A 114760-nucleotide genomic window follows, 5' to 3' on the forward strand; every position below is an offset into this window, starting at 1 on the left:
CGGGGCCGAGCAGGCGCACATGGCCGCGGCCCGGGCCGAGGCCGACCGTCGCGAAGGTCTGGCCCGGTTGGCCGGGCAGGTCGACACGATGCGTACCCGGGTCGAGTCCATCGATGACGGTGTCATGCGGCTGTCGGTCAGCATCGAGGAAGCCGCCACCAAAGCCCAACAGACGCAAGCCGAATTCGAGACCGTGCAGAGCCGGGTCGGGGAGCTCGACGCCGGGGAGGTGGGGCTCGACGAACAGCACGACCGTTCGGTGGCCGCGTTGCGCCTCGCCGACGAACGGGTTGCCGAACTGCAGGCCGCAGAACGAGCCGCCGAACGGCAGGTGGCCTCGCTACGCGCCCGGATCGAGGCCCTTTCGGTCAGCCTGGACCGTCGTGACGGTGCCGCATGGCTGCAGAAGAACCACAGTGGCGCAGGACTTTTCGGCACCATCGGGGAGTACCTGAAGGTGCAGCCGGGGCATGAGGTGGCCGTGGCCGCGGTGCTGGGCGCGGCCGCCGACGCGCTGGCTGCCGAGGATTTCGGGGTTGCCGCGGCGGCTGTTGCCGCNGCGCGCGATACGGTCACCGAACTCAACGCGAAGATCACCGCGCTCACCGATGCGCTGCACCGCGACGAGATGGCCAAAGCCCAGGCGTCACTTCGGATCGAGCAGCTCGAGGCCCAGGTGCTCGAGCAGTTCGGGATGCCCGCGGCCGATTTGATCGCCGAGTACGGTCCGCAGGTCGCATTGCCGCCGAGCGATCTGGAGATGGCGGAGTACGAACAGGCGCGGGAGCGGGGCGAACAGGTCACGGCGCCGGCTCCGATGCCCTTCGACCGGCCGACCCAGGAACGTCGGGCCAAGAAGGCCGAACGGGAGCTCTCGGAGCTGGGCCGCGTGAATCCGCTTGCCCTGGAAGAGTTTGCGGCGCTGGAAGAGCGCTACAACTTCCTGTCGACGCAGCTTGAGGACGTCAAGGCGGCCCGTACCGATCTGCTCGACGTGATCGCCGACGTCGACAACCGGATCCTGCAGGTGTTCACCGAGGCCTACGTCGACGTGGAGCGCGAGTTCGAGCAGGTGTTCTCCACCCTGTTCCCCGGCGGCGAGGGGCGTCTGCTGCTCACCGACCCGAGTGACATGCTCACCACCGGCATCGAGGTCGAGGCCAGGCCGCCGGGCAAGAAGATCAAGCGGCTGTCGCTGCTGTCCGGTGGCGAGAAGTCACTGACCGCGGTGGCGATGCTGGTGGCGATCTTCCGCGCCCGCCCGTCCCCGTTCTATGTGATGGACGAGGTCGAGGCCGCGCTCGACGACGTGAACCTGCGCCGGTTGATCAGCCTGTTCGAGCAGCTGCGGGAGAAGTCCCAGCTGATCGTGATCACTCACCAGAAGCCGACCATGGAGGTTGCCGACGCGCTTTACGGTGTGACCATGCGCGGTGACGGCATCACCAGCGTGATCTCGCAGCGGATGCGCGGGCAGGAACTGGCGCCCACCTCAGGCTGATGCGGGCTATTCCGATCGGTAGACGGCGGGCGGTCCCCAGCCGGGCTCGGTGCCGCAACCGGGGATGGAATCCGCGGGACAACCGCTGTCCTGCCCCGGTTGTGGGGTCGGTGCCGGCGACGGCGGGTCGAGCTTGACGGTGATGCGCGCCGACTTCATGATTCCGCTGGAGGTAAGCGGCCGCTCCCGGTAGAACGCCTTGACCTCGAACGGCTTCGGGATCAGCTGGTCGCTGGTGGCCACCACGTTCCATTTGCCGTCGGTCACGTCTGTTTCGGCCGTCACGAGGGGCGCTTTGGCATTCGGCGCGCCGATCTCTACCCGCACGGCCTCCACGAACGAGCTCGCGGAACCCCACAGTGCGAGCGCCGTGTGCGAGTCACTGAGTTTGGCGTCGTCGATGGAAACGCGTTCTGAGCGTTGGGTTTCGACGATGGGTGTCGGTGTCGTCGGAATGTTGCTGGGCCTGTCGAGCATGTCCGGCAGTACCGCGATCAATGCCGGGCCGAGGGCGCCGATCAGTCCGATGACGGTCGCGGTGATCGCGGACTTCTTCGTGGTGGTGCGTGAGCGGCGGCGTTTCGGGCGCGACTGCGTCGTGGCGCCGACGGCTGATGAGTTCGTAGTCATGGCCGTGTTGCCTTGTTCGTTTGTTGAACTGTCCGCCGACGGTTTGTCGGTTCGGTACGCACATGATCACGCCACGATCACGAGTCGCGCATGCGTAGTGGACTACTCGAATGGCGCCACTGTCGGCCGGGTCGTGACAGGGTGGGGTGAGGTCCGGATTCCCCCGCGGACCCGGACGTCACCCCACCCGCTTGGCGGGCGCCCGCCGGTGCGCCTCGTCGATGTGTCCGGCGCGGCGGTGCTGGCGTGGGTGGGCTTGTGTTTTACGACCTTTCGGGGTNACCTTTCGGGATCGTGGTGACAGGTTTCGGTTGCGCCGAATCGCCGAGTGGCCGCTGGATCCTGCGGACCGGACGCGGCGCATCGCCAGAGGCATCGGCTTGCGGGCGGTCGGCTGTCGCCTTGGGTGAGAGCGCTTGTCGCAATGACTGCCGAATGCGTTCGGGCATCGGTGTGGTCTTGCTCGTGGCGCCTTGGGCGACTTCGCCTCCGCTGGGGGTGGGGAGCACGCGGGTCGGACGAGCGCTGCGAGTGGTTGGTTTGGCCGATGGGGCCGGGGACCGCGGATCGGCGTTGGTGTCGCCGGTGTCGCCCACGTCGATGCCAAGGCCGGCGAGGGCGCTGTGCAGCCCTTCCCTGGCCGCGGCCCGAAGATCGGATGCCAACTTGTCGAGGTTGATGCGGGGGAGCAGTTCTGCGCGGCTCGGGACTCCCATGTGCTCGGGCGTCCGGTCGTAGCCGAGATCGATGAGCACCCGCAGGGTGGGTTCGACGAGACCGAGGAGTGGCTCGGGAAAACCCATGTCCCGCAACGGTTGCAGCAGCGGAAGGTGCTCGGTGTGGATCAGGTAGTAGGTGGTGTTGCCCGAGGTGTGGGATTGGTAGGTGGACGGGTCGTTCAGGTCGATCACCGATGACCCGTAGTTGGGATGCAGGTAGAAGTACCCGAACAGGGCGTTGAGATCGGCCAGCAGGTTCAGCGGATACTTCGGGAAGTCGGCGATCAGGTCGTACTCGCGCGCCACGTCGATCGTCGGGTACTCGTGGTTCGGGGTGGGCCCGTCGAATGTGATCCCGAGGATGGGAACGTACAGGCCCTCGAACCGAGCCAGGATCCCGCCGTTGGGCCGGTTCGGGTTGGCGACGAACACGAACGCCAGCTCGTCGCCCGAGGGCACGACCGCGCCTTGAGCGCGTAGTTCGGCGAGGTTGCGCTTCTCCCGGGTGGCGATGTTGGCGCTCTGCGAGTAACTGACCACGACCTTCTCGCCCGGGGTCGCCAGGATCGCGTTATTGAGGCTGAGCACGCCACGCGCCACCGAGGTGTCGAAACTGAGATCGCCCAGACCGGTGGCGGGCCAGAAGTGCTCCGGCGTCGACACCCATTCCAAGTCGTCCTCGCCGAGATGCCGGTCGGCCAGATAGGTGTTGTTCACCTGTTCCACGTAGCTGCCCGAGCCCCACTGGTGTGGGGCTCCCAGCACCTTCATCCCGGTACCGCCCATGATGAGCGCGGTGGCGGCCAGCTGAACCAGCGTGGTCATGCTCGCCGTCAGCACGAGCCCGACCGTGCCGATCAGTGCGACCAGCGCCACCCCCACCGTCCGAAGCGCACGAATGTGCATTTCTTGTCCTCCCAGTCGCAAAAATCCCGAGGGAAGGACCGCATGCTGCCCAGATGTGCCGTCATTCCCGACCCAGATGGATCGTGAACCACGTCAATAGGTGGTGGCAGCGAATTGTAAAAAATATCTAAAAATAATTATTGATAGAGCTAGAGCCCATTCATCTGAACCCTGATATTGACATGCAGCTAAGCCGTAGAAGTTCTCTACGGCGTGCGAAAGTGTGACGGCACAAGCGTGTGGTGAGTGCAAGATACCGCGTCGGTACAGTCATGTACCACGGTTTTGGGCAACGTAATGTGCCGAGTTTTCCTGCGGACTCGGTGCCTGGCCGCATGGCGGGCCCGGCGCGGGGAGCGGGGCCGGTCGTTGCCGGGCGGTCCCCCTGACACAATGGCGGCGTGACAGAAGGTGCGTTGTTGGGTCTCTGGATCGCTATCGCGGTCGTCGCCGTTCTCGTCGTCATCGCGCTCACCGTGGGGTTGGTGCGGTACCGGCGGCGGCGGATCAGCCTGTCGGAGCGCGACGAGGCGAAACCGATCGACCGATCCGGTGGCTATACGGCGTCCTCGGGCATCACGTTCAGCCAATCGGCCGCACCTACGGCCGAACGCATCGACACCAGCGGGCTGCCCGCGGTGGGCGATGACGCCACGATTCCGCGCGACGCACCCAAACGGACCATCTCCGACGTGCAGCTGCCCGAGCCGCCGGCCGAGGCCGCCGCGCCCCCGGCTGCGACACCCGAAGCGGCTGCGCCCGCAGAACCCGCCGCCCCGGAGGCCCCGGCAGAGGCGGANCGCGCGCGTGGGCGCGGAGGTGGTGCGCGGCAACGAAGGGGCCGATCCGGCATCGGTGGCCTTCGACGCCGTCGACGAGGGAGTCAAGGCCGGCGCCGATGTCGTGGTCATCGACACCGCAGGCCGACTCCACACCAAGACCGGCCTGATGGACGAGCTGGGCAAGGTCAAACGCGTGGTCGAGAAGCGTGCCGCGGTCGATGAGGTGCTGCTGGTGCTCGACGCGACCATCGGCCAGAACAGCCTGCCGCAGGCCAAGGTGTTCGCCGAAGTCGTCGACATCACCGGGGTCGTGTTGACCAAGCTCGACGGCACCGCCAAGGGCGGCATCGTGTTCCGGGTCCAGCAGGAGCTCGGCGTCCCCGTCAAGCTCGTCGGCCTGGGTGAAGGGCCGGACGATCTGGCTCCCTTCGAGCCGGCGGCGTTCGTCGACGCATTGCTCGGCTGAGTCGCAGTCGGAGGGTCTCTCGGGGCCACATCGCATGCGGTGAGCAGCGGGAAACATGAGCGTAACCGTGATCCGGATTGCGTTCACTTTCACGAAACGCAACTGCATCACCGATGAAACGCCGCCAAACGAACCTCATCGGGAGGCCGATGCACGTCGGCGCACTTCCCCGAGGAGGTTCACACAAAGTGGTCTTAGCCCTACCTGACGACGCGTTCGCCGCTTTCGACAGCGGCGATACGGCGTGGGTGCTCGCGAGCGCCGCGCTGGTGCTGCTGATGACGCCGGCCCTGGCGTTCTTCTACGGCGGACTGTCCCGGCAGAAGTCCGTGCTGAACATGATGATGATGTCGTTCGGAGCCCTCGGGGTCGTCAGCGTCATCTACGTGTTGTGGGGCTATTCCATGTCGTTCGCGTCGGCCCACACCAAGGGATCCGACATCCTCGGCATCTTCGACAATCCGTTCTCCCTGTTCGGTCTGAGCCAACTGACCGAGGTCCGGGAGATCGGGGGACAGGAACTCCACGTCATCGGTGGATTCGGTTCGGTGCCCGCCATCGTGTGGGTGGGCTTCCAGCTCACCTTCGCGGTGATCACCGTGGCGCTGATCAGCGGTGCCCTGGCCGAACGCGTCCGGTTCGGCACCTGGCTGGCCTTCGCCGGTATCTGGGTCACCCTCGTGTATTTCCCACTGGCGCACATGGTTTGGGGCGGCGGTCTGCTGTCCAACAACGAGCGTGGCTTCGCCTCCTGGCTGTTCGGGACCACCACGGGTGAGGACGGCACCGCCACGGCCACCGTGGCGCCGATCGACTTCGCCGGCGGCACCGTCGTGCACATCAACGCCGGCATGGCGGCGCTGGTTCTCGTGCTGCTGATCGGTCGCCGACGTGGTTTCGGCAAGATGGCGTTCCGCCCGCACAACATCCCGTGGGTGATGCTGGGTGCCGCGCTGCTGTGGTTCGGCTGGTTCGGTTTCAACGTCGGTTCGGCCGGTGCCGCCGACGCCGCGGCGGGCCTGGTATGGGTGAACACCACCGCGGCCACGGCGGCAGCCATGCTCGGCTGGTTGCTGGTGGAGCGGATCCGCGACGGTCATCCCACCAGTGTCGGCGCGGCCTCCGGCATCGTGGCGGGCCTGGTCGCCATCACCCCGGCCTGTGGCAACCTGAGCCCGGTCGGATCGCTGATCCTCGGGGCGATCGCCGGCGCACTCTCGGCGCTGGCCATCGGTCTCAAATACAAGCTCGGCTACGACGATTCGCTCGATGTGGTCGGTGTGCACCTCGTCGCCGGACTCTGGGGCACCATCGCCATCGGCTTCTTCGCCACCGAGACCGGCCTGTTCTACGGCGGCGGGATCAAGCAGTTGGTCGTGCAGTTCGTGATCGCTGCCGTGGCAACCGCGTTCACCGCGATCATGACTGCCATCATTGCCTTGGCCCTCAAGCCGTTGGGCTGGCGTATCACAGAGGAAGATGAGGCCACCGGTATCGATGAGACCGAGCATGCGGAAACGGCTTACGAGCTCGCCTGATCGGGAACAATTGCCCTGGAAGGGATGGAATTTATGAAGCTGATTACTGCGATCGTCAAGCCGTTCACGCTGGAGGATGTCAAGACCGGTCTGGAGCAGACGGGCATTCTGGGCATGACCGTCAGCGAGGTACAGGGCTACGGCCGTCAGAAGGGCCACACCGAGGTCTACCGGGGCGCGGAATACTCGGTCGACTTCGTGCCCAAGGTTCGGGTTGAGGTCGTCGTCGACGACTCCGCGGTCGACAAGGTCGTCGACGTCATCGTGCAGGCCGCACGCACCGGCAAGATCGGTGACGGCAAGGTGTGGGTCAGCCCGGTGGACACGGTGGTCCGTGTGCGCACCGGCGAGCGGGGCGCCGACGCCCTGTAGGGCGCGGCCGGTCGAACAGGGGATCGACCGAGTCTCCCGGCCGGGACCGTGGGCGTTGGTAGGCAGTCGGCCGGGGGAGGAGTCCAAATGACAGAGCAGCAGCCAGAATCCACCCACGAGCGCTCGCGTGACGAGCCGGCCGGAGCAGGGGCTCCGGTCGGCTCGTCACGGCCCGCCAAGGATCTGGCGGCGGCCACCGGCCAGCTGCTCAGCGGGGGTTCGCGTCAACTGGACGCGGCCGCATTGCGCGATGCATTACTCGATCTGCACGAATTCTGGCTCACCACAAAGGCCGCCGAGATCGGTATCACCCCGACGAGTGGATTTTCGATCGTGGCCACCGGCGGCCTCGGGCGCGGCGAGATGTTGCCGTACTCCGACCTCGACCTCACGCTCCTGCACGACAACATGCCGGTCGAAATCGTCTCCGAGGTGGCCGAGAAGCTCTGGTATCCGCTGTGGGATGCCAACATTCGGATAGACCACAGCGTCCGCACCGTGCCACAGGCGCTCAAGGTGGCCGGCGAGGACATCGCGGTGGGGCTGGCCATGCTCGACGCCCGCCACATCGCCGGCGACGCCGACCTCTCGGCACTGTTGGTTGGCGGTGCGCGCCGACAATGGCGGATCGGAATCGCGCCCCGGTTCGGCGAACTCGTCGAGCACGCGCAGGCCCGGTGGGAGCGCAGTGGCCAGATCGCCCACCGCGCCGAACCGGACCTGAAGTCGGGCCGAGGCGGGCTGCGTGATGTCCAGCTGCTCAACGCGCTTGCCATAGCGCAACTTACCGACGTGTATCCGAGCCGCGCCCTGGCCTCACCGACCGGCACCCTGGGCGAGGCCCACCTGGCGTTGCTGAACGTTCGCACCGAACTGCATCGCGCCTCCGGCCGCGGTCGCGAGCTGTTGTTGGCCCAACATGCCGACGAGATCGGCGCGGCCCTGCGGATCGGCGACCGGTTCGATCTGGCCCGCATGCTGTCGGATGCGGCCCGCACAGTCAGCTACTACGTCGACTCGGGGATTCGCACCGCCGCCAACGCTTTACCGCGCCGTGGCTTCGCGGCCCTTCGCCGGCCCGTTCGCCATCCCCTCGACGAGGGGGTGATCGAGTACGGCGGTGAGGTGATCCTGGCCCGCGACGCCCGGCCCGAACGCGATCCCGGCCTGATCCTGCGGGTGGCCGCCGCGTCGGCGACCACCGGGTTGCCGATGGCGGTGTCCACGCTGAGCCGGCTCGCCGAAACGGCGCCGGAGTTGCGCACGCCGTGGCCGCGCCAGGCGCTCAAAGACCTGTTGGTGTTGCTGGCTTCCGGCCCCGCCGCGGTGGCCACGATCGAGGCACTGGACCGCACCGGGCTGTGGGGCCGGCTGTTCCCCGAGTGGGGTGCGGTGCGTGACCTGCCGCCGCGCGATGTCGTGCACACCTGGACCGTGGACCGACATTTGGTCGAAACCGTTTCGCGGGCAAGCGCTTTCACCACCCGCGTGTCGAGGCCCGACCTCCTGCTGCTGGGTGCGCTCTGCCACGACATCGGCAAGGGCCGCGGCGGTGACCACAGCGTGATCGGGGCCGAGCTGGCCACCCAGATCGGCACCCGGCTGGGGATGTGGCCGTCCGACATCGAGCTGCTCTCCAAGATCGTCCGCTACCACCTGCTGCTGCCCGAGACCGCGACGCGACGAGATCTGCAGGACCCCAAGACCATTGACGCGGTCGCCGACGCGCTCGGCGGCGACATGGTGCTGCTGGAGCTGCTGCACGTGCTGGCCGAGGCCGATTCGCTGGCCACCGGGCCGGGCGTGTGGGGAGATTGGAAGGCCTCGCTGATCGGCGACCTGGTGCGCCGGTGCCGGCTTGTGATGGCCGGCGAACCGCTGCCCCAACCCGATCCGATCGAGCCGCGGTTCCTGGCGCTGGCCGCCGAGGTCGGTGTGCACGTCGAGCTCACGCCCGGCGATGGTCCGCACATCTACAACGTCACGATGATCGCCGCGGACCGGCGCGGCCTGCTGTCCAAGGCCGCCGGTGTCCTGGCGTTGAACTCGCTTCGGGTGCACTCGGCGTCGGTCAACAGTCACGAGGGTTCGGCGATCAACACCTTCGTGGTGTCCCCGCACTTCGGTGCGCCACCGCCGGCCGAACTGCTGCGCCAGCAGTTCATCCTGGCCCTCGACGGCGAACTGGACGTGATCGGTGCGCTGGAGCGTCGTGACCGTGAGTCCGCCCAGCAGCCGAGCACCCGGGCCGGGGAGATCCTGGCCGCGGTGCCGGCCAACCATGTGCCCGCCCCACCGCGCATCCTGTGGTCCGCCGGCAGCGCTCCGACAGAGCTGATCGCCCAGATCCGCACGATCGACCGCGCCGGGCTGCTGGCGCGGCTGACCGCGGTGTTCGAGCGGGACGGAGTGGACGTCGCCTGGGCCAAGGTGACCACGCTCGGCTCGTCGGTGGTCGACGTGTTCTGCATCACGGCACCGGCATCGGCGGGCGGCGAGGCCTGTCTTTTTTTCAAACATTGTATTGGTATAGAGAAACGTNTGATCGGTACGCGAAGATTGGCCGCGTGACCAATTTCGCGGGCTCGAACTTCGGCAACGGTGTGCCGCCCGGCTATGGCCATGGCTATGGCGCGGGTTATGGCGCACCGCAGCAGCTTGGCCATGGAGCGCCGTATGGCTATCCGGCTCCGGCTCCGGTTCCTGCGCCGGAGCCGGAACGGTTCTCGCCGGCCGCACAGACAGTCATCAGCGGCTCGTTGTTGGTGCCCGCGATCCTGATCTTGTTCCTTGAGTCGCTGCTGCGGCAGGCATCCTGGGCGAAGGAGTGGTCCGAACCGCTGCGCAATGTGTGGTACCTGGCGTGCAACTCCCTGCCGTGGCTGTACCTCCTGGTGGTCGTCGCATTCTGGGCGCGACGTAACCGACGGGTTGCCGGCGTGGGCCTCGTCATCGCGATGGCGATGCTCGACACGGCGCTGGCGGCGGCCTACCTGTGGTACCCCTCGATCTACGAGATGACCGGCGATTCACCCGCGCTGATGTGGGTCCTGGACGCGGCTCCCGTCCTGATCGCGGTGGGCCAGGCTGCTGCGTGGGGAGTCGCGCGCCGACGCGGCAAGGTCTGGCCCGTCGGTCTGATCGCGACCGTGGTGCTGGCCACCGTCGACCAGGTGGTCCGTCAGTCGCTGATCCGCGACGCGGTACGCGACCATGACTCCTTCACCGGTGGCTGGTGGAACCAATGGTGGGGCGTGGCGGCCACGAGCCTGGGCATCTTCGTGCTGTCGTGCCTGATCTGCTGGGCGGTGGACGCCATGGGTTCCGGCGCGCGGCGCACAACCACACCACAATTCGGCGGCCGCTAGGCTTACCACGTGTTTGAGAGCCTGTCTGACCGGTTGACCGGAGCCCTGCAGGGCCTGCGTGGCAAGGGACGCCTGACCGACGCGGACATCGACGCCACCGCGCGCGAGATCCGGCTGGCCCTGCTCGAGGCCGACGTCTCGCTGCCGGTCGTGCGAGCGTTCGTCGCGCGCATCAAGGACCGTGCGAAGGGCGCCGAGGTGTCCGCCGCGCTGAACCCCGCGCAGCAGGTGGTCAAGATCGTCAACGAGGAGCTGATCAGCATCCTCGGCGGCGAGACCCGTCAGCTGGCGTTCGCGAAGAACCCGCCGACGGTCATCATGCTGGCCGGTCTGCAAGGTGCCGGTAAGACCACGCTGGCCGGCAAGCTGGCGAAATGGCTCAAGGGACTGGGCCACACCCCGTTGCTGGTGGCCTGTGACCTGCAGCGGCCCGGTGCGGTCAACCAGCTGCAGATCGTCGCCGAACGTGCCGGAGTGGGCGTTTTCGCGCCGCATCCGGGCACCTCGCCCGATGGTCTGGAGATCGGTGGGCACGGGGATCCGGTCGCGGTCGCCTCGGCCGGTCTGGCCGAGGCCAAGGCCAAGCATTTCGACGTGGTCGTCGTCGACACCGCCGGTCGCCTCGGCATCGACGAGGAGCTGATGGGGCAGGCCGCGGCCATCCGCGACGCCGTGAAACCCGACGAGACCCTGTTCGTGCTCGACGCGATGATCGGCCAGGACGCGGTCGCCACCGCCGAGGCGTTCCGCGAAGGCGTCGGCTTCACCGGCGTGGTGTTGACCAAGCTCGACGGCGATGCCCGCGGTGGTGCGGCGCTGTCGGTGCGTGAGATCACCGGTGTGCCCATCCTGTTCGCCTCCGCGGGGGAGAAGCTCGAAGACTTCGACATCTTCCACCCCGACCGCATGGCCAGCCGGATCCTGGGGATGGGCGATGTGCTCACCCTGATCGAGCAGGCCGAGCAGGTCTTCGATCAGCAGAAGGCCGAGGAGGCCGCGGCCAAGATCGGTTCGGGCGAGCTGACGCTGGAGGACTTCCTCGAGCAGATGCTGGCGATCCGCAAGATGGGTCCGATCGGAAACCTGCTGGGCATGCTGCCCGGGGCGGGCCAGATGAAGGACGCGCTGGCCGCCGTCGACGACAAGCAGCTGGACCGGGTGCAGGCCATCATTCGCGGCATGACGCCCGCCGAGCGGTCCGATCCCAAGATCATCAACGCGTCGCGCCGGCTGCGGATCGCCAACGGCTCCGGTGTCACGGTCTCGGAGGTCAACCAGCTCGTCGACCGGTTCTTCGAGGCCCGCAAGATGATGTCGTCGATGGCCGGCCAGATGGGCATGCCGTTCGGCCGCAAGAACTCGACGCGCAAGGCGGCCAAGGGCAAGAACAAGCAGGCCGGCAAGAAGAAGGGTCGCGGGGGCCCGACACCGCCCAAGAACCGGAACCCATTCGGCAATCCGGGCGCACTGCCTGCCGGTTTCCCCGACCTGTCGAACATGCCGAAGGGCCTGGACGAACTACCGCCCGGCCTCGCTGACATCGATCTGTCCAAGCTGAAATTCCCGGGCCAGAAGTAGCCCCGGTGCAGGCGCTCCACCTGCGGGGTCGCGGGCTCCCTGACGGTGAGCCCGTCGAGTGGTGGATCGATCGTGGCGTGCTGAGCGCCGAGCCGATCGCCAACGCCGACAACGTCTTCGACGGCGGCTGGATCATTCCCGGCTTGGTCGACGCGCACTGCCACGTCGGGCTGGGCCCCGGTGGCGCCGTCTCGCTGGACGAGGCGGTGACCCAGGCCGAGACCGAGCGTGACGCCGGTGCGCTGTTGCTGCGCGACGCCGGTTCACCGGTGGACACCCGCAGCTTCGACGAGCGCGAGGACCTGCCACGCATCATCCGGGCCGGGCGTCATCTCGCCCGCCCCAAACGCTATTCGCCCGGGCTGCCGATCGACATCGAAGACGAGTCGCAGCTGCCCGCGGCGGTCGCCGAGCAGGCCCGCTTCGGCGATGGCTGGGTGAAACTGGTCGGCGACTGGATCGACCGCGGCGTCGGCGACCTCGCCCCGCTGTGGTCCGACGATGTCCTCAACGCGGCGATCGACGCGGCGCATGCCGAGGGCGCGCGGGTCACCGCGCACGTGTTCGGCGAGGAGGCCCTGCCCGGGCTCATCAACGCCGGTATCGACTGCATCGAGCACGGCACCGGAATCACCGACGACACCATCGAATTGATGCTGGAGCACGGCACCGCGCTGGTGCCGACCCTGATCAACATCGAGAACTTTCCCGGCATCGCCGACGCGGCGGGCAAATACCCGACCTACGCCAGGCACATGCGCGATCTCTATGCGACCTGCGCCCAACGCGTCGGTGCGGCGCACGAGGCCGGGGTGCCGATCTTCGCGGGTACCGACGCCGGCGGGATGATCGCCCACGGTCGCATCGCCGACGAGATCGAGGCACTCAAGCGCATCGGGATGAGCCCCACCGCCGCGCTCGGGGCGGCCAGTTGGGATGCCCGGGCCTGGCTGGGCAGGCCCGGACTGAAGCATGGGGCGTCCGCGGACCTGCTGTGCTTCGCCGAGGATCCACGGGTCGTCGGGGTGGGCCGGCCGGATCTGGTGATCCTGCGCGGTCGCGTCTACTGACCGGCGATTTGTGCACCTGCGGTAACGCCCACCGTTACCGCAGGTGCACAAATCACTCGTCTCAGTACACGTCGCGCAGATACCGATGGGTCTTGATCAGGTCGTTGACGTAGGCGTGTGCCGCGTCGGCATCCATCCCGCCGGCCTGGGCGACGATCTCGTGCAGGGCGGCATCCACGTCCTTGGCCATGTGTTCGGCGTCGCCGCACACGTAGAGGTGGGCGCCGTCCTGCAGCCAACCGAACAACTCCGCCGCTTGCTCCCGCATGCGTTGCTGCACATAGACTTTCGTGTCCTGGTCGCGGGAGAACGCCAGATCCAGCCGGGTCAGCGCGCCGGACTCGACGAATCCGAGCAATTCCTCGCCGTAGAGGAAGTCGGTGTTGCGGCGCCGGTCCCCGAAGAACAGCCAGGAGCGTCCTGGCGCGGCGACGGCCTGCCGTTCCTGCAGGAACGCCCGGAACGGCGCGATGCCGGTGCCCGGCCCGATCATGATGATCGGCACGTCGCCGGCCGGCAGCCGGAAATGATGGTTCGGGCGCAGGTGTACCCGGACGGTCTGGCTGCGCTCGGCCAGGTAGGTCGACGCCACGCCGCCGTGTCGGCGATCGCCCGCGGCATAGCGCACCGTCGCCACGGTCAGGTGTACCTGATCGGGGTGGACCAGCGGGCTCGACGCGATCGAGTAATCGCGGAACTGCAACGGGCGCAACGTGTCGATGACTTCGTCGACCGTGAGATCGGCCCGCCGGATGAGATCGAGGACGTCCTCGCCGTAGGCGGCGGCGCCGGCCATTTCCTGCAGGGCGCGCGAGGGTGTGCGGATCTCCAGGTGCTCGGTCAGCAGGACACCGAGGGTTTCGTCCGCATCGGCCGGCCGGTAGTCGGGGCCCACGCCGAGCTCGGCCAGGATCGCCGCGATCAGCCCGGGGTCGTTGGCGGCGTGGACGGCCAGCGAATCGCCGGCCTCGTAGTTGATTCCGGACCCGGTGAGGTCGAGCTCGTAGTGCCGGACCTCTTTGTCCGATTCGGCTGCGGTGAGCAGGCGATTGACCGTCAGCGCAACGCCGGCGGGGCGGTTGCGGTCCTGGCCGCGCGCCGGGGGATCGGCCGGCGCGGTGACGACGGCGGCAGCGGGACCGGCCTGAGTGGCGGTGAGCTGTTTGACGAGGTCGGTGGTCCAGGCCGCGGCCGGCTCTTCGTAATATCCGTCGACGTCGACGCGGTCGGCGAGCCGGGTGGCGCCCAGTTCCTCCAGCCGGGCGTCGAGGAGTTTCCCTGCGTTGCAGAACAATTCGTATGACGTGTCACCGAGGGCCAGCACCGCGAAGCTCAGGTGTTCCAGCCGCTCGGTGGAGGCGCTGATCGCCTCCCAGAACAAGGTCGCCGTGTCGGGGAACTCGCCGTCGCCGAACGTCGAGGTGACCACGATGAAATGCGTTGTGGTGCTGAGTTGGTCGAGCTCGACCTGATTGAGCTCGACCGCCTCGGCCGGGATCCCGGCGGCGGTGCTGGCCTCCGCGAAGCTCATGGCGGCGTCTTCGGCATTGCCCATGTCGGTGCCGTAGGCGACCACCAGCGAGAACTCACGGTCGGACACATCGGCTCCCCTCGGTCGCGCGCGGCGACACCGCGCGAATTTAGGGTGACCTTAGTTCGTCGTGACTCCCAGTGGGGCGCTCCCTTTCGGCCCTCGCGGGCCCGCGTCAGTGGGAGAATCCGTAGTCGAACAGGTTGATCGCCTGACCGTAGAGATCGCCGGTGCCATACATCTGGACCACGATCAGGCGGCGGTTACCGCGTTGGGCGGCACCGACATACGTCTTGCGGGCGAGATTCGTGTATCCGGTCTTTCCGGCGATGTCGCCGGGGTAGCGCTGCAGCAGTTCGTTCTGGTTCGTCAGGGTCTTGCCGGGAAACTGCGCCGACGGCTGGCGCATGATGTGCGCGATCAGTGGATAGCCCAGCGCGGAGCGCAGGATCACCGCGAGGTCGTGCGGGGTGGTGACCGATTCCCAGCCGGGGCCATCGAGCCCGGACGGCGAGGCGGCCCGGGTGTTGCGGGCGCCCACGCCGGCCGCTTTGCGGTTCATGGCCGCCACCGCCACCCGCGGGCCGCCGAGCATGTCGGCGAGCATGTTCGCCGCGTCGTTGCCCGACACCATTAGCAGCGCTTCGAGCAGTTGGCGGGTGGTGTACGGCTGGCCCGGCTTCAGGCCGACACACGAGCACTCGACCTTGGTGTGGGACTGGTTGGCCCGGGCGAAGTTGTCGGGCCGGAGGTTGTCGAGCACCACCATGGCCAGCAGCGGTTTGATGGTGCTGGCCGGGGCGTACGAGCCGTGGGGGTCCTTGGAGGCCAGCACCCTTCCGGTGTCCATGTCGGCGACGAGCCAGGCCTTGGCCGGGCCGTCGGCAAGCTGGGCACCGGCCGGTTGAACGTCTGGCTGCGCGGCGACCGGAGGAGCCGCGACGATCGTTGTGGTCGACGCGGCCAACGCCGTGCCGAAGCCGAGCGCGAGCGTCACGAACAGTCTTCGCACGAGCGCCGAGGCTACGGAGCCGAGGACTCGATCCGTGCGCGGTCAGGTTTCCTTCAGATATCGGCTCGGCGCGGGTCGGGTCACAGCGATCCGATGCTGGACGACCGATCCTGGGCGAAACCCCAATCCAGCAGCGTCGCGGCCTGATCCCAGTACGTCGGGCCGCCTTCCTTCACCAGCCCGTACATCATCGCGACCACCAGACGGCGCCCGTCGCGCTGGGCGGCGCCGACGAACGTCTTGCGGGCGATGTCGGTGAAGCCCGTCTTGCCGCCGATGGCGCCGGGATAGCGGTGCAACAGCTCGTCCTGGTTGATGAGTACACGGTCGCCGGTCTTGCTCGGAAAGGTCGTCGAGGGCATCGCGGTGATCTGCGCGAACACCGGGTTGGCCATCGCGCCCCGGAAGATCAACGCCAAGTCGTGCGGTGTAGACCAGAACGGCATCCCGGGCCCGTCCAATCCGGACGGGGTCGCGACGTTGGTGTTGTGCGCCCCGAGGGCCGCCGCCTTGGCGTTCATCTTGGCCACGGCCGCCTCCGGCCCGCCGACCATGCGGGCCAGGGTGTTGGCGGCGTCGTTGCCCGACGCGAGCAGTGCGGCCTCCAGCAGCTGGCGCGCGGTGTAGGTCTGTCCCGGCGCTACACCGGCGCAGTTGCACTCGACCTTGGTGTCGGCCTCGTCGGCCACGATCGTCGTGTCGAGCGGCACCTCGTCGAGCACCACCTGAGCCAGCAGCGTCTTGATCGTGCTCGCCGGTGCGTAGCGGATGTGTTCGTTGCGGGCGGCCAGCACCTGACCGCTGTCCAGATCGGCCACCACCCAGCCCTGGGCGGGTCCGTCCGGGATCGGTGCCGACCCGACCTGCTGCACCTCGATGTCGGCCCGGGCCGGCGTGGCGCCGATCAGGGTCGAGACCGGAATCAGCGCGGCGATCATCACAACTGCGAAGCTGACGAACCTCCCCATGGCGGGTGAGCCTAATCGTGTTGAATCGAGACATGTTGAGCCTGGCCGAGATTTCGGACCGCATGGAAATCCAGCAATTGCTGATCGACTACTCCACGGCGATAGACCGCCGGGTGTTCGACGATCTCGATGCGGTGTTCACACCCGACGCCTACATCGACTACCGGGCGATGGGCGGGATCGATGGTCAGTATCCGGAGGTCAAGGCCTGGCTGGCCGAGGTGCTGCCCAACTTTCCGGCCTATGCCCACATGCTGGGTAACTTCGATGTCCGGATCGATGGAGACACAGCGTCCTCGCGCACCATCTGCTTCAACCCGATGGTGCTGCCCGGTCTGGAACAACAGGTGTTGTTCTGTGGGCTGTGGTACGAGGACGAGTTCGTGCGGACCGACGACGGCTGGCGGATGAGCCGCCGCGTCGAGACCAAGTGCTTCGACAAGGTGGTCTGAGCCGCCGGCAACGATTTTGGCGGATACTGCCTGCTCTGGCACAATTGTCGGCTGTCTGCCGCGCGACTCGTTCAATGCGCTGCGCGGTGGTCACACACGTAAGGCAAAACCGGATCGGGCAATTCCGCCCGCATCGCCGAATTGCAGCGTGACACTCAAGGAGAAGTCTTACCCATGGCTGTCAAGATCAAGCTCACCCGGCTTGGCAAGATCCGCAACCCCCAGTACCGCATCGCCGTCGCCGACGCGCGCACCCGCCGCGAAGGCCGCGCCATCGAGGTCATCGGCCGCTACCACCCCAAGGAAGAGCCGAGCCTGATCGAGATCGATTCGGAGCGCGCGCAGTACTGGCTGGGTGTCGGTGCTCAGCCCACCGAGCCGGTCCTGGCCCTGCTGAAGATCACCGGTGACTGGCAGAAGTTCAAGGGCCTGCCGGGCGCCGAGGGCACGCTGAAGGTCAAGGAGCCCAAGCCGTCCAAGCTGGAGCTGTTCAACGCGGCGCTGGCCGAGGCCGAGAGCGGCACCGGTGCCGCGGCCGTCACGCCGAAGAAGAAGAAGGCTCCTGCGAAAAAGGATCAGCAGGACGAGACCTCTGCTGCTGAGGCCCCGGCTGCTGAGGCCGCTGCCGACGAAGCCGCAAGCGAGAGCTGAGCATCACGGTGAGTTCTGTCGTGGTCGACGCCGTCGAGCACCTGGTCCGCGGGATCGTGGACAATCCCGACGACGTACGCGTCGACATGGTCACCAGCCGCCGTGGACGGACCGTCGAGGTGCACGTGCACCCCGATGACCTGGGCAAGGTCATCGGCCGCGGCGGCCGCACCGCCACCGCGCTGCGCACCCTGGTCGCGGGCATCGGTGGGCGCGGAATCCGCGTCGACGTGGTGGACACCGACCAGTAGTTTCGGATACATGGACCTGGTTGTCGGGCGGGTTGTCAAAGCTCACGGCATTACCGGTGAGGTCGTCGTCGAGGTCCGTACCGACGACCCCGACGCTCGGTTCGCTCCTGGCGTGGCCCTTCGGGGCCGCGCCAAGGGCGGTGCCGAGCGCAGCTTCGCCGTCGAATCGGTGCGTGAGCATGCCGGTCGGCTGCTGATTCGCCTGGCCGGCGTCGCCGACCGCAACGCTGCCGACGAGTTGCGCGGGACGGTGTTCATCGTCGACACCGCCGACCTTCCCGAGATCGACGATCCCGACGAGTTCTACGACCATGAACTCGAAGGCCTGCGGGTCGAAACCGTTGACGGCACCCCTGTTGGCGTGGTGCGTGAGGTGTTGCACACCGCGGCGGGGGAGCTGTTGTCGGTCAAGGCCGATGGCGACGGCCGCGAGGTATTGGTGCCGTTCGTCTCGGCCATCGTCACCTCGGTGTCCCGGGACACCGGCACCGTTGTCATCGATCCCCCCGATGGTCTGCTGAACCTGGACCAGGTCTGACGGGCGACGCAGTGCGCATTGACGTCGTCACGATCTTCCCGGCCTACCTGGATCCGATCCGGCAGTCGTTGCCGGGCAAGGCGATCGACGCGGGCATCCTCTCGGTGGCCGTGCACGACCTGCGGAACTGGACCCATGACGTGCACCGGTCGGTCGATGACTCGCCGTACGGCGGCGGCCCGGGAATGGTCATGAAGGCGCCGGTCTGGGGCGCGGCGCTCGACGAAATCTGTTCTGACGAAACACTTCTGGTGGTGCCGACGCCGGCGGGACGGCTGTTCACCCAGGCGGTGGCCGAACGCTGGAGCGCAGAGTCGCACCTGGTGTTCGCCTGCGGCCGGTACGAGGGCATCGACCAGCGGGTGGCCGACGACGCGGCCCGCCGGATGCGGGTCGAAGAGGTTTCGATCGGCGACTACGTGCTCAACGGCGGTGAGTCGGCGGCACTGGTGATGATCGAGGCCGTGGTCCGGCTGATGCCAGACGTTCTGGGTAATCCCGCTTCGCATCAACAGGATTCGCATTCCGACGGCCTGCTCGAGGGCCCCAGTTACACCCGCCCGAAGAGCTGGCGCGGGCTCGACGTGCCCGACGTGTTGTTGTCGGGCGACCATGCCAAGGTCGAGGCGTGGCGACGCGAGCAATCGCTGCAGCGCACCCGCGAGCGCCGGCCGGACCTGCTCGACTAGCTTCCGCCGAGATCGGCCGGCTAGATCCGGCCGCCGGGGAACATGGTCTTGACCGCGTCGGTGATGGTGGTGCGGGCGGTCGCGGCATTGGTGGGCTGCAGCGAACCGATCACCATGATGAACCGACGGTCGGGGCCGATCACTCCCGTCGACAGGTGCATCCAATCCGAACCGATGCAGCACATCCAGCCCTGCTTGACCGCCACCGGCTCGGTGAACAGGCCGTCGGGGATGCCGAAGCGCTGCGGGTAGATGCCGCCCGGTTGGGTGCCGTCGACCGCGTTCGGGGTGGACTGGGCCAGATTGGACAGGATGACGTTGGCCTGCTCGGCGGGCAGGCCGCCGCGGCCGTTCATCAGCATGTCGTAGTAGCGCACCAGGTCTGCCGCGGTGCTGGTGGTGTTCCACCACCGTCCGTCGTTCGGTGGCCGGGTCGCGCCCAGGCCGTAGCGGCCGGTGACCCGGTCGATGATGTCGCTGCCGCCGCTGCGGTTCCAGAAGACCTCGGCAGCGCTGTCGTCGGAGGACCGCAGCATCACGTCGAGGTTCTCGCGGTCCTCGGGACTCAGGACCGTCTGCCCCTTGGCCTCCTGCAGCAGCAGGTCGTCGGCGATGAACAGCTTCACCACCGACGCGATCGCGATGGTCGTGGTGTTTCCGTTGGAGACCAGCTGGCCGGTGTTGCGGTCGAGGACCAGCACGGTGATCTCCGCGCCGGCATCGGCCGCATCGTCGGTGGCCTGCTGCGTGCGGTCCTGAAGGCCGTCGAATGAGGCGGCGGGCTCGCCGGGCGATGCCTCGGGCAGCGGAGCCATGCTGCCCTGCGGCGCGACCACGGTCAGCTGAGGTGCGGCGGGCGGATCCGGGGGGGGGGCGGACACCCCGGCTTCGCACCCCGGGACCGCTACTAGGGCCGTGGCGGCCATTTTCCGTCCACCNCTGGCTGCGCTCGCCACCGTGCGCTTCGACGGCCGCCGTCGCATGGTCCTCCTTGAACCGTCGATGAAGTCCGATGGGCTCTGCGGCACAGGCACATCGGTGGGTGAAAGCCTAACCGCTCGCCTGCGCCGGCGCGTCGTTGGTCAGGCTCGAAGTATGCTGCATCGGTCGCCCCGGATCGGGGGGCCGGACTCACCGGATTTCACGGTATGGGGACCCGTCTGGCACAATTGACAAGTTGTCTGCGCAGGGCTGGGCCGGCATGCCCGAGTTCCGCTGCGAGATACACCCCGATACACCCGAAAATAGCTTCGGCCGCGCCCCCGTGCGTGCCGCCCGGAGCCGCGAACAACAAGGAAGTGTCACCGATGAACACGCTGGACTTCGTCGATCAGGCGTCGCTGCGCGACGACATCCCGACCTTCAGCCCCGGCGACACCGTCAACGTGCACGTGAAGGTGATCGAGGGCTCCAAGGAGCGCATCCAGGTCTTCAAGGGCGTCGTGATCCGTCGCCAGGGTGGCGGCATCCGCGAGACCTTCACCGTGCGTAAGGAGAGCTACGGCGTCGGAGTCGAGCGGACCTTCCCGGTGCATTCGCCCAACATCGATCACATCGATGTCGTGACCCGCGGTGACGTGCGTCGCGCCAAGCTCTACTACCTGCGCGAACTGCGTGGCAAGAAGGCGAAGATCAAGGAAAAGCGCTGAGCGCGCTGCTCCGCCTGACGAAGCTCTCGTCGCGGGACCGGTCACGACGCTCGCTACTGTGGTGCCTGTGACCGGGCCCACCGACTCTGCCGACGCGCGCTCGGACGGCAGCCTCGAATCCGACTCCGATTCCGATTCCGACGCAGCGCAGCCCGCTGACGGGGAAACTCCGGACGAGTCGCCCAAGCGCAAGCACTCCACGGCACGCGAGATCGCCATTCTGGCGTCGATCGCGCTGGTGCTCTATTACGTGACGCTGACGTTCATCGCACGGCCGTACCTGATTCCCTCGGAATCCATGGAGCCGACGCTGCACGGCTGCGCCGGGTGCGTGGGCGACCGGATCATGGTCGACAAGCTCACCTACCGGTTTTCCGAGCCGGAACCGGGCGACGTGGTGGTGTTCAAGGGCCCGCCATCGTGGAACGTCGGCTACAAGTCGATCCGGTCGGACAACACCGCCATCCGCTGGGTCCAGAACGCGCTGTCGTTTGTCGGCTTCGTGCCGCCGGACGAGAACGACCTGGTCAAGCGCGTGATCGCAGTGGGTGGTCAAACGGTGCAGTGCCGTGCCGATACCGGACTGACCGTCGATGGCAAACGCCTCAACGAGCCGTACCTGGATCCGGCCACGATGATGGCCGATCCGTCCGTGTATCCGTGCCTGGGACCTGAGTTCGGGCCCGTCACCGTCCCACCTGACCGGCTGTGGGTGATGGGCGACAACCGGACCCACTCGGCTGACTCACGTGTGCACTGCGACAGCCCGATCAGTCACCCGGGGGAGAATCCCGTGCGGGAACGCGTGCTGTGTACCGGCGATCCGATGGCCGGCACCGTTCCGGTGGAGAATGTAATCGGAAAGGCACGGTTCATCGCCTGGCCGCCGTCCCGCTGGGGCGGCATCAACGGCGTGAACCCGCAGACCGACTCCTAGGAGCTGCCCTGTGCCTCCAGTGGTGAAGACGTCGTGGCCGCCTCGCACGGTGATCCGGAGGTCGTCGGGCCTGCGCACGCTGGAATCCGCGTTGTATCGCAACGGTCTGGGGCCGGTCGCCGGTGTCGACGAGGTCGGGCGCGGCGCCTGCGCCGGACCGCTGGTGGTGGCGGCCTGCGTGCTCGGGCCCAATCGGATGGACAGCCTGGCCGCCCTGAACGATTCCAAGAAGCTGCTCGAGCGGGAACGTGAACGGCTGTTCCCGTTGATCCGCCGGTATGCCCTGGCGTACCACGTGGTGGTCATCCCGTCCGACGAGGTGGACCGGCTCGGCGTCCACGTGGCCAACATCGAGGGCATGCGCCGTGCGGTGGCGGGCTTGTCGGTGCGGCCCGGATATGTCTTGTCCGACGGGTTTCGGGTGCCCGGCCTGGCGGTGCCCTCCCTGCCGGTGATCGGGGGAGACGCCGCGGCCGCCTGCATCGCCGCGGCCAGCGTGCTGGCCAAGGTCAGCCGCGATCGGTTGATGGTGGACATGGAGAATCACCATCCCGGTTACGGGTTCGCCGAGCACAAGGGCTACAGCACGCCCGCCCACACCGCCGCGCTGGCCGAGTTGGGGCCGTGTGTGCAGCACCGGTACTCGTATGTGAACGTGCGGCGGGCCGCGGACATCACTGACTGGCGGCGGGGTGCCCAGATAACGGACGTGCGGCGGGATTCGGCACCAATGCGGCATGCTGAAACGGCGTACGCAAAGATGGGCGACAAGGCATCAGCACAACCAGAAGGACAGCACACCAGATGAGCGCCGAGGATCTCGAGAAGTATGAAACCGAGATGGAGCTCTCGCTGTACCGCGAATACAAGGACATCGTCGGGCAGTTCAGCTACGTCGTCGAGACCGAGCGCCGGTTCTACCTGGCCAACAGTGTCGAGCTGATTCCGCGTAACTCCGAGGGCGAGGTCTACTTCGAGCTGAGGCTCGCCGACGCCTGGGTGTGGGACATGTACCGCCCGGCCCGGTTCGTCAAGCAGGTGCGGGTGATCACCTTCAAAGATGTGAACATCGAAGAGGTGGAGAAGCCCGAGCTGCGGTTGCCGGAGTAAGCAGGCGGGGCCATGGCGACACCGGCAGTTCAGGACGTTCGTGCCAGGGCTGATGCGGTGCTGGCCCGCCTGCCGGAGGTGCGCGCCTGGCAGGAGCCGCTGTACCGGGATCTGCATCGGCACCCCGAGCTGTCGCACCAGGAACGGCGTACCGCAGGCATCGTCGCCGCGCGATTGCGCGAATCCGGGCTGACCGTCCACGAGGGGGTCGGTGGAACCGGTGTGGTCGGAGTGCTCGGCAACGGGGACGGCCCGCGGGTGCTGTTGCGTGCGGACATGGATGCCCTGCCGGTGACCGAGGCGACCGGACTGCCGTACGCGAGCTCGCAGGCCGGAGTGATGCATGCGTGCGGACACGATGTCCACGTGGCGTGCCTGTTGGGAGCCGCCGACCTGTTCGCCCGTGCGACGGATCAGTGGAGTGGCACCGTGATCGCGGTGTTCCAGCCCGCCGAAGAAGTCGGCGACGGGGCCCGCGGCATGGTCGACGACGGGCTGGCCGATCTTGTCGGCCCCGTCGATGTGGCGATGGCCCAGCACGTGTTTCCGGCGCCGGCCGGGCAGCTGCGCACGCGCAGCGGCCCGGTGTTGTCTGCGGCCGACAGCATGAGGATCACTGTCTACGGCCGCGGTGGGCACGGTTCGATGCCGCATGCCACGGTGGATCCGGTGGTGCTGGCCTCGATGATCGTCATTCGCTTGCAGACGATCGTGTCGCGCGAGGTGGATCCGGCGCAGACGGTCGTCCTGACCGTCGGCAGCATTCAGGCGGGGGCCAAGAGCAACGTCATCGATGACCACGCGGTGCTGGCGCTCAACCTGCGCACGTTCGACGAATCGGTGCGCACCGCGGTGCTCGCGGCGATCCGGCGCGTGGTGATCGCCGAGTGCCAGGCGTCCGACTCGCCGCGCGAGCCGGAATTCGAGTTGTACGAGAGCTTTCCGCTGACCGTCAACGACGATGCGGTGACGGCTCGTGTCGAGGCCGCCTTCGGCGCGTACTTCGGGGACCGGGTGCAGACCATGCCGGCGGCATCCGCCAGTGAGGACTTCGGCGATATTCCGGCAGCCCTGGATGCGCCCTACACCTATTGGGGGTTCGGCGGTATGGACGAGCAGGCCTTCCGCGCCGCCGTGGCCGCCGGCCGTGCGGGCGCGGATATCCCGGTGAACCATTCGCCGCGCTTCGCGCCGGTGATCCAGCCGACGCTGGACACCGGCACCCAGGCGCTGGTGGTGGCCGGGCTCAGTTGGCTTTAGCCGCCAGGTGCTCGCCGAAGAAGGCGAACACCCGGGACCAGGCGTCGGCGGTGGCCGCCTCGTTGTAGCCGAAGCCGGTGATCCGCAAAAAAGCCTGGCCGGGCAGTTGGTTGGCGAAGCTGTGGCCGGCGTCGGGGTAGACCTTGATGTCGGCCGGGATGTTCTTCTCGTCGACGATGCGCTGCAACTTTGCCGGTGCGCCGATACCGGCGGGGTCCCGGCGGCCGAAGCTGGCCACGACCGGACACAAGGCGTCCAGAACCTGGTCGAGCCGTTTGGGCAGGGGCGTGCCGTAGAACGGGGCGGAGGCACCGAAACCTTTGGGGCCCATGATGAGTGCGAACTGCCCACCCATGCAGAACCCGGCGATGCCGATGCTTCCGGTGCATTGCGGATGCGCGCGCAGGTGATCCCGAGCGGCCAGAATGTCGTCGAGCGCGCGGCCGCGCTGCGTGAGCAGTTCGCGGAACACTCGGGTGATGCATCGGGCCCGGCCGCCGCGGGAGTAGAGGTTGGGGGTGAGTGCCAGATACCCGGCCGCCGCGACCCGCTCGGAGATCGCCTCGTTGTCGGGCCCGTATCCGATCGCGTCGTGGATGATCACTACCCCGGGCCACGGCCCGTCACCATCGGGGACGTTGAGCAGGGCGTCGATCGGACCGGCCGGAGTGTCCACGGTGATCGTCGTCACCTGACCGAGCCTAACCCGAGCGCTTCAGGTTCCGCAGAACGTGCGGTACGGGCCGAAGTCGTCGGGTGCGGGGACGGCATACCGGTCCAGGCCGGGGCGCTCGTCGTAGGGCGCCGCGAGCGCCCGCATGAGGTGCTCGAACGGGTCGAGGTTGCCGTCACCGGCCGCCTGCAGGGCTTCTTCCACCAGATGGTTGCGGGGGATGTAGATCGGGTTCACTCGATCCATGGCGTCGGCGTCGGGGTTCAGCGCCAGCCACCGCTCCCGCCACCCGTCGAATCCCGGCCGGTCCAGTGGCCCGGCATCGCCGCCGCGGGCGACGCGGGCGAGGATGCGCCACGCCGAGGTGTAGTCGAGCCGGTGCTGTTGCAGCAGCGTCAGGATGTCCTCGATGAGGGCTTTGGCGGTGGTGACGTCGACGTCGACCGGGAGTCCGAGTTTGGCCCGCATGCCGGCGGTCCAGGCCGCGTCGAACTGAGGGCCGAAGCCGTGCAGCGCCTCGGTGGCCGGTTCGATGGCGTCCTCGGCGTTCTCGGCGATCAGTGGTAGCAGGGTTTCGGCGAAGCGGGCCAGGTTCCAGGCGGCCACGGTGGGTTGATTGCCGTAGGCGTACCGGCCGCCATGGTCGATAGAGCTGAATACCGTTGCGGGATCGAAACTTTCCATGAAGGCGCACGGCCCGTAGTCGATGGTCTCGCCCGAGATGGTCATGTTGTCGGTGTTCATCACGCCGTGCACGAATCCGGCCAGCATCCACTGGGCCAGCAGCGTGGCCTGAGCCGAGATCACCGCCTGATAGAGCGCCAGGTACGGGTTGTCGGCGTCGGCCGCGGCGGGGTGGTGGCGGGCGATGGCGTGGTCGGCCAGCCGCCGCAACAGCCCGCCATCCCCGGTGGCCTGAGGGTGCAGGCCGGCGTACTGGAAACTGCCGACCCGCAGATGGCTGCGCGCGATCCGGGCCAGCACCGCACCCGGTAGCAGGGTCTCGCGCCGGACCTCACGCCCGGTGGCCACCACGGCCAGTGACCGGGTGGTGGGAATACCCATGGCGTGCATGGATTCGCTGACGATGTACTCGCGCAGCATGGGCCCGACGACGGCCAGGCCGTCGCCGCCGCGGGCGAACGGGGTGCGTCCCGATCCTTTGAGGTGCAGATCCCGCAGGCCGCCATCGGGGCCGGCGAGCTCGCCGAGGAGCAGGGCGCGGCCGTCGCCCAGGCGCGGGACGAATCCGCCGAATTGGTGCCCGGCGTAGGCCTGGGCGACCGGGGTGGCTCCGTCGGGGACGACGGTGCCCAACAGCAGGCCGAGCCCCTCGGGGCTGCGCAGCCAGGCCGCATCGAGTCCGAGCTCGGCGGCCAGCGTCTCGTTGAGCACCAGCAGCTGCGGTGCGGGAGCAGGCTCGGCCTGCCATGCGACGGCCATCTCGGGCAGGTCGCGGGCGAATCGGTTGTCCAGTCCGCCGTGGGAGGGCCCGGTCGTGTCGGGTGCGACGCTCACGTTTCGAGCCTACGGAGGGTCAGAGGCTGCCCAGGTCGTCGGGCACGTCGACCGCGTACTGGCGAAGGACGTCGAGTGGTACGAGGTCGAGGGTGCGTTCATGGGTGGCGGCCAGCACCACCGGAGCGGCCTGGCCGTCTTCGTGGGCCCGCAGCCAATTCACCGCGGTGACACACCAGCGGTCGCCGGGGGTCAGGCCGGGAAACCGGAATTGTGGTGCCGGGGTGGACAGGTCGTTACCGATCGACCGCTGGTGTTCCAGGAACTCGGCGGTGACGACGGCGCAGATGGTGTGCCTGCCGATGTCAGCGTCGCCGGTCGAACAGCATCCGTCGCGGTAGAACCCGGTGAGCGGGTCGGTGCCGCACTCCTCGAGCGGGCCACCGAGCACGTTGCGATCGGCCATCGCGTCACCGCCTCTCCTGAAGGTCTGTCCCGTGCCTTCACCATTGCCTTCACAATGCCGCATGGATGCGCTGCGCGGTGTCACGCACCGCGCAGCCGAACATGTCGAATTTGTCGGAGGTGATCCTGCTGCTCGGGCCCGATATCGAGACCGAGCCGATGGGTTCGCGTTGTGCGTTGAGGATGCTGGCGCCGATCGCGGTGATACCGGTGTTGAGTCCCTGCTCGTTCACCGAGTAGCCACGCGTCCGCACCAATTCGATGGTCTCGCTCAACCGGTCCGGATCGGTGATCGTGTGTTCGGTCTGTGGCAACAGGCGCTGCGACAGGTAGTTCGCGACGTAGTCGTCGGTGCTGGCGGCGAGGAACGCGATGCCGGTTGCCGAGGCGTGCAACGGAATTCGTGATCCCAACGGCATGAACGCGCGCAGCGGATGTGGGGTGTCCAGGCGCTCGATGAGGACCAACTCCGGGCCGTCGGGCGCGGCGAGATGAATGGTCTCGGTGGTGTCGAGCTGTAGCTGGTTGAGGTAGGGGAGCGCGGTTTCGCGCATCAGCTGCTGGTCGCCGGCCCGGCTGCCGACGGAGAACGCGCGGTAGGTCAGGTTCCACCGGGTGGGTTGTGACGAGGTGGGCCGCAGCCAGCCGATCTCGTGCAGGGTGAGCAGGCAGCGTTGCACGGTGCTCTTGGGCAGCCCGACGGCGCGGGTGAGCTCGGACAGGCCCACGGGTTGCATCCGTGCGACGGCTTCGAGCACCTGAAACGCGGACACCACGCTGTTCGTCGACATGCGCCCTCCTCGGCTTCACATATTGACCCGCGGCGCGGATGTGAGCTAGCTTACCCGCACTGGTTCATTCTGTAGACCACTGTGCCACACAGTGGACCAGTTGGGAAGCGTAGCTCAACGTTTCGAAAGGCGATGGAATGACAGTTCAGCTGCTGGCGCTGGCGATCTTCGTTGGTGTCTTCGCGGTTTCGGCATGGCGCAACGCGCATCTCGGCGTGTTGATGTTCGCCGCGGCGTGCGGGGTGGGGCTCGGATTGGCCGGGATGCCGATCGACGACATCATCGACGGCTTCCCGGTGAGCATCCTGGTCCTCTTGGTCGGGGTGACGTACTTCTTCGGTATCGCCCACGCCAACGGCACCATCGACCGGATCATCGAGGTCACCCTGGCCAAGGTCGGTCACCGGACGGTGCTGCTGCCCGTGGTGTTCTTCCTGCTGACCGCCGGCATCTCCGCGATGGGCTCGCCGCTGGGCGGCCTGGTGATGGCGCCGATCGGGATGATGGTGGCCGACAAACGCGTGATCGATCCCACGCTGATGGCGCTCTCGATCGGTACCGGCCTCAGCGCCGGGGCGTTCGCGCCCACCAGCCTGTTCGGCATCGTCACCTACGGCACCGCGCACGAGGCCGGCATCGACCTCAGCCCGTTCCTGTTGTTCGGCGTGGCGCTCGTGGTCAACCTGGTGTTGCTGGCGGCCGCCTACGTCCTGTTCGGCGGCCTGAAACTACTGCGCCGGAACTCCGTTGACGCGCAGGCGATCTCCCTGCCCGCCGACGACCGGCTGGTGGCCGTCGGCGGCGGCACGCGCGGTGCGTCGCGGGGCGGATCCACCGGCGGCGCGTCGGATGCGGATCTGACACCGGATGCGGATCGCAAGCCGTTCACGCCTCATCAGATTGCCACCGTGGTCGCGATGATCGGGCTGATCGGTGCGGTGATCGGCCTGTCGCTGGTGGGCGCCGACCCCGATATCGGCGTGCTCGCCTTCGCGCTCGGCGCGGTGCTGACCCTCATCGACCCGGCCTCCGGTAACAAGGCTATCCCGCGGATCGACTGGTCGACGGTTCTGTTGGTCGGCGGCATCATCACCTTCGTCGGCGTGCTCGACAAGCTGGGTGCGGTCGATCTCCTCGGGGATTTCGCCGGGCACATCGGGGTGCCGCTACTGGCCGCATTGTTCATCTGTCTTGTGGCCGGGCTGGTTTCGGCCTTCGCCTCGACCACCGGCATGCTGGCCGCGCTGGTGCCGCTCGCGCTGCCGCTGGTGGCCGCCGGCGGCATCCCGGGTTGGGCGCTGATGTGCGCGCTCGGGGTGTGCGCGTCGATCGTCGACGTTTCGCCGTTCTCCACCGTCGGCGCGACGCTGGTGGCCACCACCGTCGACGAAGCGCAGCGACCCCGCATGACCCGGCTGCTGATGCGCTGGGGGCTGTCGATGGTGGTCATCGGGCCGGTTCTGCTCGTCGGCGCCCTGGTCCTTCCGGGCACGGTGTTCTGAGTGGGCTCGATCATTGATGAAAGGAATTGCCCTGAAATGCTTTTGACGTCTCTTGACCCATCCGGGGCCGGTGCGGTCGACACCGGCGCCACGATCACGGTGGGCGAGCAGCGCATGTCGCGGGCGGAACTGTACGACGCGGCGTGCGCACTGGCCGGCGCCCTGCCCGACGGTGGCCCGGTTGCGGTGTTCGCCCAGCCGACGCTGGGCACCGTCGTGGCGGTTGTCGGTTGTCTGCTCGCCGGAGTGCCGGTGGTGCCGGTCCCGCCCGACTCCGGTCCCGCCGAGCTGCGGCACATGCTCACCGATGCCGGCGTCACCTGCTGGGCCGGGCCGCCGCATCCGGAGTCCGATCTGCCCGCGGTACCGGTCGCCGGGCACGGGCCTGCCGGACCGCACGGCGCGCCGTCACCCGACGCGGTGGCGATGATCCTGTACACCTCGGGAACCACCGGTGCACCCAAGGGCGTCAATCTGACTCACCGGGCGCTGGCGGCCGGTATCGACGCCGTCGCCGAGGCCTGGCAATGGACGCCCGAGGACACCGTGGCCCACGGTCTGCCGTTGTTCCATCTGCATGGGCTGATGCTCGGCGTGCTCGCCTCGCTGCGGATCGGCTCCCGCGTCGTCCATACGGTCAAGCCGCGACCGGAGCGCTATGCCGCCGCGGCGGGCACGATGTACTTCGGTGTCCCGACGGTCTGGTCGCGCATCGCCGCCGACGAGTCATCGGCACGTGCGTTGCGCGGCGCCCGCCTGCTGGTCTCGGGCAGCGCGCCGTTGGTCACTCCGGTGTTCCATCGCATCGCCGAGCTCACGGGCTGTACCCCGATCGAGCGCTACGGCATGAGCGAAACCATGATCACCTTGTCCACCCGCGCCGCCGGGGAGCGCAGGCCCGGTTCGGTCGGGCAACCGGTCCTCGGGGTCGAGACCCGGTTGCGCACCGAGGAGGGCCAGGATGTGCCCGACGACGGCGCCAGCATCGGACGGCTCCAGGTGCGCGGCCCGATGCTGTTCGACGGGTATCTCAATCGACCGGAGGCCACCGCGGCGGCCTGGACCGACGATGGCTGGTTCATGACCGGCGATGTCGCCACCCGCGACGCGTCGGGATTCCACCGCATCGTCGGCCGGGAATCGGTGGATCTGATCAAGTCCGGCGGCTACCGAATCGGAGCCGGCGAGGTGGAGACCGCCCTGCTCGGACATCCGGCGGTGCGCGAGGCCGCCGTCGTCGGACAACCCGATGCCGATTTGGGGCAACGGCTTGTGGCGTACGTGGTCACCGATGAATCGAACCGGGTCCAGCTCGCCGACGCCCTCATCGACTTCGTGGCGCAGACGCTCTCGCAGCACAAGCGGCCTCGTGAGGTCGTGTTTCTCGGCGAGCTGCCCCGAAATGCCATGGGCAAGGTGCAGAAGAAGCTCCTGACCGGGTGAGTGGACGGCTAGCGTGCGGCCGGATCGGTGCTGCGCTGCGCGTCGAGCACCAGCAGGGCCACGTGCAGCGAGGTCATGGACTCACCGTCGTCGAGGTTGACGCCGAGGCGGCGCTCGATCGAGGCGAGCCGGCTGTACAGCGCCGGGCGGCTCATGTGCAGCTGTTTGGCCAGCGCGGACTTGTTGCCGGCGAGCTGCAGGTAGCCGCGCAGCACGGCCACGTCGTCGGTGCCGTGGGCGGCGTCGTGCAGCAGTAGGGCCTTGAGTTCGGTCTCGGCGAACGTCTGCACCCGCGGATCGTCGAGCAGCAGGGTGATCAGGCCGCGCAGCCGGACATCGGAGGCACGCACGAACGGACGCCGCAGGTCCGGCATCGACGCCGCGACCTCGGCGACGTGGGCGGCCTCGCGCAGGCCGTGTACCGCGTCGGCGAACGCCCCGGCGCTCGCGCCCACGGCGATGACGACCTTGTCGGCGTCACCGCCGCGGGCGATGGTCTCGCGCCAACCATCTGCCAGACGCGTCAGTGCGGCATCGGCGCTGAGTCCGCGCCGGGTGTTCAGTGCCATCACCAAACCGATCTCGCCGTCTCGCCGGATGGAGCAGATCGCGCTGTGCCCTTGGGATTTCACGGTGTGGGTCACCGCGTCGAGGATCCGGATGTTGCGGCGTTGCGTGCCGACCGGGTCGAGCCGTTCGGGTGCCGCACCCACCCGCACGGTCGCGGGCAGGTAGGGGCCGCCGGCCCGCAACCCGAGGGCCAACGCGCGGGCGTCGGCATCACGATCGTCGGCGATGCGCCCGCCGAGAACGTCGTCGATCAAACCGCTCTGGGCCTGGTGTTCGAGACCGGACCGGCCACGCTCGGCCATCCGGTGCAGGGCCAATGCCTGGGCGGCGCGTTCCAGCACCATTTTGGTCTTGGCCGGGGCGGCCGGTGCGTGCGGGACGATGAGGCGGCCCCACTCCTCGGCCCGGGGCCCGACGGCGGTGGTGGCCCACGGTTCGGTCATGGCCCGGGAGCGGCGTTGCCAGTCGGTGAGCACGGTGGTGGCCGGTTCATTGCGCGGCGAGATCGCCAGCACCTGACGGGACAGGTCCTCCAACACCACGGTTTCGTCGATCATCTCGGCGGCGGCGCGCACGATGTCGGCCAACGACGGGCGTTTCATGCTCAGCTCGGTGAAGGTCTGATGGGTGCGGTGGGCGAACTCGAGCGCCTCGTACTGGTCGGCGACGATGAGCCGGTGCACCGCCTCGGTGACCTCGACGAACTTGGTCTCCCGGTGCAGGACCACCAACGCCAGGCCGAGGGTCTGGGCCATCTCGCCGACGCTGCCCGGTAGCGAGTCGATGCGGGTGCCCAGTTCGACCACCACGCCCAGGACGCCGGCGCGCTGCATCCGTCGTAGGTAATCGCTGGGCGCATCGCGCAGTGCGGCCCCCGTGGTGAGCACCAGCTCGCCGCCCTGCAGCAGCCCGGCCAGGTCGGGCATGTCGCTGACGTGCACCCAGCGCACCGGGCGGTCCAGTTGTTGCGCGCTGAGCACCTCGGGTTCTCCGGCCTGCACCACCGGCAGATCGAGGACATCGCGCACGGTCGGGATCATTTACAAAGTGTAAAGAAGCAGTCAATCAGGATTACAAGATGATGCGGCTGACGGTGTCGGGCGTGCCTCAAAGTAGGACCCACACCCACCGCCACAGGAAGGTTCGCACCCATGAGCAATGTCATCCAGCACTGGCGCGACGGCAAGGTCTTTGCCGGCACGTCGACCGCCACCGCCCCGGTCACCAATCCGGCGACGGGCGCCGTCAGCGGTGAGGTCGCCCTGGCCAGCGTGGATGACGCGCGCGCGGTGATCGACGCCGCCGTGGCGGCCTACCCGGCCTGGCGCGACACCTCGCTGGCCAAGCGCACCTCGGTGCTGTTCGCGTTCCGAGAGCTGCTCAACGCCCGCAAGGAGGAGCTGGCCGCGCTCATCACCGCCGAGCACGGCAAGGTGCTCTCCGATGCGCTCGGCGAGGTGAGCCGGGGCCTGGAGGTTGTCGAATTCGCTTGCGGCATCCCGAGTCTGCTCAAGGGCGGGTTCACCGAGAACGCCTCGACCAACGTCGACGTGCATTCCGTACTGCAGCCGCTGGGGCCGGTCGGCATCATCTCGCCGTTCAACTTCCCCGCCATGGTGCCGATGTGGTTTTTCCCGATCGCCATCGCCGCGGGCAACACCGTGGTGCTCAAGCCGTCCGAGAAGGATCCGTCGTCCTCACTGTGGATGGCCCGGCTGTGGGCCGAGGCCGGTCTGCCCGACGGTGTGTTCAATGTGCTGCAGGGTGACAAGACCGCGGTCGACGAACTGCTGACCAACCCGAAGATCAAGGCGATCTCCTTCGTCGGGTCCACCCCGATCGCCCAGTACGTCTACGCCACCGCCACCGCCGCGGGCAAGCGCGTGCAGGCCCTGGGCGGGGCCAAGAACCACGCGGTGATCCTGCCCGATGCCGACCTGGACCTGGCTGCCGACGCGATGGTCAACGCCGGCTTCGGATCGGCGGGTGAGCGCTGCATGGCCATCTCGGCCGCCGTGGCCGTCGGCCCGATCGCCGACGAGCTGGTCGCCAAGATCGCCGAGCGCGCCGCCACCATCAAAACCGGTGACGGAACCAAGGATTCGGACATGGGGCCGCTGGTCACCAAGGTGCACCGCGACAAGGTGGCCTCCTACATCGATGCCGGCGAGGCCGATGGTGCCAAGGTCGTGGTCGACGGTCGCACCGTGATCGCCAACGGCGGAGCCGACGGATTCTGGCTGGGCCCAACCCTGCTCGACAATGTCACGCCCGAGATGAGCGTCTACACCGACGAGATCTTCGGACCGGTGCTGTCGGTGCTGCGCGTGGAGTCCTACGACGAGGCTCTCGAGCTGATCAACAACAACCCCTACGGCAACGGCACCGCGATCTTCACCAACGACGGCGGCGCCGCGCGGCGCTTCCAGAACGAGGTCGAGGTCGGCATGGTCGGCATCAACGTGCCGATCCCGGTTCCGATGGCCTACTTCAGCTTTGGCGGCTGGAAGGCATCGCTGTTCGGTGACAGCCATGCGCACGGCACCGAAGGCGTGCACTTCTTCACCCGCACCAAGGCCATCACCACCCGCTGGCTCGACCCCAGCCACGGTGGCATCAACCTCGGCTTCCCCGAGAACAAGTGAGAGAATTTCAGCCATGACTGTGACTCAAGAGCCTGCCGTGCTGCCCAACGGGCTGACCGTCGAGGCGGCCAAGGCCGAGGCCGCGCGGGCCTATGAACTCGACCGCGCGCACGTGTTCCACTCCTGGTCGGCCCAGGAGGAAATCTCGCCGATGACCATCACCGCCGCACAGGGCTCGTACGTGTGGGACGGCGACGGTAACCGCCTGCTGGACTTCTCGTGCCAGCTGGTCAACACCAACATCGGGCATCAGCACCCGAAAGTTGTTGCCGCCATTGCCGAACAGGCGGCCAAGCTGTGCACGGTGGCCCCGCAGTACGCCAACTCGGCCCGGTCGGAGGCCGCCCGGCTGATCGCCGAGCGCACCCCCGGCGAGCTGAACAAGGTGTTCTTCACCAATGGCGGCGCCGATGCCGTCGAGCACGCGGTCCGCATGGCCCGGCTGCACACCGGCCGCTACAAGGTGCTGTCGCGCTACCGCGCCTACCACGGTGGCACCGACACCGCGATCAACCTGACCGGTGACCCGCGGCGCTGGCCCAACGACCGCGGCAACGCCGGCATCGTGCACTTCAACGGACCGTTTCTGTATCGCTCGTCGTTCTACGCCGAGACCGAGGAACAGGAAAGCCGGCGCGCGCTGGAGTACCTCGACAAGCTGATCCAGATGGAGGGTCCGGCCACCATCGCCGCGATCATCCTGGAGTCGATTCCGGGTACGGCCGGCATCATGGTTCCCCCGCCCGGATACATGGCCGGGGTGCGGGAGATCTGCGACCGCTACGGCATCGTGTTCATCGCCGACGAGGTGATGGCGGGATTCGGGCGCAGCGGAAAGTGGTTCTCCATCGAGCATTTCGACGTGGTGCCCGATCTGATCACCTTCGCCAAGGGCGTGAACTCCGGTTACGTGCCGCTCGGCGGCGTGGCGATCAGCCCGGCCATCTACGAGACGTTCGCGCATCGCCCCTACCCGGGCGGGCTGACCTACTCCGGGCATCCGCTGGCCACCGCGGCCGCCGTCGCCACCATCAATGCGATGGCCGACGAAGGCATGGTGGAGAACGCGGCCAAGATCGGTGCCGAGGTCATCGGTCCCGGCCTGGCCGAGCTGGCCGCCAAGCACCGCAGCGTCGGTGAGGTTCGCGGTGCCGGTGTGTTCTGGGCCGTCGAACTGGTCGCCAACCAGGAGACCCGGGAGCCGTTGGCGCCCTACGGTGGCTCCAGCCCGGCGATGAACGCCGTGGTCGGTGCGTGCAAGGCCAACGGCCTGCTGCCGTTCGCCAACTTCAACCGCATTCACGTGGTGCCGCCGTGCAACGTGACCGAAGAGGAGGCGCGCGAGGGTCTGGCGATCCTGGACTCCGCGCTGGACGTCGCCGATCAGCACACCAGCTGATATCTGACGGCTTGTCTGCACTGAGACTGCGCTCAGGGACAAGAATCACCGATTTCCCGTCCCTGGGCGCAGTTTCGTTTTGCGGATAACCTCGTTGCCGAGTGATCCGCACGCCGAGTTGAGACACTGAGGGTGTGCGTCCACCTGCCCAGTGCTGGCTAACCGACATGGACGGCGTCCTGGTGCGCGAAGAACACGCGCTGCCGGGGGCCGCCGAATTCCTCCAGACCCTGGCCGACAAACAACGGCCGTTCCTGGTGCTGACCAACAACTCGATCTTCACGCCGCGTGATCTGGCGGCCCGGCTGGCGCGCTCCGGCCTGATCGTGCCCGAGGCCTCGATCTGGACCTCGGCCCTGGCCACCGCGGCGTTCCTCGGTGATCAGCAACCGGGCGGCTCGGCCTACGTGATCGGTGAGGCCGGCTTGACCACCGCGCTGCACGAGGCCGGCTACACCCTGACCGACATCGATCCGGACTACGTGGTGCTGGGGGAGACCCGCACGTATTCGTTCGAGGCGATCACCAAGGCCATCCGGCTCATCCTGGGCGGCGCCCGGTTCATCGCCACCAACCCCGACGTCACCGGCCCGTCGGCGGAGGGACCGCTGCCCGCGACCGGGTCGGTGGCCGCGATGATCACCAAGGCCACCGGCCGCGATCCCTACTTCGTCGGCAAGCCCAATCCCATGATGTTCCGCAGCGCGCTCAACCGCATCGAGGCGCACTCCGAGAACACCGTGATGGTCGGAGACCGGATGGACACCGATGTGGTGGCCGGGATCGAGGCCGGGCTGGAAACCATCCTGGTGCTCACCGGCTCGACGTCGGTGGCAGACATCGAGCGCTATCCGTTCCGGCCCAGCCGGGTGCTGCCCTCGATCGCCGAAGCCATCGAACTGATCTGATGACTTCCGTCGGGCTGATCGGGGTTCCGTTCGACGGTTATGGTCGTCGCGGCAACCAGGCGCGGGCCGCGCAGGCGCTGCGAGATGCTGGATTGCTCAACGCTTTTGGTGCTGAACGCGTGGTCCGGGCCGACGATCTTGACCTGCCCGCACCCGAGACCGGGCGTGGACCGTCGACCGGCTTGATCAACGAGCCCGCACTACTTGCCATGACGGCGTCACTCCACGACAGGGTGCGCGATGCATTGGTGGCCCAGCGGTTCCCGGTGGTGTACGGCGGTGATTGTTCCACTCTGCTGGGCATCGCAACCGGGCTGCGCGACCACGCCGAGGACGTCGGTTTGGTTTTCATCGACGGCCACGAGGACACGATGCCGCTGGACGTATCCGAGGACGGAGAGGCGGCGAACACTGAGATCGGATTGCTCCTCGGATTGACCGGACGCACGATCACCGGCCCGCTGGCCAGTCAGCTGCCCGCACTCCGGCGCGAGTTGCTGGTGGTGCTGGGCCCCCGCGACGACAACTGGCGGCGGCAGTTCAACGTCGGCACCCTCGCCGACTGCGGCGTGTGGCTGGCGCCGCTGGCCGAGGTGGCGCGCAATCCGGACGCCGTCGGTCGTCGGGCCATGGGGCACCTCACGCGTCATACGGAGAGCTGGTGGCTGCACATCGACCTCGACGTGCTGGATCCGGCCGAGTTTCCGGCCCAGGGACTGCCCGATGTGCCCGACGAGCCCGGCGGCCTGACCTGGCGTCAGCTCACCGAACTCGTCCTGGGCCTGCGCAATACCGGCACGCGGTGTATCGGGTGCAGCGTGGCGATCTATGACCCTGACCAGGATCCGTCATCGGCGGGCGCCGGTCAGGTCGTCGAATTTGCCAGGGCCGCGCTGGCGCCCTAGGGCGAAGTATTGGCTGAGCCGCAACGCCGCAATGTGAGCGGAGATGGAATTGCGACCGGTTGATCGCATAGAATATCCAATATTAGCGAAAGCGAGACCTGATGCCACCGCGAACAGCCACCCGGCGGACAGCCGCCGCATCCGACTCCGCCGCCGGAGCGCGCTCGGACTTCGTTCGGCCCAAGACGGCTCAGCAAGCGGTAGCCGAGGCGCTGCGCCGGGACATCACGAGCGGCAAGCTCGCGCCCGGCAGCTGGATCGTTCAGGAGAGCCTGGCCGAGCAGTTCGGAATGTCCCGTATTCCGATTCGTGAAGCGCTGAAAACGCTTGAGGCCGAGGAATACATCACCTATGTGCCGCACAGCGGCTACCGCGTCGCTCAACTAGGGCTCGACGAACTCGTCGAGGTGTTCCGGATCCGGGACATCCTTGAGGCTGAACTCATCCGCGATGCCATGCCGGCCGTCACCGATGAGCTCATCGACGCCATGCGTGAGCAGATGGCCGTGATGGACGGTGCGGCCGCCAGCGGAGACCTGATCGCGGTGGGTCTGGCCAACCGGCAGTTTCATTTCTTGACCTTCGAGGCGAGCCGAATGGCGCGCACCAAGCGCATCGTCACCCAGTTGTGGAACACCGCCGACGCCTATCGTCCGATGTATGCGCACCTGATGGATCTCGACCAGGTCAACAGTGAGCATGTGTTGCTGGTCGAGGCGATGGCCGCGCGCGACATCGACCGGGTCGTCGCCTTGAATCATCAGCACCGCATGCATGCCATCGATCATCTGCACACGGTGTTCGGCCACGAAGAATCCGACGAGTGACACCGCGGGAGCGCTTGGCTTCGTTGGGAATCGAGCTTCCGGTGCCGGCGCAGCCAAAAGGGACCTATTTTCCGAGCCGGCGTTGCGGCAACCAACTGTGGATCTCCGGAACCACCTCGCGGCGCCCGGATGATCCCGGGGCGGTGGGGGTGGTCGGTGACGATGTCACGGTTGCGCAGGCGACGGCTCAGGCCCGGCTGGCGGCCCTCAACCTCGTGGCGGCGCTCGATGCCGCCGCCGGTCTGGATGAGGTCGTTGCGTTGGTTCACCTGCGTGGATACGTGCGGGCCACTTCCGATTTCGATGCCCATCCCGGTGTGATCGACGGGGCGTCGGAGCTGTTGCTCGACGTATTCGGCGAAGGATGTGGGGCGCACGCCCGCACAGCCATCGGGGTCGCCTCGCTGCCTGGGGGAGCGTGTGTGGAGCTCGAGCTCGTCGCAACTGTGCGCGACTGATCAGGCCAGGCGCGCAGCGGTGCGTCCGATCGCCAAGCCCAGCGCGATTCCCGCCAAGGCGGTCAACGCGATTGCATACCAATCATTTTGATCAGTGCGACGTCGCGCTGAGGTGGTTGCGGCCGCTGACGCGGGCTTGGCCTCATCGGCGCCGACGATCATCGTGTTGAGCTTGCGCACGAACTGCCCGATGATGCGGTTGCTCACCTGAGAGATGACGCCGCTGCCGAACTGGGCGATGCGTCCACCGAGTTCGAGATCGGTACGCACGGTGACCTCGGTGCGGGAGCCCCGTTCGCAGGCTGACATGGTGACGGTTGCTTCGGCGGAGCCGTTACCCCTGCGATCGCGGGCTTGCCCGCGAACCACCATCTCATGGGAGTTGTCGTCGCGGCTGACGACGGTTGCCAGGCCCGAGAGGGTGAGTCCGACCGGTCCCACCTTGATGGCGACGTTGGCGCGATAGTCGTCACCGTCACGACTTTCGAGTTCTGCGCCGGGTATGCACTCGACCACCCGAGGTACGTCGGTCAGTGTCGCCCAGGCGATGTCGAGGGGCGCATCGACCGAGAACTCATTGATCAGCTGCATGGTGGTGCCACTCCTCGATTGTGTTGTTCGGTTGTGCGTCCCGATGGCCGGTCCTACGATTGGATACGATATCCAACACGGCTCAGGAGGTCGATAGTGCTGAGTAAGGGAGTCGGTCTGTTTCCGACCGAACCGGTGGGCACGATGTGCGAGTACGTACGGTTGAGCGAATCGCTGGGCTACGACAACGTGTGGTTCGGTGATTCGCAGAACATCTGGCGCGAGTCGTCGACCGTCATGGGCGCTGCGGCTGTGGGGACCGAACGCATCGTGTTCGGGACCGGGGTCACCAACGCGGTGACCCGTCATCAATCTCTGCTGGCCTCGACATGGGCGACGCTTTCCGAGTACACCGGTGGGCGGGTGGCGCTCGGGATCGGCACCGGCGATTCGTCTTTGCGGACAATGGGCCTCAAACCACTCAAGCTGGCTGAGCTCGAAGAGTCGATCCGAGAGCTCCGCAGCTTGTTCAAAGGTGAGAAGGTGGTGGAGCCAACCAGTGGCGCTGAATACCACCTGAACTACGTCAACGAGCCGATGGACATCCCGATCTACGTCGCCGCCTCCGCCCCGAAGATCCTCCGGATGTCGGGCCGGATCGCCGATGGCGTCATCGTGTTGGTGGGTACGGCGCCACACTTCATCGAGGCCGCGCTACGGACGATCGAAGCCGGCGCGGCAGAGAGCGGTCGCACCCTCGATGACATCCACATCGTGCTGTGGACACCGACGGCGATCGACGAGGACCGAATCAAGGCGCGCGATTTGGTGCGGGCGCATGTGTCACGGGTGGCGATCAGGCCGCTGCCGGCCAAGGTCGAACCTGCTCTGGAGAAGGCGATCGATCGGATCCGGGATTCGTACAACTACTACGAGCACATGAATCCAGAGGCTTCACACGCCGACCTCGTCCCCGACGAGCTGGTGGATCTCTTTGCGCTGGCCGGTACGCCAGATGAATGTGCGCAGCGCCTCAAGGAGATCGAAGCTCTTGGCATCGACCAGGTTTCGATCGTCCCGTTCGTGCTTCCCGGCGAGAGCCGGGCACCGACGATTCGCGCCTTCGCCGACATAGTCGGTGATCGTGGCTGACGGCGGCCGCAGTCTCGGAGGGTTTCCCGCGCCGGGAAGCGCGGTGCCGGGGGCGCCGCCTCCGCTCAAACGGCCGCTCGTCGCGGCTGACGGCGTGCCGGCGGTGGTGTTCACGGGACCGGAGTCCGAAGCTGCCGTCTCGGTACCGGCCATGACGGTCGCGCCGAGGTCACGGTTCACGACGGCCGCGGCGCTGTTCGGCGTCGCGGTGGGGCTGGAACTCGCCCGGTTGTGGACGAGTGGCGGCGCTGCTCACATTGGTCCAAAATGTTGACCTAGATCACAACGATTCGTATAGTGTATCCAATATTCGGCCCACTTCGGAGGTTTGCGTCCATGGCCTGGTTTCGTAAAGTGTTCGCCGCGGCGGGTACCGCGGTGGCGCTCGTCGCGGGGGCAACCGCCTGTGCCGACGAATCGGCAGGTCCGACCGGGGGCGGCGCGGATACCCTGAGCATCTCGGCGACCGGCGTGGACAGCTTGCCGTTCATGGCGATATTGCAGGTCGGTATCGACAAGGGCTGGTTCACCGAGGCGGGGGTCAATGTCGATCTCTACTCCGGTGGTGGCGGTGGCAACACTCTGCGCGTGGTCACCAGCGGTGACGCGGACATGGCGATCGCCGGCAACAGCTCGGTGATTCTCGCAGCGCAGCAACCGAATTCGAATCTGAAGGTGGTCGCGCCGTGGTTCCAGGTGAACGACTTCTCCTGGATCGCACCACCGGGGCGAAAATTGGAGAACGCGACTCTGGGGTTCAGTTCCGCGGGCTCGTCCACCGAACTGATCGTCAAGGGGCTCGAGCGCAAACTCGGCGTCAAGTCGCAAGCGGTCGGGCCGATGGGTGACAACTGGACCGCCGCCAAGGCCGGACAGATCACCGCGGGCTGGGCCATGCAGCCCTTCATCGCCGACAAACAAGCGTCGGAACACGCTGAGGTGCTTGTTGATTCGCGAGACGTAGTGGGGGACCTGCCGGCCGATCTGGTGGCCGTCAACGCCGATTATGCCCGGCAGAACCCCGATAACGTGCGCGCCTTCTTCACCGTTGCCGACCGGTTGAACGAGTGGCTGGTTGCCAACCCCGACGAGGCGGCCGGCGAGATCGCCCCGTTGGTCGGGGTGTCGCCGGAGGTGATGCGCGCGGCGTTCGCCAGCAACCCCGATCTGGCAAAAGGGTATTCGTTGAAGGTCGACACGGCCGGTCTGAAGAACCTTTCCGAGTTGATGGTCGCCGCCGGCCAGATCCCGGAGCAGATCGACTGGGCCACAACGCTCGATCAGCAGTACCTGCCGGACGACGCACAGACCGACATCTGAGCTGACGCGGTCAGCATCTCCGAAAGGCGCATCTATGGATCGTGACGGTATCCGAATCGACAACGTCTCCGTGGTGTTCGATACACCCGCCGGCAAGGTGACCGCGGTAACCGATATCAAACAGCACGTTCCGCATTCCAGCTTCGTGTCCGTGGTCGGACCGAGTGGATGCGGAAAGTCGACGTTGTTGGCGGTGATCGCGGGATTGCAGAAGTCGTCAACCGGCCTGGTGCGCGTCGCCGGACGGCCGGTCACCGGGCCTGACCCGTCGATCGGTGTGGTGTTTCAGGAAGATTCGACTCTGCCGTGGCGCACGGTCGAAGAGAACGTCGCCTTCGCGATGGAGATGATCGGTACCGGCAAAGCCGAACGGCGTCGTCGGGCCAAGGAGGCGATCGAGCTCGTGGGGCTCGGCGGATTCGAAAAGTCTTATCCCTCCATGCTGTCCGGCGGCATGCGGCAGCGGGTCGCGCTGGCCCGTACCTTGGCAGTTCAGCCGGAAGTGGTGCTGATGGACGAGCCGTTCGCGGCACTCGATCAGCAGACCCGGCTGTTTCTCGGTGCCGAGGTCCGGCAGATCTGGGCCAGAACGAATCAGACCATCGTGTTCGTGACCCACGACATCTCCGAGGCGATCCTGCTCTCCCAACAGGTCTGGGTGATGTCTTATCGACCCGGATCGATCATCGATGTCGTCGACATCGACCTGCCCGACGAGCGCGACGCGAGCATGGTCTCTACCGCGCAATTCAACGAACTCCAGAATCGGATCTGGATGTCCCTGCAAGCCGAGTCCATGCGCGGATTCAGACAGCAGGAGGCCCAGAAGAAGGTGGCGACGTGACGACGTCATATGTCGCACAAGAAGATCTGACAACACAACACATGGGTAGCGGGACTGGGCGGCCGGCACCGGAGCGCCGCGCGAAGCGGTTGAGCAACTCGGCGATCAGTGTGATCTCGACGTTCGCGCTGATCGTGGGCTTTCTGATCGTCGCCGAACTGGGTGCCCGGACGGGGCTCTGGAGCGATCGTGTCCTTCCCGCCCCCTCGGTGATCCTGTCCGAACTGGGACGCCTGCTCGGCGAAGGGCAGTTCTGGACCGACGCGGCCCGTACGGGCGTCGAGGTCGCCTTCTCGATCCTGTTCGGCAGCCTGTTGGGTTTCGCCGCCGGACTGACCTTCTGGAAGCTGCCGGCGGTCGGGCGCATCTTCGAGCCGTACCTGGTGTCGTTCTACGCGGTGCCGCTCGTGCTGTTCTATCCCGTGATGATCGTGATCGTCGGGATCAATGCGATGTCGGTGATAATTCTCGCGACCATCATGGCGGCCATACCCATGGCGCTCAACACCGCGGTCGGGCTCAACACGATGCCGCCGGTGTACATGAAACTGGCCCGGTCGCTGAAGGCCTCGCCACGGCAGATCCTGCTCGCGATCGCGATCCCGGCGGCCGGACCGTTCATCGTCGCCGGACTGCGGCTTGCCGTGGTCTACGCGCTGATCGGCACCATCGCAATGGAATTCACCACTGCGCAGGCCGGTCTGGGTTACCGGATCCGATACCTCTACGAGATCTTCAACAACAACGAGATGTTCGCCTACATCGCGGTTGTGCTGGTGTTGTCGTGCATTCTCACCGCGCTGCTCGCGACGGTGGAACGCGTACTGCTGCGTGGGAGGAACCGATGACCACCTCGACCCTGCAGTCACCTGCCGGCAGCCCTCCGATCGGTACGTCGCGATCGACATCGCAGCGGATCCGTTCGGTCCTGGGTAACCAGGCCGTCGGTGCGACTCTGCTCGCACTGGTGGTGGCCATGGCCTGGGAGATCTTCTCCGACCTGACGTTCGTGGTGCCCTCACCGGTGGAGACCTTCCGTGTGTTGATCCGCAACCTCGCCGATCCCGCGTATCTGTTCGATCTCCAGGTCACAGCGCAGTCGGTGTTCCTGGCGTTCGTGATCGGCACCGCGATCGGCGGCGTCCTCGGACTACTACTCGGCCTGTCACAGCGGTTGCGATTGATCTTCGAGCCGATGTTGATCGTGTTGAACGGGATTCCGAAGATCGTGCTGTACCCGGTGCTTCTGCCGATCTTCTCCCTGTCCGGCTCCAAGATCGTCATGGGGGTGCTGTTCGCCCTGTTTCCGGTACTGATCAATGTGACCACCGGGGTGCAGGAAATCCCGCGGGTGTACTGGAAACTGGCGCGCTCCGTGCGCGCCAATGCCTGGCAGACCTTCGCGCACATCATCATTCCCGCGATCCGGCGGCCGCTGCTCACCGGGATTCGGTTGGCGGTGAGCCTGGCGGTCGTCGGCGTGGTGCTCTCCGAGTTCTTCGCGACCAGGCGCGGTCTCGGCCGGGTGGTGCTGCAGTCCTACAGCCACGGCGACTACCCGTCCATGGTCGCAACCATCATGCTGCTGATCACCATTTCGTTCGGCATCTCGATCGCGTTGTGGCAGTGGGAGAAACGACTCCATTGACCACGAACGTATCGGCGCCGGGGCACATCGGCAGCTCGGTCGGGCGTCGCGAAGACGAGCGCCTGCTCGCGGGTGACGGTCAGTTCGTGGCCGACTTTGCGGCCGGTGCGCACCACGTCGTCTTCCTGCGGTCGACCGAGCCGCACGCCCGGATCGTCCGCCTCGATATTGCGGCCGCTGAGCGAATGCCAGGCGTGATCGGCATCTACCTCGCCGATGACCTGGGATTGCGCGGCGTTCCGATCCCGTCGCTTACCACCCCGGACCCCCTCTTCACGGCCGCCACGTCATGCGTGCTGGCCGAGCAGCGGCTGTCCATTCTGGCCCATGACCGCGTGCACTACGCCGGCCAGCCGATCGCCGTCGTGGTCGCCGAGAACCGTTACCGCGCCGAGGATGCGCTGGAGGCCATCGAGATCGACTACGAGCCGCTGGCGGCAGTGACAGACCCGTTCGAAGCGCTCGATCCCGAGTGTCCGGTGTTGTTCGACCACCTCGACAGCAACGAGGCGGCGCGACTGAACTATTCGTTCGGCGAGGTCGAGCGCGGGTTCGACTCGGCGGCGACGGTGGTCAGCGGCACCTATCGGATGAACCGGCACGGCGCGGTACCGCTGGAGTGTCGAGGCGTGCTGGCGCGGTTCGACCCGCGACAGCAGCGGGTCGAGGTGACGACGTCGACTCAGGTGCCCCACATGGTGCGCAATGCCATCTGTGCGGTGACCGGCTGGTCACGTCAAGAGGTCAAGGTCGCCGTGCCCGATGTGGGTGGCGGCTTCGGTACCAAGGCAAACGTGTACGGCGAGGAGATCCTGCTGGCGTTGCTCGCCAGGCGGATCGGATGCCGGTTGATCTGGGTCGAGGATCGCCAAGAGCATCTGCTGGCCAGCGCGCAGGGGCGCGATCAGGTGCACCAGACCAGGCTGGCGGTCGGCCACGATGGCCAGATCCTCGCCTGGGCCGATGATTTCGTCGTCGACATCGGAGCAGGAAGCCTCTGGGTGGCCGGCATCATCGCCAACACCGCGATCCACCTGCTCGGCCCGTATCGGATACCCGCCGCGCGGATTTCCGGTCGTGCGGCGCTGACCAACAAGACGTTGGTCGCCCAGTACCGCGGTGCCGGTAGGCCCGAGGCGACGTTCGCCCTGGAGCGCAGTCTCGACGCCGCGGCGCGCGAAATCGGATTGAGCACCGACGAGATCCGGCGGCGCAACCTCGTCACCCAGGCCGACATGCCTTATCCGAGGCCGATTCCGTACCGCGACGGTGTCCCGATCCAGTACGACGGACGTGACTATCGAGCGTGCCTGGAATCCGTGTTGGACGCGCTGCCCCGAGAAGAATCGACTCGCTGTGCCGCCGAATACCCGCAGTACCACGTCGGTTACGGCTTGTCGTCCTATCTGGAGGCCACCGGCCGCGGCCCGCACGAGACCGCGCGTATCCGGCTGCTGCCCAACGGCCGGTTCGAGGTAACCGCAGGCGCCGCATCCGCCGGTCAAGGACACGAAACTGTGTTCGCGCAGGTGGCGGCCGAGGCATTGGGGGTGCCGTTCGACCAGGTCTGCTACGTGCCGGGGGATACCGAGCGGCTACCAGACGGGGTGGGAACCTTCGCCAGCCGCTCGGCGATACTCGCCGGCTCGGCCGTGCACAAGGCCGCCGGTCAACTGGTGGAGCTGGCCGCCGAGCGGGTGAGCGCGCTGACCAACGCCGACCGTGAGGACGTCCAGTACGCCGAGGGCAGGTTCCACATTGCGAGGGACCACTCGATCGGGTGGACCGAACTCGCGCGCGCGGCCGCGGTGGGCGGGGAGCAGGAGAGCGGCGGTGCTCTCGATGTCACTGCGGTGCACCGGGTTACGACCGTGACGTGGACGATGGGTGTGCATGCGGCGATCGTGGGCGTGCACCGACGCACCGGCATCGTCAAGGTCCTGCGTTATGCGGTGTCTCACGAGGGCGGCCGTGAGATCAACCCGAGGATCGTCGAGGGCCAGATCATCGGTGGTGTCGCCCAGGGGGTCGGCGGCGCGCTGTTCGAGCAGTGGGAGTACTCGGAAACCGGTCAGCCGCAGTCAACCACGTTCGCCGCGTACCACCTGCCGCTGACCACCGATATGCCGATCGTGCGTGTCCGGCATCTGCACGTCGACACCCCGGCGAATCCGATCGGGGTTCGCGGGGCCGGGGAGAGCGGCACCATTGCCGTTTACGCCGCGCTCGCGGCGGGTGTCGACGATGCACTGGGCGGGTGCGTCCACGTCGACAGCACCCCGATCTCGACGGGTCAATTGTGGCGAGTGCTCGACCGGGCCGCATCGTGAAACCCGCGCCTTTTCACTACCTGCGTCCCGATTCGGTCGGTGAGGCCCTCGAGCAGCTGGCGCGTCATCCCGACGCCAAGCTGATGGCAGGCGGTCAGTCCCTGATGGCGTTGATGAACCTGCGGCTGGCCCGGCCGAGCGTGATCATCGACATCGGCGGTTTGATCGAACTCAAGCGTGTCTTCGACGACACCGACGATCTGATCCTCGGCGCGTTGGTGACCCATCGCAGTGTCGAGGTGGATCCGTTGATCGCCGCGCGTGCACCGCTGCTCGCCGCCGCTGCCGGCCATATCGGGCACATCGGTATCCGTAATCGGGGGACGCTCGGCGGATCGGTGGCGCATGCCGACCCGGCAGCTGAGATGCCTTTGGCCACTGTGGTTCTCGGCGCTACATTTCATGCCGAATCGGTGGGCGGTGGCCGTCGGACGGTTGCGGCCGAGGACATGTTCGTATCGTTCTACACCAGTGCCCTGGCGCCCGACGAGATGATCACCTGGGTGTCGATTCCCGCCATCCAGCACGGTCAGGGTTGGGGATTCGTGGAATATGCCCGGCAGCACGGTGATTACGGGCTGGCCGGTGCCGGTTGTCTCCTGAGTGTCGGTCGCGACGGCCGCATCGAATCGTTGCGTGCCGGGGTGCTCAGCGCGGCGGATCGGCCGTTGTTGTTCAAGGGTGACGACGCGATCGGTGAGCGCCCTTCGACACGACTGTGGCGAGCACTGGCCAAACGGTGGGCCGCGGCCGCCGAGCCGAGTTCTGACGATCCGGACTACTCGCGGCAGCTGTGCATCGCGGCGTTGGAGGAATCGCTCGCCGAAGCCCATCGGCGTATCGAGACGGAACGGGAGGCTGGGCATGGTGTCAACTGAGCCGCGAGCAACCGATACATCGAAACCTCCTGTGGGCGTGCCGATATCAGCCGTCGTCAACGGCAGGCAGATCCAGCGCACCGTGGAGCCCCGGTTGACGCTGGCCGATTTTCTGCGTGACGAACTGGGGCTGACCGGTACGCACCTCGGTTGCGAACACGGAGTGTGCGGTGCGTGTTCGGTATTCCTCGACGGACAAAGTGTGCGTACCTGCCTCGTGCTGGCGGTGCAGATCGACGGCATGCGGGTGACGACGGTCGAGGGCCTCGAAGAGTTCGAGGAGACCAGACGGCTGCGTGCGGCGTTCTCCGAACACGGGGGCCTGCAGTGCGGGTTCTGTACACCGGGATTTCTCGTCACTGCCGTCGAGCTGCTGCGCGATCCGAATACCGAGAAGCCACTGACCGAGGACTCGGTGCGGGAGGCGTTGTCGGGCAATATCTGCCGTTGCACCGGCTACCAGGGCATCGTGCAGGCAGTACTGGACGCCGCCGACAACTGCGGGTGATGGCGCTTCGACTGCGATCTGACGGAAACGCGGTGGGCGGCGGCCGGATCCGCACTCGCGAACTCTTGCGTCCCGTCGGCAGCAGCCGGTGGGGAATGGCGGCCGCATTGGCGGTCGCGCTGGGCGCCGTCCTCTGGGGTACCACGGCGTTCGGCCGGGCCGAGTGGGGGTCGGCGGTAGGCCTTGGATTCGTGCTGATCGCCGTTCCCGAGATATCCACCACGTGGCGGGCGGCGGTGCACACCATGGGGGTGAGAGCCGTGACCGTGATGGCGGCTGGACTGCTCGTCGTGGCGGGCTCCCATGACGCCGTCCTGCTGGCCGTGTTCACCGTGCTGGCCGCGATCGCGGGTGCGCTGATCCCCGGTGTCGGCGCGACCGCCGGCCTGGCGGTGGTGCTGATGTCCATCGATCTGGACCAGGACGCCACCACCATGGCGGCTCTCTGGCCGTACGTCATAGGCATCGCCATCGTGTTCGCGAGCTGGGCAGTGTGGTTCGCGATATCTGTTCTGCGGCATGGGGTCGCGGACGAGCCGATCCCGCGGTCGTCCGCGGCCGGGTTGGCTCACGCCGCTCGGGTGGGGGCCGCGGTGGGCCTTGCCGTGTCGGTGGCAGCGTTGTTGCCGGCGGAGATGGTCGGCGGCCACTGGTTGGTCACCAGTGTGTTGTTGACGATCCAGCCGAGCCAGGCACAGACGGGTTTGCGGTTGGCTCAGCGGCTCTCGGGGAATGCCATCGGCGCGGTGATCGCCGCGGCGCTGTTGGGGACACATCCATCGGCGCCGGTGGTGATCGGGCTGACGGTGGTGCTTTTCCTGGTTGCGATGGCGCTGCGGCCGGTCAACTACACCTGGTGGGCGAGCACCGGCCCGCCGGTGCTGCTTGTGATCAGCGAATACCCGGAGCTCTTTCCTTGGTACGAAGGTGCCGTGCGGCTCGCGATGAATTTCGTGGGCGCGTTCATCGTGGTGCTGATGGTGTTCGTCGCACCGTTGGTCGTGCCGGCGTGGTTGCGACAGCGGTGAATACCTCGGGGCATCGGCGGTGTCGGGAGCCATGGAGCCGACTGTTCCGGTTGTGCTAGGCCATTTCCGAACTATCGGATAGTGTATACAAAATCCAACGCTGGGAGGGCTTGTGACCACACTGCTCGTGGAGGACATCGGGCTGCTTGTGTCAGGCGACGCGTCGGAGGTCCTTCATGACACCACGTTGCTGATCGAGGATGGGCGCATCGCGGGTATCGGCGTCGACCATCCCGCCCCCGACAACGTGCTGTCGGCCGGTGGACTGACCGTCATGCCCGGGCTCGTCGACGGCCACGTGCATCCGACGTTCGGCGAATGGGCACCGGCGCAGAACTCGATCGGGTGGATCGGCAACTACCTCCAGGGCGGCACCACCTCGATGGTGTCGGCCGGTGAATTGCACATCCCCGGCCTCGATTTCGGAGCATTGACTCCGGAACTCGTGCTGAGCATCGCGGTGACGTCCAAACACACCACCGGGCGGTACCGCCCGTCGGGCGTCAAGGTGAACGCGGGCACCGTGCTGCTGGTGCCCGGCATGACCGAGGAGCACTTCGACCGTGCTCACCGCGAGGGCATCGAGCATCTCAAGTTCATCTTCTACGACTGGAACCGACTGGGTGACGGTGAGGCTCAGCAATACGTCGAATGGGCGCATGACCGTGGCATGACGGTCAAGATGCACTCGGGTGGGGTGTCGCGGTCCGGATCGAGCCGGGTGGCCGGGCGCGACGTCGTCGCCGCGGTACGTCCGGACATCGTCGGCCACATCTCGGGCGGTCCGATTCCGCCCCCGGACGAGGACATCGTGGCGATCATCTCGGATGTGCCCTCGGCCCACGTCGAGGTGTGCAGCTCGATGAACTATCGCGCCACCAAACTGGTTGTCGACCAGCTGACTGCCCGTGGCGAACTCGGCCGGCTCACCCTCGGCACCGACACGCCCGGAGGCACCGGGGTGATCCCCCGGGGCATGCTGCGCAACGTCTGCTTTCTGGCCTCGATCTGCGGGGTCGATCCGGTCGACGCCGTGGCAGCGGCCACCGGCCAGACCGCCCGCGCGCACGGTCTCGACACCGGGGTGCTCGCCGTAGGGCGGCCGGCCGACCTGCTGATCCTCGGGCCGGTCACCGGATCGAGAGCCGGCGACGCGCTGGAGTGTTTTGCACTCGGTGACCTGCCGGGGATCGCGACCGTGCTGGTCGACGGGGCCCCGCTGGTCAGGACGCGCAGTGAACAGACCCCGCCCCCGAGCCGCGCGGTCACGTGGCGCGGCGAACCCGCGCCGTCCGCGCGATCCACGCCGCACCGCGTCGGATGCTGCTGAACCGTCAATCATCAGGAGTCGATAACATGGTTGAAGCCACTGTGGCCCAAAGAAATTCCGAAGCCGTCGACACCGACGCGATGTTCGGCGTCGACGCTCTGCTGAGTGCCGAAGAACGCGAGATCCGCGACACCGTGCGATCGGTCGTACAACGGAGAATCAGTCCGTACGTCGCCGATTGGTACGAGAGCGGCGAGCTGCCCGCCCGGGAGCTGGCCGTCGAGCTCGGAGAACTCGGCCTGCTCGGCATGCACCTGCGGGGCTACGGGTGCGCGGGCACCACTGCGGTGGCCTATGGCCTGGCCTGCCTGGAGCTCGAAGCGGGAGATTCCGGCATCCGTTCGCTGGTCAGTGTGCAGGGGTCACTGGCGATGTTCGCCATTCACGCGTTCGGAAGCGACGAGCAGAAGGACCGTTGGCTACCGGAGATGGCTGCCGGCCGCAGCATCGGCTGCTTCGGCCTCACCGAACCCGACCACGGGTCCAACCCGTCCGGGATGAGAACGCGAGCCACCCGGTCCGGTGGCGACTGGGTGCTGACCGGCACCAAGATGTGGATCACCAATGGGTCGGTGGCCGACGTCGCGGTCATCTGGGCACGGACCGACGAGGGGATCCGCGGCTTCGTCGTGCCCACGGACACACCGGGATTCACCGCCAACACGATCAAGTCGAAGATGTCATTGCGGGCATCGGTGACCAGTGAGTTGATTCTCGACGGCGTCCGGCTGCCGGACAGCGCCCGCTTGCCGGGAGGCACCAGCCTCGGCGCGCCGCTGCGCTGTCTGAACGAAGCCCGGTTCGGCATCGTCTTCGGTGCCCTCGGCGCGGCGCGGGACTGCCTGCAGACCGCGCTGGACTATTCGCGGTCGCGGGAACAGTTCGGTCGGCCGATCGGCGGCTTCCAGCTCACGCAACAGAAACTCGCGGATATGACGCTGGAGTACGGCAAGGGGCTCCTGCTGGCGCTGCATCTCGGGCGACGCAAGGATGCCGGCGAGCTGGCGTCGGAGCAGGTCAGCCTCGGAAAGCTCAACAATGTACGCGAATCCCTCGACATCGCCCGCACTGCCCGCACCATCCTGGGCGCCAGCGGGATCAGCGCCGAATATCCGGTGATGCGGCACGCCAACAACCTGGAATCGGTGTTGACCTACGAAGGCACCAGCGAGATGCATAGTCTGATCATCGGGCAGGCCCTCACCGGAATCGCCGCGTTCCGCTGACGACTCAGCGGCGCGCGTACCGTCCACCCACCGCGAGCTCAGGAGGCCAGGTGGCCAGTCCCCACCACGAAGGCATCGACGAATACTTCTGTACGACCGTCTCGGAGTTGGCCGGAGCCGGCAACGAGCCGTGGCCGGACCGGGCGGCGCTGACCGCACGGAAGGCGCTGGCGCTCTTCGACGCCCAGCTTGGCAGCCGGCACCTGGATCTGGCCGCACGGTGGCTGCGCTCGCAGGGCAAGGGCTTCTACACGATCGGGTCGTCCGGACACGAGGGCAATGCCGCGGTGGCTGCCGCGTTGCGGCCCACGGACCCGGCGTTGTTGCACTACCGCTCCGGTGGCTTCTATCTGGCCCGCGCCGCCCAGGTGCCCGGCGTCGATCCGGTGCGTGATGTGCTGCTCGGCCTGGTCGCCGCGACCGACGAGCCGATTTCCGGCGGGCGCCACAAAGTGTTCGGCCGCCACGAACTCAGCGTCATCCCGCAGACGTCGACGATCGCGTCGCACCTACCCCGGGCATTGGGGGTGGCCTTCTCGATCGCCCGGGCCCGCAAGCTCGATGTCGCCTGTCCCTGGCCGGACGATGCGGTGACGGTGTGCAGCTTCGGTGACGCCTCGGCGAACCACTCGACGGCGGTGGGGGCCATCAATGCCGCGCTGCATGCTGCCTATCAGGGGTTGCCGATGCCGTTGTTGTTCGTCTGCGAAGACAACGGCATCGGGATCAGCACCAAGACGCCCCGCGGCTGGGTGGCCCGGACCTATGCCCACCGGGAGGGACTCCGATACTTCGCCGCCGACGGCTGCGATCTGATCGATGCCTTCGACACCGCGGTGGCCGCCGTCCAGTGGGTGAGAGCTCACCGCAAACCCGCCTTCTTGCACCTGGCCACCGTCCGGTTGATGGGTCACGCCGGGTCGGACTACGAACCGGGCTATCGCAGGCCGGACGAAATCCTGGCCGACTACGACCGCGATCCGGTGCTCAATACCGCCAGAACCCTTGTCGCACATGGTCAACTCACGCCGGCCGAGGCCATCGAACGCTATGAGGCCAAACGCCGCGAGGTGATCGGGCTGGCCGGTGAGCTCAGCCGGTCGGCACAACTCGACAGTGCGCCGGCCGTGATGAAGCCACTGCGCGACACTCTCGACGAAGCCAAGGCCGTCTCGGTCCGCGGGCCGGGGGAGCCCGGGGGCACCCCTCTGACGTTGGCGCTGGCCATCAACCGAGCGCTGAAAGACGTGCTGGCACAGCATCCGGAGACGATCGTGTTCGGCGAGGACGTGGCGCGCAAGGGCGGGGTGTACGGGGTGACCCGGGGCCTGCAGAACACCGCCGGGCCCGCCCGAGTGTTCGACACCCTGCTCGACGAGCAGACCATCCTCGGACTGGCGCTGGGGGCCGGGATCTCGGGCCTGTTGCCCATCCCCGAGATCCAGTACCTGGCGTACCTGCACAACGCCGCCGATCAGATCCGCGGCGAGGGAGCCACTCTGCAGTTCTTCTCCAACCGCCAATACCGCAACCCGATGGTGGTGCGGATCGCCGGATACGGATACCAGAAGGGCTTCGGCGGGCATTTCCACAACGACAATTCGATTGCCGCCATCCGCGACATCCCCGGCGTCGTGATCGCCTCACCGGCCCGACCCGACGATGCCGCGGCCATGTTGCACACCTGTGTCGCCGCCGCGAAAACCGCTGGGGCGGTGTGTGTGTACCTCGAACCGATCGCGCTCTATCACACCAAGGACCTCTACGCCGACGGCGATCAGCAGTGGCTGGCGGCATATCCGTCCGAGCCGGTCCGCATCGGGCAGGCGCGCACGTACGGCGACGGGGCCGACCTGACCATCCTGACGTTCGGCAACGGACTGTGGATGAGCCTACGGGTGGCGCGCCGGCTCGAGCAGGCCGATGTGGGCACCCGCGTCGTCGACCTGCGGTGGCTGGCGCCGTTACCGGTCGAGGACATGATGCGCGAGGCCGACACCACGGGCCGGGTGCTCATCGTCGACGAAACCCGGCGCAGCGGAGGGGTCGGGGAGGCCGTGCTCGCGGAGCTGCTGGACCACGGTTTCACCGGCCGGGTGCAACGGGTGGCCAGTGCCGACAGTTTCATCCCGCTGGGTGATGCCGCGCTTCAGGTGCTGTTGTCCGAGGACACGATCGAGGCCGCCGCGGTGAAACTCGTCGGCGGGCAGTAGGCGGACACCGCGCTGAGCACCCGCTTGATAGCTTGACCAGATGGCAGCACCTGTGACGCCCGGCCCGTCCCGCCCCCTGGCCGGCGTCCGGATCATCGAGATCTCCAGTTTCGTCGCCGTGCCCCTGGCTGGCATGACGCTGACCCAGCTGGGCGCCGAGGTGGTGCGCGTCGACCCCATCGGCGGCGCCGCCGACTACCACCGGTGGCCGCTGACCGACGGTGGCGACAGCATCTACTGGGCCGGTCTGAACAAGGGCAAGCGTTCGGTGGCCGCCGACATGCGCTCGCCCGAAGGTCAGCAGCTGGTGCAGCGGCTGATCGCCGAGGCCGGCGTGTTGATCACGAATGTGACCGGTCGGCAATGGCATTCGTACGAGGTGCTGTCGGCGATGCGACCGGATCTGATCCACGTCGAGGTGTCGGGCCGTGCCGACGGTGGCACCGGGGTCGATTACACGGTCAACGCCGGGCTGGGCTTCCCCCTGATCACCGGGCCGGCGCAGCTGGCCACCCCGGTCAACCACGTGCTGCCGGCCTGGGATGTCAGCTGCGGGCTGTACGTGGCACTGGCGGTCAGTGCCGCACTGCGCCACCGCGATTCCACCGGCGAGGGTGCGCGGATCAGCATTCCGCTGGAGAACGTCGCGCTGGCCACCGCGGGCAACCTCGGTTTCCTGACCGAGGTGATGATCAACGGCACCGGCCGGGAACGGCTCGGCAACACCCTCTACGGCACCTACGGCCAGAATTTCACCAGCAGTGACGGTGTCGGGTTCATGCTCGTCGCCCTGACCGGCCGGCACTTCCGCGACCTCACCGAGGTCACCGGGACCACCAAAGCCGTTGCCGCCCTTGCCGAGGCGCTCGGGGCCGATTTCACCGACGAGGGGCAGCGCTACAGCCACCGCGATGCGCTGACCGGGCTGTTCACCCTGTGGTTCAGCGAGCACACCGCCGACGAGATCAGCGCCGCGCTGTCGGGGACCTCGGTGCTGTGGGAGCGGTACCGCAGCTTCGCCGAGGTGGCGGTCAACGACCGGGTGGTCGCCAACCCGCTGTTCACCCCGCTGGAGCAACCCCGCATCGGCACCTACCTGGCGCCGGGCCTGCCGGTGTCCGTCGGTGGCGTGTATCCGCCCGCCGTGGCCGCCCCCGCCCTCGGCGATGACACCGCCGCCGTGCTCACCGAGCACCTCGGGCTGGGCAATGACGAGCTCGCGGCCCTGACCGAATCCGGCACCATCGCAACGGGTACCGCGCAATGAGCACCCTGCTGAAGCTGTTGGAGCTACGCTCGCACGACGGCGGTGACGTGTACACCGGCCAGGCCAGCGGCCCGGCCGGCANGGTACACATGCTGATCGCGGTGTACATCACCGACCTGTACGGGATCGACCCGGCCCTGGCCGTGCACGGGCACAGCATGCGTTCGCGCAGTCACCGCAGCGGCACGACCGATTCCTCGATCTGGTTTCACCGTCCGGTGCTGGCCGGAGAGTGGAATCTGTTGGAGTCGCGTTCCCCGGCCACCGCGCGCGGCCGCGGAGTCATCACGTCGAGCCTGCTGCGCGCCGACGGTGCGGTGGCCGCCACCCTGGTGCAGGAAGGGTTGGTTGCCGACCGCGCTTGACGTCGATCGCGTCGGCGTGCCCATCGGCCCCGGGCCGCGGTGACGAGGTACGTGAGTGCCGCACCCACGATCAGCGCAGCCACCACACCGAGGGCTCGGTGGTCGCCGAACAGCGGATAGACCTGGTAGTGCGTCAGGTAGATGTACAGCGACGCCTCGGCCAGCACGCCGCAGCCGGCCGCGACGGCGGCTGGACACCGCAGAGCAGGTAGCCAGATCAACAGCGCGAACCCGGCCAGCACCAGGGTCTCCCGGCCGGTGCTGCCGAAGTAGCCGTGCAGACCGACCGCCACCACGACGGTGACGACCACTCGCTGCCAGGCATGCGTCGCCTTGGCCGCTGCCCATCCGGCGGCGAAGAACCAGAACGCCAACACCGTGAACCAGGCCTCGCGGCCCAGGCCGAAACCGGGTAGGTCGTAGCGCAGGATCAGGCCCAGGGTCAGGAATGTCGCGGCGAACGCGAACGGGCGGTGCCGCTCCCACCGGTCGGCGGCGGGCAATGCGCACACCACGGCCAGCGCCACCAGGATCCAGACCAGCACCTCGACGAACCACAACCGGCCGGCCGTCATACTGTCGTGCGGACCGAGGAACTTGTTGGCCAGCAACAGGTTCGACGCGTGATAGTCGTTGGTGAGAACCAGCGCGAGTCCGATCCAAGCGATCGAGGGCACCGCGATCCACGCGATCGTGGTGCGCAGGTGCCGCAACCGCGCGTGGCGTGGCACCGGGGTCAGGCAGAACCGCCCGAAGTTGTACCCGGCCACGCCGAGCAGGATGTGCGCGCCGCCCCACAGTTCGAACAGCCCGGCGTGCGAGACGACGATGAGCACGATGGCCGCGGCCCGCAGTGCGACGCTGGTGTCGACCGTGGCCCATCGGCGCGGCCGGCGGGTACCGCCGTCCTCGAGTTCGCGTAGCGGTATCCGGTGCCAGTCGTTCGGCAGGCGCCCCAGCAGGCGCTCGAGCCGGACCGACATGGCGACATAGGACAGCGAATTGCCGCCGAGGTCGACGAAGCTGGCGTCGGGATCGATGGATTCGGCCGGGACATGCAGAACCTCGGCGAACAGGCCCAGAACGTCGGTGGCCTCCGTTCTCGGCGCGCTGGTGGCCAGCGTGCGGACCGCCGGGTAGTCGGGCTTGCCCGAGTCCAGCCGGGGCAGTTCGTCGACGATCACGGCGCGCACCGCACCCGCGGGCACACCCGCCAGGTCGGCGGTCAGCTGCCGGACTTCGTGCGAGTCGCCCCGCTTGGCTCCGACAGCGGCGACGGCGAGTGCGTCGTGGTCCTCGGTGCACAGCGCCGTCACTCCGTGGTCGGCCAGGGTGTTCTGCAGCCGGTCGAGGTCGATGCGCAGCCCGAACAGTTTCACGAATCGGCTGCTGCGGCCGAGGATTTCGTAGAGCCCGTCGCCGGCTTCCCTGGCGATGTCGCCCGTGCGCAGCTCCTCGACGGTGGCGCCGAGGGCCAGATCCTCGGGTGCCTGCGCGTAACCGAGCATCACGTTGGCACCGCGGTAGACCAGCTCACCGGTGCCGGCGGGCCAGGCGTCGCCGGGCCGGATCGACAGGTTCCCGCCGGGGATCGGACGGCCGATGGCCTCGGGGTGGGTGAGGGCTGATTCCGGTGGCAGATAGGCCATCCGGGCGGTGGCCTCGGTCGCCCCGTACATCACGAACAACTGCCAGCCGCGGCGTTGTCCGAGGGCGGCGTAGCGGCGGACCTGCTCCGGTGCCATCCGCCCGCCGGCCTGGGTGACATACCGCAAGTGGGGCAGCTCCATGGCGTCGAACCCGATGCGGTCGAGCAGTTCGAAGGTGTGAGGCACCCCGGCGAAGGTGGTGGCGCGGTGCCGGGTGAACAACTCCCAGAACTCGTCGTCGACCACGGAGCGCTCGGTGAGGACCAGCGCCGCACCACGCAGCAGATGACTGTTGACGACCGACAGGCCGTAGCAGTAGGACATCGGCAATGTCGTTGCCGCCCGGTCGGTTTCGGTGATTCCGAGGTACTCGGCGATGGCGCAGGCGTTGCTCAGCAGGTTGGTGAAGGACAGGCGAACCAGCTTCGGCGACCCGGTGCTGCCCGAGGTCGACATCAGCAGCGCCAACTCCGGGTGCAGCCGGTGTGCGCCGTGCGAGCGCCGGTGGTGTACTCCTGCGGCGTCCACCACGGTGTCGGGGGAGTAGGTCGCGATGATCGCGCGGTGATCGCCTTCGGCGGGTACCGGTACGGACACGTGCCCGCCGGCCAGCGCACCCAGATAGTGCACCAGGGTCGGTAGGTCGTTGCGGGTCTCCAGCAGCACCAGGCGGCGTCCCGGCCCCAGCGCCACGGCGGCGTCCGACACCAGCTCGGCCAGTTCGCGGTAGGTGACCTGTTCGGTTTCGGTCACCACCGCGATCCGGTCACCGTGCGCCCGCAACGAGGAGACGATGTCGCTCACGGCAACGCCACCCCGCAGCCGCGGACGTCGATCCGCACCTTGGTGTCGCGGGCCGGCGGATCCAGGCTGTGCCGGCGCACCACGATGGGCGTGCCCGGCCCGGCCGGATCGATGGTGAGCAGCACGTCGTGGCCGAGGAACTCGGTGGCCACTACGATGCCCGTCGCGGCGTCTGCCTCGGCGCTGCCCTCACCGTCGGAAATGACTGTGGCGACAAGCTGTTCGGGCCGCAGGACCACGGTGCACGGACCCTCGGGGGCGTCGGCCTGTACCGGTATGCGGCCCAGGGCGCAGTCCGCGACGCCGTCGGCGACGATGCCGGAAACCGTGATGCAGTCCCCGAGGAATTCGGCGGTGAACCGGTCGGCCGGTTGGCGGTACACCTGCCGCGGTGTTCCCACCTGCGTGAATCGGCCCGCCCGCATGACCGCGACCTGATCGGAGATCGACAGCGCCTCCTCCTGGTCGTGCGTCACGATCAGGGTGGTGACGCCGGTATCGGACAGCACCCGGGCCACTGACTTTCGGGTGGCCGCGCGCAGTCCGGTGTCCAATGCGCTGAACGGTTCGTCGAGCAGCATGACGACCGGCTTGCGGGCCAGCGCACGAGCCAAGGCGACCCGCTGTTGCTGACCGCCGGAGAGCTGATGCGGCCGGCGCTGGGCGAAAGCAGGATCCAGGGATACCGTATCGAGCAACTCGTCGACCCTGGCCCTGGCGGCCGCACCGCGCTCACGCAATCCGTACGCGACGTTCTGGGCCACCGTCAGGTGGGGGAACAGGGCGCCGTCCTGTGCCACGTAACCGATGTCGCGGCGGTGCGGAGCCACCGTGCTGGTGGCGCTGGCCATCTGGCGTCCCCCGATGGTCACGGTGCCGGCGTCGGGCGACTCGAAGCCGGCGATCAACCTCAGCAGCGTGGTCTTCCCACACCCAGAGGACCCGACGACCGCGGTGATGGACCCGGCGGGCAGGGTCAGGTCGATGCCGTCCAGCACGGGGGTGCCGTTGAAGGACTTGCGAAGTCCGCGTACCCGCAGCACGTCCTCGGTCACAGGGCGGCCACCTTCGTCGACTGGCGCAACAGCATGAGCGTCACGGGTACGGACAGCGCGATCAGCATCAGCGCGTACGGAGCAGCGGCGGCGTAGTCCAGCTCGCTGCTGAGCGACCAGAACCGCATCGCCAGGGTACGGGTGCCGGTGGGGGCGAGCAGCAGTGTCGCGGTCAGTTCGGTTGCCACCGCGACGAATACCAGCGATGCCCCGGCGGCGGCGGCAGGCGCGGTCAGCCGCAGGGTGATGCGCACAAACGTGCGAGGTGCCGATGCGCCGAGGGCCCGCGAGGCCTCTTCCACCGACGGCGGGACCTGGGCCAGGCCGGACCGCAAACTCACCAGAGCCCGGGGCAGGAACAGCAGGACGTAGGCGCAGATCACCAGGGCCGCAGTCTGATAGAGCGGAGGCGCGTATCGGATCGCCACCGTCACCAGGGCCAGCGCCGTCACGATTCCGGGCATCGAACTGGTGATGAAGTTGGCGCCCTCGACCGAGCGGGCCAACAGGCCGCGGTAGCGGACCGCCACCCAGGCGAACGGGAAGGCCAGCACGGTGGTCAGCACCGCGGCGGCCCCGGCCAGCGCGGCAGTCTGGCCCAGCGCGGTCCCGATCTGGCCGAGCTCCCACACCTGAGCGCCGCCGATCCACAACCACCGGGTCAGCGTCCACAACGGCACGCCCAATGCGAGTGCCGCCAGCAGCGAGAGCCCGGCGGTGGCGGGTATCGTGGTGCGGCCCAGGCGCATTGGTGCGGCCGCGCGTTGCGCGCCCGATCCGACGCGGGCGAACCGGGCGTTGCCTCGAGCGGCCGCCTCGGTGATCAACAGCAGCAGGCACAACAACACGAGCAGTCCGGCCAGGGTGGCTCCGGCCGCGCCGTCGAACGTGGCCTGGAACTGCTCGAAGATCGCGGTGGTGAAGGTGGAGAAGCGGATCATCGCGAACGCGCCGTACTCGGCCAGCAGGTGCACACCGATCAGCAGCGCACCGCCCAGGATCGCCAGCCGCAACTGCGGCAGCACCACCCGGAAGAACACCCCGGACGACCCGGAACCCAATGAGCGGGCCGATTCCTCCAACGCCGGGTCGATGCGGCGCAGCGTGGCCGCGGCGGGCACGTAGACGAACGGGAAGTACGACAGCGTCGCGATCAGCACCCCCGCCCAGAATCCGTGCAACGACGGCAGCACGCTGACCCACGCGTAGCTGTTGACGAACGCGGGGACCGCCAGCGGCGCCACGAACACCGGCCGCCACCAGGCGCGGCCGGGCAGGTCCGTGCGCTCCACCAGCCACGCGGCAGCCACTCCGAGGACCACGCACACCGGAACGGTGATCAGTACCAGCCCAACGGTGTTGAGCAGGAGTTCACCGACGCGGGGCCGCACCACCAGTTCGAACACCCGGGCCGGGCCGGTGGTGATCACCGACCAGCCGACGTAGGCCAGCGGGATGAATGTGGCCGCCAGCAACAGGACCACCGCGGTGCTCAGCACCGGACCCGGCCGGTTGCCGTCGGCGGGCTGCTGCGCGTCGGGCTGAATCGATGGTGCCTGCGTCGCAACCAATTACAGCAAGCCGGCTTTCGTCATCAGGTCGGTTACCTTGGCGGCATCGAGATCGGACGGGTTGACCGCCGGGGCCTGCAACGTGTCCAGCGGCGGCAGGTCGGGATTCGCCGGCACCCCACTGGCCACGGGATACTCGAACGAGGTCCCTTTCTGCAGCACCTCCTGCCCGGCCTTGCCGGTGATGAACTGGAGGAACTGCTGGGCCTGCTCGGCCTTCTTGCTGGATTTCAGCACCCCGCCGCCGGAGAGGCTGACGAACGCACCGGGGTCCTCGTTCTTGAAGTAGTGCAACGCGGTGTTGCCGCTGATCTCCTTGGTCTTGGACTGATCGCGGAACCAGTAGTAGTGGTAGATCACCCCACCGTCGACCTGGCCGTCGTTGACCGCGCGCAGGGTGGCGATGTTGTCCTGGAGCACAACGGCATTGGTCTTCATCCCGGCAAGCCATTGGGCGGTGGCGGGTTCGCCGGTCAATTCGAGCATGGCCGCGACGATCGCCTGGAAGTCGGCCTTGGCCGGTGGTGCACCCCAGCGGCCCTTCCACTGCGGCTGTTGCAGATCCATGATCGAGCGGGGCAGCTGCTCGGCCGGCAGCTTGGCCTTGTTGTAGACGAACACGGTGGAGCGTGCTGCCACCCCGGTCCACTTGTTCGACGACGGCCGGAACTGGGCCGGGACCTGGTCGAGGGTCTGCTGCTCGACGTCGGCGAACAGCCCGGCCCGCTCGACGGCGGCCATCGCCGGGGAGTTCTCGGTGAGAAACACGTCGGCGGGCGAGGCGTTGCCCTCGGCCACCAACTGGTTGCCGAGCTCGGTGTCACCGCCCTGCCGGTAGGTGACCTTGATGCCGGTCTCCTTGGTGAACGCGTCGATCCACTCTTTGGTGAGCGATTCGTGCTGGGCGTTGTAGATCAACAGCTCGTCGGACTCCGAATCCGCACACGCGACCATGCCGACCCCGACGGCGACAGCGGACAGGAGAACAGCAACCCGGCGACTCCAACGTGTGCGCATCGAGTGATCCCTTTCGGCGTTAGCTGAGCATCACCTAAGGACACTACCGGGGCGGGTCGGTGCGAAGCCGGAGACAGCGGGAATCGGCGAGCGTCGGAAACTCGGCGGTGTCCGGTTGTTCGTCACTCGCGGTTCTTCGGGACTGAGGCCAGCAGTTGTGCGCCGTGGAGGATGTCCCCGGCGGGCCGATCGGCGAGGTTGTCTGTCGCCTGCAGAGTGATGAGGCCGTGCGGGCGGCGCACCCCCCGCATGGTGTCATGGGGTGAGTGCGCCGAAGACCTCCGCCCAGTTTCCGCCGGCGGCATCCATCGCATTCCGTGTCTCACCGAGAACGTCCCGAGCGATCTGCTCGAGCGTGGTCCCCGCGGCAGGGCTCTCAGTGCCCTTGATGGCCCTCATACCCTCTGCAGTTGTGTTGAACTGCTCTTTCCACTGCCCGGCGGAGGACAGCAGGAATCTGAGGTGATAGGGGTATTGGAAGTCAGGCACCGGCACTCCGGTTTCTGCCACATTCCTCAGCGAGATGACGATCAACCGCAGTTTTTCGGATTCGAACGAACAAGATTCCGGGTCCGCCAACCCGGAGGATTCGGGTGATCCATCAACGAGATCCCGCCAGTACGCTCGATCGTGAAGGCCGTCCCGTTGCTCCATATGCGTCTCCGCGAAGACCGACATGAGTTCGTTGTCGTTGATGAGTGGGGACAGGACCAGATCTTCGCTGTAGTCGTAACCGAAGAAGTACCGAATGCCGTCAACCTCGATCGATTCGATTCCTCCGATGTGGCGGTAATCCCGAAGCAGCGGTGCGGGAATACCTGTCGCCGCTGCTGACTCGCCGTCGGGGGTTCCGCTCTCGCCGCATCCCTGGATGCCCATCCTCGCTCCATTCATCCGCGACTCCGACCTTGTTGATCGCCGTCGGCAGTTCGCGCCTTGCCCCATGTAGTGGACACGGGATTTTCGGTTGGTCGGCTTGACAGCGTAGCGGCCGGGTCGGTCGCCGAACGGCATCTGTCATGCGGCTCGTCAACATCGATCAGATCGGGGACCTGTGGATGAACTCCACGCTGGGGATAACTCGGCCTGACCCAGTGCGTTCTGTCGGACCGTGTCCTCACGGTGTGGGCATGAGTTCTCTGACACGGGCCGAGATCGGCGCACTGGGTGAACAGTTGGCCGTCGACCATCTCACGGCACAGGGGTTGCGCATGCTGACCCGCAACTGGCGCTGTCGTTACGGCGAGCTGGACGCGATCGCCGAGGAGGTCGCCACCAACACGGTGGTCTTCGTGGAGGTGAAGACCCGCACCGGCGACGGCTTCGGTGGGCTGGCCGAGGCGGTCACGCCACAGAAGGTGCGCCGGATCCGGCGGTTGGCCGCACTGTGGCTGTCCGAACAGGAGTCGCGGTACGCCGCACTGCGCATCGACGTGGTCGGGGTGCGCCTCGGCCGTCGCCGAGAACCCGAGCTGACACATCTCAAGGGGGTGGGCTGAAATGGGTTTGGGCAGAGCGTATTCGGTGGCCGTGCGCGGTGTGGACGGCGTCATCGTGGAGATCGAGGCGGACATCACCTCGGGGCTGCCCAGCGTGAACCTGGTGGGACTGCCCGACACCGCGCTGCAGGAGTCGCGGGATCGGGTGCGGGCGGCCATCACGAACTGTGGCAACGAGTGGCCGATGTCGCGGCTGACGCTGGCGCTGTCGCCGGCCACGTTGCGCAAGGTCGGGTCGGCGTACGACATCGCATTGGCGGCCGCGGTGCTCTCCGCGCACACCAAGACGGCGTGGGCCCGGTTGGAGAAGGCGGTGCTGCTCGGCGAGCTCGCGCTCGACGGCCGGGTTCGGCCCATCCACGGCGTGCTGCCCGCGGTGCTGGCCGCCAAGCAGGAAGGCTGGCCCATGGTCGTCGTGCCCGTCGACAACCTGGCCGAGGCCAGCCTGGTCGACGGGATCGAGGTGCGCGGGGTGCGCACCTTGCGGCAGCTGCAGGCCTGGCTCGACGGCAAGGGTGATCTGCAGGGGCGGGTTTCGGCACCGGGGTGTGCGCCGGAGCAGGCAGCGGATCTGGCCGATGTGGTCGGTCAGGCCCAGGCCCGCTATGCCGTCGAGGTGGCCGCCGCCGGCGCTCACCATCTGATGCTGACCGGGCCGCCCGGCATCGGCAAAACGATGTTGGCCCAGCGTCTTCCGGGATTGCTGCCGCCGTTGACGCACCGGGAGTCCTTGGAGGTGACCACGATCCATTCGGTGGCGGGGCTGCTGGCGGGGGACACCCCGTTGATCACCCGGCCGCCGTTCGTGGCGCCGCACCACACCTCGAGCGTGCCCGCCCTGGTCGGGGGTGGAAGCGGGTTCGCGCGCCCCGGCGCGGTCAGCCGGGCGCACCGCGGCGTGCTGTTCCTCGACGAGTTCGCCGAGATGGGCGCCAGTGCGCTGGAAGCGCTGCGAACCCCGTTGGAGGACGGCGAGATTCGCCTGGCCCGCCGGGACGGGGTGGCACGATACCCGGCGCGGTTCCAGCTGGTGCTGGCGGCCAACCCGTGTCCGTGTGCGCCACCCAATTCGGCCGATTGCGTCTGTTCGGCCCAAGCCAAGCTGCGGTATCGAGGCAAGTTGTCGGGGCCGCTGGTGGACCGCGTCGACCTGCGGGTCGAGCTGTACCCGGTCAACGCCGGGGCGTTCACTCCGGAGGCAGGGGAGTCCAGCGCAGTGGTGCGTGAACGGGTCGCGGCGGCCCGGCTCGCCGCCCAGGAACGGTGGAGACCATATGGGATCGGCACCAACGCCGAGGTGAGCGGTTCGCTGCTGCGGCGCGAATTCCGATTGCCCAAGGCCGCCATGGAGCCGCTGCGGTCCGCGCTCGACCGCGGCGTGATCAGCATGCGAGGGGCCGACCGTTGCATGAGGGTGGCCTGGACGCTGGCCGACCTGGCCGGGCGTGCCGTGCCCGCCTATGAAGATGTCGCCACCGCACTGAGCTTCCGGCAGGCCGGGGTCGTGCCATGACCGATGAGGTGCGGCGGGCGTGGGCGTATCTGTCGCGGGTGGCCGAGCCGCCCTGTCCTGAGCTGACCGCTCTCGTGGTGCAGCTGGGGCCGGTCGAGGCGGCGGGCCGGGTGAAGGCCGGCCAGGTCGAGCACGAGGTGTTGCGTCTGGTGGAGGCGCGCCGGGAATTGGATTGCGCGGCAGAGGATCTGGAGATTCTCGACCGGCTCGGTGGGCGGTTGATCACCCCGGATGACGATGAATGGCCGCTGTTGCGGTTCCGGGCCTTCCGCGGTGACGTCCTCAAACGCCCGAACGGTCATCCACCGTTGGTGCTGTGGGCCAGCGGGCCGGCCCGGCTCGATGAGGCGACCGAGCGGGCCGCGGCGATCGTCGGCACCCGGGCCGCCANCCAAGGCGCTGGGCCGGTCGGTGTGCGCGGTACCGGGCCCGGTGACCTCGGCCGCGTCGGCGGGCTGCCACGCACTCCTGCGCAACGGCGCCGTGCTGGTCGGCCGGTCCGAACAGGTCGTCGAACTCGTCGGGCGCATCGGCGAACTGGCACCCGAAGATCGGCACCCGGAAACCCCGCTCGACGGGCTCGGGCCTGCGGAGAAACGGGTGTACGACGCGTTGCCCGCGCGAGGCGCGCACACCGTGGACGAGATCGCGGTGCTGGCCGGCCTTCCACCGCATCAGGTGCTGGCCCCGTTGACCATGCTGGAGCTCGGCGGGCTGGTCGAGAGCACTGACGGATGCTGGCGGATCGTGCGCCGGCGGCGTGCCCGGCCGCGACCCGACCCGACGGCCGGCCACGCTTACTGACGCGGGCGTAGGGATGTGCCGATTCGCTGCCGGGCCTGCTCGCCCGGTGTTAATTTGCCCTCATCGAGTGAGCTCGCAACCCTGGCGTGCGCCCGCACCTGACCGGCCGTTCGTCGGGTCTGGGGAGGGTTCGACATGAGCACAGCCGCTGACCGCGCTGCCCAGCTGACTCTGGTCGGTCGCCTGAAATCGGCCTATCCCGAGCTACCCGACGCCCCGACGCCGGACCTGCTCGACCACGACCGCCTCACCGCGTACCTGAAACCGGTACACGACGTCGGGGGCGAGCCGGACGCCCCGATCAAGTACGAGAACAAGGACTACGAGTACTGGGAGCACATGACCTACGTCCTGTGTGAGGTGCTCGGCTGGCGCGGCATCTGGCTGTCCGAGGAGCGGCGCCGGATGTGCAACGTGGACGTCGGGCGCGCGGTGTACCAAGGCTTTCCCTACTACGGTCGCTGGCTGCTGTCGGTCGCCCGGGTCCTGGTCGAGAAGCACCACATCGGCCTGACCGAACTGTCCGAGCGGATGGCCGAGGTTCAGGAACGCTACGCCGGCGGCCTGGCGGGAAAACATCTGGAAGCCCGGCCCAAGGGCGAGGGGGACGGATCGAACGTCAAGCGCAACAGCCACATCGTGCACGCCAAGGGCAAAGGCGATCCGCAGGTCTACGCCGGCCGGGCGGGGGAGCCCAAGTTCGCCGTCGGCGACTCGGTGGTGGTGCGCGAACTGCCGGTGATCTTCTACACGCGCACACCCGAATACGTACGCGGTGCGCGTGGTGAGATCGCCGCGGTGGCATACGAAAGCCCGGCCGCGGAGGACGAAACCTGGGACCGCACCGACGCCACGCCGGAATGGTTCTACGTCGTGAGCTTCACCATGGCCGAGCTGTGGGACGACTACACCGGCACACCCACCGACACCTTGAGAACCGAGATCCCCGAGCACTGGCTGCGCGCAGCCGACTGAGCTCTTCCGCCGATCAGCCTCCGTACGAAGGGCCCACCATGGCAGAGCACGATCACGATCACGATCGCACCGTCAAGCCGATGGTCGACGAGATCACCGACTTCGAGGTGCTCGAGATCGCCTTGCGCGAACTATGCATCGAGAAAGGGATTTTCACCGCCGAGGAGCACCGCCTGTTCACCGAGTTCGCCGAGCAGATCGGCCCGACGCCGGCGGCCCGGCTGGTCGCCCGCGCCTGGCTGGACCCCGACTTCAAACAGCTGGCCGCCGACGAGCCGATGACCGCCAGCAAGGAGGTCGGCGTCGACTGGCTGGAACCCACCGGGTTCGGCACCCCCAGCGACTTCACCGCGTTCCGGATCCTCGAGGACACCCCGACGGTGCACCACGTGATCGTCTGCGCGCTGTGCTCGTGCTATCCGCGCCCGATTCTCGGCAACTCACCCGAGTGGTACCGCACCCCCAACTATCGCCGCCGCATGGTGCGATGGCCGCGGCAGGTGCTCGCGGAGTTCGGCCTGTACCTGCCCGGTACGGTCGAAGTGCGGGTGCAGGATTCGAATCAGAAGCATCGGTTCATGGTCATGCCGATGCGTCCGGAGGGCACCGACGGCTGGACCGAGGACCAGCTCACCGAGATCATCACCCGCGACTGCCTGATCGGCGTGGCACTGCCCAAGCCCGGGGTGACCACCAACGTCATCACCGAGACCAGGCCGGCGATGCACCCCGCCGGCGAATGACGGAGACACCGATGAATGCGTCGAACGAACCGACACCTGTTGGGGATGCAGTGATTCCGACGCTGGAGCAGATCGTGGAACGCAATCAGGTGTGGCCGCTGATGGCCGCCAAGTACGGCGTCGAAAACCTCGTTCCACCGTGGAAGACCAGCCTCGACGGGCTCTGCGATGCGCTCGACCACGCCGGCGACGACGCGGGGGTCCCCGGCTTCAAGCAGCGCCGCGACGAGGAAGACCTGCTGTCGTCGACGGTCTACGCCGACCTGCCGTACCCGGAGAACCAGCTCGTGTCCCTGGCGCACTCGCTGTTGGCCCGTGGCGTGATCACCGAGTCCGAGTTGCGAGCGCGGCTGGCGGTGGTCCGGCGGCGGCTCGAAGCCTGAGGACGTAGCCCCCGAGCCCGCCGATCTTCTCCGTATAGTCGATGAGGTCGGCTAATAAACGAGCGGCAGAGGATTTGGAGGCGCCATGGCAGCACGGCCCGTGCACACGTTTCAGGTGGTACGCCGCGAGCAACTGACCGACCACATGGTCAGGCTGGTGCTCGGGCAGGGTGGCGGTTTCGACACGTTCGCACCCAGCGACTTCAGCGATGCCTACGTCAAACTCGTCATCGTTCCCGAGGGCGTTGACGTGTCGGCCCTTCCACAGCCGTTGACGCTGGACAGCTTTCAGGACCTGCCCGCCGAGCAGCGACCGACCGTGCGCACCTACACCGTGCGCAAAGTCGACAGGGAACTCGGCGAGATCAGCATCGACTTCGTCGTGCACGGTGAGCACGGGGTGGCCGCGCCGTGGGCCGCGGCGGCCGAACCCGGCCAACCCGCCTACCTGATGGGTCCGAGCGGCGCCTATGCCCCCGACCCCGCCGCCGACTGGCATCTGCTGGCCGGCGACGAGGCCGCGCTCCCGGCGATCGGCGCCGCCCTGGAAGTGTTGCCCGCCAACGCGATCGGCAAGGTTTTCATCGAGGTGGCCGGCCCCGAGGACGAGGTCGAGCTCACCGCGCCCGAGGGGGTTCAGGTGAACTGGATCTACCGCGGTGGGCGTGCCGACCTGATCGGCGACGAGCGAGCCGGGGACAACGCCCCGCTGATCGCCGCGGTGAAGGAGACGGCCTGGCTGCCGGGGCAGGTTCAGGTGTTCATCCACGGCGAGGCGCAGGCCGTGATGCACAACCTGCGCCCGTACATCCGTAAGGAGCGCGGCGTCGAGGCCAAGTGGGCGTCGTCGATCTCGGGTTACTGGCGCCGCGGGCGCACCGAGGAAACCTTCCGGCAGTGGAAGGCCGAGCTGGCGAAAGCCGAGGCCGACACCGCCGGCTGACGCCGGATGGCAAGGTAGCCGTCATGGCGTATGGCGACTATCAACTCGAGATCTACCTGCAGGGCCTGTCCGGCGTGCTGCCGACGATGCCCATGGACTATGCGGGCCTGGAGGCCAAGGCCCAGGCGGCGATGCCTGCGTCGATCTGGTCGTACGTGGCCGGCGGGGCCGGGGATGAGCGCACGCAGCAGGTCAACCGCACCGCGTTCGACCGGTGGGGGTTGATGCCGCGGATGTTCAACGCCCACCGCGACCGCGACCTGTCCGTCGACCTGTTCGGTCTCACGCTGCCCTCGCCGCTGTTCATGGCGCCGATCGGGGTGCTGGGGATCTGCGGACAGGACGGCCACGGTGACCTGGCCGGTGCCCGGGCGGCCGCACGTACCGGGGTGCCGATGGTGTTGTCCACCCTGACCGAGGATCCGCTGGAGGATGTCGCCGCCGAATTCGGTGATACCCCAGGCTTTTTCCAGCTGTACACCCCGACCGACAAGGATCTGGCGGCCAGCCTGGTGCAGCGCGCCGAGGCGGCCGGATTCAAGGGCATCGTCGTGACGCTGGACACCTGGGTTCCGGGTTGGCGGCCGCGCGACCTGGCCACCTCCAACTTCCCGCAGCTGCGCGGCAAGTGCCTGGCCAACTACACCAGCGACCCGGTGTTCCGGGCCGGGCTGCAACAGCCGCCGGAGGAGAACCCGCAGGCCACCGTGCTGCGGTGGGTCAGCCTGTTCGGCAATCCGCTGACCTGGGACGACCTCCCGTGGCTCCGGTCGCTGACCACGCTGCCGCTGATTCTCAAGGGCATCTGTCATCCCGACGACGTGCGGCGCGCCAAGGACGGCGGCGTCGACGGCATCTACTGCTCCAATCATGGTGGGCGCCAAGCCAATGGCGGCCTGCCCGCGATCGACTGCCTGCCCGGTGTGGTCGAGGCCGCCGACGGGATGCCGGTGCTGTTCGATTCCGGAATCCGCAACGGGGCAGACATCGTCAAGGCGCTGGCCCTCGGTGCCACGGCCGTCGGCGTCGGCCGCCCCTACGCGTACGGCCTGGCGCTGGGCGGGGTCGACGGCATCGTGCACGTGCTCCGGTCCCTGCTCGCCGAGGCCGACCTGATCATGGGCGTCGACGGGTACCCGACGCTGGCCGATCTCACGCCCGACGTACTGCGCCGCGTCGACTAGCGGCCGCACCTCTCGCGCGAACTGCGAGCGAACGCGTTCGTCGCGTTCGTCGCGTTCGCTATTTCGCGTTGTCACGCTGGAGTGGCGTTCGGGCTCCACAGTCACTCCAGCGTGACGGTCCACGGCAAAATCGCCTGGTGGATGCGTCTGGCCATTGATTATTCATGGGTGTAGCATTTTCCTTCATGAGTGTAGAAACCGTTCGTGGACGGGCCGCCCACCTCGGCCCCGAGCGGCGGCGCCCGCAGGTGCTGGATGCGGCACTGGCAATCGCGGTCAGCGACGGCGTTGCCGCCGTCACGATCGGCGCGGTCGCGCAGCGTCTCAAGGTCACCCGCCCGGTGGTGTACTCATGTTTCTCCGACCGGGTCGAACTGCTCAGAGCGCTGTTGGAGCGCGAGCTTGGCCTGTTGATCCAGGGGGCGATCGACGCGTTGCCCTACAACCGCGCCGATGCCGACGAAACGGTGTTCGTCGAAGGCTTCCAGGCGCTGCTCGAGACGGTCGCCGGTCGACCCGATTCCTGGCGACTCGTGATGAGTGCCGATCCGGACCCGGCCGTCGCCAAGCACTTCCGCAATGGCCGCGCGGTGATGGTCGACAAGGTGACCAGGCGGCTGGCGCCCACGCTGGAGCGTTGGGGCACCGCCGATGCCGACAAGAAGCTGCCGGTCCTGGTCGAGCAGTTCGTATCGACCTGTGAGGGCGCGGTGCGCACGTTGTTGCAGGACGACGGAAAAGACTGGACCCCAACCACTTTGGGTGAATTCATCGGATCGGCCACCTATCGGGCGTTTCGCACCGCCTGATCCCACCGCAGAGGAGTTGTCACATGTCCGATCTCCAGCCGATGGCTGACTACGGGTTCTTCGGGCCCGATTCGGTGACCTGGAAGGTGTGGGGTCATGCGACCACGCCGATCATCGGATTGCAACGCGCCGTGGTGGTCGAGGAACTCGACCCCGCCCTGATCGCAGCGGTGGACACCACCGGCGCCAATTACGACAGGCCGCGTACCCGCTACGACCGGACCGTGCGCTACTTCGCGATGGTTGCCTTCGCCGACACCGAGTCGGTGCTCAAGGCCGCCGATGTTCTGGTCAAAGTCCACTCGAAAGCCATTGGCACCGAACCGCTCAGCGGAAACAAGTACGACGCCAACGATCCCCACTCGCAGCTGTGGATCCTGCTCACCGGCTGGCACTCGGTGCTCAAGGCCTACGAGCTCTACGGTGGCGGAAAGCTGACCGACGAGGAAGAGGCTCGCTACTGGCAGGACTGTGCGAAGGCCGCGGAGTTCCAGACCTGCGACCCGGCCGACGTACCGCGAACGCGTGCGGGCATCAACGAATACTTCGAGCAGATGCGGCCGCACCTCGCTGTCAGCGAAGCCGCCCGCGCCATGATGGACCACCTGCTCAACGCCAAGGTGGTGCTGCCGCCGTCGCCTCGCCTCGCGAAGCCTGCAGTCGAGATCCTCAACTGGTTCCTGCGTGCCGGGACCATCGCCACCATGCCGCGGTGGATGCGTCGGCTCAGCGGCTTCGACCAGCCCCGCCTGGTGGACCTTGCCGTCCGGCCGGTACTCAAGCTCGGGTTCGGTGTGGTTGATCGGATTCCGCGGCTGAAGCTGTTGGTGGCCAAGGTCATCGCACCGTCCGTGGTGCCGATCGCCGGCCCCTACATCATGGGGATGCCGCCGCTGTCGGCCGAGGTCCTGAGTCCAGCAGAAGGGCGCAAGCGGTACGGCTATGTCAAACCCGCGGACGCTCACAAAGAGCTGCGGGCCCGCCAGCACGAGCGGGTGTTCGGGCAGGGACAGCTGCCCAGCGACGAAGGCCTCATCGAATCACAGTCCTACCTCGGGAGTTTGGCATGACCACGCGATCTGACGTCCTGTTCGACCCGAAGCGCGCCGACTTCGACCAGTTCGACACCAGAACGCGGGAGATATTCCGGGCCACCATCGACTTCTTCGAGTCTCACGGCAAGCGGTGGCTCAAGCAGCAGGACCGAGACCGGGTCTGGTACAGCGAATTCCTCGACCTGATCAAGCGCGAAGGCATCTTCGCCACGTTCCTGACGCCGGCTTCGGAGGCCGACGGCGACCCCGACAAGCGTTGGGACACCGCCCGCAACGCCATGTACAGCCAGATTCTCGGCTTCTACGGCATGCAGTACTGGTATGTCTGGCAGGTCACGATCCTCGGACTCGGCCCGATCTGGCAATCGTCGAACACCGCGGCCCGCAAGAAGGCTGCCGCCCTGCTGGATTCCGGGGAGATCTTCGCGTTCGGGCTGTCCGAGCAGGCGCACGGAGCCGACGTCTATTCGACCGACATGGTGCTGGATCCCAACCCCGATGGTTCGTACACCGCGACCGGGGACAAGTACTACATCGGCAACGGCAACCTCGCCGGCATGGTCTCGGTGTTCGGCCGTCGCTCCGACAAGCCGATCATCGACAGCTCCGATCTCGACCGGCGCCGCCCAGAGCGGGATTTCGACGGCTATCTGTTCTTCGCGGCCGACAGCCAGCATCCGAACTACCACCTGCGCAAGAACGTCGTGGACGGCCAGATGTACGTGGCGGCCTTCGATCTGGAGGACTACCCGGTCGCTGCCGACGACATCCTGCACGAGGGCAAAGCGGCTTTCAACGCCGCCATCAACACTGTCAACATCGGCAAGTTCAACCTTGGCTTCGGGGCGGTCGGAGCCTGCGAGCACGCCATGTACGAGGCGGTCACCCATGCCGAGAACCGCATCCTGTTCGGCCGTCGCGTCACCGAGTTCCCGCAGATCCGTCGGATGCTCGCGGACGGTTACGCGCGGTTGGTCGGCATGAAGCTCTACAGCGAGCGGGCCATCGACTACATGCGCAGCGCCGGCCCGAACGACCGCCGGTACCTGCTGTTCAACGCGATCGAGAAGATGAATGTCACCCGCGAGGGGGAGAAGGTCATCACGCTACTGGCCGACACCATCGCGGCCCGCGCATTCGAATCCGATATGTACTTCACGATGGCGCTGCTGGGTGTCACCGGTCTGCCACGTCTCGAAGGCACGGTGCACGTCAACATGGCGCTGTCGCTGAAGTTCATGCAGAACTACATGTTCGGCGCATCCGATGCCGCACTGGCGGCCCTGAATGTCTTGCCTGTCGGGCGGGCCCCGGCCCCGGTGGTGAACGCGCTGGCCGGTGGCTTGCGCACCGTCGGTGGAGTCATTGCGGATTCGTCTTTGGCGCAACGCATTCCTCCGCTCAAGCCGTTGCTGTCGGGTATGCCCGAGGTGCCGACCCGTCGAGACGGCGCCGATGACGACTTCTTGTTCCGGCAGGGCCCCAGCAGCGGACTGGCGAAGATCAGATTCGGAGATTGGCAGGCGGTGCTGCGCCGGTTCGCCGGAACACCGAATGTCGCGGTATTCCTTGGCCAGGCGCAGGCGTTGCAGACGCTGCTGGCGGTGGCAACGCCCAGCGCCGACCAACAGCGCAATGTCGACTTCCTGTTCGCCGTCGGCGAGATGTTCACGCTCATCCCGTATGCCCAGCTGATTCTGGAGCAGGCCGCGATCGAGGACATGGAGACCGATCTGGTCGACCAGCTCTTCGAGGTCCTGGTTGCCGACATGTCAACGAATGCGACCAAGTTGCACTGCCATCCGGATGCCGGCGCCGTACAGCGGCAGCGCGCTCTCGACATCGTCCGGCAACCCGTCGCCGATGCCGCCCGGCACGACCGTGTGGTGTCCCGCGTGCGGGCGTTGGCCGGCTGCTACGAGATGAACCCGTGATGGTCACACGGCGATAGCGGCCCGGCGCGTCGGGTGCACGGGCGCGCGTCATCTGCGACGGTATGGGCATGGAGTCCGGCGGGCAGGAGCGCAGCGACCGGGGGGTGGGCCCGGTTCTCGCCGAGTTCGACGAGTACCTCGAGCTGCAATGCGGCCGGTCTGAGCACACCCGCCGGGCATACCGGGGCGACCTGAGGGCGCTGTTCGAGTTCACCGGCGGCGGCCTGGAGACGCTCACCCTGCCGACGTTGCGGTCGTGGCTGGCCGCCCAGTCCGCGGCCGGAACAGCGCGGACCACCCTGGCGCGGCGCACCTCGTCGGTCAAGACGTTCAGCACCTGGGCGGCGCGACGGGGCCTGCTGACCGATGACCACGCGGCCCGGCTGCAGGTCCCCAAGGCGCGGCGCACCCTGCCCGCCGTGCTGCGTCGCGACCAGGCGATCGACGCCATGGAGGCGATGAATTCCGCGGCAGCAGAAGGCGATCCGCTGGCATTGCGCGACCGGTTGATCGTCGAGATGCTGTATGCGACCGGGATCCGGGTCAGCGAACTGTGTGGGCTCGACATCGACGACGTCGACTCGTCGCGGCGGGTGCTGCAGGTCCTTGGCAAGGGCAACAAACAGCGCACGGTCCCGTTCGGAGAACCGGCGCACCTGGCCCTGACGGCATGGCTCTCGGCCGGTCGGCCGGCGCTGGCCACACCCGATTCCGGACCGGCGTTGTTGCTCGGGGCGCGCGGCAAGAGGCTGGACCCGCGGCAGGCCCGCACCGTGGTGCACCAGACCGTCTCGGCTGTCGACGGCGCACCCGACATCGGTCCGCACGGCCTGCGGCACAGCGCGGCGACCCACCTGCTCGAGGGCGGTGCCGATCTGCGCGTCGTGCAGGAACTGCTCGGCCACACCTCGCTGGCCACCACGCAGCTCTACACCCACGTCACCGTGGAACGGTTACGCGCCGTGCACGATCAGGCCCACCCGCGAGCCTGATCGCCGAGTGTCGGCTCGCGTGCGAGCCTGCGCGGAAATCGCGCACACAAGCCAACTTTCGATGGGAGGGGAGGAGAACACATGACCCGAGCGGTCGTAGACCTACCGTCCGGGCCGGTTTCCTATCTCAGCTGGGCACCCGACGACGCGGGGCCCACGGTCGTGTTGCTGCACGGCGGCGGGGTGGACAACGCATCGCTGTCCTGGGGCGGCATCGGGCCGCGCCTCGCCCAGGCGGGCTACCGTGTCGTCGCGCCGGATCATCCCGGCTACGGGCACAGCGCCCCGCCGCGCTTGCCGGTGACCCAGGAGCGGCTGGTCGCCTATGTGGGGGAGTTCGTCGACGCACTGGGCTTGCAGCGCTACGCGATCGGTGGCCTGTCGCTCGGCGGCGGCCTGACCATCGGCCATGTGCTGGACCGCCCGGACCGGGTCACCGGTGCGATGCTGCTGGGCAGCTACGGCATCATGCCGCGGCTCTCGGACGGACCGCTGTCCGGTCTGCGGCAACTGGTCACCTGGGCCANTGGGCGGATCACGTCCACCGACTCGATCAGCCGGTCCACCCGGGTGCCGCCCGAGTCGAATTTCAGCCCGGCGGCGGCATATTCGGACTTCATGTGACCTGCGCCCAGGCCCAACTCGAACCGGCCGCCCGAGAGCGCCGCCACGCTCACGGTTTCGCGGGCGGTGTCGACCGGGTGGCGCAGATCGTTGTTGAGCACCAGGGTCCCGGTCCGCAGATGCGACGTGACGGCGCACGCGGTGGCCGCCCCGCTGAACGGCGCGACCGTGGGCGCCAGATGGTCGGGGATGGTCAGCACGTCGAATCCGGATGCTTCGACGGTGAGCGCGAACTCGGCGAATTCCACACCGCGCGGCAACGCGGTGTGCAGGCCGAACCGCATGGGCCGGTTGCGATGCGATTCCGATGGGGCGGTCATGATTCCGACCCTAGGCCGCACGTGCCGGCGCGCGAGCGGGCGCAGACTGCTGCTGTTTGGCGGCGTGGCGGGCAGCAAACATGCACGCGCGCGGTGCAGGCGTCATTCCCCCAGCGGTTTGAGCCGGATCGGGGTCTCGGCCAGCAGCCCGAGCGGGTCGACGTAGTCGGCCCGCGCCGCGGCACCCCACATCGCACCCCAGTGCAGGCAGGCGGTCACCGGGCAACCGGGGTGCCCGGCCAGCAGGGTCCCGATTGTCTGCCCGGCCGCGACGGTCTGACCGGGTCGGACCGCGGCCTGCACCGGTTCGTTGCTGGTGCGCNGTCGCCTATGTGGGGGAGTTCGTCGACGCACTGGGCTTGCAGCGCTACGCGATCGGTGGCCTGTCGCTCGGCGGCGGCCTGACCATCGGCCATGTGCTGGACCGCCCGGACCGGGTCACCGGTGCGATGCTGCTGGGCAGCTACGGCATCATGCCGCGGCTCTCGGACGGACCGCTGTCCGGTCTGCGGCAACTGGTCACCTGGGCCACGGTGCGCACCGGACTGCTGGGGGCGGCGACCCGGTGGGTGGGCACCAACCGCCGGGCGATGGTGCGCAGCATGCAGGCCCTGATCACCGACCCGGCTCAGCTGACCGACGCGCTGATGGGCGAGATCATGACCGCGGCAGGCCAACCGGCGGGATTCACCGCGTTCGAACAATGGCAACGCGACCAGGTCCGGTGGAATCGGCAGCGCACGGACTACACCGACCGGCTCGCCTCGTTTCCGCGCCCGGCGCTGGTCGTTCACGGTGAACGCGACCCGGGCGTTCCGGTCGCCCGCGCCCGTACTGCGGCCACCCTGATACCCGATTCGCAGCTGAAAATCGTTGCGGGGGCCGGCCATTGGGTGCAACGGGACCGGCCGGACATCGTGCTCGAGGCGATGACCGAGTTCCTGCGCGGCCTCCCGGCGAGTTAACGCACCAGCTTGATCACCTCGGCCAGGTGCGGCAGCGCCGATTCGCGGCCCGGCCAGGCGTCGAACGCCGTCCAGTAGCTGATCCCGAACCGACGCTGCCGGTCCACCAGCGCATCGGCCATCTGCTCGTAGCTCCCGAATAGCGCAAACGGGGAGCGCAGCAGCAGGTCAGGCGACGCCCCCAACGGTTCGGCCAGCTCGGCGGCCGCGGCCTCGGGATCGTCGGTGTGGACCACGAACTGCAGGAGTGCGTTGAGTTCGATGGCGTCGAACCGGTCACCGGCGGCGGCGCGGACGACGTCGATCCGGTCCAGCAGGCCGGTGGCGTCGAAGTGGGTCAGCCGTACCTCGGTGGCGTCGTGGTTGTGGCTGAAGCCGGCCAACCCGGCGATGTCGGCGACCCGGCCGGCCAGCTGCAGGACGCGCGTGCCGTTGCCGCCGATGAGCAGCGGCACCGGGACGCCCGGTGGGGCGACGAGAGCCCCGGCCTCGGCACGCACGCAGAAATGCGCGCCGTCGACATCCACCGGCTCACCGGCCAGCAGTGGGCGGATCACGTCCACCGACTCGATCAGCCGGTCCACCCGGGTGCCGCCCGAGTCGAATTTCAGCCCGGCGGCGGCATATTCGGACTTCATGTGACCTGCGCCCAGGCCCAACTCGAACCGGCCGCCCGAGAGCGCCGCCACGCTCACGGTTTCGCGGGCGGTGTCGACCGGGTGGCGCAGATCGTTGTTGAGCACCAGGGTCCCGGTCCGCAGATGCGACGTGACGGCGCACGCGGTGGCCGCCCCGCTGAACGGCGCGACCGTGGGCGCCAGATGGTCGGGGATGGTCAGCACGTCGAATCCGGATGCTTCGACGGTGAGCGCGAACTCGGCGAATTCCACACCGCGCGGCAACGCGGTGTGCAGGCCGAACCGCATGGGCCGGTTGCGATGCGATTCCGATGGGGCGGTCATGATTCCGACCCTAGGCCGCACGTGCCGGCGCGCGAGCGGGCGCAGACTGCTGCTGTTTGGCGGCGTGGCGGGCAGCAAACATGCACGCGCGCGGTGCAGGCGTCATTCCCCCAGCGGTTTGAGCCGGATCGGGGTCTCGGCCAGCAGCCCGAGCGGGTCGACGTAGTCGGCCCGCGCCGCGGCACCCCACATCGCACCCCAGTGCAGGCAGGCGGTCACCGGGCAACCGGGGTGCCCGGCCAGCAGGGTCCCGATTGTCTGCCCGGCCGCGACGGTCTGACCGGGTCGGACCGCGGCCTGCACCGGTTCGTAGCTGGTGCGCAGCCCACCGGGATGGGCGAGGGAGACCACCGGGCGGCCGGCCAGCACTCCGGCGAACACCACGGTGCCCGGGCCCGCGGCATGAACCGGCTGATCGGGGACGGCTGCCAGATCGACGCCCCGGTGACCGCGGTTCCAGTTGGGGGAGGGCGCATCGAACTGCCTGGTCACCGCTGGTCGCGGCGACACCGGCCATAGCAGCCGGGAGGGCTCGGCGAGGGCGGGCGGCGGCCACAGCCACGCGATACTCAACAGCAGCGCAGCTGCGGCGAACCTCATCACTCCAGTGCAGCGTCAACCCGAGCCGATCGAAAGCCCCGAAACCCCGGCCTGTGGATCAATGGGCCGGGTTTGCCGCGTGGTAAAAGCACCCCTGTTCAGCGTGTAAACTTCTACCCGCAGCTCGCTGAGCGGGCTGACTTCGCGTGTCTGCGCATCGACCGCCTCAACGGGGTCGTACTCGGATGCCGACGGTCCTGACCTGGAAGTTTTCCAGATCGGGTTCGGCAACCGGCAGGCACCAGGGCCTGGCATCACCCGACGCCGGGCGACAACCGACACATAAAGGAACGAGTTCATGGCTGTTGTGACCATGAAGCAGCTGCTGGACAGCGGCGCGCACTTCGGGCATCAGACCCGTCGTTGGAACCCCAAGATGAAGCGGTTCATCTTCACCGACCGCAATGGCATCTACATCATCGATCTGCAGCAGACGCTGACCTACATCGACAAGGCGTACGAGTTCGTCAAGGAAACCGTCGCCCACGGTGGCAGCGTTCTGTTCGTCGGCACCAAGAAGCAGGCGCAGGAATCCATCGCCAAAGAGGCGACCCGCGTCGGTATGCCCTACGTGAACCAGCGCTGGCTGGGCGGCATGCTCACCAACTTCTCCACCGTGCACAAGCGCCTGCAGCGCCTCAAGGAGCTTGAGGCCATGGAGCAGACCGGTGGCTTCGAGGGTCGCACCAAGAAGGAAATCCTCATGCTGACGCGTGAGAAGAACAAGCTGGAGCGGTCCCTCGGCGGTATCAGGGACATGCAGAAGGTGCCCTCGGCCATCTGGGTCGTCGACACCAACAAGGAGCACATCGCCGTCGGAGAGGCCCGCAAGCTGGGTATCCCCGTCATCGCGATCCTCGACACCAACTGCGATCCCGACGTCGTGGACTACCCGATCCCGGGCAACGACGACGCGATCCGGTCGGCCGCCCTGCTGACCAAGGTCGTCGCCTCTGCGGTGGCCGAGGGCCTGCAGGCCCGCGCCGGCCAGGGTGCCGGTGAGAAGCAGGACGCCGAGGGCGCAGAGCCGCTCGCCGAGTGGGAGCAGGAGCTGCTCGCCGGTGCGACCGCTGGAACCGCCGAGGGCGATGCCGGCGCCGCAACCGAAACATCCACTGACGCTTCGTAATTCCAGGAGAAGTCTTTTATGGCTAACTACACCGCTGCCGACGTCAAGCGCCTTCGGGAGCTGACCGGTGCCGGCATGCTCGACTCGAAGAACGCTCTGGTCGAGGCCGGCGGCGACTTTGACAAGGCTGTCGAGCTGCTCCGTATCAAGGGCGCCAAGGACGTCGGCAAGCGCGCCGAGCGCGCCACCGCCGAGGGTCTGGTCGCGGCCAAGGACGGCGCGCTCATCGAGCTGAACTCCGAGACCGACTTCGTCGCCAAGAACGCCGAGTTCCAGGAACTGGCAGACCAGGTCGTCGCGGCCGCTGCCGCCGCGAAGGCCGGTGACGTGGACGCGCTCAAGGGCGCCAAGATCGGCGACACCACGGTCGAGCAGGCCATCGCCGACCTGTCGGCCAAGATCGGCGAGAAGCTGGAGCTGCGTCGGGCCGCTTACTTCGACGGCACGGTCGAGACCTACCTGCACAAGCGTGCCGCGGACCTGCCGCCGGCCGTCGGTGTGCTGGTCGAGTACCAGGCCGGCGATGCGGAGAAGGGCAAGGAGGCCGCTCACGCGGTCGCCCTGCAGATCGCCGCGCTCAAGGCCCGCTACCTCACCCGTGAGGACGTGCCCGAGGACATCGTCGCCAACGAGCGGCGTATCGCCGAGGAGACCGCGAAGGAAGAGGGCAAGCCCGAGCAGGCGCTGCCCAAGATCGTCGAGGGTCGCGTCACCGGCTACTACAAGGACGTCGTCCTGCTGGACCAGCCGTCGGTGTCGGACAACAAGAAGACCGTCAAGGCACTGCTGGACGAGGCCGGTGTCACCGTGACCCGCTTCGTGCGGTTCGAGGTCGGCCAGGCCTAGCCACAGCAGAAGACTCGAGCGGTGTACCCACCGCTCGCCGCAAAACCCCGCGTCCTTCCGGCGATCCCGGAAGCGCGGGGTTTTGTTCATTCGCGCACCGATCGCATGGTGCCCGCCGAACCGAGGTTTTTGCCGACGCAGGGGTTTGACGGGTACGAATAGGTGTTGGAGGTCAACATGCGCGTAGGTGTGGTGTTTCCACAGACGGAACTCGGCGGGGACGCCGGAGCCGTGCGTGCCTACGGCCAGCGCGTCGAAGAACTGGGCTTCACCCACATCCTGGCCTACGACCACGTCGTGGGCGCCGACCCGGCCGTGCACCGGGATTGGTCGGGGCCCTATGACCTGTACACCACATTCCATGAGCCGTTGGTGATGTTCGGCTATCTGGCCGCGGTCACGTCGCTGGAGTTGGTGACCGGGGTACTGATCCTGCCGCAGCGCCAGGCGGTGCTGGTGGCCAAGCAGGCCGCCGAGGTCGACCTGCTCAGCGGGGGACGACTGCGCCTCGGGGTCGGGCTGGGCTGGAACGCCGTCGAGTACGAGGCGCTGGGCGAGGAGTTCGGCAATCGCGGCAAGCGGTCCGAGGAGCAGGTGGAGCTGATGCGCCGGCTGTGGACCGAATCGTCGGTGAGTTTCGAGGGCCGCCATCACCAGGTGACCGGGGCGGGCCTGGCGCCGCTGCCGGTCCAGCGGCCGATCCCGGTGTGGTTCGGCGGTGCCTCGGCGCGCGCCCGGCAGCAGCATGTCCCGGTGCCAGCCGAACCGCGGCTGGGCCTCCAGGAATGTCGCATGCGTGCCCTGTTCGGCCAGCGCGATCGCCAAGGCGAGATTCGACGGGCCGAAACCGATGCCCAGCAGCGGCGGTTCAGGTCTGGACATGTGCGCGGGTCAATCGTTGNGGCACCGACGCCTGGGAACCGAAGGCGGAGACGTCCAACGGCGATTTCGCCCGGGCCTATCTGGCCACCGGCTTGGTGCCCCTGGGCAAGACCCGGCTCTCGGAGTTCGGCTTCAGTGCGTCGTGCGAGCACCCTCGCCTGGGCCCGGTGCGCAACCCGTGGAATCCGCTGTACACGGCGGGCGCCTCGTCATCGGGTTCGGGGGCGTTCGTGGCGTCCGGTGTGGTGCCCATCGCGCATGCCAACGACGGGGGCGGATCGATCCGGATCCCCGCGGCCTGCAACGGGCTGGTCGGTCTCAAACCCACTCGGGGCAGGCTGCCGCAGGACAAGGATCTGCGGGTGATGCCGCTGCGGATCGTGTCCGACGGGGTGCTGACCCGATCGGTGCGCGACACCGCGGCGCTCTACCGCGAGATGGAACGGGTGTACCGCAACCCCAAGCTGCCGCCGATCGGTGATGTCAGCCGGCCCGGCAAACAGCGGCTGCGCATCGCGGTGTGCACCCAGTCCGTCGTGCACGATGCCGGCCCGGAGATGGCCGAGCTCACCCACAAGACCGCGGCGCTGCTCGAAGAACTCGGTCACCAGATCACGGTGATCGGCAACCCGGTCCCGGCCCGGTTCAAGGACGACTTCCTGCTCTATTGGTCGTTCCTGGCGTATGCGACGGTGCGCGGCGGCAAGCGTTCCTTCGGGCCGAGTTTCGACCGGGACAAACTCGACAATCTCACCCTCGGGCTGGAACGTCTTGCCGCGCGCAACCTGCATCGGGTTCCGTCGGCGATCGCCCGGCTGGCCCGGTCGCGGCGGATCACCGAGCGGCTGTCCGGCAGCTACGACGCGGTGCTCATGCCCACCCTGGCCGAACCCACGCTGGAGATCGGCCGGCTCGACCCGACCGCCGACTACGAGCAGATCATCGACCGGCTACTCGGCTGGGTGGCGTTCACACCCCTGCAGAACGCCACCGGGGACCCGGCGATCTCGCTGCCGCTGGCGCAGACGGCTTCGGGCCTCCCGGCAGGCATGATGCTATCGGCGACCCGCGGCCGCGAAGCGTTGCTGCTGGAATTGGCCTTCGAGCTGGAGGAGGCCAGGCCCTGGCCGCGTATTCAGGATCCGGCCCCGGCCGCCCCACGTAAACGGGCACGAAAGGCCGTGACGTAGACCGCGGTTGGGGGCCGGGCACGGATTTGTCCAAGTGCTGCTCTCGCGGACGTCCGCGGCCTCATATGATTGCCGACAGTGTCACTGTTGCGGGGGTGTGAATGACGTCTGGGCCGAACGACCCGAGCCACTCGATGAGTTACGACCCGCTGGGTCAAGAACGAGGATCGATACGGTGGCAGGATCCGAACACCGCCACGCCTCGGCCTCCGACCGTGGCCGAGGCGCGACAGCGTGACAAGGCGCAGCGCGCACGTGAGGCCGCCGCACAGTTTGCCGCCCTGCAGGAGCAGAAGGCCCGTGAGCGGTCCGCCAGGAACGGCAAGATCCTGATGGGCTCGGTGGCCGTGGTCGGTGTGGTCGGGGTGATCGCGCTGGGCTATCACCTCCTGCACAAGGAGGAAATCTCGGCGACCTGCGTCAAGGACGGCACCAACGAGGTGGTGCCCGACTCGTACTGTTCCAGCGGCCACAGCAGCTCCGGCGGCACCTTCATCTATCTCGGTTCGCCGTACCGGTACTACTACGGCGGCAACAACGGCGGGGTCGGAACGATCGCCCGCGGCGGAACACTGGAGATGCCCAAGGGCACCACTGCCAAGACGAAGTCGGGCACCTCCATCTCCCGAGGTGGATTCGGCTCGTCGTCGAGCTACGGCGGAAGTTCGGGCAGCTGAATGCGCCGTCAACGCAGTTCCCCGCGAGCCGGCTGGGAACAGATCGTCGCCGACCAAGGGATGTGCTTCGGGACTCCGGCGCGCGACGCTGCCGGTGCCGACCGACCGTACTGGGACGAATCGGTGCACTACGTGTTCGACATGGACGAAGTGCTGTCGATCGAGGCCTCCGTCGAGGTACTGCACTCGATGTGCCTGGAGGCCGTCGAGAATGTGGTGCTGACCGGCCGCTACCGCGACTTCGGGCTCCCGGAATGGAGCTGGGAGCACATCGAGAAGTCGTGGCGGCGTAGCGATCCACATCTGTACGGCCGTTTCGACCTGCGCTACGACGGCCGCAGGCCGCCGGTGCTGCTCGAGTACAACGCCGACACCCCCACCACGCTGCTGGAGGCCGCGATCCTGCAGTGGCACTGGAAGACCGATGTCTTCCCGGCCGACGATCAGTGGAATTCGTTGCACGAGAAGCTGGTTGCCCGCTGGGCCGAGATCCGGGACCGCCTTCCCGGCGCCGAGACGTACTTCACCTGGTCGGGCGCCGAGCTCACCGGGGAGGATCACGTGACGGTGGCCTACCTGCAGGAATGCGCCGCCGAATCCGGACTGCACACGGTCGGCCTGGCAATCGAGGACATCGGGTACGACCAGGATCTCGACCGGTTCGTCGACCTGGAGGAAGCCCCCATGTCGTCGATCTTCAAGCTCTACCCGTGGGAGTGGATGCTCGACGACGAGTTCGGCCGCCGCGCGGTCGAACAGTTGCCGGCCACCATGTGGGTGGAACCGCTGTGGAAGACGTTGTTGAGCAACAAGGCCATCCTGGCCGTGCTGTGGGAGATGTATCCCGGACACCCGAACCTGTTGCCGGCCTACATCGATGACCCGCACGAGCTGACCGAGTATGTGCGCAAGCCCAAGCTCGGGCGGGAGGGCGCCAACATCACCATCGTCGGCGCCGGCTACGAAACCGAGACCGGCGGGGTGTACGGCGAGGAGGGCTACGTGTACCAGTTGCTCGATCCGCTACCGCAATTCGATGACATGCGCCCGGCGCTGGGCGCCTGGATCGTCGGCGACGAGTCCGCCGGGCTCGGTATCCGTGAGACCTCCGGTCTCGTCACCGACAACGGCGCTGCCTTTGTGCCACACCGCATCCCGCTGTGACCTTGGAAGGAACACTCCCTATGACAAACCACTCTGGTTGCGCTCAGCTCCGACTACTGGTCGGTTCTCGGCCACGGGGTATCGGCGATCGTGCTCTACACGATCGTCGGTGTGGCGCTGATGGTCCTGGGTTTCTACGTGATCGACTGGACCACCCCGGGCCCCTTGCGCACCCTGGTGCGGGCCGGGCGGCCCAATGCCGCGGCGGTGGCGGCCTCGGGCATCGTGTCGATGGCGCTGATCGTCGTGCTGGCCATCTACAGCTCATCAGGCGATCTGATCCAGGGTTTGATCATGACACTGGTGTTCGGGCTGTTGGGCATTGCGGCCCAGGCGTTCTCGGTTCGGTTGATCGGCGCGATCAAGGGCATCGACATCGGCATGGTGTTGGCCTCCGAGCGGTTCACGCCCCAGGTCCTGGTGGTCACGGCCGCCTATCTGGCGTTCGGTCTGATCGTCGCGGCGGCGATCCTCTAGGTCCATCCCGCGAGCAGACACAGAATCGCACTTTTCTCCCGGAAAACATGCGATTCTGTGTCTGCTCGCGCTAAAGGGTGCGGCAGACTTCGGCGGCGGCTCGGGTCAGCGCCGCCGGGCCGTCGCGCAGGGCCTGCTCCAGTGGCGTGCCGGGGGAGGTGATCGCGATCAATTTCGCGACCCCGTGCTCCAGCAGCACGTCGGCGTCGGGGGCCACCCGGCCGGCGAAGATCACCACCCGCGCACCGGTGCGTGCGGCTACCTGTGCCACACCGAATGGGGTCTTGCCCAACAGGGTCTGGGCATCGACACTGCCCTCGCCGGTGAACACCCAGTCCGCACCGGTCAGCGCCTGCTCCAGTCCGACGGTGTGTGCGATCACCTCGACACCGGGATCGCATTCGGCTGCAAGGAATTCCATCAGCCCGAAGCCCAGCCCGCCGGCCGCGCCTGCGCCGGGGCGGTCGGGCCTGGCGTGACCCAGCGCGGCTTCGGTCACCGCCACGAACCGGCTCAACGCGGCTTCGAGGATCTCGACGTCGGCGGGGCCGGCACCCTTCTGCGGGCCGAAAACGGCGCTCGCGCCGCCGGTTCCGAGCAGGGGTGCGGTGACGTCGGAGGCGATCTGGACACGGACGTCCGCCAGTCGGCGGTCGAGGCCGGAGACGTCGATGCGGTGCAGGTGAGCCAGTGCGGCGCCGCCGGGCGGCAGTGCGGCGCCTTCGGTATCGGTGAACGTCGCGCCCAGGGCGGTGAGCATGCCGACCCCGGCGTCATTGGTGGCCGATCCGCCGATCCCGATCAGCAGCTCGGTGGCGCCATGGTCGAGTGCCGAGACGATGAGTTGCCCCACACCGAAAGTGCTGGCGCGCAGAACATCCCGGTCCGCCGGGGCCACCAGCTCCAGGCCTGAGGCGCTGGCCATCTCGATCACTGCCAGCCGGCGTGCGGCGACGTAGCCGTAGCGGGCGCGGGTCGGGCGGCCGAGTGGATCCGCGACGTCGACTGTGATGCGTTCGCCGCCGAGTGCGTCGACAACCGCGTCGACCGTCCCTTCGCCGCCGTCGGCCATCGGCACTCCGACACATTCGGCCTCGGGCAGCGCCAACCGGACGCCTTCGCGCATCGCCGCCACCGCTTGCGACGCGGTCATCGACTCCTTGAAGGAGTCCGCGGCCAGAACGATTTTCATCCTGCCGGGACATTACCGACTGCGGCGCCGTACGGCGCGCCGGAAGGCGCTCACTTCACGGCATGGGCCAGCAGCCGCTTGAGCTCGCGTCGCTGTTCGGGGTCGAGCCGGTCGAGCACCTCGTCCTCGGCCGCCAGCACGGCCGCCTCGGCGCGGGTCAGTAGCTCGGCGCCATCGGCGGTCAGCTCGGCGGGCAGGGCCCGTCCGGAATCGACGGTTGCGGGCCGGCGCACCGCGCCGCGGTCCTGCAGGCCGCGCAGCACATTGTTCATCGCCTGCGGCGACACATTGGTGTGACGCGCGAGCTCGGCGTTGGACTGTCCGGGGGCCATCGACAGGACGCGCAGACAGACGAACTCGGGGAGCGTGAGCCCGAGCGGCTGTAGTTGTGCGGCGACCCGTGGCTGAAGGACTGCGACGACGCGATACATCAGGTAACCGAGCGGCTGCTCCGCCAGGACGCCCCCCGTTTCGGAGTTCATATCAAGCATATTGACACATATCAACCACGTTGATATACCGGACGCATGACCACACCAAGCGAAATGTCAGACGCAATGTTCGAATCGGCTTACCGCGGTGAGGCTCCCGAGTTCGCCGGGGTGCGACCGCCGTGGAGCATCGGGGAACCCCAGCCCGAGATCGCGGCACTGATCGCTGAGGGCAAGTTCCACGGCGACGTGCTCGACGCGGGCTGTGGCGAGGCCGCCACCGCGCTCTACCTGGCCGAGCAGGGATTCACCACGGTGGGCCTCGATCAGTCGGCCACCGCCATCGAGATGGCCCGGGCCGAGGCCGCCAAGCGAGGACTGGCCAACGCCAGCTTCGACGTCGCCGACATCAGCTCCTTCACCGGCTACGACGGCCGCTTCGGCACCATCGTCGACAGCACGCTGTTCCACTCGATGCCAATCGAACTTCGCGAGGGCTACCAGCAGTCCATCGTGCGGGCCGCGGCCCCGGGCGCCTCCTACTTCGTCCTGGTGTTCGACAAGGGCACCATGGGAGACACCGGCCCGGCCAACCCGGTCACCGAGGACGAGCTGCGCGAGGTCGTCGGCAAGTACTGGGTGATCGACGATGTCCGGCCCGCCCGCATCCACGCCAACGTGCCGCCGGAGTTCGCGAACTTCGCAGACTTCGCCGGGGCCGACATCCGCGACGAGGGCAACAACCGCAAGTCGATGGCGGCCTGGTTGCTGCAGGCGCACCTGGGTTAGCCGTTCGCTGAACTCCGCCGGCCGGCAACACTCGGTCGCACCGGAGCTCCCCCCGGCTACGTCTCCGGCCCGGGATAAGGCAGGATAGAGAGGCCGTCCAGGGGTAACCCGGGTGGCTCTCTACATGCGAGGAGTGCCGAGGAGACCGATGGCGGATCCGAATGTCGCCGGCGAGGGCGCAGCACCCATTCGTCCCTTCTACACAAGGGTTCTGCTGAAGCTCGGCGGAGAGATGTTCGGCGGCGGCGAGGTCGGGCTCGACCCCGACGTGGTGCATCAGGTCGCCCGCCAGATCGCCGAGGTGGTGCGCAGCGGGGTCCAGGTCGCGGTCGTGATCGGCGGCGGCAACTTCTTCCGCGGCGCCCAGCTGCAACAGCGCGGCATGGAACGCACCCGCAGCGACTACATGGGCATGCTCGGAACCGTGATGAACAGCCTTGCGCTGCAGGACTTCCTGCAGAAGGAAGGCATCGACACCCGCGTGCAGACCGCCATCACCATGGGGCAGGTCGCCGAACCCTACATTCCGCTGCGCGCCGTACGGCACCTGGAGAAGGGCCGTGTCGTCATCTTCGGCGCGGGCATGGGACTGCCGTACTTCTCCACCGACACCACCGCCGCCCAGCGCGCCCTGGAGATCGGGGCCGACGTGGTTCTCATGGCCAAGGCCGTCGACGGTGTCTACACCGCCGACCCCCGCGAGGATCCGAACGCCGAGCTGCTCACCGAGGTCAGCCATCGCGAGGTCATCGATCGCGGCCTGCGGGTCGCCGATGCAACCGCCTTCAGTTTGTGCATGGACAACCGGATGCCGATGCTGGTGTTCAACCTGCTCACCGAAGGCAATATCGCCCGCGCGGTGGCGGGTGAGAAGATCGGAACACTGGTCACCACCTGAACGGGAAACGGGAGAAGCCGACGTGATCGACGAAACTCTCTTCGACGCCGAAGAGAAGATGGAAAAGGCCGTAAGTGTGGCCCGTGACGACCTGGCCACCATTCGGACCGGCCGGGCCAATCCGGGCATGTTCTCCCGTATCAACATCGACTACTACGGGGCGATGACGCCGATCACGCAGATGGCGAGCATCAACGTCCCGGAGGCTCGCCTCGTCGTGATCAAGCCCTACGAGGCGTCGCAGCTGCGGCCGATCGAGGACGCGATCCGCAACTCCGATCTCGGCGTGAATCCCACGAACGACGGCAGCATCATCCGCATCTCCATCCCGCAGCTGACCGAGGAGCGCCGCCGCGACCTGGTCAAGCAGGCGAAGTCCAAGGGTGAGGACGCCAAGGTCTCGATCCGCAACATCCGTCGCAAGGCGATGGAAGAGCTCAGCCGCATCAAGAAGGACGGCGAGGCCGGTGAGGACGAGGTCGGGCGCGCCGAGAAGGACCTCGACAAGTCCACCCACACCTACACCAGCCAGATCGACGAACTGGTCAAACACAAGGAAGGCGAACTGCTGGAGGTCTAGTGGCCGATCAGCAAGTACCTTTCGTGGCAAACACACCGGTCGGAGAACCGCAGAAGAAGCAGTCCCGGGCCGGCCGTAACCTTCCGGCCGCCATCGCCGTGGGCGTCGTCCTCGGCGCCATGGCGATCGGGACCCTCCTGTTCGCGCCGATGTGGTGGCTGCCGTTGCTCGCGGTCGCCATCGCCATCGCCACTCACGAGGTGATCCGGCGGCTGCGCGAACACGGGTACGCGTTGCCCACCGTCCCGCTGTTACTCGGCGGCCAGGCGATGATCTGGCTGACCTGGCCGTTCGGCGCCGCCGGTCTACTGGGCGCCTACGGCGGGACGATCGTCGTCTGCATGGTGTGGCGCCTGGTGGGCCAGGGCCTGGACCGGCAACCGGTCAATTATCTGCGCGATATCGCCGCCACCGTCCTGCTCGCGACGTGGGTGCCGCTGTTCGCGGCCTTCACCGCGCTGCTGATCTTCGCCGACCACGGCGGTGCCCGGGTCTTCACCATCATCGTCACGGTCGTGTTCGCCGACATCGGCGGTTATGTCGCGGGCGTCTTGTTCGGCAAGCACCTGATGGCGCCGGCGATCAGCCCGAAGAAATCCTGGGAGGGCCTCGGCGGATCGCTGCTGTTCGGCATCGCCGCTGCCGTTCTTTCCGTGGTGTTCCTGCTGGACAAGCCCGCCTGGGTGGGCGTGCCGCTGGGCCTGCTGCTGGTGATCACCGGCGTGCTCGGCGACCTGGTCGAATCGCAGATCAAGCGCGACCTCGGGATCAAGGACATGGGGACGCTGCTACCCGGCCACGGCGGGATCATGGACCGCATCGACGCGATGCTGCCGTCGGCCGTCGTCGGCTGGATCGTCCTGACGCTTCTCGCCTAGGCTGCGCTGCCCGCGTGCGCCTGACGCGTTCAGCCAGCACGCGACAGCGCCGAGGACCAGTCCGGCGGCGATTCCGAGGTTCACCCGCTCGCCGAGCATGAACCAGGACAACACCCCGGCGACCGCGGGGATCACGCAGAACAGCATCGCGACCGCCGACGCGCCGTGCAGATTGATCGCCCGCACGTACAGCGACACCCCGAGCATGGCATTGAGCAGCACCACGCCCGCCACCGCCAGCACGGCCTTGGTGACGTCGTGCACCTCGACCGGTGTGGTGAGCGCCAGCGCTAGGGCCGGCACGAACGCGACCGCGTTCTGCACGGATGTCGAAGCCCGGAAATCGACATCGGAGCAGAACCTCTGCTGATAGACCCCGCCCGCGGCCAGGCCGAGCAACGCCACCAACAGCAATCCGACCGCGGGGTCGATCCCGCCCGAGGCCATCAGTCGCGTCGCGCACGCCGCCAGCACGGCCGCGACGCCCAGCACCAAGGCGAGTACCCGGCGGGGCGTCAACCGGTCGCGCAGGAACACCGCGGCCAGCAACGCCGTCGCGACCGGGTTCATCGCGATGACGACCGCGCAGAGCACCGCCGGGGCGCCGTGCTGAATGGCGATGTAGAGCGCGCAGAACTGCACGGCCTGCATCAGCAGACCCGCGACCGCGACGTGCAGCAGCTTGCGGCCGGTGGGAAAGCGGACCCGGGCCAGCGCCGCCCAGGTGCCCAGGAAGAGGCCTGCCAACCCGAACCGGAAGGCCAGCACGGCCATCGGGGACAGCGCGTGCACCGCGAGGTTGCCGATCGGATAGCCCAGGGCGTAGAAGAACGTCACGGTTGTCGCCGTGCGCATCGGCATCGGCTGAATTGCTCCTCGCGTGCGCAGTGCGGTCGTCGCCATGATGCCCATCGTGGGTGAGCCGCGTACCGCCGGTCCAACGATTATCAGCAATCGCGATTGATCGCTGATGCTAATCGTTGCGGTGGAATAACTCGGCGAATAGAAGGGAAGCCCTAGTTTTTGATCGTATCCGCTGATCGGAGTACGTTGGCCGCATGGGTCAGGTGCTGGACATCGCTCCGCTGCGCAGCCTCGTGGCAGTGGCCGACTGTGGCGGGTTTCACCGGGCCGCCGCGGTGTTGCACATGACGCAGTCCGCGGTCAGCCAGCACGTGCGGCGGATCGAGGCCGTCGTCGGCGGTCCCGTCGTCGAACGGTCCGGCCGCGGCGTCGCCTTCACCGAACTGGGGCATCGCGTCCTCGGTCACGCGCGCAGCATCCTCGCCGCGCACGACGCGGCGTTGGCCGATCTCGGTGCGGCCGAGGAGCGGGTGCTGCTGATCGGCGCCACCGAGCACGGCGCCGACGTCATGCTGCCGGCCCTCACCTCGGCACTGGGCGAGCGGTTGCCCGACTGGCGGTTGCGGTTCCGTCTCGACCGGAACGTGATGCTCGCCGATGCCATCGAACACGGTCTGGTCGATCTGGCCGTGATGCTCGACGGCTCCGGACTGGATCCGGCTCACGCGTCCGGAACGCTTGCGCTGAAGTGGGTTTCGGGCCGAGGCTTCGCTGCGCCCGCGGCAAATCAGCCGTTGCCCGTGGTGATGTTCTCCGAGCCGTGCACATTGCGCGAGCCCACGTTCGCCACGCTCGAGCGGTGTGGAATCGACTACCGCATCGCCGCGGAATCCGCCGACCTGTCCGGCCTGTTCGCAGCGGTGCGTTCTGGTCTGGGCGTGGCACTGCTGCCGATGATCGGCCGCCTGCCGGATGGACTGTGTCTGGCCGAGGGGCTGCCGCCGGCGAGCCGCGCATCGGTCTTCGTGCGCGGTCGCGCCGGCGTGGACGCGGATGTCCTGGACACCGTTGAACGCACCGTTCACGACGTTCTCGCCGAACAAGCCTGATACTGGAAAGAACATGAAGCAGGAATTGGTCTTCGAAGCCCCCCGACGCGGTATGCCACCGCGCCATCTTGCCGACCTCGACGAGGACGGCCGCGCGGAGGCCGTCACCGAACTGGGGTTGCCGAAATTCCGGGCCAAGCAGCTGGCCAACCAGTACTACGGCCGCCTGATCGCCGATCCGAAACAGATGACCGATCTGCCTGCCGCAGTGCGTGACCAGGTGGCCGAGGCCCTGTTCCCGACACTGATCGATCCGGTCAAGCAGATCCAGTGCGATGCGGGGGAGACCCGCAAGACGCTGTGGCGCGCGGGCGACGGCACCACATTCGAGTCGGTGTTGATGCGCTACCCGCAGCGCAATACCGTGTGCATCTCCTCGCAGGCCGGCTGCGGCATGGCCTGTCCGTTCTGTGCCACCGGTCAGGGCGGCCTGATGCGCAACCTGTCCACCGCCGAGATCCTCGAACAGGTCCGGGCGGCGTCGTCGGCCATGCGCTTGGAGCATGATGGCCGGCTGTCGAACATCGTCTTCATGGGCATGGGTGAGCCGCTGGCCAACTACAACCGGGTGCTGGCGGCCGTCAAACGCATCATCGCGCCGCCGCCCAACGGTTTCGGGATCAGCGCCCGGTCGGTGACCGTGTCGACGGTCGGCCTGGCCCCGGCCATCCGCAAGCTCGCCGACGAGAAGCTGGGGGTGACGCTGGCATTGTCATTGCACACTCCCGACGACGAACTACGCGACACCCTGGTCCCAGTGAACAACCGGTGGAAGGTCGACGAGGTCCTCGACGCCGCGCGGTACTACGCCGACGTCACCGGCCGTCGCGTGTCCATCGAGTACGCGCTGATCCGCGACATCAACGACCAGCCTTGGCGTGCAGACCTTTTGGGCAAGAAACTGCACAGCAAGCTGGGGCAGCTGGTGCACGTCAACCTCATCCCGCTCAACCCCACGCCTGGCAGCAAGTGGGACGCCAGCCCCAAGCCCGTGGAGCGGGAGTTCGTCAAACGCGTTCAGGCCAAGGGGGTGTCGTGCACCGTGCGCGATACCCGGGGGCGAGAAATCGCCGCGGCCTGCGGTCAGCTGGCCGCCGAGGGCTGAGCCGCGGCGTTGACTTTGAACTGAGGCTGCAAAAGATCGAGTAGGCGTCTGCGTGGATTCAAAGTCAACGTATCGCCGGGCCTAACCCGGCGCGTTGGTGAACCAGAGGTTCTCCTCACGGAGGCTGCGGCTGCGCCAGCCGTCGGGGGTGCGCACCAGCTCGTGGTGGTAATACCCGCCGCACGCGCTCATCTCCGCCATCCCCGGCAACTGCATGGGGTTGTAGAACATCGCCCGCACCGTCGCGGTCTCCCCGTCGGTGTCCAAGATCTCGATGTTGGTGATGTAGTGCATGCTCCACGGGATCACCCCGAAGTTGGCCGCGAACCAGTCGACCACCTCGTCACGTGTCCCGACGATGGCGCCCGCCGACGAGTAGTCGATTACGGCGTCCTCGGTGAACACCGACCGGTACAGCTCCCAGTCCTTGGAGTCCACGGCTCGGGCATAGCGGTACAACAGGGCCGAGATTGCGGAATTCGCACTCAGGTCCATGGTTTGCTCGCAAGCTCGCTCACTCCGGCATACCGATGGTCTTGGACTCGAAGTACTCCTTGAAGCCCTCCTCGCCGTTGCGCCGGCCCAGGCCGCTCTGCTTGGAGCCGCCGAACGGGCTGTTGATGCCGAAGTGGCTGCGGCTGTTGATCGTGACGTTGCCGGTGCGGATGCGCCGTGCGATGGCGAAGGCCCGGTCGACATCGCCGGACGAAACCTCCCCGGACAGTCCGTAGATGGAGTTGTTGGCGATGGCCACGGCCTCGTCGTCGGAGTCGTACGGGGTGACCGTGAGCACCGGTCCGAAGATCTCCTCCTGGGCCACCTGCGAGTCGGGGTCGACGTCGGCGAGCAGGGTCGGCTGGGTGTAGTACCCGGTCGGCAGGTGCTCCGGAATCCCGCCGCCGGTGACCAGCCGGGCGCCCGAATCGATGCCGGATCGGATGAGCCCGAGCACCTTTTCGCGCTGGGTGGCGCTGATCTGCGGGCCCTGCATGATGCCCGGGGTCCACGGATCGCCGACCGGGAAGTTCTCCATCGCGCCCTTGAGCTGCTCGATGCCCTCGTCGTAGCGGCTGCGGGGGAGCAGGATCCGGCTGGGCAGGATGCAGGACTGCCCACTCATCACACACGCCATCATCGCCGCGATCGGCAGTGCCGAGTTGAAGTCGGCATCGTCGAGCACGATGTGGGCCGACTTGCCGCCCAGCTCGAGCATGGTCTTCTTGACCGTCGATGCCCCGGCGGCCAGGATGGCGCGCCCGGTCGCGGTCGATCCGGTGAAGGTGATCATGTCGACCCGCGGGTCGGCCGACAGCGCGGCCCCGACCTCGTTGGCATTGGACACGACGACGTTGAACACGCCGGCCGGGATGTCGGTGTGCTCGGCGACGATGCGGCCCAGCTCGGTGCCCGACCACGGGGTGAGCTGCGCCGGCTTGAGCACCACGGTGTTGCCCGCCATCAGGGCAGGAACCGTCTCGGCGATGTTGAGGTAGAACGGTACGTTCCACGGGGTGATCGCGCCGACCACGCCGACCGGCTCGTAGGCGATCTTGCGCCGCGCCGGCCCGAGCTGGGTCTGGTGCACACCGTTGTCGACCACGTACTCGAAGTTCCTGCCGTGTTCGGCCCAGTGCTTGACCTCGCAGATCGGGTCCTCGATCTGTGATCCCGTCACGGTCACCGGACAGCCGACCTCGGTGACCAGGATTCGGCGCAGCCGTTCCTTCTCGGCCTCCAGCGCGTCGTGCAGCTGCATCAGGCAGTGGTGGCGGAACTCGACGTCGCGGCTCCAGTCGGTTTCGTCGAAAGCGCGTCGCGCGGCGCCCACGGCCCGCTCGACATCAGCCGTGGTGCCGTCGGTCGCCTGGCCCGCCACCTGCTCGCTGGCGGGGTGGATGACGTCGAATTTCGCACCGCTGCCGGTGTATTGGAGTTCGCCGTCGATGAGCATCCGCTCGTCACCGGCGAGCACGCCGGTGTCGCTCTGCACCTGGGTCATGCCGAACAGCTTTACAAAAATTGCGTCCTGTGTCACCCCTTTGGCGAGACTGCAAGTCTCTGCGATCGTAGAGTGGGCGACGTCGGGGCGAGGAGCGTCAGTTCGTGTCGGACTGCTTGATGCCGACGGCGTGGCGCAATTGAGCCAAGAACTGGTCGTCGTCGTCGCTGCGCACGATGTAGTGCGAGACCGCGACCCGGATCGCGGTGGCCGCCTTCACCGGGGCGTTGGCGCCGGACAGCAGTTTGAGCAGCCGCGACCGCATGATGGGGATGACGTTGGCCAGCTGGGCGATCACCACTTCGGGTTCGATGTCGACCAGCCGGACCCCGGAGTACGACTGCTGATATTGCACGATGAAACGCAATGCGGCATCGAGTTTCTCGTTGCCCCGCAGGCCCACGGTGGCGCGGCTGATGCCGTGGTCGAACATCTCGCGTTCGTGGGTGCCGAACGCGTCGAGCAGCTCCTGCTTGTCGGCGAACCAGCGGTACAGCGTGGGCCGAGATACCCCGGCCTGCAGTGCCACCTCGGAGAGGCTCAGCTTGGTCTGCCCGCTGCGGGCCAGCACCTCGGCGGTCGCCACCAGGATTCGGTGGCGCGTCGAGGTGTCTTCGACTGATGCGTCCCGCTGCGCGGGTACAGGTTCATTCACGTCCAGGCCTTGGTTGATCGAGGTTCACCAAATGGTAGGACCATCACAGCAACTTCTTGAGTATCGCCACAGTCTCCAGGTCGGCCAAGGCGGCGACGCCGCGTCTGGCGCCTTCCAGTGCGATGCCCTCGTCCTGCATGCCGCCGAGGCCCGCGGTGATCACCGGCGCGGCATAGGCGTAGATCGCGCCCAACCGGTAGCGCTCCCAGAGCTCGTCGGGGTCCAGTGCGGGACCACCGGCCGCGGCCAGTGCGCGTCGGTATTCGTCGAGCAGATCGCGCTCGGCGGCGCGTCGATCGTGTGTGGTCATACAGGTGACCAGGGTATATGCCAATTCGCGCCCCGGGTGGCCCCGGCGTACGGCCTGCCAGTCGAGCAGCCCGGCCTCACCGTTGCGGAAGAACAGATTGCCCGGGTGGGCGTCTCCGTGCATCACCGTGTGCGGTGGCCGGTCGAGAAGCTGGGCCGCGGCCCGATAGTTCTCGTCGACGAACCGGCCGTCGGCCACCGGGATGTCGGTGCGCTCGGCCAGTCGTTTGGTCGACAGCTTGAGCAGCGATCCGGTCATCAACGAGGTGTGGTCACCCGACGCCGAGTACAGCCAGCCCAGCGGACCGCTGCCGCCGCGCGCCGGCAGCCGGTCCCAGAACGCCGCGTGCAGGCGGGCCAGCAATTCCACGGTGAGCGCCGCGCGGTCCTTGTCGAGCGGGCGCAGGGTGTCGGTGAATTCACAGGGGCCGCGGGCCAGGTCTTCCAGCACCAGCACGAAGCGGCCGGTGAGTGCATCGAAGGCGGCACCGTGGCAGCGCGGCACGCCTGCCAGTTCACCGGCCAACTGTTGATAGAAGCGAACCTCGGTGTGCCCGAGCCGGCCCAATTCGCCCATCATCCGGGTGGCCGCGGTGACTGCGGGCATCTTGACGAACACCGATTCGGGAGCCTCGCCCCGCAGTTTCAGCCGCGCACGAGACGACGTCCCCGCGTCACCGCCGACGATGGCGAGGGAATCCACGCGGTGGCCGGTCAGTTCGGTCAGGTAGGCGGCGTCGAGGTCGGCGATGCGCCGAGGCATCGACCGCATGCCCCCGAGAACGGCATCCGTTGCGATACGTTGCATCCCGTGGCCGATATGCGCGGCCAGGCCGGCTGCGGGGACGAGGCGGCGGGCCGGTGTGAGCATTGGGCAAGTTTACAAATTTGCGCAAGATTGTAAAGCGATTTCGGAAAGGGGTGGCGATGGCGGGTCCGATGGAGGGGTTCCGCGTCGTGGAGTTGGGCGTCTGGGTCGCCGCCCCGGCCGCCGGGGCGATCCTCGCCGACTGGGGTGCTGACGTCATCAAGATCGAACCGCCGTCGGGCGACCCCGCAAGGACCTTCGGCCGCATGATCGGTATCGACCCGGAGCTCGGGGTGGCCGCCAACCCGCCGTTCGAGATGGACAACCGCTCCAAACGTAGCATCGTGCTCGACCTCGGCACCGCCGATGGCCGAGACGTGGCGCTGGAATTGCTCTGTAGCGCAGACGTTTTCCTGACCAACGTGCGGCCCGCGGCGCTGCGGCGGCTCCAGCTCGACTTCGAGACGGTGGCGGCGCGCAACCCGCGCCTGGTATACGGACTGGTCACCGGCTACGGCCTGGCCGGGCCGGAGGCGGACCGGGCGGCCTACGACGTCGCCGCATTCTGGGCCCGCGCCGGGCTGGCCGACCTCCTGACCCGGCCGGGCGACACGCCACCCTTCCAACGCGGCGGGATGGGGGACCACTCGGCCGGGATGACCCTGGCGGCCGCGGTGTGCGCCGCGCTGCTGGCCCGGCATCGCACGGGCGCAGGACAATTGGTGAGCACCTCGCTGTACCGCCAAGGCGCCTACACCGTCAGCTTCGATCTGAACACCCTGCTGATGAGCGGACAACAGATCGCCATCGGCCGGCGGGAGGCGATGGCGAACCCGTGCATGAACAACTACGCCGCCGCCGACGGGAGACGATTCTGGATCGTCGGACTACAAGGCGACCGGCACTGGCCGGCGCTCTGCCGCGTGGTGGCTCGTGAAGACTGGCTGACCGACCCGCGGTTCGCCACGGCACGCGACCGTTACCTCAACTCCCGCGAGCTCGTCGCCGAACTGGACACCGTCTTCGCCGGACAACCGATGGACCATTGGGCTCCGCTGTTCGACGCCGAGCCGGACTTCTTCTGGTCGCCGATCAACAGCCTCGACGATGTCATCGCCGACCAGCAGTTCCATGCCGCAGGCGGCATCGTCGAAGTACCGGACGGGGTTTCGACGGTGCCGATGGTGGCCAGCCCGGCCGACTTCTCGGCAACACCGTGGCAGCCACGGATGGTGGCGCCGGCGCTCGGCGAGCACACCGACGAGATCCTCGCCGAGCTGCGCGGCACTCAGGACCGCTGAGCGTTGATGCTCGCGAGCAGTTCGTCGAGCTGCTCGTGGGTGACCTTTCCCGCCGAGAACCCGGTCATCCGGCCGATCGGCACGGATTCCAGCATGCGCATCAGGTTCATGCCGAATGCGGAATCGGTTGTGCCGAAAGGGGAAGCGCTGCTCAGCACCGTCAGGATCGTCTGTGCGGCCACCGGATCGGCGAGCAGCTCACCCAACGTCGATTCGCGGGTGAACGGTCGTATCGGCTCGTCACCGTCCACCGTCACCGACGCGCCGAGCCGGAGGTCGCGGCTCGATGCGCCGACCGACACGACATAGTCGCCGGCTTCGACCACCCAGCGTCCGGCATCTGGGCTCCAGTGGGCGAGATCGGCTCGGCCGACCGCGATTTCGACCGAACGTTGTTCGCCCGGATCGAGCGTCACCGAAGCGAATCCGGCGAGCCACCGCGGCGGCCGGCCGACGGCGGAACCGGGCAATCCGGCGTAGACCTGCACCACCTCGCGGCCGGCTCGGGAGCCGGTGTTGGTCACCGTCAGCCGGACCGACACCCCATCGGTGGTGGGGGTGAGCTCGAGATCGGAGTACCCGAACGTCGTGTAGGACAGGCCGTGCCCGAACGGGAACGCCACCGGTAGATCCCGCGCGTCATACCAGCGGTAGCCGACGAACATCCGCTCGCCGTAGACGGTATGACCGGACTCGGACGGGAAATTCAGGTATGCGGGCGAATCCTGCAGTCGCAGTGGCACCGTTTCGGCCAGTCGGCCCGAGGGGTTGACCACGCCGAACAGCACATCGGCCAGCGCGCCGCCTCCGGCCTGTCCGAGCAGGGCGCCGTCGACGATGGCCGGGGCCAGGTCGGCGACGGCGTCGAGCCGTATCACACCACCGTGGGACAACACCACCACCGTGCGGGGCTGTGCCTCGACCACCGCGCGTAACAGGTCGATCTGGGTGGCGGGCAGGTCGATGTGCTCACGGTCATAGCCCTCGGACTCCTCCTCGGCGGTCAGGCCCAGGAACACGATCGCGGCATCGGCCGCTTCGGCGGCCGTGACCGCTGCGGCCACATCGGTGCCGGCGCAATAGCTGACCGGGTGATCGCCTGCGAGCCCGCGGATCTCGTCCAGCGGCACATCGAGCCGGGTCGGGTTCACGTGGGAGCTGCCCCCACCCTGATACCTCGGCTCCTGAGCGAATCTACCGATGACCGCGAGCGGAGCCGGTGCCAGCGGCAGCAGCCCGTCGTCGTTCTTCAACAGGACGATGGCTTGCCCGGCGGCCTCGCGCGCCAGCGCATGATGCTCGTCGACGTCGAATGATGCTTTCGTTTCACCGTTTCGGGTGACCTGCTCGGTCAGGTGGGCCACCCGGGCCGCAGCACGGGCGACCGCATCGGCGCCCAATTTCGCGTCCTGGACCGCCTTTACCACCTCGCCGTCGGAAACGCCGCCGGTAGAGGGCATCTCCAGATCCAGGCCCGCCGACACCGCGGCGACCCGGTCGGCCACCGCACCCCAGTCGCTCACCACCACGCCGTCGAAACCCCACTCGTCGCGCAGCACCGTCGTCAGCAGCCAGGTGTTCTCCGCGGCGGAGACACCGTTGATCCGGTTGTAGGAACACATCACCGTCCACGGCGCCGCGTCGCGGATCACGTGCTCGAACGCCCGCAGGTAGATCTCCCGCAATGTCCGCTCATCGACATCGGAGCTCGCGCGCATCCGGTCGTGCTCGGCGTTGTTGACCGCGAAATGCTTCAGCGACGCACCGACACCGCGACTCTGGACTCCGCGCACCCACGCGGCGCCGAGTACCCCGGACAGCAGCGGATCCTCCGAGTAGTACTCGAAGTTGCGGCCGCAGCGCGGATCGCGCTTGATGTTGATTCCCGGGCCGAGCAGCACATGCACGCCCAGCGCACGCGATTCGTCGCCGAGTGCCCGGCCGATCCGTTCCACCAGCTCGGCGTCCCAGGTCTGACTGAGCCCGACCGCCGGCGGAAAACAGGTTGCCGGCTCGCTGCCCGAGAGGCCGAGATGGTCTGTGGCGCTGCCGGATTGCCGACGCACGCCGTGCGGGCCGTCGGTCAGCACGATCGACGGCACCGGACCGATCGCCTTGGTGGTCCAGAAACTCGCGCCGCTGCCCAGCGCGGCTTGTTCGGTCAGGTCGAGCCCGGCGATGAGATCAGCTGAGTCGGTCACCGAGCCCAGGGTAGCGACGAATGTGAAATGCCCTGGTCAGTGTTGATGCTTCACTCCGGCAGCGTGGCGCAGTTGCGCGAGAAAGTCGTCGGCGTCGTCGCTGCGTACCAAATAGTGGCAGACCGCGACCCGGACGGCGGTGGCCGCGGCGATATCGGCATCGGCTCCGGTTGTCAGTCGTTGCAGGCGTTCCCGCATCAATGGGATGACCTGGGCGAGCCGCCGGATGACGTGTTCGGGTTCGATGTCGACCATTCGCAGCCCCGGGTAGGACTGTTGGTACTCGACCACCGTCCGCAGCGCCGCGTCGAGGTGTTCGTCGTCGGGGAGGCCGGCGGAGGCCTGCGCGACGGCCTGCTCGTAGTACTTGCGCTCCCAGACCACGAACGCATCGAGCAGGTCCTGCTTGGAGGCGAACCAGCGATACAGCGTTGGGCGGGACACCCGGGCCTGCGACGCCACCTCGGACAGGCTGAGTTTGGTCATCCCGTTGGCGCCCAACACCTCCGCGGTGGCGGCCAAGATTCGCTCACGCGTACTGCTCTCGTAGTCCGGGGCCGTTGTTCGCGCCATGCCCCCAGCTTTACAAACTATCGCGTAACTGTCACGCTATTTCGTGGCTCGACACAGTCGTCTGACGCCCGTTCAGGAGGGAATACCCGTGACAGTTGCCAGCTCACCGCAGGCACGCGAATACAGCCCAGTCGACATCACCTCACACGAATTCTGGAGCCGGCCCTTCGCCGAACGCGACGAGACGTTCGCTCAGTTGCGGGCCGGTGATGGCCTGAGCTGGCATCAGCCGCTGTCGACGCTGTTCGATGTCGAGGAGCCGGGATTCTGGGCGGTGACCCGGCGCGCCGACATCCAGTTCGTCAGCCAGCACCCCGAGCTGTTCACCTCGACCCGGGGCGTCGCACTCGATCCGATGCCCGCCGACGTACAGAAATTCGCCACGTTCTTCCTGATGATGGATCCCCCCGAGCACACCACCTACCGGCGCCTGATCAGCTCGGCGTTCACCCCGCGCAATGTCCGCAAGATCGAGGAGCAGATCCACGCCAACGCGGTCGCCATCGTCGACGACCTGATCGGTGCCGGGGACGTCGACTTCGTCGAGGCCTGCTCGGCACAACTGCCGATGCGGACCATCTCCGACATGCTCGGCGTACCCGCTGCTGATCAGCCGGCGCTGGCCAAGGCCGCCGAAAAACTGTTCAGCATGAGCGATGACGAGTACTCCTCGCTCGAGGAACGTGCCATGGCCACCATCAACGAGATCATGCTGATCTCAAGCACCGGGGTGGAGTTGGCCAAGTTCCGGCGGGCCAATCCGGGCGACGACCTGATGACCAGCATCGTCAACGCCGAAGTCGACGGTCACCGGCTCACCGATGAGGAGATCGGGGCGTTTCTGATCCTGTTGGCCTCGGCCGGCAACGACACCACCAAGCAGACCACCACCCACGCGATGATGGCGCTCGCCGCCCATCCCGACCAAAAGGACTGGCTGCTGGAGGATTTCGACAACCGCATCGGCCTGGCCACCGAGGAGTTCGTGCGATGGGCCACTCCGGTGATCCAGTTCGCCCGACACGCCACCGAAGGCGTCGAACTGGCCGGCCAGCAGATCAGCGCGGGGGACAAGGTGGGCCTGTTCTACTGCTCGGCCAACCGCGACGAGTCGGTGTTCGCCGATCCGCAACTGTTCGACCTGAGCCGTTCGCCCAACCCGCAGATCGGATTCGGCGGTGGAGGTCCGCACTTCTGCCTCGGGAATCAACTGGCCAAGACCGAGTTGCGACATCTGTTCCGCGAGTTGCTGACTCGGCTCAAGACCATCGAATTCGGTGAGCCGGAACTGCTGTACAGCAGTTTCGTGCACGGCATCAAGCGCGTGCCGGCACACATTCGGTAGCGCGGCCGAATGGCGCCGGCCGGGGCCTCGCGCTAGGAAGTCTTGGGCGGGCGGGGACGCACCAGTACCGATTGCTGGATGGCGCCGACCGCGCCGGACTCGTCGAACAACGTTCCCACCGTCGCGCCGATGCCATCCGGACCGTAATGGGTATCGGCGCGGATGCCGATCCACTCCCCGTCGGGCACGCGATGGATGTGCACCACCAGATCGGTGTTCAGGAACGTCCACTTGCGAATGTCGATCTTGGAGCCGATGCCGTTGGCGTCGTCGGCGACGGCGAACAACCGCTGCAACGGTGTCATCGGCTCGCCCTTGACCACATCGACCGTCGGCCGCAGCCACGATTCGCCCGCGCCGGGCGCCTGCGGCACGGTCAGCCAGCGCCAATCCACGCTGTGTACGTAGTTGGGCTCCCAGTTCTTGGCCATGTCGTGGCTGCGGGCCTGCTCAAGCGGGGGCATTGGTTCGGCGCCGGAGCGGGCCACGGCGGTGGTGTCCAGCTGCGACATCCGCCAACCGCCGGCCCGTGCCACCACGCGAGGCTCGCCATCGGGGCCGGCGGCCAGCATCTCGGCGCTGACCAGTTCGATCTGCTTGCCCGGTCGTTCGAGCTGAGCCCGCACCCACAGATCACCCTCGGACGGCACGCCACCCATCAGATCGACGGCCACGCGGCTCAACCGGGTGTCGGGGCGATGCTCGCAGCGTTCGAGGGCGCGCACCAACAGCGCCGACACCGGGGCGCCGTGCTGGATCGTGGCCGACCAGGTGCCGCGTGCCATGTCGGTGGCGCGGAACCTCTCGCCGAGCGGGTCGGTCTCGGCGATCAGGTCGTAGTAAGAGTCAGACATCTCTACCGTTCGGGGTGGTGGCCGTCAGTGATGGTGATGCGCGTCGTGGACGCCCGGTGCGGGGATTTCGACCATCAGTGCCTCTACCCGCGACAGCTTGGTGCCGATCAGCCGCTCCGGATAGGCGTCGGTCGTGGTGACCAGGAACAGGGTCCGCCCCTCGACGCCGCCGAGCGCACACGCGATCGCGATGCGCCCATCGGCATCGACGCGGTCGGTCACCGCAGAACCGTCTGACGCGAGACGGTGGAATTCCTGCGCCAGGGTCAACGCCACCCACACGCCGCCTTCGGCGTCGATCGCGATGCCGTCGGGAGGCCCGTCGAGGCCATCGGCGAACACCCGACGGCCGGTCAAGCCGCCGTCAGGGGAGACCGTGAACGCGGTCAAGCGGCGTGCGGTGGACTCCGCGACGATCAGTGTGGAGCCGTCCGGGGTGATGGCCATCCCGTTGGGAAAATCGAGATGCTCGGCGGCGACGACCGCGGTGCCGTCCGGGTCGATGCGCACGATCGTCCCGTTGGTCCGGGCCTGTGACCCGACATAGGCCCGGCCGACCTCGTCGACCACCATGTCGCCGAGCGCGGCGGGAACCAGATCACTGAGATCGGCCAGCAACTCGATGGTGTCGCCGTCATAGCGCAGTACCTGACGCCGCTGGGTGGATACGATCAGCAGCGTGCCGTCGGGCCGAAATCCCAGCCCGGACGGGGAATGCCCGGGCACGTGAAGGGTCGTCATCGACCCGGACAGGTTGACCGTGTGCACGGCCTCGCCGAGCATGTCGGAGAACCAGAGCAGACCTTCGAACCACCGTGGGCCCTCACCGAAACAGAAGCCGTGTGCCAGTTCGGTTGTCCCGGTTTGTTCGGTTCCCGCCGTCATCCCTGCGCGCCTTTACAAAACACGCGACAAGTGTCACGCTCACCGGGTGTCACTGTCAACCACCGGAGCGCGGTAGATGAAGAAGTTCTACGGGCACACGCTGCTGTATCTGCACGAGACCATCGATCTGGGGTCCGGCCGAACCGATCAGTTCAGCGCACCTTTCGGTGATCTCTATCGGCCGATGATGGAGGACCTGGGCGCGCGGCTGTTCGCGATCTGGGAGACCACGCCCTACAACGGTCATTGGCCGCAGGTGACGATCATCTGGGAGATCGACGCGTTCGCCGACTATGCCCGGATCGGCAGGGCGCAGGCGCTCGGCGGCAGTCACGAGAAGCAGGCGCTGCAGTGGGCCGCGTACCTGTCCGAGATCGGCGCCCGCGGCGAGGGGCGAATCATGTACGCCGGCAAGTACAACCGGACCCTGGCCCAGCTGAAAGAGGCGAACTTCGGTGCCGGCCTGGTGATCCAGGAGATCATGCAGACCAAGCCCGGGCGCCAGGACGATTACATCCGCGAACTCGAGCGCCTCTACGTGCCGTGGTCGGAGAACACCGGCAAGCGGTGGCTCGGCTCGTTCATCACGACCTTTCGGTTCAACGAGGTGATCCACTACTGGGCGCTCGACGACGATTGGGACTGCTTCGAGAACCACTACCCCTCCTGGAAGGGCAATCCGCCCGCGGAGATCGTCACCTGGATGAGCGTGGCACCCGCGCTTCGTGACGGCTGGGAGGATTCGATCCTCTGCGCCCTGCCGCCGTCACCGCTGAAGTAGGGGCGAGCCATGGATACGACGAAACAGCCTGTGTTGCGGGACTTCACCTACGATCCGTTCGATCCGGACGTGATGGCGAATCCGCTGCCGTACTACCGCATCCTGCGCGACGAGTACCCGGTGTACTACATCGACAAGTGGGACACCTATGCGCTGTCCCGCTTCGGCGACATCTGGGAAGTGCTCGGGGTCAACGACGGAACATTCGTCGCATCCGAGGGGACCTTGCCCGCCGCCAACGTCCTGGCCCACCGCAACGACGGTCCGGTGTCCGATCCGCCGTTGCACCCCATGCCATTCCACGCCAACTTCGACTCGCCGATCTACGAGGACGTCCGGCGGTGTACCTCGGCCCAGTTCCGGCCGCGGTCGGCGGCCAAGCTGGCCGACCGCATCCGGACCCTGGCCAACGAGCGCCTCGACGAGCTGCTGCCGCTCGGAAGGTTCGACCTGACCCAGGATTACGGCGGCATCGTCGCGGCCGCGATGGTGTGCGAATTCGTCGGACTACCGGTCGATCTGGCTCCGGACGTGCTCGCGACGGTCAATGCGGGCAGCCTGGCGCAACCGGGAGAGGGAGTCGAGGTCGGTAACGCCCGGCCGGGCTATCTGTCCTATCTCACCCCGATCATCGAGCGCCGGCGCGCCGAGGGGTCCGATGGCAGCGTGCCGATCGCCGACAGTCTGATCGCGCACCGGCTACCCGACGGCTCGGCCCTCGGCGACATGGAAGCCGCCGTGCAGATGTTGGGTGTGTTCATCGGAGGCACTGAAACGGTCCCGAAGATCACCGCGACCGGGCTGTGGCAATTGCTGCGTCACCCTGAGCAATTGGCCGCGGTGCGTGCCGATCTCGAGGCCAACGTGCCGATTGCCCGGGAGGAGATCATCCGCCACAGCGCACCCGCGCAATGGTTCGCCCGCACGGTGCGGCGGCCCTACACCATCCACGGCACCACCATGAATCCCGGTCAACGCGTCATCACCCTGCTGGCCTCGGCCGCTCGAGACGAACGGGAGTACGACGATCCGGACGATTTCGTGTGGAACCGGCCGATCGAACGCCTGCTGTCGTTCGGTCATGGCCAGCATTTCTGCCTCGGGGTGCACGTGGCGCGGTTGGAGATCACCATCATGATCCAGGAGTGGCTCAAACGCGTCCCGGAGTACCACATCGACGAGGCCGCGGCCTCCCGGCCGCCGTCGAGTTTCCAGTGGGGCTGGAACAACATCCCGGTGGAGGTATGACATGTGGTGCTACCGCCTCGTGGCACCGTTCACGTTCGAACGCACCGACATCGCCGAGCCCTCGCCGGAATCCCTTGGCGAGGGCCAGGTCCTGCTCGACTTCCTCGCCGCCGGCATCTGCGGTAGTGATCTCCCGGGATTCCGCGGCACCCAGGGCAAGCTGCCCGGAGACATCGGTCGCCGGGCGGCGGAGATGAACGGCTTCCCGATCCACGAGATCGTCGGGGAGGTGCTGGCCAGCCGGCATCCGGATCACCGGCCGGGGGAGCGGGTGGTGGGCTGGGCCTCGGGATTCGACGGGCTGATGGGCCGTGTGATCGCCGACGGCGCCGGGCTGGCGTCCTACGATCCGGCGCTGACACCCCAACTGGCCGTCGGCCTGCAACCGCTGGCATGCGTCCTGTATGCCGTCGAGCAGCTGCCGGATCTGTCGGGCAGCCATGTCGCGGTCATCGGACAGGGCTCGATCGGCCTGCTGTTCTGCTACGTGGCAAAGGCTTCAGGGGCGATTCGGGTGACCGGGGTGGATCCGGTCGATCGCGCCGGGATCGCCACTCGGTTCGGGGTCGACGACGCGGTACGGGCCACCAGCGACCGGTGGGTCCGCCATCTGGGCACCACCGGCAGGCCCGACGTTGTCATCGAGGCGGTCGGCCATCAGGTGGCGACACTCAACCACGCGTTGGAGGCCGCTGCCTTCGGTGGCACGGTGTTCTACTTCGGCGTGCCCGATGACGACAGTTATCCGATCAGCATGCGCACCATGCTGCGAAACAATCTCACGCTGAAATCCGGTGTCACACTGGACCGTCAACGGGTCCTGCGGCGGGCCGACGAATTCGCCCGCGAACACCCCGACCTGTTGCCCGGCTACGTCACACACACCTTCGGCTCAAATGAGGTGCAGGCCGCCTTCGAATTCGCGTGCCGTCCGCTGCCCGAGCGCGTCAAGATCGCGATCACCCGATGAGCCGCAGCAGATTGCAGGACGCGCTGGCCGCCGAACCCCGGATCTTTGGCGGCTGGGTGGTCGGGCCCACGATCATCGGCCCGGAAGAGTTCGCGGCAGCCGGATATCACTACGTCGGGTTCGACGTGCAACACGGGTATCTCGACGACACCGACGTGGCCCTGCTGCTCCGCCGGCTCGAGCAGGTGCCGATCGCCACGGCCGTGCGATTGCCTTCGGCCGATCCCGCGCCGATCGGTCGGGTGCTCGACGCCGGTGCCGATGCGGTGATCATCGCCATGGTGGAATCCGCCGATCAAGCCGCCGCGGCGGTCGCCGCCACCCGATATGCCCCCGCCGGGGTCCGCAGCTTCGGTCCGCTCCGGCCGAGCCTGGGGCTCGACACCGCCGGGCTGGAAGCCAGGGTGAGTGTCTTCGCGATGATCGAGACGGCGGCGGGTCTGGCCGCGGCCGAGCAGATCTGCGCGGTACCCGGCCTCACCGGCGTCTACGTCGGCCCGGCGGATCTGGCGATCTCGATGGGGCAGCAGCCCGCGGACGCCTGGACCCACCCCGAGGTGCGGGCGGCGATGGTTGCCGTCAAGGATGCCGCCGACGCCGCCGGTCTGGTCGCCGGAATCCATGCCGGCGCGGGACGGCTCGGAAACGCCGTGGCCGAATTGGGCTTTCGGATGATCACCCTGGCCTCGGAGTCTCAGGCGCTGCGTCGCGGTGCCATCGAACATCTCAATGAGGCCAGCGGACAGGCGAGCGGAACCGAACGAGGAGGCTACAACTGAACACAGGAGTTGGGCGGGTCGCACTCGTGACCGGTGCCGCCCGCGGCCAGGGCGCGGCGATAGTTCGCCGATTGGTGACCGACGGCTACCGAGTGACCGCCGGTGATCTGCTAGTCGATGAACTTTCCTCCAGCACAGCCGAATTCGGTGACCGGGTGCTCGCCGTCGAGCTGGACGTGACCTGCGCCGAGCAGTGGCAGGCCGCGGTGCGGGCCACGGTCGAGCGGTTCGACGGGCTCAACGCGCTGGTGAACAATGCCGGTGTGCTGCACCGTGCCTCGATCGCCGAGGAGACCGCGGCCGGGTTCGAGAACGCGTGGCGGGTCAACTGTCTGGGGCCGTTCCTGGGCCTGCAGGCGGCACTCGAGCCGTTGCGGCGAGCCGACGGCGCCGCCGTGGTGAACACCTGCAGCACCGGCGCCGTACGCCCGTTCCCGCACCACGCGGCCTACGGCTCGTCGAAATGGGCGCTGCGCGGGCTCACCCACCTGGCCGCCGCCGAATTGAGCCGTGACGGGATCCGGGTGAACGCGGTGTTGCCCGGGCCGGTCGAGACACCGATGCTCGACGCGTCGACCCAGGTCCGGCTGATGGAACGAGCGACCCTGGGCCGGCTCGGCCGGCCGGCCGAAATCGCCGACGCCGTGGCGTTTCTGCTGTCGGAGCAGGCGACGTTCATCACCGGGTCGGAACTTCTGGTCGACGGTGGCCAATGTTTGCAGATCGGTTAGGGCGGATGGCCCCTTCACCGACGGTCGGGATCATCGGCGCCGGCCCGGGTGGGTTGGCGCTCGGAATCTTGCTGAGAAAAGCCGGTTTCGAGGGCTTCACGATCTTCGACCGGGAGGACGGGGTCGGCGGCACGTGGCGGATCAACACGTACCCGGGCCTGGCCTGTGACGTGAAATCGCACCTGTACTCGTACTCGTTCGAACTCAACGCCGGGTGGAGCCGGCTGTGGGCCGGACAACCCGAGATCCTGGAGTATTTCGAACGGTGCGCCGAGCGGTACCGGCTCGGCCCGCACCTGATGCTCAACACCGAGATCACCGCGGCGCGTTGGGATCCGGCAACCAACAGTTGGACCCTGACCACCGCCTCCGGGGCCGAGCACCGATTCGACATCGTGATATCGGCGATCGGCCTGTTCACCCAGCCGGTGCAACCGGATCTCGAGCCGGAGGAGCCGTTCGACGGCACGGTCATGCACACCGCGAACTGGGACCACGACGTCGTGCTCGGTGGGGCCCGGGTGGCCGTCCTCGGAACCGGATCGACTGCGTCCCAGGTGGTTCCGGAGATCGCCAAGGTGGCCGAGAAGGTGTATTCGGTGCAGCGTTCGCCGACCTGGGTGCTGCCCAAGCCGGACCGGCCCTATACCGAGCGCGAACGGTGGCTGTTCGCCCACATACCACTGGCGAAGAAGATCTACCGGACCCGGTTGTGGCTGCGCAGCGAGTCCAACATCGCCGTCATCGAGAACGGCAGCGACAAGACCCAGGAGTTCAAGGCGATCGCGCTCAATCTCCTCGAATCGACCGTCGCCGACGAGGAATTGCGGGCCCGGCTCACCCCGGACCATCCGCTGGGCTGCAAGCGCCTGGTGTTCTCACCCGACTTCATCGCGACACTGACCCGGCCCAACGTCGAGGTGGTGTCCAGTCCAGCGCGGGCACTGCGGTCACGGGGTCTGGTCACCGAGGACGGCCGCGAACTCGACGTCGATGTGGTGGTGTGCGCCACCGGCTACGCGGCCGCCGACTATCTTGGACAGATCGACGTGACCGGTGAGGGTGGAGTCTTGCTGCGGGACACCTGGAGCGAGGGAGCATTCGCGTATCTGGGAATGAGCGTGCCCGGCTTCCCGAACTTCTTCATGCTCTACGGCCCCAACACCAACGTCGGCTCCAACAGCGTCATCTTCATCCTGGAAGCACAGGCCCGCTATGTGGTGAAGGCCCTCAAACATCTACGGCGCAAACATAAGTCATACGTGGCGGTGCGCCCCGACACCATGGCCGCCTACCTTGCCGACATCGACCGGTGGATGCAGGGCACGGTGTGGCTGACCCGGTGCAGCAGCTACTTCCGGGCGCCCAGCGGCCGGGTGGTCACCCAATGGCCGCGCAGCGCCCGCGCGTTCTGGTCGATGACGCGGCGATTCCGAGCCGCCGAGTACACCTTCGACCCGCCCGCCATCCAGCCGGATCCGGTTACCGCGGCCACCGAACGAACGGATGGCTGAGTCGTGTCCTGGCTCGAACGCCTCGATCCGGCATTGCGCGGCTTCGCCGAGGCCCGCACCGATCTGAGCGCCGATCAGTTGGGGGTGGTGCGGACCTCGCTCGATCAGCGTCGCCGGGAGGCCGCACAGACGCTGGACACCCCTGGCGTGGAGATCATCGGGGCCCGCGTGGCCCTCGGCCGGCGCAGCATCCCGGTACGCATCTACCGGGGCGGGCCCACCCCGTCGCCCGCGGTGATCTACTGCCATTCGGGAGCCTTCGTGCTGGGCAACCTCGACACCGATCAGCTGCAATGTGTGGAGCTGGCCCGGCGGGCTCGCTGCACGGTGATCTCGATGGACTACCGGCTGGCACCCGAATACCCGTATCCGGCCGCGTTCGACGATGCGATGGTGGTCCTCAACTGGGCGGCCACCCTGGCCGCGGACCTCGACATCGACGTGGAACGCATCGCGGTGGCGGGAAGCAGCGCCGGCGGCGCGCTGGCCGCCCTGCTGGCCCAACACGCCGCCCCGGGCTCAGCGCCGCCCGNGCGGGCGGCGAGCCTGGCCGGTGTGGCGCCGGCCCTGATCACCTGCTCGGAACTCGATCCACTGCGCGACGAGGCGCTCGACTATTCCCGTCGGCTGCTGGCGGATGGTGTTGCCACCGAACTCCATCTGTTTCCGGGGACCTGTCACGGATTCGATTCGCTGCTTCCGGAGTGGGAGGTCAGCCAACAGCTCTTTGCCCTCCAAGGTGCGGCGATGCGGCGCGCGCTGCATGGATGACGCGGTAGCTGATCAGCTCGGCGGTGGTTGTGATCGACGTTGTGGGCAATAATGCAGAACTATTGCAAGTGAAACTCGCGCGGACAGTCGGTGCGGCCGGTGCGACGATGACTGCGGCGGTGTCGGGGGCACACCCGGGGATCCAGCCGGATGCGTCGGGAGCGAGTGAGCGATTGAGAGGTATCTATGTCGGCCGACGACGACCGGCTTACGTACTCCAGAGATCCCAAACACGCCAGGGACCCGATGTCCTACGGCGGGCTCGACGCGCTGCTCGGCGGCCCGGTGGCGGCGCTGCCCAACGGACGGTCGCGGCACGGCGACTCCAGGGTTTCGGCTCCGCCGGTCGTGTTGACCTCGAATTTCGCCGCTCCTGGCGCGGCTGAGATCACCACCAAGCTGCCGGTGGTGCCGGGACGGTCGGATCCTCCGCCGATCAACGGCTCGTCCTCGGCGGGCAGCTGGATCCTGGAGCAGCCGCTTCCGGCGACGGTGGCCGACGAACCGCGCGCAATCGACAACCTCGCCCGGGTCGGCGTGCGCTCCGCGGTCAAGATGCAGCCGCGGCGCGGCTGGCGGCGCGCGGTCTATGCGACCACCCGCGTCAACCTCGGGCTGTCGCGTGACGAACTGTACGAGCTGGACCTGTACGCCAGGGTGCGCCGCACGGCACGCGAGTCGTATCAGATCGGCGTCTTCGGCCTGAAGGGAGGCGTCGGCAAGACCGCGGTGACCGTGGCCCTCGGATCGGTGCTCAGCGCCGTGCGCGGCGACCGCATCCTCGCCATCGACGCCGATCCGGCCAGCGGCAATCTGGCCGACCGGGCGGGACGGCAATCCGCGGCGACCGTGGGCGACCTGCTGGCCGCCAAAGACCTGTCGCGCTACAACGATGTGCGGGCCTACACCAGCATGAACGAGTCCAAGCTCGAAGTGCTGTCCAGCGACGAATACAGCCGCGCGGCCCGGGCGTTCAACGAAGCCGACTGGAACGCCGCCACCGGCGCGGTCTCCAAGCACTACAACCTCGTCCTCGCCGACTGCGCGGCCGACATGTTCGCCCCGGCGGCCCGCGGGGTGCTGGCGACGGTGTCGGGTGCCGTCATCGTGGCCAGTGCCTCGATCGACGGTGCCCGCCAGGCCGCGGTGACCATGGACTGGCTGCGGCACAACGGCTACCAGGAGCTGTTGAGCCGCTCCTGCGTCGTGGTCAACCACGTCGGCCCGCGCAAACCCAACGTGGACACCGGCGATCTGGTGCACCAATTCCAGAAGCACGTGGCCCCCGGCCGGGTGTTCGTGCTGCCGTGGGACAAGCACATCGCCGCGGGCACCGAGATCCACTTCGACCTGTTGCGGCCGGGCTACCGGCGCCGGGCCCTCGAGCTCGCCGCCGCGCTGTCGGACGACTTCGAGGGCGGCGCCCCGCTGGCTTGAACTTTCGGCCGCGGTGCCGCTCAGCCCAGCGCCAGTTCCCGGGCGACCGCGGCGTGGTATTTGTCGATGTTCGCCGGGTTGACCACCCGGAACAGGGCATCCGGCAGCGGGGAGTCCTTGTAGGCCTCGATGGTCATGGTGCGGCTGAACAGCGTGATGTCATGTCCGGGCCGGGTGAACTGGTACTGCACGGTGATGCGGCCTTCCATGCCGCCGTTGCCATCCTCGTCGTGGCCGAGCCGGCCCACCGAGTTGAACACCCACATGCGCGGTCGCATGGCGATCGCCAGGTGCCAGGTGTAGATCTGCGCCCCGTCGGGACCGGCCTCGGTCCAGGTGTCGCCGACCTGTAGCGGTAGCCGTTCGGGCAGCCCGCCGATGTGGGCGCTGCCCGGGTAGGTCTTGACCCAGTTGGCCGGGTTGGTGACGAAGTCGTAGACCTCCTCGGCGGACTGGGTGAATGCCGTTTCCGAGCTGGTGGTCACGATGCCCAAGAGTGCTTGCCTTTCTTCTGTGGGTGGCGGTTTCGCGGTCAGACGTCGCAGCCGCACGCGGTGGCTGTGTCGGACACGGGAAGTTCGGCGAGGAGGTCCACGCGCGTCGCGTCGAAGCTGAGGAGCCCCCGGATGGGCAGCGATTCCGGCAGCGGATCGGGGTAGCTCCATGCCACGTCGACGATGACGGTTTCGCCGACGACTGCCGACCAATAGTCGGCCGTGCCCTTGTAGTTGCAGTACGACGTCGTCCGGCTGGGCTGCAGCAGCTCAGTGCGGACCAGCGCCGGGTCGACATAGAGCCGCGGCTCCAGCGCCGTCTCGAACACGATCACGGTTTCGTCGGTGTCGACGAGAACGGTGCCTGCGGCCGTCACCCGCAGACCGCGGCGGGTCGGGCGGCAGTCGATGCGATGGTAGGGATTGGGCGGATAGTGCACGAGTTCGCGGCCCTCTTCGAACCACGTGTCGACGGCGTCCCACGGCACCGCGGCATATCCCGGGGCCTCGGGTACTGGGTCGTGTGGCAGGTGGCCGATCTCATCGTCCGGGAAGGCGTAGCTGAGCGGATGACCGGCGCGGTGCACCATCAGGGCGCGTTCGGTGTCGAGGCACGTGACACCGCCGCGCACTGCCTGGATGCGGCGCGGGTGAGGCTCGATGTAGACGGGGGCGGCGGCCAGGGGAGGCGTGAACCAACCGGCCGGCTGTGTACTCAACGGACCCCGCCCTGCGACGAGACTCATTGCGGCACCTCCCGTTTGGCGGATCGTCCGGACGTGGGCGCAACTGCGTCACGCACCGGTGCGCCTCGGTGCGTCGATCGTCGCGTCTAGATAGAAGCTTTACAGATTCTCTCGATAATGTCACGCTGTTGAGTGAGGCGGGTTACCCCGCAGGACGCCAGTCGAGACGTGCGGGCCGATCAGCCCCTCTGGACCCGGAATGGATGCCCTATGTCCCCACAGTCAGGAATGTCCGCACAGATGTCCGAGGTGCTCGCCCCCGGCGTCGCTTCGCACCCGATTCCGTTCTCCCGGTCGCGGGTCCGGCCCGACGAGACGCTGCAATACCGATTGAACGTGATGGCAGCCGACGTCGCCGGTGTGGTGTCGGGTATCGGTGGGTGGTTGTTCGACCGGGCGATGGCGGGCTGGCGGGTGTCGGTGGCGGGCAGCCGGTGCGCCGGCCGGTGCGGGGCGGGCGTGGTGTTCAAGGCCGAGGTCGGGTCGCAGTCACCCGCGGTCGGCCAGATCCAGGGCGTGTGGGTGCACCCCGAGTGGCGTGGTCACGGGCTGGGCACCGCGGGGACCGCGGCATTGGCGGCCGCGGTGGTGGCCTCGGGCCGCATCGCCAGCCTGTACGTGAACAGCTACAACACCGTGGCTCGGGCTACCTACGCCCGCATCGGTTTCGAGCAGGTGGGCACCTTCGCCACCGTGTTGCTGGACTGAGTGCGCGGAACGTCAGCGCTCTGTGGCGGCGACCTGTGTCAGCAGCTCGTCGACCGTCCNTGGCGGCGCTGCCCAGCGGACGGTCGCGGCACGGCGACTCCAGGGTTTCGGCTCCGCCGGTCGTGTTGACCTCGAATTTCGCCGCTCCTGGCGCGGCTGAGATCACCACCAAGCTGCCGGTGGTGCCGGGACGGTCGGATCCTCCGCCGATCAACGGCTCGTCCTCGGCGGGCAGCTGGATCCTGGAGCAGCCGCTTCCGGCGACGGTGGCCGACGAACCGCGCGCAATCGACAACCTCGCCCGGGTCGGCGTGCGCTCCGCGGTCAAGATGCAGCCGCGGCGCGGCTGGCGGCGCGCGGTCTATGCGACCACCCGCGTCAACCTCGGGCTGTCGCGTGACGAACTGTACGAGCTGGACCTGTACGCCAGGGTGCGCCGCACGGCACGCGAGTCGTATCAGATCGGCGTCTTCGGCCTGAAGGGAGGCGTCGGCAAGACCGCGGTGACCGTGGCCCTCGGATCGGTGCTCAGCGCCGTGCGCGGCGACCGCATCCTCGCCATCGACGCCGATCCGGCCAGCGGCAATCTGGCCGACCGGGCGGGACGGCAATCCGCGGCGACCGTGGGCGACCTGCTGGCCGCCAAAGACCTGTCGCGCTACAACGATGTGCGGGCCTACACCAGCATGAACGAGTCCAAGCTCGAAGTGCTGTCCAGCGACGAATACAGCCGCGCGGCCCGGGCGTTCAACGAAGCCGACTGGAACGCCGCCACCGGCGCGGTCTCCAAGCACTACAACCTCGTCCTCGCCGACTGCGCGGCCGACATGTTCGCCCCGGCGGCCCGCGGGGTGCTGGCGACGGTGTCGGGTGCCGTCATCGTGGCCAGTGCCTCGATCGACGGTGCCCGCCAGGCCGCGGTGACCATGGACTGGCTGCGGCACAACGGCTACCAGGAGCTGTTGAGCCGCTCCTGCGTCGTGGTCAACCACGTCGGCCCGCGCAAACCCAACGTGGACACCGGCGATCTGGTGCACCAATTCCAGAAGCACGTGGCCCCCGGCCGGGTGTTCGTGCTGCCGTGGGACAAGCACATCGCCGCGGGCACCGAGATCCACTTCGACCTGTTGCGGCCGGGCTACCGGCGCCGGGCCCTCGAGCTCGCCGCCNAACCACGTGTCGACGGCGTCCCACGGCACCGCGGCATATCCCGGGGCCTCGGGTACTGGGTCGTGTGGCAGGTGGCCGATCTCATCGTCCGGGAAGGCGTAGCTGAGCGGATGACCGGCGCGGTGCACCATCAGGGCGCGTTCGGTGTCGAGGCACGTGACACCGCCGCGCACTGCCTGGATGCGGCGCGGGTGAGGCTCGATGTAGACGGGGGCGGCGGCCAGGGGAGGCGTGAACCAACCGGCCGGCTGTGTACTCAACGGACCCCGCCCTGCGACGAGACTCATTGCGGCACCTCCCGTTTGGCGGATCGTCCGGACGTGGGCGCAACTGCGTCACGCACCGGTGCGCCTCGGTGCGTCGATCGTCGCGTCTAGATAGAAGCTTTACAGATTCTCTCGATAATGTCACGCTGTTGAGTGAGGCGGGTTACCCCGCAGGACGCCAGTCGAGACGTGCGGGCCGATCAGCCCCTCTGGACCCGGAATGGATGCCCTATGTCCCCACAGTCAGGAATGTCCGCACAGATGTCCGAGGTGCTCGCCCCCGGCGTCGCTTCGCACCCGATTCCGTTCTCCCGGTCGCGGGTCCGGCCCGACGAGACGCTGCAATACCGATTGAACGTGATGGCAGCCGACGTCGCCGGTGTGGTGTCGGGTATCGGTGGGTGGTTGTTCGACCGGGCGATGGCGGGCTGGCGGGTGTCGGTGGCGGGCAGCCGGTGCGCCGGCCGGTGCGGGTCGGGCTGTGCCGACTGCCGTGCGCTGCGCATTCTCGGATCGAAAGCCGTTGACGTGGACGGTCTCTGGCCGTCTGCGCAAGCGGATGCCGTCGCGCTGACGGTGATCAGCACCGACCGGTCCGACGATCACGGCCTCGCCGGGTTGCGCGACCGGGGCGAGGCCGTGCTCTTCTTCGGGGCGCGGGCTCCGGGAGTCCTTGCCGGGCAAGTGGACCGGGTCCGGTATCGGCCGAGCGCCGCCGCGGTGGCCTTCAAGGCCAGCGCTCTGGTGCTGCTCGGCGCAGACCAGGCTCCGGCGGCAGGGGAGACCGTGTTCCGGTGCGGGCGCCTCGCCGGCCCGCTCGACGATGACCTCGTGCCGGGGTGTTGATGGCGGCACAGGTGTCGGTGGCCGGTCTACTGGAGGTGTTCGACGTGACACCAGCAGGGCCGGATCGGTTCACCGGGGTGACCGGCCCGGCCGGCACCGACGGCAGGCGCGTGGCCAAGGGCGCGCAGGCGCTTGGGCAGTCGATCGTCGCAACG

Annotated in this window: 105 protein-coding genes and 12 pseudogenes (1 of these 117 running past the window's edge); 81 read left to right on the forward strand and 36 right to left on the reverse strand. The window is 67.6% G+C overall.

Features of this window, described 5'->3' with window-relative positions:
* Positions 1–1501 (forward strand): AAA family ATPase (locus BN4332_RS00445; RefSeq protein ID WP_160110788.1); only part of this gene is annotated, 1501 nt, incomplete at its 5' end.
* Positions 1502–1507: 6 nt separating this feature from the next.
* Here BN4332_RS00445 and BN4332_RS00450 read toward each other — a convergent pair.
* A complete protein-coding gene (locus tag BN4332_RS00450) occupies positions 1508–2131 on the reverse strand; it encodes a hypothetical protein (RefSeq protein ID WP_066896087.1) in 624 nt (207 codons plus the stop codon).
* A 263-nt stretch (positions 2132–2394) separates the two neighbouring features.
* Positions 2395–3756, reverse strand: a complete 1362-nt coding sequence (locus tag BN4332_RS00455; protein ID WP_084459131.1) for a PE-PPE domain-containing protein — start codon at positions 3754–3756, stop codon at positions 2395–2397.
* Positions 3757–4157: 401 nt separating this feature from the next.
* Between BN4332_RS00455 and BN4332_RS00460 the strand changes: the two are divergent.
* The 7 genes and pseudogenes from BN4332_RS00460 to BN4332_RS00490 all read left to right on the forward strand — a co-directional run bounded on the left by BN4332_RS00460 (position 4158) and on the right by BN4332_RS00490 (position 12930).
* Positions 4158–5004 (forward strand): annotated as a pseudogene (locus BN4332_RS00460) (hypothetical protein).
* Positions 5005–5192: 188 nt separating this feature from the next.
* Positions 5193–6542, forward strand: a complete 1350-nt coding sequence (locus BN4332_RS00465; RefSeq protein ID WP_066896093.1) for an ammonium transporter — start codon at positions 5193–5195, stop codon at positions 6540–6542.
* A gap of 33 nt (positions 6543–6575) precedes the next feature.
* Positions 6576–6914: a P-II family nitrogen regulator gene (locus BN4332_RS00470; protein ID WP_003881099.1), complete on the forward strand. Its 339-nt coding sequence runs from the start codon at positions 6576–6578 to the stop codon at positions 6912–6914.
* A gap of 87 nt (positions 6915–7001) precedes the next feature.
* Positions 7002–9401 (forward strand): annotated as a pseudogene (locus tag BN4332_RS00475) ([protein-PII] uridylyltransferase); the annotation flags it as partial.
* 80 nt (positions 9402–9481) lie between these two features.
* The gene (locus BN4332_RS35005; RefSeq protein ID WP_066896099.1) at positions 9482–10282 is read left to right on the forward strand and encodes a hypothetical protein; all 801 of its coding nucleotides are present in this window, start codon (positions 9482–9484) and stop codon (positions 10280–10282) included.
* A 9-nt stretch (positions 10283–10291) separates the two neighbouring features.
* Positions 10292–11860 carry a signal recognition particle protein gene (ffh, locus tag BN4332_RS00485; RefSeq protein WP_066896102.1) on the forward strand — a complete coding sequence of 523 codons (1569 nt, stop codon included), beginning with the start codon at positions 10292–10294 and terminating at the stop codon, positions 11858–11860.
* A gap of 5 nt (positions 11861–11865) precedes the next feature.
* Entirely contained in the window at positions 11866–12930 is a 1065-nt protein-coding gene (locus BN4332_RS00490) for a metal-dependent hydrolase family protein (RefSeq protein WP_066896105.1), read from the forward strand.
* A gap of 61 nt (positions 12931–12991) precedes the next feature.
* Here BN4332_RS00490 and BN4332_RS00495 read toward each other — a convergent pair whose 3' ends face one another.
* The 3 genes from BN4332_RS00495 to BN4332_RS00505 form a co-directional block, all read right to left on the reverse strand.
* Entirely contained in the window at positions 12992–14485 is a 1494-nt protein-coding gene (locus BN4332_RS00495) for a diflavin oxidoreductase (RefSeq protein WP_066896450.1), read from the reverse strand.
* Between the two features lie 151 nt (positions 14486–14636).
* Positions 14637–15473 carry a D-alanyl-D-alanine carboxypeptidase gene (locus BN4332_RS00500; RefSeq protein WP_066896108.1) on the reverse strand — a complete coding sequence of 279 codons (837 nt, stop codon included), beginning with the start codon at positions 15471–15473 and terminating at the stop codon, positions 14637–14639.
* Positions 15474–15553: 80 nt separating this feature from the next.
* Positions 15554–16441, reverse strand: a complete 888-nt coding sequence (locus BN4332_RS00505; protein ID WP_066896111.1) for a D-alanyl-D-alanine carboxypeptidase family protein — start codon at positions 16439–16441, stop codon at positions 15554–15556.
* A gap of 32 nt (positions 16442–16473) precedes the next feature.
* Between BN4332_RS00505 and BN4332_RS00510 the strand changes: the two genes are divergently transcribed.
* The 5 genes from BN4332_RS00510 to trmD all read left to right on the forward strand — a co-directional run bounded on the left by BN4332_RS00510 (position 16474) and on the right by trmD (position 19022).
* The gene (locus BN4332_RS00510) at positions 16474–16893 is read left to right on the forward strand and encodes a nuclear transport factor 2 family protein (protein WP_066896114.1); all 420 of its coding nucleotides are present in this window, start codon (positions 16474–16476) and stop codon (positions 16891–16893) included.
* Positions 16894–17067: 174 nt separating this feature from the next.
* Positions 17068–17544 carry a 30S ribosomal protein S16 gene (gene rpsP, locus BN4332_RS00515; protein WP_066896116.1) on the forward strand — a complete coding sequence of 159 codons (477 nt, stop codon included), beginning with the start codon at positions 17068–17070 and terminating at the stop codon, positions 17542–17544.
* Positions 17545–17552: 8 nt separating this feature from the next.
* Positions 17553–17795 (forward strand): RNA-binding protein, encoded by a 243-nt coding sequence (locus BN4332_RS00520; RefSeq protein ID WP_003881089.1) that lies wholly within the window; start codon positions 17553–17555, stop codon positions 17793–17795.
* 10 nt (positions 17796–17805) lie between these two features.
* Positions 17806–18333, forward strand: coding sequence for a ribosome maturation factor RimM (rimM, locus tag BN4332_RS00525; RefSeq protein WP_066896118.1), 528 nt, complete (start codon positions 17806–17808; stop codon positions 18331–18333).
* An 11-nt stretch (positions 18334–18344) separates the two neighbouring features.
* Positions 18345–19022: a tRNA (guanosine(37)-N1)-methyltransferase TrmD gene (gene trmD, locus BN4332_RS00530; protein WP_066896121.1), complete on the forward strand. Its 678-nt coding sequence runs from the start codon at positions 18345–18347 to the stop codon at positions 19020–19022.
* 20 nt (positions 19023–19042) lie between these two features.
* Here trmD and BN4332_RS00535 read toward each other — a convergent pair whose 3' ends face one another.
* Positions 19043–20005, reverse strand: a complete 963-nt coding sequence (locus BN4332_RS00535; protein WP_066896124.1) for a serine hydrolase — start codon at positions 20003–20005, stop codon at positions 19043–19045.
* Positions 20006–20329: 324 nt separating this feature from the next.
* Between BN4332_RS00535 and rplS the strand changes: the two genes are divergently transcribed.
* From rplS to BN4332_RS00560, 5 genes are all read left to right on the forward strand, one after another.
* Complete coding sequence (gene rplS, locus BN4332_RS00540; protein WP_029372100.1) at positions 20330–20671, forward strand: 50S ribosomal protein L19; 342 nt, start codon at positions 20330–20332, stop codon at positions 20669–20671.
* Between the two features lie 67 nt (positions 20672–20738).
* Complete coding sequence (gene lepB / locus BN4332_RS00545) at positions 20739–21608, forward strand: signal peptidase I (RefSeq protein WP_066896126.1); 870 nt, start codon at positions 20739–20741, stop codon at positions 21606–21608.
* A gap of 22 nt (positions 21609–21630) precedes the next feature.
* Complete coding sequence (locus BN4332_RS00550) at positions 21631–22416, forward strand: ribonuclease HII (protein WP_066896452.1); 786 nt, start codon at positions 21631–21633, stop codon at positions 22414–22416.
* Entirely contained in the window at positions 22413–22718 is a 306-nt protein-coding gene (locus BN4332_RS00555) for a DUF2469 domain-containing protein (protein ID WP_003881082.1), read from the forward strand. Before BN4332_RS00550 ends, BN4332_RS00555 begins: the two co-directional genes overlap by 4 nt.
* A 57-nt stretch (positions 22719–22775) precedes the next feature.
* Entirely contained in the window at positions 22776–23978 is a 1203-nt protein-coding gene (locus BN4332_RS00560; protein WP_066896129.1) for an amidohydrolase, read from the forward strand.
* On the opposite strand, the gene BN4332_RS00565 is transcribed toward BN4332_RS00560, so the two are convergent.
* From BN4332_RS00565 to BN4332_RS00580, 4 genes are read right to left on the reverse strand one after another with little or no spacing between them, the layout of a single operon-like run.
* Positions 23965–24669 (reverse strand): dienelactone hydrolase family protein, encoded by a 705-nt coding sequence (locus tag BN4332_RS00565; RefSeq protein ID WP_066896132.1) that lies wholly within the window; start codon positions 24667–24669, stop codon positions 23965–23967. The two genes, BN4332_RS00560 and BN4332_RS00565, sit on opposite strands and share 14 nt — an antisense overlap.
* A 24-nt stretch (positions 24670–24693) precedes the next feature.
* Entirely contained in the window at positions 24694–26169 is a 1476-nt protein-coding gene (locus BN4332_RS00570) for a protein adenylyltransferase SelO (RefSeq protein WP_066896135.1), read from the reverse strand.
* Between the two features lie 19 nt (positions 26170–26188).
* Positions 26189–26575: a DUF2237 family protein gene (locus tag BN4332_RS00575; protein ID WP_066896138.1), complete on the reverse strand. Its 387-nt coding sequence runs from the start codon at positions 26573–26575 to the stop codon at positions 26189–26191.
* A 49-nt stretch (positions 26576–26624) separates the two neighbouring features.
* Positions 26625–27365, reverse strand: a complete 741-nt coding sequence (locus BN4332_RS00580) for an IclR family transcriptional regulator (RefSeq protein ID WP_066896141.1) — start codon at positions 27363–27365, stop codon at positions 26625–26627.
* A 137-nt stretch (positions 27366–27502) separates the two neighbouring features.
* Here BN4332_RS00580 and BN4332_RS00585 point away from each other — a divergent pair, with 137 nt between their 5' ends.
* Entirely contained in the window at positions 27503–28867 is a 1365-nt protein-coding gene (locus tag BN4332_RS00585; protein WP_066896144.1) for an SLC13 family permease, read from the forward strand.
* A 36-nt stretch (positions 28868–28903) separates the two neighbouring features.
* Complete coding sequence (locus BN4332_RS00590; RefSeq protein ID WP_066896147.1) at positions 28904–30310, forward strand: acyl-CoA synthetase; 1407 nt, start codon at positions 28904–28906, stop codon at positions 30308–30310.
* Positions 30311–30318: 8 nt separating this feature from the next.
* Here BN4332_RS00590 and BN4332_RS00595 read toward each other — a convergent pair whose 3' ends face one another.
* Entirely contained in the window at positions 30319–31920 is a 1602-nt protein-coding gene (locus tag BN4332_RS00595; protein ID WP_066896150.1) for a PucR family transcriptional regulator, read from the reverse strand.
* 111 nt (positions 31921–32031) lie between these two features.
* Between BN4332_RS00595 and BN4332_RS00600 the strand changes: the two genes are divergently transcribed.
* From BN4332_RS00600 to BN4332_RS00625, 6 genes are all read left to right on the forward strand, one after another.
* Positions 32032–33525 carry a CoA-acylating methylmalonate-semialdehyde dehydrogenase gene (locus BN4332_RS00600; RefSeq protein ID WP_066896153.1) on the forward strand — a complete coding sequence of 498 codons (1494 nt, stop codon included), beginning with the start codon at positions 32032–32034 and terminating at the stop codon, positions 33523–33525.
* A gap of 13 nt (positions 33526–33538) precedes the next feature.
* Complete coding sequence (locus tag BN4332_RS00605; RefSeq protein ID WP_066896156.1) at positions 33539–34924, forward strand: aspartate aminotransferase family protein; 1386 nt, start codon at positions 33539–33541, stop codon at positions 34922–34924.
* 134 nt (positions 34925–35058) lie between these two features.
* Positions 35059–35832, forward strand: a complete 774-nt coding sequence (locus BN4332_RS00610) for an HAD-IIA family hydrolase (protein WP_066896159.1) — start codon at positions 35059–35061, stop codon at positions 35830–35832.
* Positions 35832–36737: an arginase family protein gene (locus BN4332_RS00615; RefSeq protein WP_066896162.1), complete on the forward strand. Its 906-nt coding sequence runs from the start codon at positions 35832–35834 to the stop codon at positions 36735–36737. The genes BN4332_RS00610 and BN4332_RS00615 overlap by 1 nt, the downstream gene beginning before the upstream one ends.
* Positions 36738–36838: 101 nt before the next feature.
* Positions 36839–37564, forward strand: a complete 726-nt coding sequence (locus BN4332_RS00620) for a GntR family transcriptional regulator (RefSeq protein ID WP_066896165.1) — start codon at positions 36839–36841, stop codon at positions 37562–37564.
* Positions 37561–38022 (forward strand): RidA family protein, encoded by a 462-nt coding sequence (locus BN4332_RS00625; RefSeq protein WP_066896168.1) that lies wholly within the window; start codon positions 37561–37563, stop codon positions 38020–38022. The genes BN4332_RS00620 and BN4332_RS00625 overlap by 4 nt, the downstream gene beginning before the upstream one ends.
* Here BN4332_RS00625 and BN4332_RS00630 read toward each other — a convergent pair whose 3' ends face one another.
* Positions 38023–38613, reverse strand: coding sequence for an SRPBCC family protein (locus BN4332_RS00630; RefSeq protein WP_066896171.1), 591 nt, complete (start codon positions 38611–38613; stop codon positions 38023–38025).
* Positions 38614–38709: 96 nt separating this feature from the next.
* Between BN4332_RS00630 and BN4332_RS00635 the strand changes: the two genes are divergently transcribed.
* From BN4332_RS00635 to BN4332_RS34025, 14 genes and pseudogenes are all read left to right on the forward strand, one after another.
* Complete coding sequence (locus BN4332_RS00635; RefSeq protein ID WP_235653982.1) at positions 38710–39705, forward strand: LLM class flavin-dependent oxidoreductase; 996 nt, start codon at positions 38710–38712, stop codon at positions 39703–39705.
* Between the two features lie 336 nt (positions 39706–40041).
* Positions 40042–41025, forward strand: a complete 984-nt coding sequence (locus BN4332_RS00645) for an ABC transporter substrate-binding protein (protein WP_066896174.1) — start codon at positions 40042–40044, stop codon at positions 41023–41025.
* A 34-nt stretch (positions 41026–41059) separates the two neighbouring features.
* Complete coding sequence (locus BN4332_RS00650) at positions 41060–41869, forward strand: ABC transporter ATP-binding protein (RefSeq protein ID WP_066896177.1); 810 nt, start codon at positions 41060–41062, stop codon at positions 41867–41869.
* On the forward strand, positions 41866–42717 hold the full coding sequence (locus tag BN4332_RS00655; RefSeq protein ID WP_066896180.1) for an ABC transporter permease: 852 nt from the start codon (positions 41866–41868) through the stop codon (positions 42715–42717). The genes BN4332_RS00650 and BN4332_RS00655 overlap by 4 nt, the downstream gene beginning before the upstream one ends.
* Positions 42714–43517: an ABC transporter permease gene (locus tag BN4332_RS00660; protein WP_066896184.1), complete on the forward strand. Its 804-nt coding sequence runs from the start codon at positions 42714–42716 to the stop codon at positions 43515–43517. Before BN4332_RS00655 ends, BN4332_RS00660 begins: the two co-directional genes overlap by 4 nt.
* The gene (locus tag BN4332_RS00665) at positions 43514–45847 is read left to right on the forward strand and encodes a xanthine dehydrogenase family protein molybdopterin-binding subunit (protein ID WP_066896186.1); all 2334 of its coding nucleotides are present in this window, start codon (positions 43514–43516) and stop codon (positions 45845–45847) included. Before BN4332_RS00660 ends, BN4332_RS00665 begins: the two co-directional genes overlap by 4 nt.
* Entirely contained in the window at positions 45844–46725 is an 882-nt protein-coding gene (locus BN4332_RS00670; RefSeq protein ID WP_066896460.1) for an FAD binding domain-containing protein, read from the forward strand. Before BN4332_RS00665 ends, BN4332_RS00670 begins: the two co-directional genes overlap by 4 nt.
* On the forward strand, positions 46712–47233 hold the full coding sequence (locus BN4332_RS00675; RefSeq protein WP_066896189.1) for a (2Fe-2S)-binding protein: 522 nt from the start codon (positions 46712–46714) through the stop codon (positions 47231–47233). Before BN4332_RS00670 ends, BN4332_RS00675 begins: the two co-directional genes overlap by 14 nt.
* 95 nt (positions 47234–47328) lie before the next feature.
* Positions 47329–48261 (forward strand): FUSC family protein, encoded by a 933-nt coding sequence (locus BN4332_RS00680; protein ID WP_160110789.1) that lies wholly within the window; start codon positions 47329–47331, stop codon positions 48259–48261.
* Positions 48262–48373: 112 nt separating this feature from the next.
* A complete protein-coding gene (locus BN4332_RS00685; RefSeq protein ID WP_066896196.1) occupies positions 48374–49591 on the forward strand; it encodes an amidohydrolase family protein in 1218 nt (405 codons plus the stop codon).
* A 26-nt stretch (positions 49592–49617) separates the two neighbouring features.
* Entirely contained in the window at positions 49618–50817 is a 1200-nt protein-coding gene (locus BN4332_RS00690; RefSeq protein WP_066896463.1) for an acyl-CoA dehydrogenase family protein, read from the forward strand.
* A gap of 50 nt (positions 50818–50867) precedes the next feature.
* Positions 50868–53030: a thiamine pyrophosphate-dependent enzyme gene (locus BN4332_RS00695; protein WP_066896199.1), complete on the forward strand. Its 2163-nt coding sequence runs from the start codon at positions 50868–50870 to the stop codon at positions 53028–53030.
* Between the two features lie 40 nt (positions 53031–53070).
* Positions 53071–54297, forward strand: coding sequence for a CoA transferase (locus BN4332_RS00700; protein WP_066896202.1), 1227 nt, complete (start codon positions 53071–53073; stop codon positions 54295–54297).
* An 89-nt stretch (positions 54298–54386) separates the two neighbouring features.
* Positions 54387–54587: pseudogene (locus tag BN4332_RS34025) on the forward strand (hotdog family protein); the annotation flags it as partial.
* On the opposite strand, the gene BN4332_RS00710 reads toward BN4332_RS34025, so the two are convergent.
* From BN4332_RS00710 to BN4332_RS00730, 5 genes are all read right to left on the reverse strand, one after another.
* Entirely contained in the window at positions 54506–57115 is a 2610-nt protein-coding gene (locus BN4332_RS00710) for an AMP-binding protein (RefSeq protein WP_235653983.1), read from the reverse strand. The pseudogene BN4332_RS34025 and the gene BN4332_RS00710 sit on opposite strands and share 82 nt — an antisense overlap.
* Positions 57112–58170, reverse strand: coding sequence for an ABC transporter ATP-binding protein (locus BN4332_RS00715; protein WP_066896208.1), 1059 nt, complete (start codon positions 58168–58170; stop codon positions 57112–57114). Before BN4332_RS00715 ends, BN4332_RS00710 begins: the two co-directional genes overlap by 4 nt.
* Positions 58167–59741, reverse strand: coding sequence for an ABC transporter permease (locus tag BN4332_RS00720; protein WP_066896211.1), 1575 nt, complete (start codon positions 59739–59741; stop codon positions 58167–58169). The genes BN4332_RS00715 and BN4332_RS00720 overlap by 4 nt, the downstream gene beginning before the upstream one ends.
* On the reverse strand, positions 59742–60758 hold the full coding sequence (locus tag BN4332_RS00725; protein ID WP_066896214.1) for an iron ABC transporter substrate-binding protein: 1017 nt from the start codon (positions 60756–60758) through the stop codon (positions 59742–59744).
* A gap of 255 nt (positions 60759–61013) precedes the next feature.
* Positions 61014–61637: a hypothetical protein gene (locus BN4332_RS00730; protein ID WP_235653984.1), complete on the reverse strand. Its 624-nt coding sequence runs from the start codon at positions 61635–61637 to the stop codon at positions 61014–61016.
* 251 nt (positions 61638–61888) lie between these two features.
* On the opposite strand from BN4332_RS00730, the gene BN4332_RS00735 reads away from it, so the two are divergent.
* The 13 genes and pseudogenes from BN4332_RS00735 to BN4332_RS00795 all read left to right on the forward strand — a co-directional run bounded on the left by BN4332_RS00735 (position 61889) and on the right by BN4332_RS00795 (position 74216).
* A complete protein-coding gene (locus BN4332_RS00735) occupies positions 61889–62257 on the forward strand; it encodes a YraN family protein (RefSeq protein ID WP_066896216.1) in 369 nt (122 codons plus the stop codon).
* A 1-nt stretch (position 62258) separates the two neighbouring features.
* Positions 62259–63770, forward strand: a complete 1512-nt coding sequence (locus BN4332_RS00740) for a YifB family Mg chelatase-like AAA ATPase (protein ID WP_066896219.1) — start codon at positions 62259–62261, stop codon at positions 63768–63770.
* A pseudogene (locus tag BN4332_RS00745) lies at positions 63767–64574 on the forward strand (DNA-processing protein DprA). The gene BN4332_RS00740 and the pseudogene BN4332_RS00745 overlap by 4 nt, the downstream one beginning before the upstream one ends.
* Before the next feature lie 135 nt (positions 64575–64709).
* Positions 64710–65549: an SH3-like domain-containing protein gene (locus BN4332_RS00750; RefSeq protein ID WP_066896225.1), complete on the forward strand. Its 840-nt coding sequence runs from the start codon at positions 64710–64712 to the stop codon at positions 65547–65549.
* A 38-nt stretch (positions 65550–65587) separates the two neighbouring features.
* Positions 65588–66292 carry a thiocyanate hydrolase subunit gamma gene (scnC, locus tag BN4332_RS00755; RefSeq protein ID WP_066896227.1) on the forward strand — a complete coding sequence of 235 codons (705 nt, stop codon included), beginning with the start codon at positions 65588–65590 and terminating at the stop codon, positions 66290–66292.
* Positions 66293–66303: 11 nt separating this feature from the next.
* Positions 66304–66675 carry a thiocyanate hydrolase gene (locus tag BN4332_RS00760; protein WP_066896468.1) on the forward strand — a complete coding sequence of 124 codons (372 nt, stop codon included), beginning with the start codon at positions 66304–66306 and terminating at the stop codon, positions 66673–66675.
* 85 nt (positions 66676–66760) lie between these two features.
* A complete protein-coding gene (locus tag BN4332_RS00765) occupies positions 66761–67618 on the forward strand; it encodes a siderophore-interacting protein (protein ID WP_066896230.1) in 858 nt (285 codons plus the stop codon).
* A 23-nt stretch (positions 67619–67641) separates the two neighbouring features.
* A complete protein-coding gene (locus BN4332_RS00770; protein WP_066896233.1) occupies positions 67642–68802 on the forward strand; it encodes an alpha-hydroxy-acid oxidizing protein in 1161 nt (386 codons plus the stop codon).
* A gap of 185 nt (positions 68803–68987) precedes the next feature.
* Positions 68988–69611 (forward strand): TetR/AcrR family transcriptional regulator, encoded by a 624-nt coding sequence (locus BN4332_RS00775; RefSeq protein WP_066896236.1) that lies wholly within the window; start codon positions 68988–68990, stop codon positions 69609–69611.
* Between the two features lie 23 nt (positions 69612–69634).
* Positions 69635–70681 carry an oxygenase MpaB family protein gene (locus BN4332_RS00780; RefSeq protein ID WP_066896239.1) on the forward strand — a complete coding sequence of 349 codons (1047 nt, stop codon included), beginning with the start codon at positions 69635–69637 and terminating at the stop codon, positions 70679–70681.
* Complete coding sequence (locus BN4332_RS00785; protein WP_066896242.1) at positions 70678–72600, forward strand: acyl-CoA dehydrogenase family protein; 1923 nt, start codon at positions 70678–70680, stop codon at positions 72598–72600. Before BN4332_RS00780 ends, BN4332_RS00785 begins: the two co-directional genes overlap by 4 nt.
* 68 nt (positions 72601–72668) lie before the next feature.
* Complete coding sequence (locus BN4332_RS00790; protein WP_066896471.1) at positions 72669–73592, forward strand: tyrosine recombinase XerC; 924 nt, start codon at positions 72669–72671, stop codon at positions 73590–73592.
* An 81-nt stretch (positions 73593–73673) separates the two neighbouring features.
* Positions 73674–74216: an alpha/beta fold hydrolase gene (locus BN4332_RS00795; protein WP_066896245.1), complete on the forward strand. Its 543-nt coding sequence runs from the start codon at positions 73674–73676 to the stop codon at positions 74214–74216.
* On the opposite strand, the pseudogene BN4332_RS00800 reads toward BN4332_RS00795, so the two are convergent.
* Together BN4332_RS00800 and BN4332_RS00805 are read right to left on the reverse strand one after the other, a co-directional pair.
* Positions 74123–74536, reverse strand: a pseudogene (locus BN4332_RS00800) (LLM class flavin-dependent oxidoreductase); the annotation flags it as partial. The gene BN4332_RS00795 and the pseudogene BN4332_RS00800 sit on opposite strands and share 94 nt — an antisense overlap.
* Before the next feature lie 102 nt (positions 74537–74638).
* Positions 74639–74857 (reverse strand): annotated as a pseudogene (locus tag BN4332_RS00805) (M23 family peptidase); the annotation flags it as partial.
* An 11-nt stretch (positions 74858–74868) separates the two neighbouring features.
* Here BN4332_RS00805 and BN4332_RS00810 point away from each other — a divergent pair.
* On the forward strand, positions 74869–75501 hold the full coding sequence (locus BN4332_RS00810) for an alpha/beta hydrolase (protein ID WP_235653985.1): 633 nt from the start codon (positions 74869–74871) through the stop codon (positions 75499–75501).
* On the opposite strand, the gene BN4332_RS00815 is transcribed toward BN4332_RS00810, so the two are convergent.
* A complete protein-coding gene (locus tag BN4332_RS00815; RefSeq protein WP_066896247.1) occupies positions 75498–76463 on the reverse strand; it encodes a TIGR03621 family F420-dependent LLM class oxidoreductase in 966 nt (321 codons plus the stop codon). The two genes, BN4332_RS00810 and BN4332_RS00815, sit on opposite strands and share 4 nt — an antisense overlap.
* A gap of 102 nt (positions 76464–76565) precedes the next feature.
* A complete protein-coding gene (locus BN4332_RS00820) occupies positions 76566–77063 on the reverse strand; it encodes a M23 family metallopeptidase (RefSeq protein WP_066896250.1) in 498 nt (165 codons plus the stop codon).
* 298 nt (positions 77064–77361) lie between these two features.
* Here BN4332_RS00820 and rpsB point away from each other — a divergent pair, with 298 nt between their 5' ends.
* From rpsB to BN4332_RS00835, 3 genes and pseudogenes are all read left to right on the forward strand, one after another.
* Positions 77362–78192 carry a 30S ribosomal protein S2 gene (gene rpsB / locus BN4332_RS00825; protein WP_066896254.1) on the forward strand — a complete coding sequence of 277 codons (831 nt, stop codon included), beginning with the start codon at positions 77362–77364 and terminating at the stop codon, positions 78190–78192.
* Positions 78193–78210: 18 nt separating this feature from the next.
* Entirely contained in the window at positions 78211–79038 is an 828-nt protein-coding gene (gene tsf / locus BN4332_RS00830; protein ID WP_066896256.1) for a translation elongation factor Ts, read from the forward strand.
* Between the two features lie 177 nt (positions 79039–79215).
* Positions 79216–79773: pseudogene (locus tag BN4332_RS00835) on the forward strand (LLM class F420-dependent oxidoreductase); the annotation flags it as partial.
* A gap of 51 nt (positions 79774–79824) precedes the next feature.
* Here BN4332_RS00835 and BN4332_RS35725 read toward each other — a convergent pair.
* Positions 79825–79920 (reverse strand): annotated as a pseudogene (locus tag BN4332_RS35725) (hypothetical protein); the annotation flags it as partial.
* Positions 79921–79940: 20 nt separating this feature from the next.
* Here BN4332_RS35725 and BN4332_RS00845 point away from each other — a divergent pair.
* The 4 genes and pseudogenes from BN4332_RS00845 to BN4332_RS00860 all read left to right on the forward strand — a co-directional run.
* Positions 79941–81110: pseudogene (locus BN4332_RS00845) on the forward strand (amidase); the annotation flags it as partial.
* Positions 81111–81244: 134 nt separating this feature from the next.
* Positions 81245–81787 carry a hypothetical protein gene (locus BN4332_RS00850; RefSeq protein WP_066896259.1) on the forward strand — a complete coding sequence of 181 codons (543 nt, stop codon included), beginning with the start codon at positions 81245–81247 and terminating at the stop codon, positions 81785–81787.
* Complete coding sequence (locus tag BN4332_RS00855) at positions 81788–82951, forward strand: glutathionylspermidine synthase family protein (protein ID WP_066896262.1); 1164 nt, start codon at positions 81788–81790, stop codon at positions 82949–82951.
* A gap of 33 nt (positions 82952–82984) precedes the next feature.
* A complete protein-coding gene (locus tag BN4332_RS00860; RefSeq protein WP_066896266.1) occupies positions 82985–83428 on the forward strand; it encodes a DUF350 domain-containing protein in 444 nt (147 codons plus the stop codon).
* 70 nt (positions 83429–83498) lie between these two features.
* Here the strand turns inward: BN4332_RS00860 and BN4332_RS00865 are convergent, their stop codons facing one another.
* Together BN4332_RS00865 and BN4332_RS00870 are read right to left on the reverse strand one after the other, a co-directional pair.
* Complete coding sequence (locus BN4332_RS00865) at positions 83499–84620, reverse strand: glycerate kinase (protein ID WP_066896270.1); 1122 nt, start codon at positions 84618–84620, stop codon at positions 83499–83501.
* A gap of 50 nt (positions 84621–84670) precedes the next feature.
* Positions 84671–85111: a MarR family winged helix-turn-helix transcriptional regulator gene (locus BN4332_RS00870; RefSeq protein WP_066896273.1), complete on the reverse strand. Its 441-nt coding sequence runs from the start codon at positions 85109–85111 to the stop codon at positions 84671–84673.
* 36 nt (positions 85112–85147) lie between these two features.
* Between BN4332_RS00870 and BN4332_RS00875 the strand changes: the two genes are divergently transcribed.
* From BN4332_RS00875 to BN4332_RS00890, 4 genes are all read left to right on the forward strand, one after another.
* On the forward strand, positions 85148–85840 hold the full coding sequence (locus BN4332_RS00875; RefSeq protein ID WP_066896276.1) for a class I SAM-dependent methyltransferase: 693 nt from the start codon (positions 85148–85150) through the stop codon (positions 85838–85840).
* Between the two features lie 148 nt (positions 85841–85988).
* Positions 85989–86738 (forward strand): UMP kinase, encoded by a 750-nt coding sequence (gene pyrH, locus BN4332_RS00880; RefSeq protein WP_066896279.1) that lies wholly within the window; start codon positions 85989–85991, stop codon positions 86736–86738.
* Positions 86739–86760: 22 nt separating this feature from the next.
* Positions 86761–87318 carry a ribosome recycling factor gene (gene frr, locus BN4332_RS00885; protein WP_066896281.1) on the forward strand — a complete coding sequence of 186 codons (558 nt, stop codon included), beginning with the start codon at positions 86761–86763 and terminating at the stop codon, positions 87316–87318.
* Complete coding sequence (locus BN4332_RS00890) at positions 87318–88196, forward strand: phosphatidate cytidylyltransferase (protein WP_066896283.1); 879 nt, start codon at positions 87318–87320, stop codon at positions 88194–88196. The genes frr and BN4332_RS00890 overlap by 1 nt, the downstream gene beginning before the upstream one ends.
* Here BN4332_RS00890 and BN4332_RS00895 read toward each other — a convergent pair.
* Positions 88107–89057 (reverse strand): DMT family transporter, encoded by a 951-nt coding sequence (locus BN4332_RS00895; protein WP_066896474.1) that lies wholly within the window; start codon positions 89055–89057, stop codon positions 88107–88109. The genes BN4332_RS00890 and BN4332_RS00895 overlap by 90 nt on opposite strands.
* A 197-nt stretch (positions 89058–89254) precedes the next feature.
* Between BN4332_RS00895 and BN4332_RS00900 the strand changes: the two genes are divergently transcribed.
* A complete protein-coding gene (locus BN4332_RS00900) occupies positions 89255–90109 on the forward strand; it encodes a LysR family transcriptional regulator (protein ID WP_066896286.1) in 855 nt (284 codons plus the stop codon).
* A 13-nt stretch (positions 90110–90122) separates the two neighbouring features.
* The gene (gene rlmN / locus BN4332_RS00905) at positions 90123–91214 is read left to right on the forward strand and encodes a dual-specificity RNA methyltransferase RlmN (RefSeq protein WP_066896289.1); all 1092 of its coding nucleotides are present in this window, start codon (positions 90123–90125) and stop codon (positions 91212–91214) included.
* An 81-nt stretch (positions 91215–91295) separates the two neighbouring features.
* On the opposite strand, the gene BN4332_RS00910 is transcribed toward rlmN, so the two are convergent.
* The 4 genes from BN4332_RS00910 to BN4332_RS00925 all read right to left on the reverse strand — a co-directional run bounded on the left by BN4332_RS00910 (position 91296) and on the right by BN4332_RS00925 (position 95048).
* Positions 91296–91709 (reverse strand): nuclear transport factor 2 family protein, encoded by a 414-nt coding sequence (locus BN4332_RS00910; RefSeq protein ID WP_066896292.1) that lies wholly within the window; start codon positions 91707–91709, stop codon positions 91296–91298.
* Positions 91710–91728: 19 nt separating this feature from the next.
* Positions 91729–93213, reverse strand: coding sequence for an aldehyde dehydrogenase family protein (locus BN4332_RS00915; protein ID WP_066896295.1), 1485 nt, complete (start codon positions 93211–93213; stop codon positions 91729–91731).
* A 97-nt stretch (positions 93214–93310) separates the two neighbouring features.
* Positions 93311–93868 (reverse strand): TetR/AcrR family transcriptional regulator, encoded by a 558-nt coding sequence (locus BN4332_RS00920; protein WP_066896298.1) that lies wholly within the window; start codon positions 93866–93868, stop codon positions 93311–93313.
* 43 nt (positions 93869–93911) lie between these two features.
* Positions 93912–95048: a phosphotransferase gene (locus BN4332_RS00925; protein WP_066896305.1), complete on the reverse strand. Its 1137-nt coding sequence runs from the start codon at positions 95046–95048 to the stop codon at positions 93912–93914.
* Positions 95049–95104: 56 nt separating this feature from the next.
* On the opposite strand from BN4332_RS00925, the gene BN4332_RS00930 reads away from it, so the two are divergent.
* Positions 95105–96286, forward strand: coding sequence for a CoA transferase (locus BN4332_RS00930; protein ID WP_066896307.1), 1182 nt, complete (start codon positions 95105–95107; stop codon positions 96284–96286).
* On the opposite strand, the gene BN4332_RS00935 is transcribed toward BN4332_RS00930, so the two are convergent.
* Together BN4332_RS00935 and BN4332_RS00940 are read right to left on the reverse strand one after the other, a co-directional pair.
* On the reverse strand, positions 96274–98487 hold the full coding sequence (locus tag BN4332_RS00935) for a glycoside hydrolase family 3 C-terminal domain-containing protein (protein ID WP_066896310.1): 2214 nt from the start codon (positions 98485–98487) through the stop codon (positions 96274–96276). The genes BN4332_RS00930 and BN4332_RS00935 overlap by 13 nt on opposite strands.
* 36 nt (positions 98488–98523) lie before the next feature.
* Positions 98524–99060: a TetR/AcrR family transcriptional regulator gene (locus BN4332_RS00940; RefSeq protein ID WP_066896312.1), complete on the reverse strand. Its 537-nt coding sequence runs from the start codon at positions 99058–99060 to the stop codon at positions 98524–98526.
* Between the two features lie 88 nt (positions 99061–99148).
* Here BN4332_RS00940 and BN4332_RS00945 point away from each other — a divergent pair, with 88 nt between their 5' ends.
* The gene (locus BN4332_RS00945) at positions 99149–100405 is read left to right on the forward strand and encodes a cytochrome P450 (protein WP_066896315.1); all 1257 of its coding nucleotides are present in this window, start codon (positions 99149–99151) and stop codon (positions 100403–100405) included.
* A gap of 32 nt (positions 100406–100437) precedes the next feature.
* On the opposite strand, the gene BN4332_RS00950 is transcribed toward BN4332_RS00945, so the two are convergent.
* Both BN4332_RS00950 and BN4332_RS00955 read right to left on the reverse strand, forming a co-directional pair.
* Positions 100438–101259, reverse strand: coding sequence for a thioesterase family protein (locus BN4332_RS00950; protein ID WP_066896318.1), 822 nt, complete (start codon positions 101257–101259; stop codon positions 100438–100440).
* A 24-nt stretch (positions 101260–101283) separates the two neighbouring features.
* Positions 101284–102144 (reverse strand): SMP-30/gluconolactonase/LRE family protein, encoded by an 861-nt coding sequence (locus BN4332_RS00955; RefSeq protein ID WP_066896321.1) that lies wholly within the window; start codon positions 102142–102144, stop codon positions 101284–101286.
* Positions 102145–102220: 76 nt separating this feature from the next.
* On the opposite strand from BN4332_RS00955, the gene BN4332_RS00960 reads away from it, so the two are divergent.
* From BN4332_RS00960 to BN4332_RS00995, 8 genes are all read left to right on the forward strand, one after another.
* Positions 102221–102925: an NIPSNAP family protein gene (locus BN4332_RS00960; protein ID WP_066896324.1), complete on the forward strand. Its 705-nt coding sequence runs from the start codon at positions 102221–102223 to the stop codon at positions 102923–102925.
* Between the two features lie 9 nt (positions 102926–102934).
* The gene (locus tag BN4332_RS00965; protein WP_066896327.1) at positions 102935–104173 is read left to right on the forward strand and encodes a cytochrome P450; all 1239 of its coding nucleotides are present in this window, start codon (positions 102935–102937) and stop codon (positions 104171–104173) included.
* 1 nt (position 104174) lies between these two features.
* A complete protein-coding gene (locus tag BN4332_RS00970) occupies positions 104175–105143 on the forward strand; it encodes a zinc-binding dehydrogenase (protein ID WP_066896330.1) in 969 nt (322 codons plus the stop codon).
* Positions 105140–105922 (forward strand): HpcH/HpaI aldolase family protein, encoded by a 783-nt coding sequence (locus tag BN4332_RS00975; RefSeq protein ID WP_066896333.1) that lies wholly within the window; start codon positions 105140–105142, stop codon positions 105920–105922. Before BN4332_RS00970 ends, BN4332_RS00975 begins: the two co-directional genes overlap by 4 nt.
* 26 nt (positions 105923–105948) lie before the next feature.
* Positions 105949–106653: an SDR family NAD(P)-dependent oxidoreductase gene (locus BN4332_RS00980; RefSeq protein WP_235653987.1), complete on the forward strand. Its 705-nt coding sequence runs from the start codon at positions 105949–105951 to the stop codon at positions 106651–106653.
* A gap of 5 nt (positions 106654–106658) precedes the next feature.
* Positions 106659–108167: a flavin-containing monooxygenase gene (locus tag BN4332_RS00985; RefSeq protein ID WP_435405141.1), complete on the forward strand. Its 1509-nt coding sequence runs from the start codon at positions 106659–106661 to the stop codon at positions 108165–108167.
* Positions 108168–108170: 3 nt separating this feature from the next.
* A complete protein-coding gene (locus BN4332_RS00990; protein WP_066896343.1) occupies positions 108171–108938 on the forward strand; it encodes an alpha/beta hydrolase in 768 nt (255 codons plus the stop codon).
* A 186-nt stretch (positions 108939–109124) separates the two neighbouring features.
* On the forward strand, positions 109125–110375 hold the full coding sequence (locus BN4332_RS00995; RefSeq protein WP_066896346.1) for a MinD/ParA family ATP-binding protein: 1251 nt from the start codon (positions 109125–109127) through the stop codon (positions 110373–110375).
* A 20-nt stretch (positions 110376–110395) separates the two neighbouring features.
* Here BN4332_RS00995 and BN4332_RS01000 read toward each other — a convergent pair whose 3' ends face one another.
* Complete coding sequence (locus tag BN4332_RS01000; protein ID WP_066896349.1) at positions 110396–110869, reverse strand: polyketide cyclase; 474 nt, start codon at positions 110867–110869, stop codon at positions 110396–110398.
* 38 nt (positions 110870–110907) lie between these two features.
* Positions 110908–111615 carry a DUF427 domain-containing protein gene (locus tag BN4332_RS01005; RefSeq protein WP_066896350.1) on the reverse strand — a complete coding sequence of 236 codons (708 nt, stop codon included), beginning with the start codon at positions 111613–111615 and terminating at the stop codon, positions 110908–110910.
* Positions 111616–111774: 159 nt separating this feature from the next.
* Between BN4332_RS01005 and BN4332_RS35310 the strand changes: the two are divergent.
* Together BN4332_RS35310 and BN4332_RS01015 are read left to right on the forward strand one after the other, a co-directional pair.
* Positions 111775–112323 (forward strand): annotated as a pseudogene (locus BN4332_RS35310) (GNAT family N-acetyltransferase); the annotation flags it as partial.
* Between the two features lie 35 nt (positions 112324–112358).
* A pseudogene (locus BN4332_RS01015) lies at positions 112359–113492 on the forward strand (MinD/ParA family ATP-binding protein); the annotation flags it as partial.
* 3 nt (positions 113493–113495) lie between these two features.
* On the opposite strand, the pseudogene BN4332_RS34030 reads toward BN4332_RS01015, so the two are convergent.
* Positions 113496–113780, reverse strand: a pseudogene (locus BN4332_RS34030) (DUF427 domain-containing protein); the annotation flags it as partial.
* A gap of 210 nt (positions 113781–113990) precedes the next feature.
* Between BN4332_RS34030 and BN4332_RS01025 the strand changes: the two are divergent.
* Both BN4332_RS01025 and BN4332_RS01030 read left to right on the forward strand, forming a co-directional pair.
* Positions 113991–114605 (forward strand): hypothetical protein, encoded by a 615-nt coding sequence (locus tag BN4332_RS01025; RefSeq protein ID WP_160110790.1) that lies wholly within the window; start codon positions 113991–113993, stop codon positions 114603–114605.
* Positions 114605–114760, forward strand: partial view of an acyl-CoA thioesterase gene (locus tag BN4332_RS01030; protein WP_066896356.1) — the start only. 711 nt of this gene lie beyond the right edge of the window; 156 of the gene's 867 nt are visible here — the first part of the coding sequence; the start codon lies at positions 114605–114607; the stop codon falls past the right edge of the window. Before BN4332_RS01025 ends, BN4332_RS01030 begins: the two co-directional genes overlap by 1 nt.

Origin of the sequence: Mycolicibacterium houstonense, assembly GCF_900078665.2 — a bacterium.
Lineage (GTDB): Bacteria > Actinomycetota > Actinomycetes > Mycobacteriales > Mycobacteriaceae > Mycobacterium > Mycobacterium houstonense.

Coding starts and splice junctions, on each gene's coding strand:
- BN4332_RS00895 (WP_066896474.1), bottom strand. CDS start 89,057: ATGCCGATGCGCACGGCGACAACCGTGACGTTCTTCTACGCCCTGGGC.
- BN4332_RS00730 (WP_235653984.1), bottom strand. CDS start 61,637: ATGGGCATCCAGGGATGCGGCGAGAGCGGAACCCCCGACGGCGAGTCA.
- BN4332_RS00865 (WP_066896270.1), bottom strand. CDS start 84,620: ATGAAAATCGTTCTGGCCGCGGACTCCTTCAAGGAGTCGATGACCGCG.
- BN4332_RS00955 (WP_066896321.1), bottom strand. CDS start 102,144: ATGACGGCGGGAACCGAACAAACCGGGACAACCGAACTGGCACACGGC.
- BN4332_RS00910 (WP_066896292.1), bottom strand. CDS start 91,709: ATGGACCTGAGTGCGAATTCCGCAATCTCGGCCCTGTTGTACCGCTAT.
- BN4332_RS00505 (WP_066896111.1), bottom strand. CDS start 16,441: ATGGGGAGGTTCGTCAGCTTCGCAGTTGTGATGATCGCCGCGCTGATT.
- BN4332_RS01025 (WP_160110790.1), top strand. CDS start 113,991: ATGTCCCCACAGTCAGGAATGTCCGCACAGATGTCCGAGGTGCTCGCC.
- BN4332_RS00600 (WP_066896153.1), top strand. CDS start 32,032: ATGAGCAATGTCATCCAGCACTGGCGCGACGGCAAGGTCTTTGCCGGC.
- BN4332_RS00915 (WP_066896295.1), bottom strand. CDS start 93,213: ATGACCCAGGTGCAGAGCGACACCGGCGTGCTCGCCGGTGACGAGCGG.
- BN4332_RS00870 (WP_066896273.1), bottom strand. CDS start 85,111: ATGCTTGATATGAACTCCGAAACGGGGGGCGTCCTGGCGGAGCAGCCG.
- BN4332_RS00470 (WP_003881099.1), top strand. CDS start 6,576: ATGAAGCTGATTACTGCGATCGTCAAGCCGTTCACGCTGGAGGATGTC.
- BN4332_RS00660 (WP_066896184.1), top strand. CDS start 42,714: ATGACCACCTCGACCCTGCAGTCACCTGCCGGCAGCCCTCCGATCGGT.
- BN4332_RS00970 (WP_066896330.1), top strand. CDS start 104,175: ATGTGGTGCTACCGCCTCGTGGCACCGTTCACGTTCGAACGCACCGAC.
- rpsB (WP_066896254.1), top strand. CDS start 77,362: ATGGCTGTTGTGACCATGAAGCAGCTGCTGGACAGCGGCGCGCACTTC.
- BN4332_RS00740 (WP_066896219.1), top strand. CDS start 62,259: ATGGGTTTGGGCAGAGCGTATTCGGTGGCCGTGCGCGGTGTGGACGGC.
- BN4332_RS00725 (WP_066896214.1), bottom strand. CDS start 60,758: ATGCGCACACGTTGGAGTCGCCGGGTTGCTGTTCTCCTGTCCGCTGTC.
- tsf (WP_066896256.1), top strand. CDS start 78,211: ATGGCTAACTACACCGCTGCCGACGTCAAGCGCCTTCGGGAGCTGACC.
- BN4332_RS00950 (WP_066896318.1), bottom strand. CDS start 101,259: ATGTCTGACTCTTACTACGACCTGATCGCCGAGACCGACCCGCTCGGC.
- BN4332_RS00760 (WP_066896468.1), top strand. CDS start 66,304: ATGAATGCGTCGAACGAACCGACACCTGTTGGGGATGCAGTGATTCCG.
- BN4332_RS00975 (WP_066896333.1), top strand. CDS start 105,140: ATGAGCCGCAGCAGATTGCAGGACGCGCTGGCCGCCGAACCCCGGATC.
- BN4332_RS00815 (WP_066896247.1), bottom strand. CDS start 76,463: ATGACCGCCCCATCGGAATCGCATCGCAACCGGCCCATGCGGTTCGGC.
- BN4332_RS00680 (WP_160110789.1), top strand. CDS start 47,329: ATGGCGGCCGCATTGGCGGTCGCGCTGGGCGCCGTCCTCTGGGGTACC.
- BN4332_RS00820 (WP_066896250.1), bottom strand. CDS start 77,063: ATGAGGTTCGCCGCAGCTGCGCTGCTGTTGAGTATCGCGTGGCTGTGG.
- BN4332_RS00495 (WP_066896450.1), bottom strand. CDS start 14,485: ATGGGCAATGCCGAAGACGCCGCCATGAGCTTCGCGGAGGCCAGCACC.
- BN4332_RS00510 (WP_066896114.1), top strand. CDS start 16,474: ATGTTGAGCCTGGCCGAGATTTCGGACCGCATGGAAATCCAGCAATTG.
- BN4332_RS00775 (WP_066896236.1), top strand. CDS start 68,988: ATGAGTGTAGAAACCGTTCGTGGACGGGCCGCCCACCTCGGCCCCGAG.
- BN4332_RS00615 (WP_066896162.1), top strand. CDS start 35,832: ATGACTTCCGTCGGGCTGATCGGGGTTCCGTTCGACGGTTATGGTCGT.
- BN4332_RS00780 (WP_066896239.1), top strand. CDS start 69,635: ATGTCCGATCTCCAGCCGATGGCTGACTACGGGTTCTTCGGGCCCGAT.
- BN4332_RS00850 (WP_066896259.1), top strand. CDS start 81,245: ATGAGTTACGACCCGCTGGGTCAAGAACGAGGATCGATACGGTGGCAG.
- rpsP (WP_066896116.1), top strand. CDS start 17,068: ATGGCTGTCAAGATCAAGCTCACCCGGCTTGGCAAGATCCGCAACCCC.
- BN4332_RS01005 (WP_066896350.1), bottom strand. CDS start 111,615: ATGAGTCTCGTCGCAGGGCGGGGTCCGTTGAGTACACAGCCGGCCGGT.
- BN4332_RS00965 (WP_066896327.1), top strand. CDS start 102,935: ATGGATACGACGAAACAGCCTGTGTTGCGGGACTTCACCTACGATCCG.
- BN4332_RS00690 (WP_066896463.1), top strand. CDS start 49,618: ATGGTTGAAGCCACTGTGGCCCAAAGAAATTCCGAAGCCGTCGACACC.
- BN4332_RS00595 (WP_066896150.1), bottom strand. CDS start 31,920: ATGATCCCGACCGTGCGCGATGTCCTCGATCTGCCGGTGGTGCAGGCC.
- BN4332_RS00605 (WP_066896156.1), top strand. CDS start 33,539: ATGACTGTGACTCAAGAGCCTGCCGTGCTGCCCAACGGGCTGACCGTC.
- BN4332_RS00735 (WP_066896216.1), top strand. CDS start 61,889: ATGAGTTCTCTGACACGGGCCGAGATCGGCGCACTGGGTGAACAGTTG.
- BN4332_RS00770 (WP_066896233.1), top strand. CDS start 67,642: ATGGCGTATGGCGACTATCAACTCGAGATCTACCTGCAGGGCCTGTCC.
- BN4332_RS00960 (WP_066896324.1), top strand. CDS start 102,221: ATGAAGAAGTTCTACGGGCACACGCTGCTGTATCTGCACGAGACCATC.
- pyrH (WP_066896279.1), top strand. CDS start 85,989: ATGGCGGATCCGAATGTCGCCGGCGAGGGCGCAGCACCCATTCGTCCC.
- BN4332_RS00675 (WP_066896189.1), top strand. CDS start 46,712: ATGGTGTCAACTGAGCCGCGAGCAACCGATACATCGAAACCTCCTGTG.
- BN4332_RS00555 (WP_003881082.1), top strand. CDS start 22,413: ATGAGCGCCGAGGATCTCGAGAAGTATGAAACCGAGATGGAGCTCTCG.
- BN4332_RS00580 (WP_066896141.1), bottom strand. CDS start 27,365: ATGTCGACGAACAGCGTGGTGTCCGCGTTTCAGGTGCTCGAAGCCGTC.
- BN4332_RS00630 (WP_066896171.1), bottom strand. CDS start 38,613: ATGCAGCTGATCAATGAGTTCTCGGTCGATGCGCCCCTCGACATCGCC.
- BN4332_RS00645 (WP_066896174.1), top strand. CDS start 40,042: ATGGCCTGGTTTCGTAAAGTGTTCGCCGCGGCGGGTACCGCGGTGGCG.
- BN4332_RS00450 (WP_066896087.1), bottom strand. CDS start 2,131: ATGACTACGAACTCATCAGCCGTCGGCGCCACGACGCAGTCGCGCCCG.
- BN4332_RS00765 (WP_066896230.1), top strand. CDS start 66,761: ATGGCAGCACGGCCCGTGCACACGTTTCAGGTGGTACGCCGCGAGCAA.
- BN4332_RS00575 (WP_066896138.1), bottom strand. CDS start 26,575: ATGGCCGATCGCAACGTGCTCGGTGGCCCGCTCGAGGAGTGCGGCACC.
- BN4332_RS00700 (WP_066896202.1), top strand. CDS start 53,071: ATGGCAGCACCTGTGACGCCCGGCCCGTCCCGCCCCCTGGCCGGCGTC.
- rimM (WP_066896118.1), top strand. CDS start 17,806: ATGGACCTGGTTGTCGGGCGGGTTGTCAAAGCTCACGGCATTACCGGT.
- rplS (WP_029372100.1), top strand. CDS start 20,330: ATGAACACGCTGGACTTCGTCGATCAGGCGTCGCTGCGCGACGACATC.
- BN4332_RS00585 (WP_066896144.1), top strand. CDS start 27,503: ATGACAGTTCAGCTGCTGGCGCTGGCGATCTTCGTTGGTGTCTTCGCG.
- BN4332_RS00900 (WP_066896286.1), top strand. CDS start 89,255: ATGGGTCAGGTGCTGGACATCGCTCCGCTGCGCAGCCTCGTGGCAGTG.
- BN4332_RS00930 (WP_066896307.1), top strand. CDS start 95,105: ATGGCGGGTCCGATGGAGGGGTTCCGCGTCGTGGAGTTGGGCGTCTGG.
- scnC (WP_066896227.1), top strand. CDS start 65,588: ATGGCAGAGCACGATCACGATCACGATCGCACCGTCAAGCCGATGGTC.
- BN4332_RS00750 (WP_066896225.1), top strand. CDS start 64,710: ATGAGCACAGCCGCTGACCGCGCTGCCCAGCTGACTCTGGTCGGTCGC.
- BN4332_RS00940 (WP_066896312.1), bottom strand. CDS start 99,060: ATGGCGCGAACAACGGCCCCGGACTACGAGAGCAGTACGCGTGAGCGA.
- BN4332_RS00650 (WP_066896177.1), top strand. CDS start 41,060: ATGGATCGTGACGGTATCCGAATCGACAACGTCTCCGTGGTGTTCGAT.
- BN4332_RS00785 (WP_066896242.1), top strand. CDS start 70,678: ATGACCACGCGATCTGACGTCCTGTTCGACCCGAAGCGCGCCGACTTC.
- BN4332_RS00590 (WP_066896147.1), top strand. CDS start 28,904: ATGCTTTTGACGTCTCTTGACCCATCCGGGGCCGGTGCGGTCGACACC.
- rlmN (WP_066896289.1), top strand. CDS start 90,123: ATGAAGCAGGAATTGGTCTTCGAAGCCCCCCGACGCGGTATGCCACCG.
- BN4332_RS00995 (WP_066896346.1), top strand. CDS start 109,125: ATGTCGGCCGACGACGACCGGCTTACGTACTCCAGAGATCCCAAACAC.
- BN4332_RS00855 (WP_066896262.1), top strand. CDS start 81,788: ATGCGCCGTCAACGCAGTTCCCCGCGAGCCGGCTGGGAACAGATCGTC.
- BN4332_RS00925 (WP_066896305.1), bottom strand. CDS start 95,048: ATGCTCACACCGGCCCGCCGCCTCGTCCCCGCAGCCGGCCTGGCCGCG.
- BN4332_RS00620 (WP_066896165.1), top strand. CDS start 36,839: ATGCCACCGCGAACAGCCACCCGGCGGACAGCCGCCGCATCCGACTCC.
- BN4332_RS00985 (WP_435405141.1), top strand. CDS start 106,659: ATGGCCCCTTCACCGACGGTCGGGATCATCGGCGCCGGCCCGGGTGGG.
- BN4332_RS00875 (WP_066896276.1), top strand. CDS start 85,148: ATGACCACACCAAGCGAAATGTCAGACGCAATGTTCGAATCGGCTTAC.
- BN4332_RS00790 (WP_066896471.1), top strand. CDS start 72,669: ATGGAGTCCGGCGGGCAGGAGCGCAGCGACCGGGGGGTGGGCCCGGTT.